Source organism: Caballeronia sp. J97 (genome assembly GCF_905220305.1).
In the GTDB taxonomy this organism is placed as follows: Bacteria; Pseudomonadota; Gammaproteobacteria; order Burkholderiales; family Burkholderiaceae; genus Caballeronia.
Genome location: NZ_CAJMZL010000007.1, coordinates 1 through 115,343, shown reverse-complemented (window position 1 = coordinate 115,343; position 115,343 = coordinate 1). Strand labels below are relative to the sequence as shown.

Annotated in this window: 103 protein-coding genes, 5 pseudogenes and 1 other annotated feature (1 of these 109 running past the window's edge); of the genes and pseudogenes, 58 read left to right on the top strand and 50 right to left on the bottom strand. The window is 56.6% G+C overall.

Annotated features, from left to right (window positions below; all coding sequences use genetic code 11):
- The 13 genes from U4Y90_RS12675 to tnpB (U4Y90_RS36115) form a co-directional block, all read left to right on the top strand.
- On the top strand, window positions 1–99 hold the 3' end of the coding sequence (locus U4Y90_RS12675; RefSeq protein WP_321794915.1) for a TAXI family TRAP transporter solute-binding subunit. It extends 885 nt beyond the left edge of the window; 99 of the gene's 984 nt are visible here — the last part of the coding sequence; its start codon lies off the left edge, out of view; its stop codon occupies window positions 97–99.
- 543 nt (window positions 100–642) lie between these two features.
- Window positions 643–1,296, top strand: a complete 654-nt coding sequence (locus U4Y90_RS12670) for a hypothetical protein (RefSeq protein ID WP_321794914.1) — start codon at window positions 643–645, stop codon at window positions 1,294–1,296.
- Between the two features lie 59 nt (window positions 1,297–1,355).
- Window positions 1,356–1,883: a hypothetical protein gene (locus U4Y90_RS12665; RefSeq protein WP_321794913.1), complete on the top strand. Its 528-nt coding sequence runs from the start codon at window positions 1,356–1,358 to the stop codon at window positions 1,881–1,883.
- Window positions 1,884–1,885: 2 nt separating this feature from the next.
- On the top strand, window positions 1,886–2,233 hold the full coding sequence (locus tag U4Y90_RS12660; protein ID WP_321794912.1) for a Rieske (2Fe-2S) protein: 348 nt from the start codon (window positions 1,886–1,888) through the stop codon (window positions 2,231–2,233).
- Window positions 2,234–2,366: 133 nt separating this feature from the next.
- Entirely contained in the window at window positions 2,367–2,675 is a 309-nt protein-coding gene (locus tag U4Y90_RS12655; protein ID WP_321794995.1) for a 2Fe-2S iron-sulfur cluster-binding protein, read from the top strand.
- Window positions 2,676–2,771: 96 nt separating this feature from the next.
- Window positions 2,772–4,013, top strand: coding sequence for an NAD(P)/FAD-dependent oxidoreductase (locus U4Y90_RS12650; RefSeq protein ID WP_321794911.1), 1,242 nt, complete (start codon window positions 2,772–2,774; stop codon window positions 4,011–4,013).
- A 287-nt stretch (window positions 4,014–4,300) separates the two neighbouring features.
- A complete protein-coding gene (locus tag U4Y90_RS12645) occupies window positions 4,301–5,431 on the top strand; it encodes a porin (protein ID WP_321794910.1) in 1,131 nt (376 codons plus the stop codon).
- 121 nt (window positions 5,432–5,552) lie between these two features.
- Window positions 5,553–6,800: an MFS transporter gene (locus U4Y90_RS12640; protein WP_321794909.1), complete on the top strand. Its 1,248-nt coding sequence runs from the start codon at window positions 5,553–5,555 to the stop codon at window positions 6,798–6,800.
- 187 nt (window positions 6,801–6,987) lie between these two features.
- Window positions 6,988–8,109 carry an alpha/beta hydrolase gene (locus U4Y90_RS12635; RefSeq protein WP_321794908.1) on the top strand — a complete coding sequence of 374 codons (1,122 nt, stop codon included), beginning with the start codon at window positions 6,988–6,990 and terminating at the stop codon, window positions 8,107–8,109.
- A 220-nt stretch (window positions 8,110–8,329) separates the two neighbouring features.
- On the top strand, window positions 8,330–8,500 hold the full coding sequence (locus U4Y90_RS12630; protein ID WP_321794907.1) for a hypothetical protein: 171 nt from the start codon (window positions 8,330–8,332) through the stop codon (window positions 8,498–8,500).
- Between the two features lie 201 nt (window positions 8,501–8,701).
- Window positions 8,702–10,048 (top strand): MFS transporter, encoded by a 1,347-nt coding sequence (locus U4Y90_RS12625; protein WP_321794906.1) that lies wholly within the window; start codon window positions 8,702–8,704, stop codon window positions 10,046–10,048.
- Window positions 10,049–10,504: 456 nt separating this feature from the next.
- Window positions 10,505–11,665 carry a porin gene (locus U4Y90_RS12620; protein ID WP_321794905.1) on the top strand — a complete coding sequence of 387 codons (1,161 nt, stop codon included), beginning with the start codon at window positions 10,505–10,507 and terminating at the stop codon, window positions 11,663–11,665.
- Window positions 11,666–12,391: 726 nt separating this feature from the next.
- Window positions 12,392–12,988, top strand: a complete 597-nt coding sequence (tnpB, locus tag U4Y90_RS36115) for an IS66 family insertion sequence element accessory protein TnpB (RefSeq protein ID WP_415749336.1) — start codon at window positions 12,392–12,394, stop codon at window positions 12,986–12,988.
- Between the two features lie 318 nt (window positions 12,989–13,306).
- Here the strand turns inward: tnpB (U4Y90_RS36115) and U4Y90_RS12610 are convergent, their stop codons facing one another.
- A complete protein-coding gene (locus tag U4Y90_RS12610; protein ID WP_321794903.1) occupies window positions 13,307–13,894 on the bottom strand; it encodes a MarR family winged helix-turn-helix transcriptional regulator in 588 nt (195 codons plus the stop codon).
- Between the two features lie 272 nt (window positions 13,895–14,166).
- Between U4Y90_RS12610 and U4Y90_RS12605 the strand changes: the two genes are divergently transcribed.
- From U4Y90_RS12605 to U4Y90_RS12575, 7 genes and pseudogenes are all read left to right on the top strand, one after another.
- Window positions 14,167–15,489 (top strand): MFS transporter, encoded by a 1,323-nt coding sequence (locus U4Y90_RS12605; protein ID WP_321794994.1) that lies wholly within the window; start codon window positions 14,167–14,169, stop codon window positions 15,487–15,489.
- Between the two features lie 476 nt (window positions 15,490–15,965).
- Complete coding sequence (locus U4Y90_RS12600) at window positions 15,966–16,931, top strand: PDR/VanB family oxidoreductase (protein ID WP_415749335.1); 966 nt, start codon at window positions 15,966–15,968, stop codon at window positions 16,929–16,931.
- A gap of 40 nt (window positions 16,932–16,971) precedes the next feature.
- The gene (locus U4Y90_RS12595) at window positions 16,972–18,294 is read left to right on the top strand and encodes a Rieske 2Fe-2S domain-containing protein (protein ID WP_321794901.1); all 1,323 of its coding nucleotides are present in this window, start codon (window positions 16,972–16,974) and stop codon (window positions 18,292–18,294) included.
- Window positions 18,294–19,472 (top strand): Gfo/Idh/MocA family oxidoreductase, encoded by a 1,179-nt coding sequence (locus U4Y90_RS12590; RefSeq protein ID WP_321794900.1) that lies wholly within the window; start codon window positions 18,294–18,296, stop codon window positions 19,470–19,472. The genes U4Y90_RS12595 and U4Y90_RS12590 overlap by 1 nt, the downstream gene beginning before the upstream one ends.
- Window positions 19,473–19,520: 48 nt before the next feature.
- Window positions 19,521–20,513, top strand: coding sequence for an ABC transporter substrate-binding protein (locus U4Y90_RS12585; protein ID WP_321794899.1), 993 nt, complete (start codon window positions 19,521–19,523; stop codon window positions 20,511–20,513).
- Between the two features lie 165 nt (window positions 20,514–20,678).
- Window positions 20,679–21,924: pseudogene (locus U4Y90_RS12580) on the top strand (IS3 family transposase); the annotation flags it as partial.
- Window positions 20,981–21,097 (top strand) — a sequence feature (AL1L pseudoknot). (Overlaps the previous pseudogene by 117 nt.)
- 94 nt (window positions 21,925–22,018) lie before the next feature.
- Window positions 22,019–23,148 (top strand): IS3 family transposase gene (locus U4Y90_RS12575; protein ID WP_415749333.1). Its coding sequence is split into 2 segments (ribosomal slippage): window positions 22,019–22,262 and window positions 22,262–23,148, totalling 1,131 coding nucleotides; the frame shifts between segments, so codons are not numbered across the junction.
- 54 nt (window positions 23,149–23,202) lie between these two features.
- Here U4Y90_RS12575 and U4Y90_RS12570 read toward each other — a convergent pair.
- From U4Y90_RS12570 to U4Y90_RS12560, 3 genes are read right to left on the bottom strand one after another with little or no spacing between them, the layout of a single operon-like run.
- Window positions 23,203–24,666 (bottom strand): efflux transporter outer membrane subunit, encoded by a 1,464-nt coding sequence (locus tag U4Y90_RS12570; protein WP_321794897.1) that lies wholly within the window; start codon window positions 24,664–24,666, stop codon window positions 23,203–23,205.
- Window positions 24,663–27,830 (bottom strand): multidrug efflux RND transporter permease subunit, encoded by a 3,168-nt coding sequence (locus tag U4Y90_RS12565; RefSeq protein WP_321794896.1) that lies wholly within the window; start codon window positions 27,828–27,830, stop codon window positions 24,663–24,665. Before U4Y90_RS12565 ends, U4Y90_RS12570 begins: the two co-directional genes overlap by 4 nt.
- Window positions 27,827–29,008 carry an efflux RND transporter periplasmic adaptor subunit gene (locus U4Y90_RS12560; RefSeq protein ID WP_415749332.1) on the bottom strand — a complete coding sequence of 394 codons (1,182 nt, stop codon included), beginning with the start codon at window positions 29,006–29,008 and terminating at the stop codon, window positions 27,827–27,829. The genes U4Y90_RS12565 and U4Y90_RS12560 overlap by 4 nt, the downstream gene beginning before the upstream one ends.
- Window positions 29,009–29,088: 80 nt before the next feature.
- Between U4Y90_RS12560 and soxR the strand changes: the two genes are divergently transcribed.
- Entirely contained in the window at window positions 29,089–29,568 is a 480-nt protein-coding gene (gene soxR, locus U4Y90_RS12555) for a redox-sensitive transcriptional activator SoxR (protein ID WP_321794894.1), read from the top strand.
- A 218-nt stretch (window positions 29,569–29,786) separates the two neighbouring features.
- On the opposite strand, the gene U4Y90_RS12550 is transcribed toward soxR, so the two are convergent.
- A complete protein-coding gene (locus tag U4Y90_RS12550) occupies window positions 29,787–30,539 on the bottom strand; it encodes an IclR family transcriptional regulator (protein WP_321794893.1) in 753 nt (250 codons plus the stop codon).
- Window positions 30,540–30,794: 255 nt separating this feature from the next.
- On the opposite strand from U4Y90_RS12550, the gene U4Y90_RS12545 reads away from it, so the two are divergent.
- The 5 genes from U4Y90_RS12545 (at window position 30,795) to U4Y90_RS12525 (ending at window position 34,929) form a co-directional block, all read left to right on the top strand.
- Window positions 30,795–31,103, top strand: coding sequence for a DUF485 domain-containing protein (locus U4Y90_RS12545; RefSeq protein WP_321794892.1), 309 nt, complete (start codon window positions 30,795–30,797; stop codon window positions 31,101–31,103).
- A 1-nt stretch (window position 31,104) separates the two neighbouring features.
- Window positions 31,105–32,646: a sodium:solute symporter family transporter gene (locus tag U4Y90_RS12540; RefSeq protein ID WP_321794891.1), complete on the top strand. Its 1,542-nt coding sequence runs from the start codon at window positions 31,105–31,107 to the stop codon at window positions 32,644–32,646.
- Window positions 32,646–33,413 carry a hypothetical protein gene (locus tag U4Y90_RS12535; RefSeq protein WP_321794890.1) on the top strand — a complete coding sequence of 256 codons (768 nt, stop codon included), beginning with the start codon at window positions 32,646–32,648 and terminating at the stop codon, window positions 33,411–33,413. Before U4Y90_RS12540 ends, U4Y90_RS12535 begins: the two co-directional genes overlap by 1 nt.
- A 30-nt stretch (window positions 33,414–33,443) precedes the next feature.
- A complete protein-coding gene (locus U4Y90_RS12530) occupies window positions 33,444–33,962 on the top strand; it encodes a cupin domain-containing protein (protein WP_321794889.1) in 519 nt (172 codons plus the stop codon).
- A gap of 97 nt (window positions 33,963–34,059) precedes the next feature.
- On the top strand, window positions 34,060–34,929 hold the full coding sequence (locus U4Y90_RS12525; RefSeq protein WP_321794888.1) for an amidohydrolase family protein: 870 nt from the start codon (window positions 34,060–34,062) through the stop codon (window positions 34,927–34,929).
- A gap of 329 nt (window positions 34,930–35,258) precedes the next feature.
- On the opposite strand, the gene U4Y90_RS12520 is transcribed toward U4Y90_RS12525, so the two are convergent.
- From U4Y90_RS12520 to U4Y90_RS12475, 10 genes are all read right to left on the bottom strand, one after another.
- A complete protein-coding gene (locus U4Y90_RS12520; RefSeq protein ID WP_321794887.1) occupies window positions 35,259–35,699 on the bottom strand; it encodes a hemerythrin domain-containing protein in 441 nt (146 codons plus the stop codon).
- A 273-nt stretch (window positions 35,700–35,972) separates the two neighbouring features.
- The gene (locus U4Y90_RS12515) at window positions 35,973–36,548 is read right to left on the bottom strand and encodes a MarR family transcriptional regulator (protein WP_321794886.1); all 576 of its coding nucleotides are present in this window, start codon (window positions 36,546–36,548) and stop codon (window positions 35,973–35,975) included.
- 108 nt (window positions 36,549–36,656) lie between these two features.
- Complete coding sequence (locus U4Y90_RS12510; protein WP_321794885.1) at window positions 36,657–37,436, bottom strand: ABC transporter ATP-binding protein; 780 nt, start codon at window positions 37,434–37,436, stop codon at window positions 36,657–36,659.
- A 13-nt stretch (window positions 37,437–37,449) separates the two neighbouring features.
- Complete coding sequence (locus U4Y90_RS12505) at window positions 37,450–38,262, bottom strand: ABC transporter permease (RefSeq protein WP_321794884.1); 813 nt, start codon at window positions 38,260–38,262, stop codon at window positions 37,450–37,452.
- Window positions 38,263–38,285: 23 nt separating this feature from the next.
- Window positions 38,286–39,284, bottom strand: coding sequence for an ABC transporter substrate-binding protein (locus U4Y90_RS12500; protein WP_321794883.1), 999 nt, complete (start codon window positions 39,282–39,284; stop codon window positions 38,286–38,288).
- 168 nt (window positions 39,285–39,452) lie between these two features.
- Window positions 39,453–41,246 (bottom strand): thiamine pyrophosphate-binding protein, encoded by a 1,794-nt coding sequence (locus U4Y90_RS12495; RefSeq protein WP_321794882.1) that lies wholly within the window; start codon window positions 41,244–41,246, stop codon window positions 39,453–39,455.
- Between the two features lie 29 nt (window positions 41,247–41,275).
- Window positions 41,276–42,751: an aldehyde dehydrogenase family protein gene (locus U4Y90_RS12490; protein WP_321794881.1), complete on the bottom strand. Its 1,476-nt coding sequence runs from the start codon at window positions 42,749–42,751 to the stop codon at window positions 41,276–41,278.
- 393 nt (window positions 42,752–43,144) lie between these two features.
- Window positions 43,145–44,308: a porin gene (locus tag U4Y90_RS12485; protein ID WP_321794880.1), complete on the bottom strand. Its 1,164-nt coding sequence runs from the start codon at window positions 44,306–44,308 to the stop codon at window positions 43,145–43,147.
- Between the two features lie 936 nt (window positions 44,309–45,244).
- Complete coding sequence (locus U4Y90_RS12480) at window positions 45,245–47,191, bottom strand: ABC transporter substrate-binding protein (protein WP_321794879.1); 1,947 nt, start codon at window positions 47,189–47,191, stop codon at window positions 45,245–45,247.
- A 1,014-nt stretch (window positions 47,192–48,205) separates the two neighbouring features.
- The gene (locus U4Y90_RS12475; protein ID WP_321794878.1) at window positions 48,206–48,580 is read right to left on the bottom strand and encodes a hypothetical protein; all 375 of its coding nucleotides are present in this window, start codon (window positions 48,578–48,580) and stop codon (window positions 48,206–48,208) included.
- Between the two features lie 680 nt (window positions 48,581–49,260).
- Here U4Y90_RS12475 and nadC point away from each other — a divergent pair.
- Together nadC and istB are read left to right on the top strand one after the other, a co-directional pair.
- Window positions 49,261–50,118 carry a carboxylating nicotinate-nucleotide diphosphorylase gene (gene nadC / locus U4Y90_RS12470; protein WP_321794877.1) on the top strand — a complete coding sequence of 286 codons (858 nt, stop codon included), beginning with the start codon at window positions 49,261–49,263 and terminating at the stop codon, window positions 50,116–50,118.
- 809 nt (window positions 50,119–50,927) lie between these two features.
- Window positions 50,928–51,572 (top strand): annotated as a pseudogene (gene istB / locus U4Y90_RS12465) (IS21-like element helper ATPase IstB); the annotation flags it as partial.
- Window positions 51,573–51,621: 49 nt separating this feature from the next.
- On the opposite strand, the gene U4Y90_RS12460 reads toward istB, so the two are convergent.
- From U4Y90_RS12460 to U4Y90_RS12425, 8 genes and pseudogenes are all read right to left on the bottom strand, one after another.
- Complete coding sequence (locus U4Y90_RS12460) at window positions 51,622–52,092, bottom strand: hypothetical protein (RefSeq protein WP_321794876.1); 471 nt, start codon at window positions 52,090–52,092, stop codon at window positions 51,622–51,624.
- A gap of 74 nt (window positions 52,093–52,166) precedes the next feature.
- Window positions 52,167–52,456, bottom strand: a pseudogene (locus U4Y90_RS12455) (IS3 family transposase); the annotation flags it as partial.
- 311 nt (window positions 52,457–52,767) lie between these two features.
- Complete coding sequence (locus U4Y90_RS12450) at window positions 52,768–53,757, bottom strand: aldo/keto reductase (protein WP_321794875.1); 990 nt, start codon at window positions 53,755–53,757, stop codon at window positions 52,768–52,770.
- 97 nt (window positions 53,758–53,854) lie between these two features.
- Complete coding sequence (locus tag U4Y90_RS12445) at window positions 53,855–54,205, bottom strand: DUF1330 domain-containing protein (protein WP_321794874.1); 351 nt, start codon at window positions 54,203–54,205, stop codon at window positions 53,855–53,857.
- Between the two features lie 73 nt (window positions 54,206–54,278).
- Window positions 54,279–54,716, bottom strand: coding sequence for a putative quinol monooxygenase (locus tag U4Y90_RS12440; RefSeq protein WP_321794873.1), 438 nt, complete (start codon window positions 54,714–54,716; stop codon window positions 54,279–54,281).
- A gap of 102 nt (window positions 54,717–54,818) precedes the next feature.
- Window positions 54,819–55,844, bottom strand: a complete 1,026-nt coding sequence (locus tag U4Y90_RS12435) for an aldo/keto reductase (RefSeq protein WP_321794872.1) — start codon at window positions 55,842–55,844, stop codon at window positions 54,819–54,821.
- A gap of 121 nt (window positions 55,845–55,965) precedes the next feature.
- A complete protein-coding gene (locus U4Y90_RS12430) occupies window positions 55,966–56,265 on the bottom strand; it encodes a superoxide dismutase (RefSeq protein WP_321794871.1) in 300 nt (99 codons plus the stop codon).
- Window positions 56,262–56,822 carry a flavodoxin family protein gene (locus tag U4Y90_RS12425; protein ID WP_321794870.1) on the bottom strand — a complete coding sequence of 187 codons (561 nt, stop codon included), beginning with the start codon at window positions 56,820–56,822 and terminating at the stop codon, window positions 56,262–56,264. Before U4Y90_RS12425 ends, U4Y90_RS12430 begins: the two co-directional genes overlap by 4 nt.
- 141 nt (window positions 56,823–56,963) lie before the next feature.
- On the opposite strand from U4Y90_RS12425, the gene U4Y90_RS12420 reads away from it, so the two are divergent.
- A complete protein-coding gene (locus tag U4Y90_RS12420) occupies window positions 56,964–57,920 on the top strand; it encodes a LysR family transcriptional regulator (RefSeq protein ID WP_321794869.1) in 957 nt (318 codons plus the stop codon).
- 244 nt (window positions 57,921–58,164) lie between these two features.
- Here the strand turns inward: U4Y90_RS12420 and U4Y90_RS12415 are convergent, their stop codons facing one another.
- The 4 genes and pseudogenes from U4Y90_RS12415 to U4Y90_RS12400 all read right to left on the bottom strand — a co-directional run bounded on the left by U4Y90_RS12415 (window position 58,165) and on the right by U4Y90_RS12400 (window position 60,107).
- Window positions 58,165–58,308 (bottom strand): hypothetical protein, encoded by a 144-nt coding sequence (locus U4Y90_RS12415; protein ID WP_321794868.1) that lies wholly within the window; start codon window positions 58,306–58,308, stop codon window positions 58,165–58,167.
- Window positions 58,309–58,458: 150 nt separating this feature from the next.
- Window positions 58,459–59,195 (bottom strand): annotated as a pseudogene (locus tag U4Y90_RS12410) (SDR family oxidoreductase).
- Between the two features lie 30 nt (window positions 59,196–59,225).
- A complete protein-coding gene (locus U4Y90_RS36110; RefSeq protein WP_415749334.1) occupies window positions 59,226–59,402 on the bottom strand; it encodes a carboxymuconolactone decarboxylase family protein in 177 nt (58 codons plus the stop codon).
- A 297-nt stretch (window positions 59,403–59,699) separates the two neighbouring features.
- On the bottom strand, window positions 59,700–60,107 hold the full coding sequence (locus tag U4Y90_RS12400) for a cupin domain-containing protein (protein WP_321794867.1): 408 nt from the start codon (window positions 60,105–60,107) through the stop codon (window positions 59,700–59,702).
- Between the two features lie 114 nt (window positions 60,108–60,221).
- Here U4Y90_RS12400 and U4Y90_RS12395 point away from each other — a divergent pair.
- Window positions 60,222–61,106 (top strand): annotated as a pseudogene (locus U4Y90_RS12395) (LysR family transcriptional regulator).
- A 154-nt stretch (window positions 61,107–61,260) separates the two neighbouring features.
- On the opposite strand, the gene tnpC reads toward U4Y90_RS12395, so the two are convergent.
- The 3 genes from tnpC to tnpA are packed head-to-tail and all read right to left on the bottom strand — an operon-like array spanning window position 61,261 to window position 63,649.
- Window positions 61,261–62,811: an IS66 family transposase gene (gene tnpC, locus U4Y90_RS12390; RefSeq protein WP_321794866.1), complete on the bottom strand. Its 1,551-nt coding sequence runs from the start codon at window positions 62,809–62,811 to the stop codon at window positions 61,261–61,263.
- 33 nt (window positions 62,812–62,844) lie between these two features.
- Window positions 62,845–63,207 carry an IS66 family insertion sequence element accessory protein TnpB gene (tnpB, locus tag U4Y90_RS12385; RefSeq protein ID WP_321794865.1) on the bottom strand — a complete coding sequence of 121 codons (363 nt, stop codon included), beginning with the start codon at window positions 63,205–63,207 and terminating at the stop codon, window positions 62,845–62,847.
- Window positions 63,176–63,649 carry an IS66-like element accessory protein TnpA gene (gene tnpA / locus U4Y90_RS12380; RefSeq protein ID WP_321794864.1) on the bottom strand — a complete coding sequence of 158 codons (474 nt, stop codon included), beginning with the start codon at window positions 63,647–63,649 and terminating at the stop codon, window positions 63,176–63,178. The genes tnpB (U4Y90_RS12385) and tnpA overlap by 32 nt, the downstream gene beginning before the upstream one ends.
- Before the next feature lie 179 nt (window positions 63,650–63,828).
- Between tnpA and U4Y90_RS12375 the strand changes: the two genes are divergently transcribed.
- Window positions 63,829–64,464, top strand: a complete 636-nt coding sequence (locus tag U4Y90_RS12375) for a hypothetical protein (RefSeq protein ID WP_321794997.1) — start codon at window positions 63,829–63,831, stop codon at window positions 64,462–64,464.
- Between the two features lie 791 nt (window positions 64,465–65,255).
- On the opposite strand, the gene U4Y90_RS12370 is transcribed toward U4Y90_RS12375, so the two are convergent.
- A complete protein-coding gene (locus U4Y90_RS12370; RefSeq protein ID WP_321794863.1) occupies window positions 65,256–66,212 on the bottom strand; it encodes a LysR family transcriptional regulator in 957 nt (318 codons plus the stop codon).
- Window positions 66,213–66,423: 211 nt separating this feature from the next.
- Between U4Y90_RS12370 and U4Y90_RS12365 the strand changes: the two genes are divergently transcribed.
- Window positions 66,424–67,404 carry an amidohydrolase family protein gene (locus tag U4Y90_RS12365; protein ID WP_321794862.1) on the top strand — a complete coding sequence of 327 codons (981 nt, stop codon included), beginning with the start codon at window positions 66,424–66,426 and terminating at the stop codon, window positions 67,402–67,404.
- 245 nt (window positions 67,405–67,649) lie between these two features.
- On the opposite strand, the gene U4Y90_RS12360 is transcribed toward U4Y90_RS12365, so the two are convergent.
- The gene (locus U4Y90_RS12360) at window positions 67,650–68,588 is read right to left on the bottom strand and encodes a LysR family transcriptional regulator (protein WP_321794861.1); all 939 of its coding nucleotides are present in this window, start codon (window positions 68,586–68,588) and stop codon (window positions 67,650–67,652) included.
- 115 nt (window positions 68,589–68,703) lie between these two features.
- On the opposite strand from U4Y90_RS12360, the gene U4Y90_RS12355 reads away from it, so the two are divergent.
- From U4Y90_RS12355 to U4Y90_RS12280, 16 genes are all read left to right on the top strand, one after another.
- Window positions 68,704–69,690: a 2Fe-2S iron-sulfur cluster-binding protein gene (locus U4Y90_RS12355; RefSeq protein ID WP_321794860.1), complete on the top strand. Its 987-nt coding sequence runs from the start codon at window positions 68,704–68,706 to the stop codon at window positions 69,688–69,690.
- Between the two features lie 26 nt (window positions 69,691–69,716).
- Window positions 69,717–70,757: a gentisate 1,2-dioxygenase gene (gene gtdA, locus U4Y90_RS12350; protein WP_321794859.1), complete on the top strand. Its 1,041-nt coding sequence runs from the start codon at window positions 69,717–69,719 to the stop codon at window positions 70,755–70,757.
- A gap of 15 nt (window positions 70,758–70,772) precedes the next feature.
- Window positions 70,773–71,468 carry a fumarylacetoacetate hydrolase family protein gene (locus U4Y90_RS12345; RefSeq protein WP_321794858.1) on the top strand — a complete coding sequence of 232 codons (696 nt, stop codon included), beginning with the start codon at window positions 70,773–70,775 and terminating at the stop codon, window positions 71,466–71,468.
- A 146-nt stretch (window positions 71,469–71,614) separates the two neighbouring features.
- Entirely contained in the window at window positions 71,615–72,493 is an 879-nt protein-coding gene (locus U4Y90_RS12340) for a hypothetical protein (RefSeq protein WP_321794857.1), read from the top strand.
- 50 nt (window positions 72,494–72,543) lie between these two features.
- Complete coding sequence (locus U4Y90_RS12335) at window positions 72,544–73,800, top strand: aromatic ring-hydroxylating dioxygenase subunit alpha (RefSeq protein ID WP_321794856.1); 1,257 nt, start codon at window positions 72,544–72,546, stop codon at window positions 73,798–73,800.
- Between the two features lie 2 nt (window positions 73,801–73,802).
- Window positions 73,803–74,276, top strand: a complete 474-nt coding sequence (locus U4Y90_RS12330; RefSeq protein ID WP_321794855.1) for an aromatic-ring-hydroxylating dioxygenase subunit beta — start codon at window positions 73,803–73,805, stop codon at window positions 74,274–74,276.
- Between the two features lie 9 nt (window positions 74,277–74,285).
- On the top strand, window positions 74,286–74,609 hold the full coding sequence (locus U4Y90_RS12325) for a non-heme iron oxygenase ferredoxin subunit (protein ID WP_321794854.1): 324 nt from the start codon (window positions 74,286–74,288) through the stop codon (window positions 74,607–74,609).
- Window positions 74,610–74,662: 53 nt separating this feature from the next.
- Window positions 74,663–75,307: a maleylacetoacetate isomerase gene (gene maiA, locus U4Y90_RS12320; protein ID WP_321794853.1), complete on the top strand. Its 645-nt coding sequence runs from the start codon at window positions 74,663–74,665 to the stop codon at window positions 75,305–75,307.
- 491 nt (window positions 75,308–75,798) lie between these two features.
- Window positions 75,799–76,866, top strand: coding sequence for a CDP-6-deoxy-delta-3,4-glucoseen reductase (locus U4Y90_RS12315; protein WP_321794852.1), 1,068 nt, complete (start codon window positions 75,799–75,801; stop codon window positions 76,864–76,866).
- Window positions 76,863–77,378, top strand: a complete 516-nt coding sequence (locus U4Y90_RS12310; RefSeq protein ID WP_321794851.1) for a VOC family protein — start codon at window positions 76,863–76,865, stop codon at window positions 77,376–77,378. Before U4Y90_RS12315 ends, U4Y90_RS12310 begins: the two co-directional genes overlap by 4 nt.
- Complete coding sequence (locus tag U4Y90_RS12305) at window positions 77,375–78,304, top strand: fumarylacetoacetate hydrolase family protein (RefSeq protein WP_321794850.1); 930 nt, start codon at window positions 77,375–77,377, stop codon at window positions 78,302–78,304. The genes U4Y90_RS12310 and U4Y90_RS12305 overlap by 4 nt, the downstream gene beginning before the upstream one ends.
- A 343-nt stretch (window positions 78,305–78,647) precedes the next feature.
- Complete coding sequence (locus U4Y90_RS12300) at window positions 78,648–79,424, top strand: fumarylacetoacetate hydrolase family protein (protein ID WP_321794849.1); 777 nt, start codon at window positions 78,648–78,650, stop codon at window positions 79,422–79,424.
- A 28-nt stretch (window positions 79,425–79,452) separates the two neighbouring features.
- Window positions 79,453–80,418 (top strand): C-terminal binding protein, encoded by a 966-nt coding sequence (locus tag U4Y90_RS12295; RefSeq protein ID WP_321794848.1) that lies wholly within the window; start codon window positions 79,453–79,455, stop codon window positions 80,416–80,418.
- A 39-nt stretch (window positions 80,419–80,457) separates the two neighbouring features.
- The gene (eno, locus tag U4Y90_RS12290) at window positions 80,458–81,753 is read left to right on the top strand and encodes a phosphopyruvate hydratase (RefSeq protein WP_321794847.1); all 1,296 of its coding nucleotides are present in this window, start codon (window positions 80,458–80,460) and stop codon (window positions 81,751–81,753) included.
- An 11-nt stretch (window positions 81,754–81,764) separates the two neighbouring features.
- Window positions 81,765–82,799: an aminoglycoside phosphotransferase family protein gene (locus U4Y90_RS12285; RefSeq protein ID WP_321794846.1), complete on the top strand. Its 1,035-nt coding sequence runs from the start codon at window positions 81,765–81,767 to the stop codon at window positions 82,797–82,799.
- Between the two features lie 91 nt (window positions 82,800–82,890).
- Window positions 82,891–83,259: a DoxX family protein gene (locus U4Y90_RS12280; RefSeq protein WP_321794845.1), complete on the top strand. Its 369-nt coding sequence runs from the start codon at window positions 82,891–82,893 to the stop codon at window positions 83,257–83,259.
- Window positions 83,260–83,327: 68 nt separating this feature from the next.
- Here the strand turns inward: U4Y90_RS12280 and U4Y90_RS12275 are convergent, their stop codons facing one another.
- Together U4Y90_RS12275 and U4Y90_RS12270 are read right to left on the bottom strand one after the other, a co-directional pair.
- Entirely contained in the window at window positions 83,328–84,428 is a 1,101-nt protein-coding gene (locus tag U4Y90_RS12275) for a LacI family DNA-binding transcriptional regulator (protein WP_321794844.1), read from the bottom strand.
- Window positions 84,429–84,516: 88 nt separating this feature from the next.
- Complete coding sequence (locus U4Y90_RS12270) at window positions 84,517–85,476, bottom strand: hypothetical protein (RefSeq protein ID WP_321794843.1); 960 nt, start codon at window positions 85,474–85,476, stop codon at window positions 84,517–84,519.
- 472 nt (window positions 85,477–85,948) lie between these two features.
- Between U4Y90_RS12270 and U4Y90_RS12265 the strand changes: the two genes are divergently transcribed.
- Window positions 85,949–87,046, top strand: a complete 1,098-nt coding sequence (locus U4Y90_RS12265; protein ID WP_321794842.1) for a porin — start codon at window positions 85,949–85,951, stop codon at window positions 87,044–87,046.
- Window positions 87,047–87,632: 586 nt separating this feature from the next.
- Window positions 87,633–89,002 (top strand): IS3 family transposase gene (locus U4Y90_RS12260; RefSeq protein ID WP_415749331.1). Its coding sequence is split into 2 segments (ribosomal slippage): window positions 87,633–88,113 and window positions 88,113–89,002, totalling 1,371 coding nucleotides; the frame shifts between segments, so codons are not numbered across the junction.
- Between the two features lie 213 nt (window positions 89,003–89,215).
- Here the strand turns inward: U4Y90_RS12260 and U4Y90_RS12255 are convergent.
- The 6 genes from U4Y90_RS12255 to U4Y90_RS12230 all read right to left on the bottom strand — a co-directional run bounded on the left by U4Y90_RS12255 (window position 89,216) and on the right by U4Y90_RS12230 (window position 95,183).
- A complete protein-coding gene (locus U4Y90_RS12255; protein ID WP_321794840.1) occupies window positions 89,216–89,860 on the bottom strand; it encodes a 4Fe-4S single cluster domain-containing protein in 645 nt (214 codons plus the stop codon).
- 3 nt (window positions 89,861–89,863) lie between these two features.
- Window positions 89,864–90,958, bottom strand: a complete 1,095-nt coding sequence (locus U4Y90_RS12250; RefSeq protein WP_321794839.1) for an AAA family ATPase — start codon at window positions 90,956–90,958, stop codon at window positions 89,864–89,866.
- A complete protein-coding gene (locus U4Y90_RS12245; protein ID WP_321794838.1) occupies window positions 90,940–91,833 on the bottom strand; it encodes a hypothetical protein in 894 nt (297 codons plus the stop codon). The genes U4Y90_RS12250 and U4Y90_RS12245 overlap by 19 nt, the downstream gene beginning before the upstream one ends.
- Window positions 91,834–92,007: 174 nt before the next feature.
- On the bottom strand, window positions 92,008–92,895 hold the full coding sequence (locus U4Y90_RS12240; protein ID WP_321794837.1) for a hypothetical protein: 888 nt from the start codon (window positions 92,893–92,895) through the stop codon (window positions 92,008–92,010).
- 237 nt (window positions 92,896–93,132) lie between these two features.
- The gene (locus U4Y90_RS12235; protein WP_321794836.1) at window positions 93,133–94,260 is read right to left on the bottom strand and encodes a restriction endonuclease; all 1,128 of its coding nucleotides are present in this window, start codon (window positions 94,258–94,260) and stop codon (window positions 93,133–93,135) included.
- Between the two features lie 731 nt (window positions 94,261–94,991).
- A complete protein-coding gene (locus U4Y90_RS12230; RefSeq protein WP_321794835.1) occupies window positions 94,992–95,183 on the bottom strand; it encodes a hypothetical protein in 192 nt (63 codons plus the stop codon).
- A 158-nt stretch (window positions 95,184–95,341) separates the two neighbouring features.
- On the opposite strand from U4Y90_RS12230, the gene U4Y90_RS12225 reads away from it, so the two are divergent.
- Window positions 95,342–96,451, top strand: coding sequence for an FRG domain-containing protein (locus U4Y90_RS12225; RefSeq protein ID WP_321794834.1), 1,110 nt, complete (start codon window positions 95,342–95,344; stop codon window positions 96,449–96,451).
- A gap of 57 nt (window positions 96,452–96,508) precedes the next feature.
- Here the strand turns inward: U4Y90_RS12225 and U4Y90_RS12220 are convergent, their stop codons facing one another.
- Genes U4Y90_RS12220 through U4Y90_RS12205 form a run of 4 tightly spaced genes read right to left on the bottom strand, consistent with a single transcriptional unit; the run spans window position 96,509 to window position 100,215 of the window.
- Window positions 96,509–97,129 carry a hypothetical protein gene (locus U4Y90_RS12220; protein WP_321794833.1) on the bottom strand — a complete coding sequence of 207 codons (621 nt, stop codon included), beginning with the start codon at window positions 97,127–97,129 and terminating at the stop codon, window positions 96,509–96,511.
- Entirely contained in the window at window positions 97,104–98,276 is a 1,173-nt protein-coding gene (locus U4Y90_RS12215; protein WP_321794832.1) for an XRE family transcriptional regulator, read from the bottom strand. Before U4Y90_RS12215 ends, U4Y90_RS12220 begins: the two co-directional genes overlap by 26 nt.
- A complete protein-coding gene (locus U4Y90_RS12210) occupies window positions 98,273–99,652 on the bottom strand; it encodes a 7-cyano-7-deazaguanine synthase (RefSeq protein WP_321794831.1) in 1,380 nt (459 codons plus the stop codon). The genes U4Y90_RS12215 and U4Y90_RS12210 overlap by 4 nt, the downstream gene beginning before the upstream one ends.
- Window positions 99,649–100,215: a hypothetical protein gene (locus tag U4Y90_RS12205; protein WP_321794830.1), complete on the bottom strand. Its 567-nt coding sequence runs from the start codon at window positions 100,213–100,215 to the stop codon at window positions 99,649–99,651. The genes U4Y90_RS12210 and U4Y90_RS12205 overlap by 4 nt, the downstream gene beginning before the upstream one ends.
- 976 nt (window positions 100,216–101,191) lie before the next feature.
- Between U4Y90_RS12205 and U4Y90_RS12200 the strand changes: the two genes are divergently transcribed.
- From U4Y90_RS12200 to U4Y90_RS12180, 5 genes are read left to right on the top strand one after another with little or no spacing between them, the layout of a single operon-like run.
- Window positions 101,192–102,493, top strand: a complete 1,302-nt coding sequence (locus U4Y90_RS12200; protein WP_321794829.1) for a gallate dioxygenase — start codon at window positions 101,192–101,194, stop codon at window positions 102,491–102,493.
- A 24-nt stretch (window positions 102,494–102,517) separates the two neighbouring features.
- Window positions 102,518–103,867, top strand: a complete 1,350-nt coding sequence (locus tag U4Y90_RS12195; RefSeq protein ID WP_321794828.1) for an aromatic acid/H+ symport family MFS transporter — start codon at window positions 102,518–102,520, stop codon at window positions 103,865–103,867.
- A 15-nt stretch (window positions 103,868–103,882) separates the two neighbouring features.
- Window positions 103,883–104,908 (top strand): amidohydrolase family protein, encoded by a 1,026-nt coding sequence (locus U4Y90_RS12190; RefSeq protein ID WP_321794827.1) that lies wholly within the window; start codon window positions 103,883–103,885, stop codon window positions 104,906–104,908.
- 1 nt (window position 104,909) lies between these two features.
- Window positions 104,910–105,593, top strand: a complete 684-nt coding sequence (gene ligK, locus U4Y90_RS12185) for a 4-carboxy-4-hydroxy-2-oxoadipate aldolase/oxaloacetate decarboxylase (protein ID WP_321794826.1) — start codon at window positions 104,910–104,912, stop codon at window positions 105,591–105,593.
- Window positions 105,594–105,598: 5 nt separating this feature from the next.
- Window positions 105,599–106,285, top strand: coding sequence for a substrate-binding domain-containing protein (locus U4Y90_RS12180; protein WP_321794825.1), 687 nt, complete (start codon window positions 105,599–105,601; stop codon window positions 106,283–106,285).
- A gap of 64 nt (window positions 106,286–106,349) precedes the next feature.
- Here the strand turns inward: U4Y90_RS12180 and U4Y90_RS12175 are convergent, their stop codons facing one another.
- On the bottom strand, window positions 106,350–107,450 hold the full coding sequence (locus U4Y90_RS12175; RefSeq protein ID WP_321794824.1) for an NADH:flavin oxidoreductase/NADH oxidase: 1,101 nt from the start codon (window positions 107,448–107,450) through the stop codon (window positions 106,350–106,352).
- A gap of 94 nt (window positions 107,451–107,544) precedes the next feature.
- Here U4Y90_RS12175 and U4Y90_RS12170 point away from each other — a divergent pair, with 94 nt between their 5' ends.
- Entirely contained in the window at window positions 107,545–108,456 is a 912-nt protein-coding gene (locus U4Y90_RS12170; protein WP_321794823.1) for a LysR family transcriptional regulator, read from the top strand.
- Here U4Y90_RS12170 and U4Y90_RS12165 read toward each other — a convergent pair whose 3' ends face one another.
- Genes U4Y90_RS12165 through U4Y90_RS12145 form a run of 5 tightly spaced genes read right to left on the bottom strand, consistent with a single transcriptional unit; the run spans window position 108,457 to window position 113,919 of the window.
- On the bottom strand, window positions 108,457–109,377 hold the full coding sequence (locus U4Y90_RS12165) for a dihydrodipicolinate synthase family protein (RefSeq protein ID WP_321794822.1): 921 nt from the start codon (window positions 109,375–109,377) through the stop codon (window positions 108,457–108,459).
- Window positions 109,378–109,400: 23 nt separating this feature from the next.
- On the bottom strand, window positions 109,401–110,357 hold the full coding sequence (locus tag U4Y90_RS12160; RefSeq protein ID WP_321794821.1) for an amidohydrolase family protein: 957 nt from the start codon (window positions 110,355–110,357) through the stop codon (window positions 109,401–109,403).
- A gap of 4 nt (window positions 110,358–110,361) precedes the next feature.
- Window positions 110,362–111,363 (bottom strand): 4-hydroxythreonine-4-phosphate dehydrogenase PdxA, encoded by a 1,002-nt coding sequence (locus U4Y90_RS12155; protein WP_321794820.1) that lies wholly within the window; start codon window positions 111,361–111,363, stop codon window positions 110,362–110,364.
- Between the two features lie 25 nt (window positions 111,364–111,388).
- Entirely contained in the window at window positions 111,389–112,687 is a 1,299-nt protein-coding gene (locus U4Y90_RS12150; RefSeq protein ID WP_321794819.1) for an MFS transporter, read from the bottom strand.
- Between the two features lie 56 nt (window positions 112,688–112,743).
- Window positions 112,744–113,919 carry an L-rhamnonate dehydratase gene (locus tag U4Y90_RS12145; RefSeq protein WP_321794818.1) on the bottom strand — a complete coding sequence of 392 codons (1,176 nt, stop codon included), beginning with the start codon at window positions 113,917–113,919 and terminating at the stop codon, window positions 112,744–112,746.
- Window positions 113,920–114,072: 153 nt separating this feature from the next.
- Here U4Y90_RS12145 and U4Y90_RS12140 point away from each other — a divergent pair, with 153 nt between their 5' ends.
- Window positions 114,073–114,996, top strand: coding sequence for a LysR family transcriptional regulator (locus U4Y90_RS12140; RefSeq protein WP_321794817.1), 924 nt, complete (start codon window positions 114,073–114,075; stop codon window positions 114,994–114,996).
- The last annotated feature ends 347 nt before the right edge of the window (window positions 114,997–115,343 follow it).

Below are 115,343 nucleotides of genomic sequence, written 5' to 3'. Positions count from 1 at the left end.
ACTTATCCGATTAATCCTGAAGTGATGTGGACCGGTCTTGGGGCGCCGCTGCACCCTGGTGCAGAACGCTACTATCGCGAGCACGGGTACATGCGCTAACTTCTCGGCATGTTTTTTTCCTCGACTGCGACCGGTAGTAACCCTCAAGGCCGACGTTGGAGCAGAATCGGCGGCCGCATGTTGGATGGTTCGCGGCTTCATGAATGCCTGTGAATCATGCGCGGCTAGCAGTTGTTTTTTCGAGGCCTAGCCGTGATAGACCATTGTCGGATGCGGGATCGCAACCGCTTTTGTCCGATGAAAAACGATAAAGGCGGATAAGTGAAGCATAAGCCAGGATTCGGAAACCGAGACGCTCCATCGTGGCGCAGGTCGACCACCTATCCGCGTTTGTCGACGACCACAGAAAACGCTGTTGTGGTTAACACTTTACTTGCGTATTCGCCGATCGAGATACATCGTAATTTTATTTCAGATAACAAAAAATTTATACACGACGCGAGACGCGAGAGGATAGGGCTAACGAGGCGAGCTTCACTGAGAGTCAGAAGGAATTAGAAGTTGGTTGCGCGTTATGAACTATTTGATACAGCTTCGACTCGTCCGTTATTGATAAATGAGATTTTTTCAAGGAGACTTATCATGCTTTATTCGAACCTTTATGTTGATGAACCTTTAGAAAGAATTGCGGATGATTGGAACTACCTCCACGACAAAGTAATTAAACAGTTTTTTGGCTTCAAAGAAGTAGGCGACAACGTCGTTGGTATTCGATCTGTCGAAAATAAAAAAATATCCGACCTTGGAATTAATAAGACGACACCGATCGCGCTCGTTGAGACGCGTAAGAATTTCGAAATCGGCCCGAACGGGGTATTGGAAGTGCCGCGGCATCCGTTTTCGATTCACGTAACCCGTGCTGGAACGCCGCATCACGCGCAGCATGTATTCGGATATTGGCATATCAATGATAAAGATGAAATCGTCCTGACGCTTCCTCCGGATGATGCGCAGCCCGGACGCGTAATTATTGTGATGGGAAAGCCAAAGGGAAGGGAAACCGATCGATTCGCTTGGTATTGCGAAAAGTGCGTGACGTTGCTATTTATGCGTGAGCTTAGAAGCGGAGAGGACTTCAGAAAGTTCTGGGCAGCCGAAGTAGCCGCTGTACGCGAGTACAACTCAAATCCAAAAAATCAACTTTGTCCCGATTGCGGTCATAACAATCCATTGGGATATTCTGCCATGCAGCCAGTCGATAAACCCGAGGAGAGAGCCGCGAGGTTGCAATGGTGAACCGCGGATTCGTCGCCCCTGCTGGGGCCATTCCGTCTCCGGACATGTCGTTCGTTCGGATGCTCGATGACACCGCGTTGGGCTGGATCCAGAGAGGGCAATACGCTATCTGGACGGGTGCCAATGACCTGGGAGGAGCAAAATATCGCCTGCTTGAGCGGCGCGGCAACAGGGTAATCATAATTTCGGCCGTTAGCGGTGCCCCAGTAATGCATCGAATTTCATCTGGAACATCATTTACGGTAGAGAACCTCTTCGGTTACTGGGTTTCATTCGACTCCGACGCGATATGGCTAGACATTCCACGCACCCGAGCCCAATACGCAGTACTTGCTGTAGGTGGTGCGGAAGGAAAGCCTGCTAAAGCGATCGTTGACTGCCCATGTCCGAAATGCGGCAATTCTTTAAATTCTCAAACCTTTGCCATCCCACCGCTAGGATTCAAAAAGCTTCTCGATTTTGCCGACGATTGGGCGTCAAATTTCAACGGGTCCGTTCGTGACAGAACATGCGCAAGCTGTGGTTTCGTTCATCCAATTATTGCGCTTGCCGGCCTTAACGTAGAACAGCGTACATTGAGGACCTGAGCATGAAGCAACCTACGCCGAAGACGTCTGAAATGGTGCTGGTCTGTAACGAAAGCGACGTACCGTTCGATGGCACCGTCGTCACTCGGGTCGTCAAGGGCAGAACAATTGCTTTTGCAAGAGGAAAATCGGCTGCCACGAATATAACCGCTTTCGACAGTCGCTGTCCGCACATGCGCGGGCCGTTGAAGTTTGGGCGCGTAGTTGATGGCGAGGTCGTATGTCCATGGCACTTTCTGCGGTTCGATATTGCAACCGGAGCGACAGTCGGCTGCGAAAGCATTATGCACCTCAAGACCTTCGATGTTTGTGTAACCGACGGAATCGTTTATGTGGCGATCGATGTGTAGATAACAAAAGGTTACGCAGCAGATGACAAGGACCGGCCGTAATTCTGCGAGACGGTTTATTTTTTGGATTGGCCAGGAACTTTTTATTACCGAAATTCGCGGGGCATCGGTATAAGTGGAGACAACTTTGAAGGTGCATGTAACCACTCGCGAGGGGCAAACAATTGCAATCGACTCCTCTAGCGGCATTTCTCTTATGGAAGCGATCAAAGAAGCAGGCATCGACGAAGTAATCGCACTTTGTGGCGGCTGTATGTCATGCGCGACATGTCACGTCTATATCGAAGAGAAATTTAACGTTCTGCTGCCACCTGCAACAGAAGACGAAGCATCGCTGCTTGACTCAACGTCCTTCCGTACAGAACAGTCGAGATTGGCTTGCCAGATTGAGCTATCGGAGAGCCTCGATGGGCTGAGTGCGAAAATTGCTCCAGAGGATTGAGGCACATTCTCTCTCACCACAGATTCCCGTTGCTATAAACGAGAGGAATGACATCTCTGTAAATGCGGGTTGCGTCTTCGAGAAGGAAGTCAGTTCATGAAATCGTACGAAGTTCTAATAGTCGGCGGTGGTCACGGAGGTGCTCAAACGGCGATTGCGCTTCGGCAGGCTCAGATTAAAGGTTCTATTGCGATCGTCAGCTTAGAGACTGATCCTCCATACGAGCGGCCGCCTCTTTCTAAAGACTACTTGAAGGGAGAAAAAGGATTCGAACGACTATTAATACGACCTATCCGTTTTTGGGGCGACCGCGATATTTCATTGCTTCTCGGTCAACGTGTCGTTGCAGTCGATCCAAATACCAAGACTGTCACGACCGAGCAAGGTGAGCGTATCAATTACGGCGTGCTGGTCTGGGCGGCAGGTGGTGTACCAAGATCTTTGACCTGCGAAGGCAGCGACTTGCTCGGAATTCATAGTCTTCGTAACCGCGCGGACATTGATCAGCTCGTGTCCGAACTGCCGAAAGTTAAGCGCGTTGTTGTGATCGGTGGTGGTTATATAGGACTGGAGGCGGCTTCGGCGCTGACTAGCCTCGGAAAGGAAGTTGTGGTTGTTGAAGCGTCTGACCGAGTCCTAGCGCGCGTTGCAGGCGAACCGCTGTCGAGATTCTACGAGTCCAGACATCGGTCGCATGGCGTGGACATTCGGTTAAGCAACGCGGTAGCTTCCATCCAAGGACAGGATGGTCGCGTTTCGGGAGTGCGTCTTGCCGACGGTGAATTCTTAACCGCTCAACTTATCGTCGTGGGGATTGGAATCGAGCCCGCAGTTGGTCCCTTGCTAGCAGCCGGAGCTCTTGGCGAAAACGGCGTGAAGGTAGACTCCTTTTGTAGAACAACTCTTCCGGAAGTATTTGCGATAGGCGACTGCGCACTTCATATCAATGACTTCTCTGGAGGGGAGGAAATCCGGTTGGAGTCCGTACAGAACGCGGTCGACATGGCGAACGTCGTTGCCAAGACAATTGCAGGAAAGCCGGAAGGTTACAAGGTGGTTCCATGGTTCTGGTCAAATCAATTCGGCCTCAAGTTGCAAACGGTCGGCCTATCGAGGGGGTACGACTCAATCGTGGTCCGTCGTAATCGAAGCGTAGACTCTCTTTCAATGATCTATCTAAAGAATGGTGTGGTTATCGCGCTGGACTGCGTTAATTCAGTTAAAGATTACGTACAAGGCCGCGGTCTAGTCGTAGCTAGGTGTGAACGCAGTGTCGAGGTGTTGGCCGACGTGTCTAAATCATTGAAAGAGATCGGCCTGAATGAGGCAAACGATTAGACACAGAAGTTTTGTGAGGAAGCACCGCTTGCCCTAGCACGACTGGAACACAGTCTTATAGGAATAAATTTTCATCTTCGCTGTGATTCGTCTGACAACGTGCACATCTTCGCCGCACGCTAGACCGCGTAAAAGATGTAATCGTTAGGTAAGCACCCAGAAGAGAAACAAGTGATATCGTTAGGATAACGAATACAATATGTAATGTATCGAAACAGTACATTTTAGAAAGCAGATTAGGAACGGCGATAGATCGTTCCGTAGTCGATAACATAATGGAGACTTTCGTGACGCTAAAGAAGGAGTGGAGGCACTGGAGCGTATGGTTCTTTATGCTTCTTTATATGGGTGCGACCAAACCGGCGGATGCACAATCAAGTGTGACCCTGTATGGGATCATTGACACCGGCGTGGAGTATGTGACCAACATAGGTAGTAAGCGATCTAACGCAGCCTTGGTTCCGACGTTGACGGGAACGCTTCCGTCTCGATGGGGTATTCGAGGTCGAGAAGACCTAGGTGGAGGGCTCAGTGCGATTTTTGTCCTAGAGTCAGGGTTCGCGCCGGGACAAGGTACTTTGAATCAGTATGGCCGTCTTTTTGGAAGGCAGGCCTATGTTGGAATTTCAGGGCGTTGGGGTACGCTATCTTTTGGTCGTCAGTATTCGCAAATATTTTGGGGCAATCCTGGGGATACGCTCGCGCCGAGCATATATGCGGCGGCCCTTTTGGATACTTACTTGATTACGCCACCTCGGACGGATAACTCAATCGTCTACAGTTTTTCGAGTAATGGTCTGTCCTTCGGACTTGGCTACTCTCTTGGTCGAGATACAGTCGCCCCTGCAGTCGCCGGCGGGTGTGCGGGGCAATCAGCTTCGGATTGGCGGGCATGTAAATCGATGTCTGCGATGTTGAAGTACGAAACGCCTGCATGGGGTGCCGCGGCAGTAGTCGATCGAAACTATGGAGGTGGGGGAAGCGGGTCGCCTCTCCCAAGTAGTTCGCAGACAGATACGCGCGCTCTCTTGAGTGGATATGTGAAGTTCGCGACAACAACCTTAGGTGCTGGCATCGAACACCGTATCAATCACGGGCTTCAGGCACCAGGAGTTTTCAACGTCAATAGCGATTTCTGGTGGTTCGGTGGACAGTATATGCCGACACCATCGTTGTCGCTCGACGCGCAATTCGGACACTTAAATGTGAACGGAAATCCCGTTGGAGGGTCAGTCATTGCAGCTCGCGCGATGTATTTGCTCTCCAAGCGCAGTGCAGTGTATCTAACGGCTGGTCGTATGTTCAATCAAAGCAAGGCGACGTTCACAATCGACGGAGGAACGGCAGGTACATCCTCTTTGCCTATGGCAGGGATCGACCAAACCGGAGTGATGGTAGGCATTCGTCATTTTTTTTAGTATGAGATTGCCACAATACACTGCCTTGTCGCGACTCCTGTTGAGGTGAGGAAATTCTAGCTGGTCGCGTAGGCTAGATACCTGCATCGAAGGCCGTCAATCGCTTATTCGAGGAACAAGCATGTCTACATCACGATCGTTAGAGGATTCAGATAAATCCACTGACATTATCTTACAAGACTCTTGGAGAGCTTGGAGTGTCACTGGGGCTGCTTTCGTTGGTTTATTGTTCAGCATTGGTGTGCTGGTAGTCTATTCATTCGGAATCCTAACGGGAGCAATTGCACTCGACTTTACATGGTCGGAGTTTCAACGATCTTCTCTTTTCGTTTCGTTTTCCCTTTGCTCAACAATTGCGGGTCCAGTGTGGGGAGCGGTGGCGGATCGTATAGGATCTCGTCGAGTTGTGATCGTTTCTTCGATCTTGCTTGCCGGATGCTTTTGGTTGTTGGGTGCGATTCCAAAGAACTATCTTCTAGCGCACCTCGTTTTTGGCCTCGTAGGATTACTTGGGAGCGGTACACTTCCTCCTACGTACGCGAGTTTGGTAATTGGGTGGTTCAAAAGATATCGTGGACTCGCGCTCGGCATTGCGATGATTGGTGTTGGGGTCGGTGCGTTCCTGCTTCCTCCAATCGCTGCGAAAATCGTAAGTATTAGAGGATGGAGAGATTTGTGCGGTACGTATGGAATGCTGATTGTTTTCGTGTCGCTTCCTTGTGCATTAACATGTTTGCGCGCATATCCAGATTCGTTGGAGCGGAGCCAAACTGTGTCTCGAGACCTTCGAGCCCTCCTCGCAAGGGAGAAAAAGCAGGCCCGGATATGGATTCTTTCCGTTTTTGCTTTCCTGACAGGGGCTGTGTTGGTCGCGGGGGTGACGAACTTCGTCCCTTTGTTACAGTCGAGAGGGGAGGCGCTTTCTCGCGCGGCTCAATATCAAGCGTTTTTGGGGCTTTCTCTAATCATTGGCCGTCTTGTTGGTGGAGCGTTGCTTGACCGAGTGTTTGCGCCGCGAGTGGTGACCGCCATACTTGCAGTGACAGCATCTGGCCTTGCGGTTTTCGCGATCGCGAATTCGCCGACAGCATATGTTTTCGCGGCAGTAGGAATTGGGCTGAGCATTGGCGTTGAGATTGATTTTCTAGCCTTCATAGTGAGCAGATATTTCGATCGTAGTGCGTTCACGACAATATTTGCTTTTCTCTTCGCAATGTACTCAATCGGCGCAACGGTGGGGCCGGCGGGTTTTGGGTGGGCTCTTCAAGTCACAGGAAGTTATCGGGCAGGTCTTCTTAGTTCATCGGCACTCATGCTCGCGCTCAGTCTGTGCATGTATTTTCTTCCGCGCTATGAGGAGGAAACATAGCGTCGACAAATGGTCGCGTTTGTTGGCGAATAATTGTGCATCAACTGTCGGCGAGTTATTGCTTCTTTGGGTTCACCGACGTGCAGCTTCTTAATTCATGTGAGGTCGGTAAGGACAGCGTGCCGCGACATTGCATACCGCGTCGGCGATCTTGAATCTACGACCGAGTCGAGGAGGGAGATTTTTTATGAGCGTCGTTACCGGAAAACCCGTAGTCCTGACAGCCGAAGCTTCCGCGAGTGCTGATGCTCGGCGCGGTGGCTCTGTTCCTCAGTTGTATCTCAGTGCAAGATATTGCGCGACTAATTGTGACAAGTTGGTCGCTTTTGTCCTATGCCACCCAGCGGGTGATTTCACCAAACATTATTTATTGCCATATCTCGAAAAGCATGGTGGCGCGTGCCTAGGGTTAGCGACTCGATTTGTTAATAACGAACTCGAACTGACGATGGAGCAGTGCATCCAAGATTTAGGTCTGGCGGTGGCTTTCCTTCGGGCGCAAGGCTTTGAGAAGGTCGTGCTTGTCGGAAATTCGGGCGGAGGATCATTATCATCGCTTTATCAAGCCGAAGCTGAAAAGCCCTCGATCACAACATATCCAGACGGCGAGAGCTTTGTGATGGGTGCCTTAGGGGAGGCTGACGCAATCATCTTATTATCGGCGCATCCAGGGCGTGCAGAAGCACTGACGTCATATCTCGACCCGGCAATCTTCGATGAAACGAATCCGACGCTCCGCAATCCCGATCTTGATCTTTTCGTCGAACGACACGTTCCGTTCGATCGCGACTGGCTCGCCCGCTACCGCGCAGCGCAAATTGCCCGCAATCGGAGACTATCTGAACATGCGCTGTCGGCGCTGTCAGCCTTGCGCAGGCAGGTGTCTGGCCCGAGGGATCAAATCATGATCATTCATGGCACTGGCGCAGATCCCGCATTCATTGACGTGACATTAGACCCAAACGGCAGGAAGGCACGTGACTTGGAACTCACAAGGCGGCTGAATGATTCACATCTCAGCATGGGCCGTGTATCGACGATGCGATCATGGCTTAGTCAATGGAGCATCGACTATACGCGGGCTGACGGTCCGGCCCGCATGGGCGAGACGAACGTACCTGTGCTTGCAATCAGCTACGGTAACGATGAGCTGGTACTGCCTTCGCAGATGCAGCGCTATGTCGATGCCGCTGCGGGGAGAAGTGAGTTCGAAATCTTGGAGGGAGCGAGTCATTTTATGGTCGGGCAGGAAAGCTTGAAGGATCTTCTTGCTGAGCGTCTGGTGCGATGGGCCAGGACGTCCTTGTAATTCCCCGCAGGTTCATAGTGAATGGAGAGTAAGCGCGTCATGGGGAAACGCCATTTTCCCAATCCATTGCCAGCGGCTGCATAGTGGCGCACCTTAGGTGGAAGTCAGGGCCGGGGTCGATTTTCTTGATCGAGACCGGCGCGGGCGGGGACAACATCTAGGCGCTAAAGACCGGCGAGGTCGATCCGATGATTAAGACGCTTTATGACGTGACACCGGGATGGGCCGTCGCGAGCAGCGCACGGAACTCGACGGCCGCTACCGTCACATGCTGTCTGAAATTGCGGCGATGACCTATCCGATCGACGCGTATTCAATGTGGAAGGGTGTAGAAGCGCCTCTGCATCCGGGTGCTGAACGCTATTACCGCCAGCATGAATATCTGAAGTGACCGCCGCTGAAGCGCCCTGTGGTGTGACCAAACAGGGGCTCGGCTTGGTCGTTCGCATCGCGTTCGTGGGTTGTCCACGCGATAACAAGAATATTGAAAGGGGCCCGGTTTCGCGCGTACACCTGTGTGAGCCGGCTCCGCTAATGCTGCGGGTACCATTCAGTAGACGCAGCCTTAGGAATAAAAAAGGAGCCAGCAAGAGTGAACCCCCCATCGCCATCAGACGCCATCGTGAATCGACGAAACGCCGAACATCTTGGTGAGGACCTCTCAGAGCCGACGAGCAGCGACACATCGTACATGGGCTCTCGTTACCGCTATTTCGTGCTGGCGATGCTGACACTGACCTATGCGGTAAGCCTCGTCGATCGCCAGATTATCGCGATCATGATCGACCCGATCCGCCGCGACCTGCACCTGTCTGACACGCAAATCGGCCTGCTGTCGGGACTGGCGTTCGGTCTTTTCTACGCGGTGGCCGCGATCCCGCTCGCGCGGCTTGCAGACGGGTGGTCAAAGAGTAAGGTGATAACGCTGTGCCTTTGCCTCTGGAGCGTAGCGACCGCGGCGTGTAGTGTGGCCGGATCGTTCGCGTTTGTGTTCGCCGCACGGATCATCACGGGCGCGAGCGAGGGCGGCGCCAGTTCAACATCGCAAGCGCTGGTGGCCGACTATTTTCCGCCTCGGCAACGTGCGTCGGCGCTCGGCATCTATGCAATCGGCGTTCATCTGGGGGCGGGGGCGAGTCTCGCGTTGGGCGGCCTGTTCGTGCATCTCTTCGGTTGGCGTCATACGTTCGTGCTAATTGGACTGCCGGGCATTGGTCTCGCGCTGTTGCTTTTTCTCATGCTTCGAGATGTCGGTGGTCGGCGCTTCGAACGTGAGGCAGATCCATTTCCGCCGTTTGCTGCTTCGGTTAAGGTGCTTCTTGCCCGCCGCGAACTGGTTCTTGCGGCTGTCGGCGTTGGTCTTTCGATCTTCGCGAGCCAGGCGCTCCTCAATTGGTTTCCAGCTTACATGATGCGCTTTTACGGAATGTCGCCACGCGAAGTGGGGCTGCACATGGGGATGATTGCCGCGGCCTCGGGTGCGGTTGGCGTCGTGGTCGGCGGCAAGGTTTCCGACATTCTCGCCCGCCGGCATCCGGCAAACCGTGCCCGTCTCGCGGCGGCAGCGATTCTGGTCGCTCTGCCGATGGCGGTGCTTGCGGTGAGCGGGGGGGCGCAGCAACATGCTTTTATCTGGTTTTCAGCCTATGTGTTTGTCGCTGGATTTGCCACGGGGCCGGCCTTTGCGATTGTGCAGAATGGCGCACCGCCGACACTGCGGAGCATGGCGGCTGCATTGGCGTCGGCCACCACAGTAGTCATCGGACAGGCATTCGGTCCTTTTGCGCCGGGATTTTTGAGCGACATTCTGAATGGGTTGAACGTTGCGCACTCGTTACGTGTCGCCCTCATCTGTGTAATTGCCTGTAGTGCGGTGGGTGCGATATTTTTTTGGTTCGCCGCGACTTTTATTGAGCGCGACGGGAAAAAAGACGCCTAGGACACGGTCCCAAGTTCCGAATGTAAGGGCGACCCGCTTTGCAATTACCCACTTCGGTCTGGCGCGAGATCGTAATCCGGTTGAATATCTACAAGACGCCACATGCCACGCAACGCGAAATTATTACCGGGCGGCGCATCAATGGCGCGATCCAGAAGGTCGGCAGGCTAGGCCATCTATTGACCAGTTTCCGGGCAGACAGCAGTGCCTGTGGAGGATAAGCGAAGACGCGGCGTCTGCGCGTCTGAGCAATGATTTGCGAACTCGTTGAGTCGATTTAGACGAGCAGAACATTCCATTTATAGCAGCTTGCAAGAAAGCAGGATGTAAGCCGATGTTGGAGCGGGTGATGTCTTGTTGCCTAGGGGTCACCTGCTTTCAGAAGCATGGTATTTGTAATTGAAGATAAAAAAAGCGCATTTAATTTAGCGGGAGTGAAGGCAGGAGGAGAGTAGCGTGAGAAGGTTACTATCAATAGCAATATTAGGAATACTATGTAACGTAGCAGAAGCACAGAGCTCGGTAATTTTGTATGGAATTGTCGACGTGGGGTTAAGCTACGTGAACAACACGGTTTCCGGTGGTCACAGTGGCAGCCAAGTCTCGATGGCGAGTGGCAACGTGCAGGGAGATCGTTGGGGCTTGCGCGGCACAGAGGATCTCGGCGGAGCTCTGAAGGCACTGTTCGTGCTCGAAGGCGGAATGACCGTCAACAATGGGGCGCTGGCGCAGGGTGGCGACCTATTCGGCAGGCAAGCTTATGTTGGGATATCGTCTGCGTTGGGAACGGTGACACTCGGTCGACAGTACGACTCCGTGGTCGACTATACCGCGGTCTTCGCATCGACTTCGCAATGGTCATCGCGCTACGGCTCGCACCCAGGCAATCTCGATAATAATCTTCCGGCCTATCTGGTCAATAACTCAATTAAATACACCAGTCGGCCGTATAGGGGGATAATTTTTGGCGGTGTCTTTGGTTTTGGTGGGGTGCCAGGTGAATTTAGCCGAAATAGCATATGGTCAGCTGGGGTCGGATATGCTCACGGTCCATTCTCAGCGGGTATCGCTTATATAAATATAAATTATCCTAATTATTCATTCTTTGGAAATAATGCGAACTCCAGTGCCACTGGGTCAAACATGGCTTCGAGCGCAGTGATCTCTGGATATGCATCAGCGGCAAAGCAGCAGGTTCTGACGTCGGGCTTAGCATATGTTATCGGGGGCGTGACGCTCGGAGCGACGTATAGCAACGTGCAGTTCAAGCGTATCGGTACACTGCCGGAACTCCCTGCAATGGGCATAGGAGGCGACGCGCGGTTTCACAACGTCGAATTTAACTTCAAGTACAGGGTTACTCCGTTTCTGCTTGTAGGCATTGCGCACAACTATATGCAAGGGTATGGCGTGAACAACGCTAAATACAATCAAACGATGTGTGGGTTCGATTATTTTCTGTCCAAGCGAACAGATTTATATTTGGTCGGTGTTTATCAGCATGCTTCTGGAATCGACTCGACGGGGCGGCGGGCCGTGGCCAATATAAGCACGCTTTCGCCGTCGTCGACGGCCAATCAGACGATTGGAGCACTTGGCATTCGACAAAAATTCTAGCAGTTGCGACAATCGGCTACTTGCACCTGTCGCGCGCGGGGGGCGTCGACCACAACCTGAAAGGTCCTACCTCAAGTGGCATTTCCGACAGTCAAAGATCCCATTGTGAACGTGTCCGCCGTTCGGCGGCGTGTTCAGGTGCCAGTCGATGGATGCGTTGCTCGCCGTTCTCTGCGGTTTGCCTGATCCGTCAGCGCAACCTGTCTTAAGTGTCCGGGTGCATGATGCGAAGGTTTGGCAATGTTAGTGGTTGCAGTGATGCGATGGACGACTACGCGACGGGCCGAGCTGCTGTGCGAACGCACACACGACGCCCTCGCCAGGGCGAAGCGTTCTGCCGAGAGATGGTGACCGCACGGAAGAGGGTGGCGTTGGCACTTGACGATTCTGTCGCGAACAATGCCTTGCCGTCCGCACTTTCGGGTTGTGGCGAAGAAGCTTACGGGCGAAAGGCGGTCGACGAGTCCGCTGGCTGTGACGGCCGACGTCGCGTATGTCGTCGTTTGCCCCGAAGGTGGGCCTGCGGCGACACCATCATCTGCGTCAGCCGATACGCCATCATCACCGACGCGTGATCGCGTTACGTTATCGATCGCCGGCGTTCGCATCGGATTTGAGTGGCGTGCATGCGGAGCGCTTCGCGCTCTTCGTTCTTGACCAGCTTGGCGGTGCACGGTGCTGATCGCCGTTGACGTTCGAGCCGACATCCGCCGCGAGCCGGTCGACATGCGCAAGTCGATCGACGCTCTGTCGCATCTGGTCGAGTCGCTGCTTGCGCAGAAGCCGGTTGTGGAGAGTTTTTTCGTGTTCGTCGGCCGTGACTGCACGAAGGTGAATTGCCTCTATCGGGATCGTACCGGGTTCGCGCTTTGGTACAAGCGGCTCGAGCATGGGCATTCCCATCGCCCCCGGCGCTCGGACAACGTGGATTCACGCCCGCGGAACTCAATGCGTGGCTCGAAGGTATTGAGAGTCCAGCGCGGTAGCCCTCCTCGTGCCGTCGCGGTGAGCTGTCAAGCTCTCGGTCGTGGAACACATCCGCTTCAAGTATGCAACGAAGAAGGATGGCGAGTCGACGATTGTCACGGCGAGCGCTCAGTCCTCGCCACTTGGAAGGCCAGGATTTTCGGTGAGGACACGTCACGTCGATTCAATCAGAATATTGGCTCCTCCCTATGGGAATTCCCGCATCGCGCTTTTTTCATGGGCAACGGCAGTGGGGCGGGTCGGTCATGCAGAAGCGTCGAGGTTCAACTCGAGTGTGCCAATTGGGTCGAACTGAGCGACGAGCGATTTTTCCGTAGGAAAGTCTGCTCGTCGTAGTCGACAACTGGGAGCAAGACCTAAATGTTTATCCGTGTGTCGTTGCGCTGGAGTGATCGCGCCATGGAACGACTTGGAGGGAAGAGCGGGGGCCAATCGTCGGCTCGTCCGGGTCAAGGGTTTGCTCGGCTCGGCGAATCTTATGAAAGCAGCCCCAGCGCTCGTTCCGAACTGATTGCGCTGTAAGCGTCGAGTGACTCGACGAGCGCTGGGTGTTCGCGCTGCTTTTTGAGACTATCACGATGATTTAATCTGATTCAATCGACTGCGGGAGGTTCGGTTTCAGCGTCAGGAACCTTGCTTGCCCCTTAATTGCCGTTACAAGTCTTCCAAACTCTCGCCCCGTTCAGAAATGATCCGGCCCAATTCTCGAGTTGACGGGACTCGCCGACTCGGATTCGTGGACTCTGCCTCGTCTTCTGCCAAGTTTTCGATGACTGCGAGCAATACCTTGCGCGCCGTCTTGATGTCCCGTTCGCTCAATCCCATCACGCTGATATCGTTGACCTCTTCTGCCAACGGGACTAGCTTGATCTTCAGTGCTCGCCCCTTTGGCGTGAGGTAGACGTGCGTATTCTTCTTGTTCTCAGGGCGCTGCTGTCGCTCGACTAGACCCAGTTTTTCCATAGCGGTGACCGCAGCAAACGTGGTAGGCGCCATGACGCCCGCCTGATCACTTAACTCGCGCTGCGTGAGTCCGTCCGTCTCCCAAAGGATGCGTAAGAAAGTCCAGTGCCCAAACGATACGGAGTGTTCCGTAAGTCGCATCTGAAGCGCACGGACCATGGAGCGTGCCGCGTCCTTGACCAAGTGGGCCAGGCGGTCATTCGGCACCGACTCGTGCCAGTGGCGAAGCATTTCCGCGGTTTCGCGCGGCGCTCCGCTTTCAGTCTTGTTGCGTGCCATAACAGTGTTTTGAAGAAAACGGTAATCGCGTAAACGACATGATAGCGGGTCGCGAGTCGCCCCAGCCCTCTCCGGCAAGTTTAGGCGCGCATGTCGGTGCAAACCCTTACTTGTTCGCGCATCGAAGCCTTTGTACCATTATCGTTAGATATCGAATAAAAATTTGGTTGATGCCTGGAACGAGTGGACGAGCGCCACGCGTTGCGCGCGTCGTTTTGTAAGAGTAAGCGCAACGGAGACGTTTGGTGGCCAAACCCACGATCACTCAATTCATGTCGGAATCGGACGCATCAGCGGGACGCGTCGAAGCCACCTATCACAAAGTCACATGGCGGTTGATGTCATTCATTTTTATCTGCTGGGTGCTGAACTACTTGGATCGAGTGAACGTGAGCTTCGCACAACTGCACCTGAAGCAGGACCTCGGTCTCTCGGACGCGGCGTATGGGCTGGGCGTGAGTCTATTTTTCATCGGCTATATAGCGCTCGAAGTACCAAGCACCCTTTTGCTCAAGAAGATTGGCGCGCGGCTCACGATTTCGCGAATCATGGTCCTTTGGGGCGGCATCTCAACTGCCATGGCCTTCATGACGACGCCGACCCAATTCTACTTAGCGCGGATTCTGCTGGGCGCCGCAGAGGCAGGCTTTTGGCCCGGCATCATCCTGTATCTGACTTTCTGGTATCCGGGCGCGCGTCGCGCACGAATCACCTCGCGTTTCCTGCTAGCAATTGCGGCAGCGGGGATCATCGGCGGTCCACTGTCGGGCTGGATCTTGCACAACTTCGTAGACGTGCTCGGATATAGAAATTGGCAGTGGCTCTTCTTCTTGGAAGGCCTGCCGGCGCTGGTGATGGGTATCGTTGCGTTCTTCTATCTTGTCGACAGGCCGCAGGACGCTCGTTGGCTCGACGACGAACAGAAGAAGATCATTCTGGATGCGCTGGCTGCTGATCGCGCCGAGAAGAAACCCGCGAAGCACAGCCGCCATCAACTGCTCGTTGCACTGAAGGACCCCCGCGTTTATATCCTGGCAGCTGGATGGGGAACGGTGCCGTTATGCGGAACAATCCTCAACTACTGGACGCCGACTATCATCCGTCAGGCGGGCGTCACCGATGTGTTCAATATCGGCCTGTTGTCCGCTCTGCCGTACATCATCGGTGCGCTAGGCATGTTCGCCGTGGCGCGAAGTTCTGACGTGACGCTGGAACGCCGCTGGCACTTCTTCGGCTGTACAGCGATAGGTGGTCTTGGTGGACTGATGTTGCCGATGGTCGCCGGGAATTCTTTGATGTCGATCCTCTGTCTTGGCATGATCTCGATCTCATATTTCGGTGCAGCCGCAATCATCTGGTCAATTCCCCCCGCGTACCTGAGCGACGAAACTGCCGCTGCAGGTATTGGGTTGATCAGCAGCCTCGGACAAATCGGTGCGTTCTGTGGGCCGATCGCACTCGGTTGGACCAAGACGCTAACTGGAAGTCTCTCGGTCGGACTGTCCGGCATCGCAGCGCTTGTCCTGTTGGGCGGTCTAGCTGTCTTGCTTGGGGTCCCAGCAAACACCTTGCGCGAACACATGCAGCAGCCCTGAGGGCGACTTGCGTATTGAAGCGGCTCTTGGGGCGCCGCGTGACGTTTGCTCGCCAGCGCAACGCTTAATGATGCGATTAGGCGCTTGCTTTTCTCGGGTTGATGTTTGGCGCCTGGGGCTGTCGCTGGCGACACTCGACACTGCTGCTGAATGAGCAGCACTGCCATTGCCCGGAGCCACCGCATGCGTTCCCACCCGTTCGGAAACAAGACGGCTCTGCGAGTTAGCAATCGGGGGGGGAGCGCGACCGACCTGTTAGCACAATCGGAATCGTCTTCGACGCGCCCTCCTTGCGCAGATAATCCCTGCCGGTCCGACGACCGAACAGCGATGTACCGATTTTAGCGACATCGGCCCGCTCAGGGAAAACCCGCTTGCCAAAATATGCTTAGATATCTAATATAAACGTATTGGTTATCAACGTTGATCCGCATCACGCAGGACTGACGAGACTGGAGAGAAGGGTAATGAGCGAGATGGCAAACGACGAGCTTTCATTCAAGACGCTCGTAGTGACCGAAAAGGAGGATGTCGCAGAAGGAATTTTTCGATTCGAACTGCGAGATCCGGAGGGCCGCGAGCTCACCCCGTTCACCGCCGGCGCGCACGTGACGGTGCGCGTACCTAGCGGTGCCAATCGCAACTACTCGTTGTCAAACGACCCAGAAGAGACGGACCGCTATGTGATCGCAGTCAAACGCGATGCAGCAGGCCGTGGTGGCTCAATCAGCATGGCGGACAACCTGCACGTAGGCGATCGGATTCAAGTGGCGGAGCCGCGAAACGAGTTTGAACTTAGCGAGCGCGCCCGCAGTTTCGTCTTCGTCGCCGGTGGCATCGGCATCACGCCGATCCTTTCGATGATGCGATATCTGACTTCGACCGCAGGCCCTCGCTTCAAGCTTTATTACCTCACGCGTAATCCCGAGATGACGGCGTTTCTCGAGGAACTCACGAACTCCGAATGGCGGTCGCAGGTGGTGGTCCATCACGATTACGGCGATCTCGCGAACGCTTTCGATTTCTGGCCCGTCTTCGAGAAGCCGGGTAGCGGGACTCACGTTTACTGCTGTGGCCCACGTCCGTTGATGGACTGTGTGCGGGACATGACAGGTCACTGGCCACAAGGCAGCGTTCATTTCGAGAGCTTCGGCGTCGATCAATCGCTCGCAGCGGAGAACAAGCCCTTCAAGGTGAAGCTTGCGAAATCTGGCCAGACCTTTGAGATTCCCACGGATCGCTCGATCCTCGAGATTCTTCGCGACAACGGGATCCGAGCCCCGAGTTCATGCGAGAGCGGAACCTGTGGATCGTGCCGCACGAAACTTTGCTCTGGAGATGCGGAGCACCGCGACATGATCCTTACCGAGGACGAGAAATCCTCCCAGATCATGATTTGTGTTTCGCGAGCGAAGAGTGAAGAACTGGTCCTCGACATCTAACGAGCGACTCTGAACGAACTGGTGGCAAGGAGATAGGGTAATGCTTACGCATGAAGAAAATGAGTTGCTGTGTCGTGTCGAGGGTGACGCTCTTATGGGACAGATGATGCGGCGTCACTGGACGCCCGTTTGTCTGATCGAGGAAGTCAGCGAGCCGGATGGCCCGCCCGTCAAGGCCCGAGTATTGGGGGAAGACCTCGTCGTGTTCCGCGACACTGACGGCAACGTAGGCGTGATGGACGAGTACTGTCCGCACCGTCGCGTGTCGCTCGTCTACGGACGTAATGAGGACTGCGGTATTCGCTGCCTGTATCACGGCTGGAAGATGGACGTAAAGGGCAACGTGATCGAAATGGTCTCTGAGCCTGCGTCGAGCGACATGACGAAGAAGGTTAAGCACAAGGCCTACGAGACAAAGGAGTGGGGCGGGTTCGTATGGGCCTACATGGGCCCTCAGGACTCGATTCCCGAATTTGTGCCCCCGCCTTGGGCTCCGACCGAAGACACGCGTGTGAGCATCGCGAAAGCGATCCTGCCTTGTAACTGGGCACAAGTTTTGGAAGGTGCGATTGACTCGGCGCACAGTTCCAGTCTGCACTCGTCAGACTTTGTTCCGGCGCGCGTAGGCGGTGCTGAAGCGACTGCAAAGAACTGGTTGCGCCCGTCGACTGACAAGGCGCCGCGTTTGCAGGTGCATCGCACGAGCTACGGCTTCCGGTACGCGGCACTTCGCCGTCCGATTCAGAACGCTGCCTCGCACGACTATGTGCGCTCAACTGTATTCGTCGCGCCCGCCACAGCGCTGATTCCGCCGAACAATTTGTATAACGTCGCGAACGTAAATGTACCTTGCGACGATACCAGCACGACATTTTACTTCATGGCATGGGGTGATTCGGACAAAACGCCTGAGACGGAAACGTGGCGCAAGTTTCTGGGTCAGCAGGTCGGCTTTGACCTGGACGAGTATTACCGCCCATTGCGTAACCACGATAACCGCTTCTGGCAGGATCGGGAGGCAATGAAAGCTGGCAACTTCACTGGCATCAAGGGCTTTCCGAACCAAGACATCGCTATGTGGGTCACCATGGGTCCTATTGCTGACCGTTCGGAGGAGCGACTCGGAGCAAGCGACGTGGCCGTCGTGGAGTTTCGGCGCCGTATGCTGGACGCGCTTAGCGACTTCCAGGCGGGAGAGACGGCCATTGGAACTGGCGAGATGACCATTCCGAGAAGCGTGTGTTCCTTCCAGGCGATGGTGCCGAAGGACACTGATTGGAAACAGTTCGCTGCGCAGCCAGTAGGGGGCGAGCGTGAGCAGCAATCCGCAGAGCTCGAAACCAACTATCAGGTCCACCAGTGATGGAAAAACTGAGACTCGGCATCGTTGGATTGGGCCGCGCGTTCTCGCTGATGCTGCCGACGTTTCTTGCGGACCTACGAATCCAACTCGTCGGCGCATGCGATCCTCGCGCTCAGGCACGTGCGCAGTTCGAAGCTGATTTCGATGCTCCGACGTTTGACGACATTGAGGCGCTCGCGCGGATGCCGGGTATCGATGCGCTCTACATCGCCAGCCCGCATCAGTACCACGCGGCGCATACCCGCGTGGCGGCGCGCTATGGCAAGCACGTGCTCGTCGAAAAACCGATGGCACTGACGATCGCGGAATGCGATCAAATGATCGTCGCATGCCGCGAAGCGAATGTGCATCTAATCGTCGGTCACTGTCATAGCTTCGATACGCCGTACCGGCGCACCCGCGAGCTGATTTTGTCGGGCGGTGTCGGCGAAGTGAAGATGATTCAGGCTCTGAACTACACCGACTACCTGTTTCGTCCTCGTAGACCAGAGGAGTTGAGAACGGAAGAAGGCGGTGGGGCGGTGTTCAGCCAGGCGGCGCATCAAGTTGACATCGTCCGGCTCCTTGCGGGCAGTCGCGCGACGCGTATTCGCGCAGCGGTCGGCAATTGGGATCGATCACGTCCTACTGAGGGCGCATACACCGCAACCCTCTGGTTCGAGAACGGCGCGTTTGCGTCGCTTTCATACAACGGCTATGCGCATTTCGATTCGGATGAATGGACCGGTTGGATTGGCGAAATGGGCCGCCCCAAGAGCTTTGACGATTATGGCAGCGCGCGGCGCAAGCTAGCTCTTTTACGGTCTAAGGACGAGGAGGCGCGACTTAAAGCGGCAGGCACATATGGCGGCGATGCCTACACAGCCCTATCGATGACTAGCACTAGCGTCGACGTGCCAAAACATCAGCATTTCGGTCCGGTCATCGTGTCGTGCGAGCACGCAGACCTCCGGCCATTACCGGACAGCATCATTGTGTACGGAGATGAGCGCTGCCAGCGTATCGCCCTCGCAGCACCCGCGGTCCCGCGTGCCGAAGTGATCGACGAATTGTTCGCGGCCGTCCATGGCGGTATCGCGCCGCTGCATGACGGAATCTGGGCGCGCGGCACCCTTGAGATCTGTATCGCCATGCTGCGTTCGAGCGCAGAGCAGCACGATGTGCTTATTGGCGCTTGACGCTCGATCCACGTCGACTACGAGAAACAATTAGACAGGAAAGCAATAATGAGCAAGCTAAATTTGTCCGTTGCCGTAGGCAACTACGACCGTATGCGGCCGCTGGTGGACGGGGAAGTGCAGATCGATGGTGTCGATCCCGTTTTCATGCTGCAAGACCCGGAAGAAATCTTTTTCCGTGCTTTCCGACATGCCGATTACGATATCTGCGAACTGTCGCTCTCAAGTTACAGCGTGAAGACGGCAGCTGGTACGAGTCCCTATATCGGTGTGCCGATTTTCCCCTCCCGTGCGTTTCGTCACACGTCGATTTACGTCAGAAACGATCGCGGCATCGAGTCCCCCAGTGACTTGAAGGGCAAGCGCATAGGCGTGCCTGAATATCAGCTCACTGCGAACGTGTGGGCCCGCCTCTTTCTCGAGGAAGACCACGGAGTCAAGGCATCCGATGTGACCTGGGTACGCGGAGGATACGAGGAGACTGGACGCGAGGAGAAAATCAAGCTGAACCTTCCCGCAGACGTGCACCTCGAAAACGCGCCTTCGGATGCGACGATCTCCGGTCTCCTGGCGTCCGGTAAAATCGATGCGGTCATTGGTCCGCGCGCGCCGTCATGCTTCACGAACGGCCACCCTAACGTCAAGTACCTTTTCGCGGAGCCGCAGAAAGCGGCTTCCGACTGGTATAAGCGTACAAAGCTTTTCCCGATCATGCATTTGCTCGGCATCCGGCGCTCGTTGGCTGAGCAGCATCCGTGGCTCCCGGGTGCAGTCGCAAAGGCGTTTGAACGGTCGAAGCATGTTGCCTTAACGAAACTCAGCGATACGTCGGCAACGAAAGTGACCTTGCCATTCGTGGAGGAACAACTGCGAGCAGCGCGTCAACTTATGGGTGACGACTTCTGGTCATATGGTTTTGACGCGAACCGCCAGGTCCTGCAGCGATTCCTGGTGCGCCATCACGCCGAGGGATTGTCGTCGCGGAAGCTGGAACCGGAAGAACTGTTTCATCCCGCCACGTTAGAGAGCTTTAAGATCTAAACGTAGACTGCCCCGCTGCTTCGAGAGGCTCCGGTTCGTTTCGGCGATATCGGAGCCTAACTTCATGTCCAGACGGCCGTTACCTCGGATCTTGACATGCAGCTGACCTGCTCCCTGAAGCGCCCCGGGTTTTCCGGAGACCTCAGCTCCTGAGAGAATAGGGTCATGGAAAACGTCGACAAAGCAAAACGGAAGACAGCGCCGAAGTATTCGGCCGAGGTACGCGAGCGCGCGGTTCGCATGGTGTTCGAGCACCGTTCGGAATACGCCACACAATGGGAAACGATCCAGTCGATCGCTGCCAAAATGGGCTGTTCGCACGAGACATTGCGAAACTGGGTTCGCCAAGCTGAGAGCGACCGTGGTTTGCAGGCGGCCCCCGCGACGCAGGAGCAGGATCGAATCCGCGAGCTCGAACGCGAGGTCCGGGAACTGCGCCAGGCGAACGAGATTTTGCGTAAGGCCTCGGCGTATTTCGCACAGGCGGAGCTCGACTGCCGACCGAAGTGATGATCGCATTCATCGACGATCACCGGTCAGCTTACGGGGTCGAGTCGATCTGCAGAGTATTGCCGATCGCCCCGTCGACTTGCTATCTGTATGCAACCCGCCGTGCTGATCCGCGTCGGCTGCCAGCGCGGCAACAGCGTGATGCCTTGTTGAGTCAGCACATACGGCGCGTTTGGGAAGACAACTTTAGAGTGTACGGCGCGCGTAAGATCTGGCGACAGTTGCTGCGCGAAGGTTTCAGAATTGCGCGATGCACAGTTGAGTGGTTGATGAAGCGGCCAGGCCTACAAGGTGTACGGCGGGGTAAGTCAATGCGAACCACCGTCAGCGATAAAAACGCACCTTGTCCGCTTGATCATGTGCAGCGTCAGTTCAAGGCGTTAGAGCCGAATGCGCTGTGGGTTTCAGATTTCACGTTTGTCGCCACTTGGCAGGGCTTCGCGTATGTCGCCTTCATCGTTGATGTGTTCGCGCGACGCATTGTAGGCTGGAGAGTATCGAGTTCAGCGCGCACCGATTTCGTACTGGATGCGCTGGAGCAGGCACTACATGAGCGCCGACCGGCCGAAGGTAACCGTTTGGTACATCACTCGGACCGCGCGTCGCAGTACGTTTCCATTCGGTACACGGACCGGTAGCTGAAGCAGGGATTGAACCGTCGGTCGGCAGCGTAGGCGATTCATACGATAACGCACTCGCTGAAACGATTAACGGCCTGTACAAGGCTGAAGTCATTCATCGACGCGGTCCGTGGCGCAATGTGCAAGCCGTCGAACTGGCGACACTTGAATGGGTGGACTGGTTCAATCACCAACGTCTGCTTGAACCTATCGGCAATATCCCTCCGGCCGAAGCGGAAGCCGGTTACTATGAGCAACTCGCTGGAGTGCCAATGGCAGCTTATCTCCAGCAAAACCGTCTCCGAGATTCCCGGTGCGCTTCACACCGCATTTCGTACGGTGACAGTGTAGAGTCCGTTTCAGAAAGGAACGGCAATGAAAAAGCGATTCACCGAAGAACAAATCGTTGGTATCTTGAAGGAAGCCGACACGGGTCTGAAGCCGCCGGCGGAGCTGTGCCGTAAGTACGGCATCTCGGAAGCGACCTACTACAATTGGAAAGCGAAGTTCGGCGGGGTGACGATCTCCGAAGGGCAGCGCCTGAAGGAACTGGAACAGGAGAACAACAAGCTCAAGCGCTTGTTGGCCGAATCAATGCTCGACAGCGCTGCGCTGAAGGACCTGCTGGCTCGAAAGTAGCAAGCCCGCGGGCCAAGCGCGAAGCGGTCGGAATATTGATGACCGAACGCGACATGGGTGTTACCCGGGCCTGCGGGCTGGTAGGGATTTCGCGCTCGCTTTTCCACTACGAATCACGCCGCCGAGTTGACGATGAAGCGCTGACTGCCCGCATGATGGCTATCGCCACTCAGAAGCGCCGCTACGGCTATCGCCGGATTCATGTGCTGTTGCGGCGGGATGGCTGCTTCGCCAACCATAAACGCATCTGGCGCCTGTACAGCAAGGCAGGACTGAGCGTGCGCAAGCGGCGACGCAAGCGTATTGCGGCTGTCGAGCGCACGCGACTGCCGTCACCAACGGGCCCGAATCAGAGTTGGTCGATAGACTTCGTTTCTGACGGGCTGGCTTATGGTCCGCGGTTTCGATGCCTGAACGTGGTCGATGACTACACGCGCGAGTGCCTGGCCATCGAGGTTGATACTTCGCTGCCGGGCTTACGAGTACGGCAAGTGCTTGAGCGGCTCAAGGAGATGCGAGGCTTACCCGTATCCATCACGGTCGACAACGGGCCGGAGTTCGCTGGTAAGGTGCTGGATGCATGGGCCTACGAAGCCGGTGTTACGCTGTCGTTCATTCGGCCTGGCAAGCCGGTGGAGAATGCCTATATCGAGAGTTTCAACGGGCGGTTCCGCGATGAATGTCTGAACGAGCATTGGTTCGTCTCAATGCGCCACACCAAGCAGCTGGTTGAGGAATGGCGTATCGATAACAACACCGAGCGGCCCCACAGCTCACTCGGCGATCTCGCACCCGATCAGTTCGCCCGGGCGCATGAAGCGGCCTCGCAGTCTTTAATGTCGGACTCTAGCTACAGTCCGGACTAAAACCAGGGGCAGGTCACAGCAGGTTTAACGGCGGCGATGCGATCCGCCAGCTCATCAGGAGTGGGGTACCGACTCTTTGAGTCCTTTACTGCTTGTGGTGGCCGTGTCACTCGCTGGCTCCCAGCCGCCTGCCAATGCTTTGTAGAGTCCAACAGTCGCCGTCGCGCGGCGCATCCGCGCTTCAGCCGCCGCGTCCTGCGCCTGCAGCATTGATCGTTGCGCGTCCAGAACCTGGTAGTAGTCAATCGCCCCCGAGTCGAACCTGGCCTGCGCGAGTCGCGCCGCGAGTGCACTATTTTCGGCGGACCGATCCAGATGCAGGCTTTCGTCGCGCGTGCGTGACACGCGCAGCAGAGCATTCTCCGTTTCTTCCAGCGCGAGTAACACGGTTTGTCGGTACTGTGCGAGCTGGCCTGATGCGTTTGCATCGCTCGCCGCGATACGCGCGCGAACTCGGCCGACATCGAGAAACGACCAATCAATACCGAGCGCAATCAGATTCATGTCACTGCCCGAGCGAAATACGCCGTAGGTCGCCGACATGCTCCCTAACATTCCGCTAAGCGTGAAGCGCGGGAACAAGTCGGCGGTAGCGATGCCTACGCGTGCGGTCGCCGCGTGCAGGCGCGCCTCTGCAGCAGCGATATCAGGGCGTCGGCGCAACAAGTCGCCCGGTGTGCCTGGATCGATATCGGTTGATAGAGAAAGAAGCGGGCCGGATCCGTCCAGTTCGGAAATCAGGGCCTCGGGTGGCCGCCCGGTCAGCACGGCAAGCCGATGCTCGTCCACGCCGATCGTCGCTTCATATGCTGCAATGCGCGAGGTGGTCGACTCAAATTGGGCGCGCGCACGCGCTGCATCGAGATCAGAGCCTCGACCCGCCGCGATACGTGCTTCCACCAGGGCCAGTGTCTGGCGCTGATTTTCTGCATTGTCTCGCGCGATCCGCAGCCGCAGTTGCGAGCCGCGTAGATCGACATACGCGTTTGCGACATCGGCAGCCATCGCGACCCGGACCGCGCGGATATCCGCCGCGCTCGCTTCGGTATCCGCCCGGCTTGCCTCGACGCCGCGACGCACGCGCCCGAATAAGTCGAGCTCCCACGCGGCATTGATCTGCACGCTCGATATTGGCGTGTCGCGCTGGTCTCGGGGTGCGCCGAAGGCCTGATCCTGGCTCAGCAATTGATGGCCGATCTGGCCGCTCGCGGTAACAGTCGGATAACGGTCGAACTTTGCGTTGGCTAGTAGCGCGTTCGAGGCGTCGTAGCGCGAGACCGCGACACGAAGGTCTTGATTCCCTGTGAGCGCATCGTCGATCAGTCGGCTAAGCACTGGGTCGCCAAAGCCATGCCAAAACTTCGCGTCGATGCCTTCGGGCGGGATCTTCGATGCTGTAGCGCTTTCTGCGCGGGCGAAGTTTTCGGTGATGGGAGATGCCGGTTGTTTGAAGTCAGGGCCGACGGCGCACGCGGCGAGCGCGAGCGACATGGAAATGATAGTCAGACGGAAGTTCATCGGCGCTCTCCTTCGAGCGTGCCCTGATGCTCACTCGTGGGCTTACGCTTGGCGAGCCTGCGGATCGCGACGTAGAAAACCGGGGTGAGAAAGAGCCCGAAAAGCGTGACGCCGAGCATGCCCGCGAACACCGTGACGCCCGTTGCCGCGCGTACTTCGCTGCCCGCGCCGCTGCCAAGCAGGAGCGGCACAGAACCGGCAATGAACGCAACCGAGGTCATGACGATTGGCCGCAACCGAAGGCGGCATGCTTCAAGCGCGGCATCGACAGTCTCCATTCCCTGAATTTCCAGTTCTCGCGCGAACTCGACGATTAGAATCGCATTCTTGCAGGCGAGTCCCATTAGGACGACGAGCCCGACCTGCACGAACACGTTGTTATCCCCGCCGGCAAGCCATACCCCGAAGAGGGCGGCGCACATGCAGACCGGCACGATCAAAATGACGGCAAGCGGCAACGTCCAACTCTCGTACAACGATGCCAGCACGAGGAACACGAGCATCACCGCGAGAGGGAACACGACGATCGCCGCGTTGCTTTGAGTGACTTGTTGATAGCTCAAATCGGTCCATTCGAGCGTGATACCAGGAGGTAGTACCTCTTTCGCAATGCGTTGGAGCGTTGCGATGGTCTGTCCAGACGACAGCACTTTCGGGTTCGTCTCGCCGATCAGATCCGCAGCGGGATAGCCGTTGTACCGTACGACAGGGTCGGGTCCATAAGCGGGCGTGATCGTGACCATCGAGCCGATGGGGACCATATCACCATTGGTGTTGCGCGTGCGCAGATTGCCGATATCGGCAGCATTTTGACGATGCGCGGCGTCGGCCTGCACCATCACGCGATAAACGCGGCCAAACAGATTGAAGTCGTTCACGTATACGGAACCCAGATAGGTTTGCAGCGTGTTGAAGAGATCGGTGAGGGCGACACCTTGCGCCTTCGCCTTCACGCGATCTACCTGCACTTGGAGTTGCGGAATGTTCGCCTGATAGGCACTGACCGGATATCCCATACCGGGCGTTCTCGCAACTGCAGCCTGGAACGCGCCGAGCGCGTTTTGAAGCGCCCCGAAGCCGAGGCCCGCGCGATCCTCCAAATAGAGCGAATAGCCAGAGCCATTGCCGAGACCCTGGATCGGTGGCGGCATCAATGCATAGGCAACGCCGTCCTTGATCGCGCCGAAGCGCTGGTTCAGTTCGGCATTAATTTGTGCGGCGCTTCGATGACGTTCGCCGAAAGGCTTCAGAATCACGTACGAGTTCGTGATGTTCGGCGTGTTGACCACCTGCAGCGCGTTGAGCCCGGCATACGCAGGAACCGAATCGACACCTTCAACGCTGTGCGCAATGTCGATCATCTGGCGCGTGACGGAATCGGTACGCGCGAGCGATGCGCCTTCCGGCAGTTTCGCCCCTGCAAACAGATACAGTTTGTCCTGTACGGGAATGAAGCCGCCCGGCACGGCATTCAAGAGCCACGCGGTTGTTCCGAGCAGCACGGCATAGACGCCGAACACAAGACCGCGACGTTTCAACGTTCGGCTCACTCCGCCGTGGTAGTGTGTCGAGCTACGCTGAAAGAAGCGGTTGAACGGACGGAACAGCCATCCGAGCGCACGGTCGAGTACACGCGTGAGCGCATCGGGCGGAGCGCTGTGTGGCCTCAGGAGCTTCGCAGCCAGCGCGGGCGAGAGCGTGAGGGAGTTTATCGCCGAGATGACAGTGGATATCGCGATTGTCACGGCGAACTGCTTGTAGAACTGCCCGGTAACCCCGGAGAGGAATGCCATCGGCACGAACGCGGCGCACAGGACGAGGGCGATGGCAACAATTGGTCCTGAAACCTCGCGCATCGCTTGATAGGCGGCCTCGCGCGGCGCAAGCCCCTGTTCAATATTGCGCTCGACGTTCTCCACGACGACGATCGCATCGTCTACCACGATGCCAATGGCGAGTACCAGACCGAACAGCGTCAGCGTGTTGATTGAATAGCCAAGCAGGTAGAGCCACGCAAACGTGCCGATGACAGAGACTGGAACGGCTACGAGCGGAATGATGGAGGCACGCCAAGTCTGCAGAAAAAGAATCACCACGAGCACGACAAGCACCACTGCCTCAATGAGTGTGTGTTGCACGGCACGGATCGATTCGCGCACGAATACGGTCGGGTCCCACACGGGCTTGTACGCGACACCGGGTGGAAAGCGCTTTGAAAGCTCCTCGAGCTTCCCATAGACCGCTTGTGCGACGGCGAGCGCGTTCGCGCCAGGCGACAGGAAGATACCCACCGTTGACTGGTTTACATTGTCGAGCCGTGCGTGGAGCGTGTAGTCTCCTGCGCCGAGCTCAATGCGCGCAACATCAGCGAGTTTGACAATCTGGCCTCCGTTGCCGCTCTTGAGCACGATGTCGCCGAATTCCTGCACGGTGCGCAAGCGGCCCCGCACGTTGATCGGCACGAGAAAGTCATTTTTCGCTGGCGTTGGCTCGGCTCCAAGCTGGCCTGCAGATACTTGCACGTTCTGCTCGCGTACCGCTCCGATTACGTCGCTCGCGGTAAGGCCGCGCGAGGCGAGCCGATTCGGATCGAGCCAGATGCGCATTGCGTAGTCTCCGGACCCATAGAGACCGACATCACCGATGCCAGGAATGCGCGAAAGCTCGTCCTTTAGATGCAGCGTCGAGTAGTTGCGCAGATAGAGCGAATCCCGGCTGTTGTCGGGGGAGTAGAGGCTCACATACATGAGCGGCGTGGGAGACTGCTTTTGCGTGGTGACGCCGTATTGCCGCACTTCCTCCGGCAGACGTGACAGCGCTTGACTCACGCGGTTTTGGACGCGCACAGCGGCAGTGTCCGGCTCCACACCCGGCAGGAACGTAACGACGACTTGCAGGCTACCGTCCGAACCGGCGACAGATTTCATGTACATAATGCCCTCGACGCCGTTTACCGCCTCCTCGAGCGGCTCAGCGACCGATTCAGCGATCTCCTTCGGATTGGCACCGGGATACGTGGCGCGTACGACCACGCTGGGTGGCACGACCTCTGGATATTCGCCGGCAGGCAGCATAGGAATCGCAATCAAACCGAGGGCGAAAGTGACGATGGACAGTACTACCGCGAAAATCGGACGGTCGATAAAGAAGCGGGAGAAGTTCATTGTTGCGGTTCTCCCTGCTTAGGCACCGCGGGTAAAGCTTTCGGCTTCACAAGCGCCCCTGAGAAGTAAACGCGCTGCAGGCCCTCGACGATTACGCGATCGTCGTCGCGCAATCCGCTCGTGACGATCCGCTGGCCGCCGATGTCGCGGCCAAGCGTCACGTCGCGGCGCATCGCGCGGTTACCATCTCCAAGCACGTACACATACCGACGGTCCTGATCAGTGAGCACGGCCTTGCCGTCTACGAGCAAAGCCCTTTCATCGCGCCCCCCGACGAGTTGAACTCGCGCGTACAGCCCAGGCACGAACGCATGGTCGGCATTGGCGACGCGTACACGGGCGCGAATCGTGCCGGTCGAAGCATCGAGCCGGTTATCGAGAAAGTCGATCGTTCCCTCATGTGGAAAGCCTGTTTCGTTTGCAAGTCCGATGTGTACAACGGTCGAGGCACCGATGGCGCGCCTGTTTGCATCGGTCCGGGCCGCGCTGTAGCGCAGATAGCTTTGCTCGTCGCAATCAAAATAGACGTAGACCGGGTCTTGGGAGACGACTGTCGTGAGCAGCGTCTGATCCGCTTGCGCGAGGTTGCCGACTGTGACCACTGCGCGGCCTGCGCGGCCTGGAATCGGCGCCCGTACTTCAGTAAAACCCAGATTGAGCTTCGCATCGTCGACGGCGGCCTGGGCTGAATGCAGGTCGGCGCTGGCTTGTGCTTCGGCAGCGCGTGCGGAATCGAGCTCCTCCTGCGACGTCGCTCGCGCTTTTATCAGCGTCTCGACGCGCTCGAGTTGTAGTTTCGCGAGCCGCGCAGCGGCCTGTGCGCGTTGCAGTTGGGCGATGGCGCGGTCGAGCGCAATGCGATACGGTCGCTGGTCGATGACGAAAAGCAAGGCTCCTTGGGCCACCGATTCACCTTCGCGAAACGCGACGCGTTGCAGATAGCCGCTTACTCGTGGCCGCAGTTCGACCGCATCGACTGCTTCGACGCGACCGTTAAATTCGTCGGAAAGGTGAATGTCGCGCCGAGTAACGGACGCAACGCCGACTTCAGGCGGGGAAGGTGTGTCGGCCTGCCGGCGCTCACATCCAGAAAGTGCTACTACCACAAGACACGCAGCGAGCCACGCGGGCAACGGACGCGCCAGCGCAGAATACGGGGGAGGAGAGGAGTCGCACATTTCGGATGATGGATTGATGAAGTGCGCCCATTCTAAAAGTTAAAGTAAACTTGAAGTAAAGGCAAACCGGGAGTTTTGACATGGTTATTTCACGCATCTCACGTGCGGGTAGAGACCCGCTTCTGCCCATCAGCGAGGTAGCGGCGCGAAGTGGCGTCGCATCATCGGCTCTTCGGTTCTATGAATCGCGCGGACTTATCGCTTCGAGCAGAGAAGGATCTAGTCGCCGTTACTATCCGCGTTCGGCCCTGCGACGCATTGCGTTCATCGTGTTCGCACAGCGAATCGGCTATACACTCGAGGAAATCGCGCAACAACTCGCGAGCCTGCCTACAGAAACACTTCCAACCAACAAGGACTGGCAGCGCCTGTCGCGCGATTGGAAGCAGCGTGTGGTGCAGAAGATTGTGGAACTGGAGAAGCTCAATATGGACCTTGATCATTGCATTGGCTGCGGATGCATGTCCCTGAAGCGCTGCAGACTTGGCAACCCAGATGACCGCGCTGGAAACGCGGGGCCAGGCGCGCGACGCTGGATCGACGACACGCCAGCGGAATGAGGCCTCCCCAGCGCTCGTGCGACTTCGGAACTACCAGTTCCGAAGCTCAGCCGGGCAATCGTGCTGCCGCAACTAAATCCAACGGACCGGCCTGACGCTTAGTTTTGGTCTCGTCGTTAGCGGTTGCCTGAACCGAAGGGCAGGGAAAAGGCGCGTTGGGGGCCTTGACTCGCGCGCGACGTGTACGATTCGGCACCCATACGTGCAGGTTCATTTCGTCATCGGGGAGCGCCGATAAGTCGCTCTGCGAGCATAAGAGAGCCACTTTTCAGAATGGCGGCCTGATATTCGTAATCATCTTTGTCCACCATCTTGCAAGGAAAGGCAATCCCAAGCGCGGCAATCAGTTCGCCTTCGCGCCCGACCACGGGCACTGCCATGGCGCCAATACCCGGTACGCGCTCACCATCAGAGGTGGCATATCCCTGACGAAACACAAGGTTCAATTCGGCTTCGATCGCTGCGGGATCCGTGATTGTCCTTCCCGTCACGCGTTCGAACGGGGCTGCGCGAAGCATTTTTTGACGGGTCGATTCGTCGGCATAAGTGGCTAGCACCTTTCCGGCGGCCGTTGCGTGGAACGGGAAATATGACCCGAAGTTAGAGGAGAGGTCGACCGGAACCGGCCCCGCGATGCCAATCAAATACAGGGGCTTAAGGTTGTCCAGTACTGAGAGCGTGGTGTTGAATCCGCTGCGATCCACCACACCTCTAAGCACCGGGAAGGCTTGCCGCGTCAGTGGATCGAACTGCACGAACCGCGCGCCGAAAACGTAGGCTGCCAGTCCGACCGAATAGGTGCGCGTTCGCGGGTCCTGCTCGAGCCATCCCGCGTCGCGAAAGCTGGAGAGAATCCGCGATACCTGACTCTTGGGAAGGCTGAATCGATCTGCCAACTCGCCGACCGTCTTGCGTTCACCGCCCTCTACAAAGGCCTCGAGCATCTGAAGCGCCGTCTTAATAGTTTTCATGTAGGTTGTGCTATTTGCAACGGGAAAAAGCGGCAAAGGCGAACGTCTGCACGAAACTTTATCACTATTTCAGACCATCAGGCCGGAGTCGCATTGCTATATTTGCAACAAGCATTTTTCTCTGGAGTTTGTAACCACTCGGCGTTCAAAATTGGGCCTCAAGAATTAGATAACTAACAAAAGTCGCGATCCTTCTAGCCGCGGTTGGGGGGAGGTCCTCAGCACTGCGCAGACCGTTTGATCAGGAGACGTTTTATGCAGACAATTACATCCGAAGCCGTAGTATCTCCGCCGCCGTCCCGCCTAAGATCCGTGGCAGTGCGCCGTCAAAGGGTGTCGCTATGTACAACCTTGGCACTGTTGATCGCTCATTTCGCGTTCATTACTTCAATCGCCTACTACAAGCAGTTTTTGTCGTATGAGTTGATGCCTGGGCTCTCGCTCGCCATCGCTGTCGGATTTGCGACTGTCGGTTTCGCGCTCGCGTTGACGTTTGGGTATGTCGTGTGGGTAGACAAAATCCACGACAAATCGATCAGAGAACTGCGCAAGGGGGGGATGTGAAATGAATGCAGTAACGACCGGGCGAGCAAACTTCGCGTCATTGTCTTTCTTCGTTCTGTTTCTGTGCTCCACTCTCGCCATTACTTGGTGGGCGGCGAAACGCACCAAAACATCCGACGACTTTTTTGCGGCCGGCGGCAGCATAGGGCCCCTTCAGAATGGGGTTGCACTTGCCGGCGATTTCGTGGCTGCTGCCGGCTTTCTCGGTATTTCCGGTCTTGTGTCACTGGTTGGTTTCGACGGGCTTATTTATGCTATCGGTGGCGTAATAGGTTGGCCCGTCATGCTTTTTCTCTTCGGAGAACCTCTCAGAAATCTCGGGAAATATTCTTTCGGTGACGTACTCGCATACAGACTCAATTCTCCTCGTATTCGGATCGTCACAGGGATTACGACACTCGGCATCACCATCTGCTATCTAGTGATGCAGATGGTTGGCGCGGGCGATCTGGTGCATCTTCTCTTTGGAATGGACTATGACGTCGCTATCTGGATTATTGGCGCGTTCATGCTGGTCTACGTCATCTTCGGAGGGATGCTAGCAACGACTTGGGTTCAGATCGTCAAAGCGGTCCTGATGTCATTCGCGGCGCTAGTAATGACTTATCTCTCGCTCCGACTGTTCCAGTACGACCCGCTTACGCTTTTCTCGACCGCCGCGGCGCGTCAGGGCCCGTCCGTCCTAGTGCCTGGAAGGCTTATCTCGAATCCGCTTGATGCAATATCGGTCAGCCTCGCATTGGCGCTTGGCGTGGCCAGCCTTCCGCATGTCCTGATGCGATTCTTTACGGTACCGGATGGACGCGCTGCACGCCGATCGCTGGTCTACGCGACGACGATTATTAGCATATTCCTTATGCTTACTTTCATCCTGGGCTTCGCAGCGATGGAGCTGGTCGGTAAGCAGGCGATATCGGGTATGGATCGTGGCGGGAACATGGCGATTCCATTGCTCGCGGAAAAGCTTGGGGGACCTTCGTTTCTCGGATTCATTTGTGCAGTGTCTTTTGCCACCATCCTGGCTGTAGTGTCTGGCCTTTTGATCACTGGTGCCACCACGGTCTCGCATGATCTTTTTGATGCGGTCCTGAGGAAAGGCCGCAGTTCTCAGAAGCAGATTATGCTCGTTGCACGGCTCGCCACCGTCGCGCTAGCTCTAGTCGCCGTGATATTGGGGCTTGTCTTGCGTGGCCAAAATGTCGCGTTCTTGGTGGGTCTGGCGACGTCGGTCGCCGCCGCAGCGAACTTTCCAGCCATTTTCTTAGCGATTTACTGGAAACGCTACACGGTCGCAGGCGCGGTTTGGGGAATGCTCGTCGGACTGTTCTCGAGCCTACTCTTCATCTATTTTTCGCCGACGATTCAAGTGGACGTTCTTAAACATTCAAGCGCAATGCTGTCTTTACGCAATCCAGCTATCGTCTGCGTCCCACTCAGCTTTTTGGTTAGTGTGATTGCCTCACTCCTGACTCAGCGCGAGGATGCAGCCGAGCGCTACGAGCAGATTGAAAAGAGAATCCTTCTCGGGGCAGGAGAGGCGTGATGGATAGAAAGACTGTGAACTATGGTCAACGCGCGCGGATAGGGGTGTTAATGCCGTCCGGGAACACGGCAGCGGAACCCGAACTATCGGCCATGATGCCTGACGGCGTCTCCTGCCACGTGACCCGCCTTCCGCTGAACGGCAGCAGCGCGGAGGATCTACTTGGCATGACCGCTCAGCTCGAGCCAGCGGCAATTCTTCTTCGGGATACCAGGCCGGATCTGATTGTTTTTCATTGTACGGCCGTCTCGACTTGGGATCCCGCTATGGATGAGACGCTTTGCACACGTATCCAACACGCGACCGGGGTTCGAACCGCTACGACGGCGGCTGCGCTCGTCAGGGCTATCGAATGCATGGGAGCCAGGACGATCGTGCTTCTCACTCCATACATCGATGAGATCAATGAACGGGAAGTAACTTTTCTGCGTCATCACGGGATCTCGGTCATCGATTGCCACGGCCTCGGTCTGAAAACGCCAGAAGAGATGATGGCGGTAGAGCCTGAGTCGTGGATGGACTTAGCCTTGCAGCATCGTAGCGAGGCGGCTGACGCATACGTCATCAGTTGCACGGCCATTCGTACGCTGCCTGTGATCGAGGAAATCGAAAAGGTTCTGGGACGTCCCGTCATCACGAGCAACCAAGCTATGGCTTGGCATGCTCTGCGGCAGTCGAATGTGCTCGACCGCGTAAACGGGGCCGGCGAACTGCTTTCGGGTCAGAACGATACCGAGGAACACGTGGCGATGCTTTCGTCGATTTGAAAACCTGCCAACCTTTCAACAGGAGACAACATGTCAACCCTCAACAATCAAGAAATCGCACCGATTGCCAATAGCGCGAAGGAATGGCGAGACGCCATGGCTAAGATGGCGGAGAAGAAGACCCCGAGCTTCTTTCATATCCGTGCTCGACTGCCGTTGCAGGGCCGGACGAATCAAGTTCTTGGCGCGTCGCCCTACATGAATGTGGTGCTCAAGACTTATGCGAGTGGCGGAGAAAACGAAATCCACGCGCACACAAACGAGGATCACGTGTTTGTGGTTCTCCAAGGCGGAGCCACGTTTTTTGGCCCGCGGGGCGAGGAACGTTCGGTGCAGAAGAATGACTGCGTCCTCGTACCTTCGGGTGCCCTTTACTCGTTCCACGCCAACGAGGGAGAGCCTCTTGTGATGCTTCGCGTGGGGGCCGCCATCGATCCGACTCAGGACGTACTGGCTCGAGTTGATGAGCATGGTCAGCCGTTCGATGGGTACTCTGAGAAGAATAAGGAGGTTGAAGTCGTCCTTGACGACGCTTCGATCTTTGAATGAGCGGCTCTTTCTGAGTCGCGCTCCATCCCATGCGCCCACGTGCCGAAGCGGCACGTGGGCCGCAAGAATGTGCCTTACCGTCACAGGACTTTATATAATGCCTGAACTTTGCCAACCGCCTGTTTCGTCAGTGCGGGAGCCAGCCTTCAAGTTACCACCCGGTGCTACAGATTGCCACGTTCACGTCTACGGTCCCGACGCGGTATACCCGGTCGCGCCGACTCGTGCTTTCGACGTACCGGAAGCCCTTCCCGCGACGCTTGCGCAAGTACTTGATCGGATGAAAATCGAGCGCGTCGTGATCGTTCAACCCAGCGGATATGGCGTCGATAACCGACGTCATCTTGATGCGCTCGCAGAGGTTGGCCGTCCCGCAAGGATGATCGCCGCGCTACGACTCGATGTTACCGACTCGGCTCTCAAGGAGATGCATGAGCGCGGCGTGCGCGGGGTGCGTTACACAATCGGGCATGCGGGTGCAGCACCTCTTTCTGAAATGCCCGCGCTGGCAAAACGCATTGCCGACCTCGGCTGGCATATCCAACTGCACGTAATGAACGACGGCGGAGGCAGTCCGCTTACCGAGATGGAACAAACGCTCGTCGATCTTCCGACAGATGTGGTAATCGACCATATCGCGTCGGTTCGGCCCGAGAAAGGTCTCTCTCAGCCCGGGTTCGAGACGCTGCAGCGACTCTTGGATAAAGGAACGTGCTGGGTCAAACTCTCGGGTGCCTATCGTGTCTCAAGCGCGCCGCCGTATGAGGATATGGTGCCGTTGGTCAGTCGCTTGTTGTCCGTGCGTCCTGACCGCCTGGTTTGGGCGAGCGACTGGCCGCATGTCTCGTTCAAGGGCACGATGCCTAATACGACGGATCTACTAGACCAACTGACGACGTGGATACCCGACGAGGATCAGCGTAAGGCTGTACTCGTAGACAATCCCGCGAATCTCTACGGATTCTGATGCAGTCTTTTATCCGAAGGGCGCGGCTAACTGCGCCCTTCGTTGTGGTAGATAGCCACTGCGAACACACTGGTACAAGTCTGATGGTTGATACGGCCAGCTATGAGCCGCTTTTCTAGTTGACGCGGGCGGGGGAAGGCCCATGGGATTGCCGTCAGGCAGACCCCAACGGAGTCTTACGCGGCTTCGACGACTTGTTCCTGAAGGGCGTATGCCGACAGCGGCATTAATGCTCCCATTTAAACGGAAGGGTTTGCAACGTTAACTGACGAAATCGTCCGACGCTGCATTAGCGTTCGCTGTGGCAAGTATCTCCGGCTGCAATCCGTTTACTTAATCGATCGTCTGAACACGACAGGCTTGCCGCCCATGGTCTGTTTAGTCATCCATGCCGCTAGAGCGGAGTCCAGGTAGTCGGCGTGACCGGGAAACCACTCGAAGAGGCGCTGGCCGAGGTCCCGGACGAGTTCCGCACTGGCTCGTCCTTCGTGGACCGCAGCCTTCACATCACCGATCGACTTGAGCACTGCTGCATGTTCTTCAATGTGACAGTCGCGCGGTGGGAAGTTTGTCGCACGCATCCACTGGTCCTCCTGCTCGAAGTGGCTAAGGGCATGCTGTTCGAACTTCTCTACCGCTGCTGCGGCGGTCGCGTCCGTGCACGTCACCAGCCGCAGCGCAACTTCGTAGAACTCCTTGTGTACATCGTCCATCGGCGTGAAGCCCAGTAGTCGCGCGTCGTTCCAGACAACGCTATTGTCGCTGACCATCCGCGGGGCATCGCTGTCTCTTGCCGGTGGCGTTCGTGGAGAAGTTTGGGCCGTCACGTTCAATTACTCCTGCGCTTTCAGTGTTCTGTTGCCATTCAGTTCATGCCGCGAGGAATCCAGCACCTGCCGTGCCTCTGCGCTATGTTTTCCACGTCGGACGCTTCGCTTGGTCGCACGACATTCCTTCTCGACCTAGGCGCTTACTGGACGGGCATCGGTGATCGAGATTAAAACCGAGTATGTTTGGATCTAATGTGTCCACTAGGCGCTGACTTACTTATGTACTCGTGTTGCGACAAGCCTTCCCAGCTCACGCGTAGATCTGATGCGCTGGCCAAGATTCATCGATTCCGATTCGTCTTTTGCGAGGTTCTCAATGATCGTGAGCAATACCTTGCGGGCTAGTTCGACTTCGCTTTCCTTCAAACCGTGAACACCGAGTTCATTGACTTTCTCAGCGTGTGGAACCAACTCCGCTTTAAGAGCCCGGCCCTGGTCGGTCAGGTAGACGTAGGTGTTTTTCTTGTTTGCCGTCGAATGACGACGCTCCACGTAACCCAGCTTCTCCATGGTAGCAACTGCAGTGAAGGTCGTTGGCGTCATCACGCCAGCTCGAATACTTAGCTCCTTCTGCGTGAGGCCATCCTCTTCCCACAATACGCGAAGAAACGCCCAATGCCCAAAGGAGACATCGTAATTCGCCAGGCGAAGTTGTAGTCCTCTCACCATCGCGCGCGCGGCATCCTTGACTAAATGCGCCAACCGATCATGGGGAACGGCAACTTGCCAATGGCGCAAGATTGGGTCCGTCGTGCTCGGCGGCTTTGGAGGCACTGACTGTGATGTCATTTGAAATCGCCACCTCGAATGATTTTGGCTGAAATTGAATCGTGCTGCCATGAAAGTGCGGTACGTGTCTATCGCACAGGGTAGCCTGGACGCTTCTCGGCGCCGCATTTACGCGGCGTCAGCGTCCATGAACTCTTTCATGGTCTTCTCGAAGACTTCAAGCACTTTCGACTCGACGTCGTGCATTTGAGCACTGCCATATTCCCGCGGCCGACGCAAATCAACATCGATTATCGATGCAATACGGGTGGGCTTCGGGGTGTAGATGACAATTCTGTCCGCGAGAAAGCACGCTTCAATGATGTCGTGCGTAACAAAGACGACGGTGCGTTGGTCTTTCATCCATGTGTTGATCAACTCCGAGCGGAGTTTTCGAGCCGTAATCTCGTCAAGTGCGCCGAAGGGCTCGTCCATCAGAAGGAGCCCCGGGTTGCGAATGTACGCTCGCGCGATGCCGACACGATGCTGCATCCCGCCGGAGATCTGGTGAGGGTAGAAGTCTTCATAGCCGGTTAGGTTTACCAAGTCCAGCACTGAACGAATCTTCTCGTCTTCACCGGGCGACGCTCTTCCGGTCTCACCTCGTAGGGCGAAGCGCAGATTTTCGGCGACGGTTCGCCATTGCAGCAAGCGAGGTTGTTGGAACACATACCCGTAGTGAGGGCGTTTCTTAACGACCGGCGTGCCGTCTACGACAACGCTTCCAGAAGTTGGAGTCAGGAACCCCGAGATGCAATTCAGGGTCACCGATTTGCCGGCACCGGAAGGTCCCAGCAGGCAGACGAACTCACCTTCCTTGATGGTCAAATCAATGTCGTCAAGGATCTTGATTGAGCCAGTAGGGGTCTCAAAGCACTTCGTCAAGCCAGAGATAATGATGTTGCTCATGGTCTGTGTTCCCTCAGCCACGCTTCCAGCGCGTTGCATAACGCTCGATTGGAGCGATGATTAGCCAGTCGGTCAGTAACATCAGTATTACCAGCCAAACGGTCCAGGCGAAGACTTCGTTTGTGCGATTGAACTCCCATCCGACATACAGGTTGTAGCCGATCCCGCCACCGCTGGCACCGCCCGCGAAGAGCTCTGCGAGCACGACGATCTTCCAGCAGATTGCGACCATCGTTCTCGAGGCGCTCACGAGATAAGGAGTCAAGCTCGGTAGGATGATGTGCCGAAACGTCATATAACGGTTCGCCTTGACCGACTCGGCCATTTCGAACAGTTGGCGATCGATCTGGTTAAGCCCCGCGGCGACGTTGAAGGCGATAATAGTGAAGCCGGCAACGAAAATCGTGAATACAACGGAGATCTGTGTCAATCCAAACCAGATCATCGACATCAGCGCCCAAACCACGTACGGCACCGTTTGGGTAAAGTTGAGCAACGGTCCGACAAAGGACTCATATCGCTTTAGGGCAAAGCCGGCAAGAGTGCCGACAACGAGCGATGCGGCGGCACCTATACAAACGGACTTCAGCGTGGCTAATGTTGCCCGCCAAAGAATCCCATCGGTGGCGAACCCTGCCAAGTCCGTAAAGATGTGAGGAAGAGATGGGAAGACATAACTTGGCTGGGTAAGCGAGAACAATTGCCACCCGATAAGCAAGACGGCGAATGCTGCCGCTGCGGCTCCCATCCGGTTACGTTGAGCACGGCGAATATTGCGTCGATATGTGGCAGTCGGGCTACCAGCGGGCGAGATTGCAGCTTTCATAGACGTTGTCTCCCCTTCCTTGCCTAGGGCATAATCCAAAAATCGGAAGCTTTAACAGGGCGGGGAACTTGACGAATCTCGTAGAGGCGATCGTAGTAAGCCTGAACCTGTCTCAAGAACGCAGGATCATTCTGGTCCGTGATGTAGTCGCCCGCGTATGGCTTAAGAAGCGCCTCAACCTGTTCCGGTGACTCCTTCAGCGCGGGCACGGCTGCAGAGAGTGCAGCAGACGCCTCCGGTAAATTCTTCGGAAGCGAACGCGCCTCAGTGTCCAAGATTGTGAGGAACTTCTTGACGGCGTCCTTGTTCGAGCTGTAGAAATCTTGGCGCGCGGTAACGTTGAGCGCGAAGAGTGTGGCTCCATAGTGCCGCTTATAAAGTTCAACGGGGCGGAAGATCTCTTTGACGGTACCTGAGCGGATGGCTTGGCTCAGATAGGGTTCGTAGAGGGTCGCGCCTTCGATAGTGCCATTTTGTAGGGCGGCGATAATTCCGGCAGGCGGTAGGACGGAAACCCTGACGTCACGCATAAGATCGACGTTTTCAATCTTGAATGCGAGATAGGTTGCACCGAAGTTCGTACCTGAGAGGGACACGACTCCGTACGGCTTGCCTTTAAAATCCGTCGGCGTCTTCGCCGTAGAGGTCGACTTTACAACCACCGCCCAAAAGTCTGCTGGCTGGACCGCCTTTAGAACGACAATTGGCACGCCAGCGGCAAAGAGTTGACCTGCTTCGATCGCGCCTGCGTTAATGTCGACGTCGATTGCCTTTCCCTTGAACGCATCGTACTTCTGGCTAGATTGGACGAAGGGTTGCGGCTGAACATCGAGCCCCGCCTGTTTGAACAGTCCTTTCTTCTGAGCGCTGGACAGTGCGGCGCTGGTGATATCCGTCGTAATGGTATATCCGACGCGGATCGTGGTTGGCTGGGCGAGCGCCGGTGCACTGATCGCGATCGTCATGCACAGAGGTGTGAGCTTGCGCAGCAGGCGCGGCCCGAAGCCGAGGATGCCGTTCATGAGTGTCTCCGTTTAATTTTCGATGTCGGTTTCAGTTGGCGGGCACACGCCCGCTAACTGACCAATGTTGTTAGATGTCTAATTATTTCAATATACGATAGATATAATTAGATGTCTAATGGTTGTGCCATAGGACAAACACTGACGTCTTTTGGAATAAGGCAGCCTCTATTCCGTCATGCCGCGGCTCATCGAGGGAGCGTAACCAGGGACGACACGCACGTCCAAAAGGACCTGGCGACCTTCCTTTACGTCATTCACAGCTTGACGAATCGTGTCCACGAGAGCGTGTCGGTCGACGATGGGACCCGCCGAAATAAAGCCTTGTGCCCGGGCAATAGCGGCGAGATCGATAGCAGGTTCGTCGATCCGCTGCCCGATCCACTTGTTCTCGACAGGTCTTCCCCTGTCGAGGGCGACTCGCTCTTGGTGTACCTCGTCGTTGTAGAAGGATTGATTGTTGGCAACAATCAACAATAGGGGCACATCTAACTGTGCAGCGGTCCATAGCGCCGAGTTGCCCATCATGAAATCGCCATCACCAATGATCGCAACCGGCAGGCGTCCTGACTCTCTCAGGGCCAGGGCTGCTCCGACGGCCATACCAGGGCCAGAGCCGATGCCAGCGCCGCCATCGTAGCCGAGATAGTCTAGCGGCCCTCTGAAATCCCACAGCTCACCGCTCCAACCTAGCGGAAGGCGCGTCAGGGTTACATCCATTCCGTTCGTGACTTCCCGCAGGGCGGCGGCCAATGCGCTCATCGAGACAGTCAGCTCTTCTTCTTTTGATTCCTCCGCTGAACGAGCTGGCGGGTTCTGCCGCTCGGCGGTACGTCGAGCGCGCCGCAGTTTGAGCAGAATTTCACTCACGGCCACGCCCGGATCGGACGCAATGGCAATGTCGGCTGGGGACAGTGCTTGATGATCAAAATTCCAGCCATTTTGAAGAGTGTGGTCGAGCGAGACGGAAATGACTTTCGCGGTAACTGGTCTGGATTGCCAGACGGATTTCAAGGTACCGCCCAGATCGACCCAGTCCAAAGCAAGGATCGCGTCGGCACGCTTCAGCTCGTCCGATGCGGGGCCATTAACAAAGAAAGCCGGAGGGAACGGGTGCTGCGGATGATCCGTCGGAAAGCTCGCCCCAGTCTTAAGATCCGTTAGAACGGTTGCTCCGAGTCGTTCAGCAAGCTCCACACGCTGCGCCCACTCGTTTGCATCGCGGGAAACGCGTCCGACCAGAATGACTAACTTTGAGGCGGACTCGAGAACGTCAACCGCGTCGTGAACGACGTCCGAGTTCGGATAGGGTGGAGCTGGCGGAGCGTATCGAGCCACGTCCGGAAGCGCCGGAGGAACGGATAGTTTTGTCTCTTGCGCCGTTACATCTAGGCAAACATAAACGGGCGCGCAAGGGGGCGTCCGGGTAATCTGAAACGCACGCAGAATTGCCTCGTAGCTTGCCTCTACCGAAATGGGTTGATTGTCCCATTTGACGAACGGTCTGACGAGGGCCCCGACGTCCTGCGAGGTATGAATCCAGTCAATCCACGGGCGGCGTTTTGCTGCGTCGAGGGGGCCTTGCGCCCCGAGAATGAGTACAGGAACGCGATCACACCACGCGTTATAGATTGCCATGCTGGCATGCATAAGTCCGACGTTGCTATGCAACACAACGGCCAATGGCGAGTTGGTCACTTTTGCGTAACCATGCGCGATCGCAACGGCGTGTTCCTCGTGCAAGCAGAGTACGAGCTCCGGCGAGACATTCCCTGTGTGATTGACGATACTGTCGTGCAGTCCGCGGAAGCTCGAGCCCGGATTGATGCAGAGATAAGGAATTTCGAACGTTTTTAGCAAGTCGGCGATCCCGTCGCTCCCCCAGTAGGAAGTGGGCGATTCTTGTCGCTTGCCCGACCCGTCAACTTTGGTGATGGAATCGTTTTCTGAGAGGTTGGTCATTTCAATGATTTCCAGACTGGATCCGACGGCTATAGTTGAAGATTTACGCTTTTGGTGGTCGTGAAATCGAACAGCTCCTCGATACACTCTTCTCGACCGATTCCGGAGCTTTTGACCCCGCCGAACGGAACGCCTAAATAATGGCGGCTCACTTGGTTGATCCAGACGTAGCCCGCTTCGACGCGGGCGGCCGCGCGGTGCGCGATCACTAGGTCTTTCGTCCAGATGGAAGCGGTCAACCCATATTCGACGCCGTTCACCGCATCGAAGAGTTCGTCCTCGTCTCGCCAGCGGAACACTGACATCACTGGCCCGAAGATTTCTTCCTTCGCAATACGCATCGACGGTTGGACGTCGGAGAAGATGGTCGGCTCGATGAAAAATCCGTTGCGGAATTTTGCGTCGTCCGGTGCCTTCCCGCCGGTAACCAAACGCGCTCCTTCTGTTTGCGCGGACTTGATGAGTTCCAAGACTTCATCTCGCCGTTGCGCGGAGATGAGAGGGCCCATCGTAGTCGACCTCTCGGTCGGGTTACCGGGGGCGTGAAGCTGGCGCGTTCGGTCGGCGACGGCGCTCAGGACCTTGTCGTGAATGGACTCGTGAAGAAACACTCGGCTCGTTGAGCCGCAAGACTGTCCTGCCCATGTAAAGTTCATTCCGCGCACAATGCCTGCGACTAAAGCATCATGGTCGGCGTCGGCGAAGGCGATCAGCGCGTTTTTCCCGCCCAGTTCCAACAAGGTCGGCTTGAGAGTTTCCGAAGCGTTTCTCAGAATCGCACGGCCGGTTGCGACACTTCCAATAAGCGTCACCTTCTTCACCAAGGGGTGCGATGAGAGCGTCTCTCCACATTCTCTGCCACCCGGTAATACGTTCAAAACGCCCGGTGGGAAGACGTCCTTAAGCAACTCCGCCAGACGCAAACAGGAGAGGGGCGCCTGTTCGGGCGGCTTCACGATGACTGTGTTTCCCGCTGCTAGCGGTGCAGCGATTTTTCCGGCTGCGAACATCAAAGGATGGTTATAGGCGACGATCCTGGCAACGACCCCGATCGCTTCGCGCATCGAATAATGGAGGCTGTCTCCTGCGATTGGAAACGTCTCTCCTTTCAGCATTGGAGCGAGGCCGGCAAAATAATCCAATGAGTTCGCGGCAAACTGCGCGTCTCCTAGCATCTCAGCGATAGGATTGCCGGTATCGATTGCATCGATCAGGGCAAGTTCGTCCGCGTGTGCTCGAAGACGCTCCGCCGCTTGGCGCATCATGTTTTGTCGCGATCTAATCGGCGTGTTTCGCCACTCTTTCCACGCACTATGCGCCGCCTGGATGGCATTTTCGGTGTCAGTTCGGTCCGCATGAGCGATGGTGGCGACGACCGAACTCGTCGACGGGTCGATGGTGTCAACGTACCGTCCGTTGATCGGCGCATGCCACTCTCCGCCGTAAAAGAGGTCGCGCGCGACCGGAAGACTATGGAAAGCGGAATCTTGCGTTTCAATGTCCATTGAGGCTCCTTAATTATTAGCTCTCTAACAATAAAGGCTACCGGATCACAGGGGGCACTAGCAATAGCGGGTTTGTACTGAGAGGCGTCCCGGGGCAGTCCCAGCGACGAGAAATTGTTGGGTGGGATACTTGGCGACGGCAAACGGCTGGTATCACGTACCTGGGCGGTAGTGACTGGGCGTTACGCTATCTGTTACGGGTATAACTGCGGGACAGCGAAGGGCTTACTCTAGGAAACCTGACAGAATCAAGGTTAAAGACGCGGGATCCTTGAGTCCGGAGGCAGGCGTACTGCCCCCGACTTGAATCTCAACGGATGACTGGGAGCTTGATTTTATGCACCTACGGTAAAGGATTATTGCCAATCCTTTACCGTTAGGTTTTAGGCATTCTTAGAATTTATGACGAATGCCAATTGTTGCGGCAATCTGGTTCGATGTCGAAGAGGGAGAAAAAAGGCTGATGCTCGCAACTGCCGGGCGATTCGTCGAGTCTATGCCGCTGGCGTGCTGATATACGCCCGCAGCATAGAGATCAGTACGTTTGGAAAGGAAGTAATCCGCACCCAGCATTGCCTGATGGTATTTTGCATCGTGAACGCCGTACCCCTTGGTGTAGTCATATGCGACACCGAGTAGCAGCGCAGGGGTGATCTGATACTTGAAATTCACCTCAGCGTTGTGGAACTTCGCAGACCCAGCGTAGCCCAAGGGATTCAGACCCGGTTCGCTACCCAAATCTTTAAACTGGGTATTACTGTACGTCGCTCCGAACGTGGCTGCGCCCAGAGTGTAGGCGGCACCAGCAGAGATGACCTGTTGCGTCTTGGCGGATGCATAGCCCGAGTAGACGGCACTTCCGCCCATATTCGAGCCGGTAGTACTCGAAGTGGCGTTATTTCCGAAAAATGAGAAATTGGGGTCCTTGACGTTCAAATACGCCGCGCCGAACTGCAACGGGCCGCGATTATAGCTCGCGCCAACCGACCATATCTGGTTGCGATTGAACTGACCTGCAACTCCTCCGAGGCTATAGAGGCCGCCGAACTTGATTCCGGAGAAATCGGTGCTGGTGTACTTTATCGCGTTATTGACGCGATTCGTGTTGAGCATATTGTCAAGATCGCCGGGGTGCGAACCATAATATGAGGCCCATTGCGCGCCGACCTCGAAGATACCGGTGAAGTCTACGACTGAGTCGTACTGGCGGCCGAGGGTGACCGTTCCGAACCGGCTAGACAATCCAACGTAGGCCTGACGACCGAATTCATCTCCTCCTTGCCCGAGCCGTCCATTGACAACATTGATTCCGTTTTCGAGTACAAAGAGTGCGCTCAATCCGCCGCCAAGGTCCTCTGTTCCGCGAAGTCCCCAGCGACTTCCTTGCAGGTTCCCACTCGCCAAGGAATAAAGCTTGGATCCTTGGCCGTTGGTCGCGACGTTGTTCGCGTATACAAACCCTACGTCCAAAAGTCCGTACAGAGTGACGCTGCTCTGAGCATAGACGTGCGTTGTAAGGAATCCTAAAGCAAGCGAGGCGCCAACGGTTTTTTTCATTAGTATGTCTCCTTTCAAAAGATAAACGGCGGGTGTGGGACTTGGGAGAGTCATCGGTAGGACTGTGTCAGACGGACAGCCCCAACACCCTGCGAAATCTGGTCGCAGTTCGCCTACTACGTATGCCAGGCTTGGTCCAGCCGTCTAAAAGATCGTCCGCCAACGTGCGCCACAGTGCGACGTCGCCGCACGTGGAACGGTGCAGGGAACCGCATCCGGTGAGCGCGATGAGGATATTCTGCTGCCGGTCAAATGCTTAGAAGTCTAACTATAATAGTCAGAAAGACACTCGGGTTAAACACTGATGTCGGCGATAGGTTTTGCGAAACATCTTCCTGCGGATGGCGTCCGCCTTGGTTGCGCAATGCAATTGCGGGAGTTGCCTGGCGGCGAATGGTCAGGTTCCTGCTTGGAAAAATTGCTTTCCCGAAGAGAATGTGTGAGAGAGACCTTGAAGCGTACTGTTCCAACCCGGAACAATTGCTGTTCCGCTAGCCTTGTAGATGCATGACACCTCGATGGAAATGTCATGCAATCGATCGCGGAACTCGCGAGTAGGGCGACGATCGGGAGGGCTGGTTACGCCAACGAGGAGTGAAGCGACGCGTCGACGACACTATAACCGACTACTGTCGGACCACAAGTGGGGGACGGCCATGAGAATGGAGTTTCCATGAGCTTGAAACTCTCGTGATTCTCAGTGTGGGCTAGGCCGGAACATGCAGACACTCGATGTCGAGACTAGAACTCACGAGAGTGAATCGAGCAACTCGGGGGAAGTCCGACTGACCTCACGGGTTGCTCAACGTTTACGTGATTCGGCATCGGACCACCTTGATGCCGCGCACCTAACAACTAGAGCGCTTCAGCTTGGCAGTTTGAGACATCAGCCATGGTTCCCCGACAGAATTGCCCGCGGTAACAGCAACAAACCGGCTATTGCTTAGTCAGTTTATCCAACCAGTCCGAAATCATTCCAGCAATCTGATCGCTATTTTTATCCATCATCATTTGATGGGTGTTACCACGTATTCCAACGCTTGGAAGATCGATCACCTGCAGATTCCCCCCGTCTTTCTTGACTGCATCGGCATACGCATCAACGTTTGTCCGAATCCGCCGCCAAGAAGCGAACTCCTGTTGGTTATCCCCCCATAGAAGTAACTGAGGTACCTTTTTTAGAACGCTGAAATCACGAGCATCGACAGGCGGTGCAGCTGTCAGCTCCACCGCCGCCACAGCTTTTATTAGGTCGGGATGCCTTTCTGCAAGCAACAATGCAAAATAGGCGCCCGAGCTCTGCGCGATGATGGCACAAGGACATACACGATCAATTAGAGCCTCATAGGATTTCAACTCGACATCGTCGAGACCAGCAAAGCGCGGAACGCCTTCCTTTGCAAGATCTTCAAAGTGGTCGACAGGGAACTTCACCCCATCGAATGCCTTCGACTCCTTTTGATCGTTCGCATAGTGAGGTCCAATTCTTAGCAGACTCCAAGTCTCTTCGTTCGGGCGAAATATGGGGGCGACCGGGAAAATCTCTGGATACTGGGACCATGATGCGCGACCTTTCCCTACGCCGTCGGTTAGGTAGGTATCGTACCCCTCGTGTAGAAAGAACGACTCCCATCCGGGGCGACCGTCTGGTGTTGTCTTCCACATCGCTCCAGTGAGCGTTCCACCGTTTAGAAACAACACAGGCATGCGAGCACGCGGCCGCATGAGACGGGTAAACTCCACATAAACCTGCCCTGTCTGGTAGGTCCCATTCGGATCAAGTTTTAGCGGGGGTGCCGCGGCAGCATATCGTACCTCTCGCGTCGGAAGCCCGGTAATCACTTTTTGTTCGCCGCCGACAAAAAAACTTCCGAGATCCTTTACTGCTATCTCTTGACTCTGTCTCAGGAATCGTAGATCAAGTATTCGATCAAAATCTAAACTTGCATCGTCAGGAAGCTGTGTTGTATCTTTGAGCGACGCAAAAACCCTCTGTAGGCCAGGACGTGAAATATTCAGATTAGCGTCTAGAATGCTTAAACGGCTAGTATCGCTAAGGGCGCGCGCTGCCAACGTCTTGGACGTTTGCAGCTCAGTTGCAGCAATGTCCGCGGCGATATCGGGATGAGCATCCATATAGTCCTGGCCACGCTTAAGTGCCCTCAAAAATGCGACGACAGTTTGTTCGTGTGTCCGCGCCCATCGATCATCGACATTTACGCTGGTAAATTGCCAGTCAGGAATATAGGTTGATACTGCACCAAGGTTTGAATAACCGAGCGCCTCGGCTTCGTAGCTGAGGGGAAACGGTTGAAGACCCATATCAATCTTCCCCTCTCGCAGTAGTTTCCAGCGAGAGGGCGCACCGCCAACCGCCGATATCTTGACATCGTCTGGGTGTAGTCCTGCGGACTTAACAATCTCCTTCACTAGATAAGTGGTCCCTTCATGGATTGATAGCACACCTACGTTTGCTCCCTTCAATTGGTCCAGCCGCTTAATCTCTGGCTTAGCTATGATGAAATGGGGAAGCCGCTTTGCGTTGCCTGCAATGATACGCAAGGGACCTCCGGTATAAGCATTGAGGATTACGCTTTCAGGCGTCGATATAGATATCTGACTTTGTCCGGATAACAGTGCCGCGTTTAGCTTTTCCGCGTTGTCAAATACATCTATCTTCGCGCGGATATTTTCCTCCTCGAGGTATCCTTGATTCAAGGCAATCCAAAGGGGAGCATAGAATACGGTTCTGGATACGATCGCCACATTCAAGATCTCAGCAGAATGCGCAGAGAAAGAGGCTACTGAAATACATGTGAACAAGATAACGAATACACTCGGTACTTTAAATATTTTCCGAGATAGTTTGCGGATCTTCAGCATAGTATTCCTCAACATGTCAAACAATTTGGATTAAGACTTATGTAAGCTACGAAACACCCTTGATGCGCCGATTCAATGAAACCGTCAGGGCTGTATCGCGAGTGAAAATGAGTAGACGTCTAACAATAATAGCGCAGCTTCAGAGTTCCGATAAGGGACATCGGGAAACTACCGAGTTGTCTAATCTGCCAAGGGACTCGCAATGGGGTAGTTTCGGAGAGGGATGACCTTCAACGGCTCTAGGCTCAGTGACCGCACTGCCGGCGCGACGAAGCTCCGAGGTTGCGAAGCATGCATGCTGATCGTGCGAGACTCTACAGTTCCGGATTCGCGCGCTTCCGGCGGCTGAAGACAGGCTGCTCACTTGCTATTCGTCGTGGCGCTACACGGAGAACAAGCGTGTCTAGCAGGACAATATGAGGTCGATGGCGCGGAGAACGCTGGAAGCAATTGAATCGGAAGAGCATCTCTGCCGCACACTGCGCAGTCGAGCTGCTGAAGGGCGACAGGGCGCGGGGTAACGCGCAGCAAGCGCGTTGGCATGACCGCCCTCGAAGTATCGCGTTCGCTTCTACTCGATTATTGGCTCACTAGTCCAAGAGTGGATCGCAATGCGTCGCGTTGATATAGCGAGCAACTGGCTGAGCCCGGCGTAGAACCGTCCAGAGGCGGCTAGCCGGCAGACGTCAACGCCCCGGCTGAAACCTTCTACGCGATGTACTAGGGGAATTGAGTCATCGCCGTTCGCCTTGAATGCCGCGTGTGCAGTCGAGCCGGCTACGCTGGATTGCGTGGTCTAGTTCAACATCGTCGATTTGTCGAATCAGCACGCGATATCTCGTCCACGGAAGTTACGACGAACCCGATGCGGCCTCCGTAATTCCGGGAGGGCAGCTCTCGGGCGAAACGTGTTTGACTCTAAAGCGGGCCAATCGATGCCGTATCCGTTTTGCCCAGCCAAGAGAGTAACCGCCCGCCGGCGAGATGAATCTGCTGCATCTCGGGGCTCTGGTCTCAGGTTTTTTCGCTACGGGGATGACCGAGTTCGTGCGAGATGCCGGCTGCCAATCTCGCATTTACGACTCCCCAGTTGTCCAGGTTTGCAATACTGTTCTCCGTCGCCCGTGCCATCAGCGACAACGCACCGATGGGTGTACCGTTCGCATCGAAGAATGCTGACGCCGTGCCGCAGACTTCGCCGTTCCATTCCCCACTGTCGATGGCGTAATGCTTCTGTGCTCCTTCTTCGAGACGCTTGTCAAGGTCAGCGGGCGCAAGTGCATTGTTAACAGGAGAACGTAATTTGTCTAGGACTTCGCTCTTGAGAATCTCGGGAAGCATAGAAATGTAGGCAGTTGGAATGGCGACCAGATCATGACCTCTGGGCATGAAGCTCCAGCAAGGCAAGCGCCCTGGAATTGGTGCGCGACGAATCGGGAATGTGTTTTGACCTCCGGCCTGCTCCAAAAAGAGTAAATCAAGGCTGGACGCGACTGTTACATGGACGAGCTCACCCGTGCGCCGCGCGAGGTCCTCAGCGAAGGGCGAGACGGCCCGGCCACGTTGAGGCGGGGATTAGCTTCCGGCGAGCCGAAGCCGACTTTGAGCTATTGCCGCAAGGGCGTCTGGACGTCGAATCCGTCTATAGACGATGCTCTCCGCTCGAGAATCCAGAATGCTTCCGGGATCCCGAGGACTACGGCCGTGCGTGTACTGACTCGGGGACTGGACGGCCTCGCACCACGCTTGACGACCGAAGGGTGGTCAGAATGGCGCAGGCTCCGAGTGTCGTTATCCTTCCGGACGCTGACGCATCTGTTCGATCGCTGCGCCTGGTGTGTTCCTAGCCGGTATCGCGTTCGATGCGTCGTTAGGCGCCTGCACGAGGCTTATCGCCGGGTCTTACGGGTCATCCACTCAAACAAGGGATTGCTCCTAGTGAGAGGCGCTCAGTGCTGGCAATTTGATTAAATATCGAATAATATCTGCGCTTGCTAGGTCCGTGACGACTGCGTTCTACGGGCGAGGCAATCAACTCTCTCTCTTCTACTTTTTCGGTTTGTGTTCATATGGATGCTGACACGCACGAAGCTCTGAAACGGAATGTCCGGGAGGCGCTCGCTGAAGACATTGGTGAGGCGGATTGGACGTCGATGTTGGTACGTCGGGAGCAAATGGCATCTGCCACGTTGCTGGTGCGTGAGACCGCTGTGCTTTGCGGAAGACCTTGGTTCGACGAAGCATTCTCGCAGGTGGAACCGTCACTACGAGTCGAATGGTTCGCAGATGAGGGAGACAGAATTGAGGCCGGCCGGGACGTGTGTCGCATTATTGGGCGAGCGCGCAGTATTCTGACCGCAGAGCGCACTGCGATCAATTTTCTGCAGTTACTTTCCGGCGTTGCGACGGCGACGCGAAACTTGGCGGAAACAGTGGCTGGTACGTCCGCGCGCATTCTTGATACGCGCAAGACACTACCTGGACTGCGCCTCGCGCAGAAGTACGCTGTCCGCGTGGGCGGTGGGGAGAACCATCGACGCGGGCTCTACGACGGGATTCTTATTAAGGAGAATCACATCTCGGCGGGCGGAGGCATTGCGGACACGTTTCGCTCAGCACGGGTGCTTAAGGTAGATGTGCCGATTCAAGTGGAAGTAGAGACTCTTGCGGAACTAGAAGAAGCCCTTCAGGTCGGTGCGAAGTCTATCCTGCTCGACAACTTCTCCCTTCAACAGATGCGTGAGGCCGTCTCGATTAACCGAGACCGTGCAGAGTTGGAGGTGTCTGGCGGCGTTACGCAGAGTACGTTGAGGGCGATAGCAGAAACGGGCGTCCATCGGATTTCTGTGGGTGCTCTAACCAAGACCGTTCAGGCAATCGACTATTCGATGAGAGTAAATGCCCTAGCCGGAAAACACGCGCTCTGATTACCTATGGGGCCGGGGGAATTCCGTCAACGCCACATAGTAGCGCCAGCAATTCTTCGCCTGAAGCAACCGACGCTACCGCTGTTGCGTTTTGGAGCAGTCGAAAGCTGCGGTTCTAGCCCGTGGCGGAACGTTGGAGTAAGTCGGAGTTTCACCTTTGGCAGCGAATCCGACGCGATCGATCATCAACCTGGTGCGGGAATTGCGCCGCACCATTATTTATTCCTTTCGAGGCTGTCATGCGAGCGAAGGAGCCCGTATGGCGAAAATCGACGTCGGAGGGCGCATTGTGTGCGCGACTTTTGCTCCCTCCAGTGGTCGACTGCGAATAACCGAAGACTCCAAGCTCCTGCAAGTGCTTTCGCCGCCGGATTCTTGGGTGGCCATTGCAGCAGCAAGTCAGTCAAGTGGTTGGGGAACACGTCCGAGCGAGGCTGACCTCACGGCTTTCCTGGAAGGCTACGTGTCACGCGATTCGGGGCTCTGATAGACGCTCGTCAGTGCGGCCACTTGGTGCATGCACTCACCGCGTCATTACGACCCTAAAGCGGCGTAAGCAAACGCCGTCTGTTTCCACGCCATCGCAACGTCGGTGCATGGTTCGCGCATTCGACATCCGATCGTTGCGCGTTGCGGGAACCCGAACAAACCCCGCCTCCTTTGTCCTTCGAAGCCGTCGATTGCTCGCTCGAACAAACCTTGAAAGGGCGATGGCGACTGTGTTCTGACAAAAATACTTTGATCTCTAATATAAAGAATCGGGCGGTTCCGCCGTTACCCAGTCCGTAAACATATGAAATTGGAGATCAAATGCGGCGTCCAACCTTTCGCGTGCAGATATGGATTCCCCTTATGCTTGCGCTTCTCTGTCTTGTTGCGGTCGCAGGCCTCGGTGCGCTCCAGATTCGAGTGTCGAACTCAGCGAACTGTCGTTTCTCGCGAGCGCACACAATGTCGTGTTCATCGGCGGCCCAGGCACCGGCAAGACGCACCTTGCCTCGGCAATCGGAATCGAGGCCGTACAGCGCCACGGTAAGCGTGTGCGTTACTTCTCAACTGTCGAGCTGACCAACGCGCTGGAGCAGGAGAAATCGACCGGCAAACAAGGCCAGATCGCACACAAGCTAATGTACGTCGATCTGGTGATTCTCGATGAACTGGGCTATCTGCCGTTCAGCCAGACCGGTGGTGCATTGTTGTTCCATCTGCTCTCGAAGCTGTACGAGCACACGAGTGTCGCGATCACGACCAATCTCAGCTTCGGCGAATGGGCGACCGTGTTCGGGGATGCAAAGATGACGACAGCGCTGCTGGACCGGGTTACGCATCACTGTCACGTCGTCGAGACCGGCAATGAATCGTGGCGCTTCAGGACCAGTTCTGCGAAGGCGAAGGCCACAAGAAAAAGAGCAGCAAAACCGGCTGGAAACGAAGAGTTATCCACACCGGAATAGATGTACTACGCTGTGTCAGGGTGGGTCAGATTTAGATGAAAACAGTGGGTTAAGACTGCGTGAAAATCAACACGACCAGGAGCGAAGCAAACGGAATGACTGTTGCTAGCCCGCTGTTGCGCGCAATCTCGTCGCGGCCCATGGTTTTTTGGCCTACGGCGACGCGGGTACCGCTTTCAAGGGTCTTGACGACAAGCCGCCATCGAAGTCCATCTACGTATGCATATTGAAGACCGTCCGTTAGATTTGCTGAGAGGGTAAGGGGCGAATTCTCGTCGAGGGTTTGGATCACCAGTTTCGATTCGAAGTCCGCACCCGGCACGTCGGCGAGCGTCTCTCGCTGCATGACCGCCAAACTTCGTGGGGTAACGAGCGCCGCAAGCTGTTTCAACTGCCCGTCCTGCAACTCGTTGGCTTCATGGAAAGCTGTCTTGAAAGCGATGAATCCCCCAATAATCGCGATCAACAGGACAAGCGCACAAAGCCATGCAGACAGACGAAACTGAAGTGAGCGTGTCATATTTGTTTCGAAACCATCCAGCCCATGCCGCGTACGTTCTTGATTGCTTGAACGCCAAGCTTCTGGTGCTGCGCAACCTCGATAGCCAAGCTCTCTCGTGTGAAATTGTCCACGACCGTCAACGCTCTAAGCTTGCGTCCGTCAAACAATGCGTCGGCCACGAAATCCATGCTCCATATCTGGTTCATGTCCGTGACCAAATGTTTAGGCTGACGCAACCGTGCTGATTGTTGCGCTTGGGCCTCTTCAGCCGTAGCGACAGGCCTTCTTCCCGATGAAGCCGATATACCCGTTTGTGATTGTCCTTCCAGCCTTCAGCCGACGAGTCGCGCGCCACTGACTTGTAGTGGTAAAGCGCGCGCGCATCGAGACGAACCCAGGGCAGGCACCTGCTGAGTTGGGCGGCGAGCGCATAATTGCTGTCGGGAAACAAGCGGTTCACATGCTGCCGTTTCGCTTAATTCCATCGACGCAGCTACCCGCGTTTCGCACTAGAAACATGGGTAGCGATCGCACATAGACAGGCACCTCCTGGAGTGTCGCCTTGCAATGGCGACTGCGTCGGGCGGCCGCGAAGCGGCTGTACAGTTCGATCGCTAGGCACAGCTCGGAGACATACTATGTACTCTGACGGCCTACTGCAGCCGACTAAGTTCAGGCGAAGCGTGAACCGTTTTATAGCCCCGAGCGCTTGAGCATCGCCTCGGGATAGCGCGCACCCTGAATTTTTACGGCGTCTGCGCCCGCTCTAATTTCCTCGAGATCGGGGGTTGAGAGCGTTATAGACAGTGCGCCAACGTTCTCCTGAAACCGGTCAAGGCTGCGCGTTCCGAACAGCGGAACAATCCATGGCTTTTGCGCGAGAAGCCAAGCAAGGGCGATTTGTCCGGGCGTTGCTCCGTGGCGGTCGGCGATGGTTCTCAGCAGAGAAACGAGCGCCTGGTTGGCCTGACGGGCCTCAGGCGTGAAACGGGGAATTTGACCGCGGAAATCGTCGCTATCGAACGTCGTGCCCGCATCGATCTTACCGGTCAAGAAGCCCTTGCCGAGCGGACTGAATGGGACAAAACCGATTGCAAGCTCCTGCAAGGTGGGAATAATTTCGGCCTCGGGCTCGCGGGTCCAAAGGGAATATTCGCTTTGCAATGCGGTCACTGGATGAACTGCATGCGCCCGGCGGATAGACTGGGCGCTAGCTTCCGATAGCCCAAAATGGAGGACCTTACCCTCGGCAATCAGGTCCTTCACGACACCTGCAACGTCCTCCATTGGCACGTCCGGGTCAACACGGTGCTGATACAGTAGGTCGATATAGTCGGTCCTGAGTCGGCGTAAGCTGCCCTCCACGGCCGACCTGATCTGCGATGGTTTACTGTTCACGCCGCCCCGGTGCTCACCCGTCGTCTGATCGATGTCCCAACCGAACTTCGTGGCGATCCGTACCTGTTGGCGTATACCTGCGAAGGCTTCGCCCACCATGTCTTCATTGGTCCAGGGACCATACACCTCGGCGGTGTCGAAAAAGTCCATGCCAAGGTCCACTGCTTTTCGCAACAGGCTGATCATCTGTACGCGGTCAGGAATTTCTCTGGACTTCCCGTATCCCATACAGCCGAGAGAAACAGCCGATACGGTAAAGCCTTGTCCAAGTGTACGGGTCTGCATAATTTGCCTCGTCATCGGAAAGATTCAGTTTTGCACGTCCGACGAATTCCGACCTTTAGCTGATGCTGAACGGTCATCAGGTATCCGGACACCGCGCTTATTGCCCCGTCACTCCATCGACGATGTAAGTCCGGCTGTTCCCCGAACGGTGGCGAATGGGAATGATGGCCTGATAGGCAGGAGAGTTGTACCAAGCCTGTGCCTGCGCCAATGAGTCGAACTTGATGATCACCAGGCGACCTTGCGCGCCGAAGCCTTCTTTCACATCCATTTCACCGCTGCGAACGATGAAGCGTCCGCTAAACGGCTTGAAGGTCGATTCGACTGCGGCGCTGTACGGCTTGATGCCTTCAAGATCGGTCGGCTGAAACTCCGCAACGTAATACGCCGGCTTTGTAACTGACGACGGCTGAGCCCAAACTGACGTGTGGCCCAGGTTGATGGCCATTCCTAAGGCCGCGAGCCAAACAAATCTCATGCTTTTCATGGAAATCCTCACAGTGCAGTCTGGCCGGCTTTCGTCACGGCTGGCCGCCCATTTTCTTGAAGATTAGCGGCATCGCTTTCGCATCAATGGCTTGCATTTCCACAAGCCGCAGTGATTTCACCATCTCCAACGTTGAAGTCTTATATTTCTGAAAATGCGGGGACCTTATATGCGCGTTGTACGCATCGCGGTTCGCATAGATTTCCACAATCCTGATCTGAGTTGGGTTGTCCCTTTGAGCGGACGGGAAGATGCAGAGAACCCCTGGTTCGAGACGCACCGAAGCCTCGGCCTCTTCACCCAGAAAGCGCTGATATCCGTCGAGACTCTGGCTAAAGACCTCGATTTCGGAAATGCGCACTAACATGGTCGTCGGTTCCTGTGCGTACACTTTTGAGTGTCCGATCAATACCGCGACCGCGCACATCAATACCCGTATCAGGATGGTCGGAGGGTGGTGTCTCTCGAACATGGTGTATATCCCATTCTTCCGTTTCACACTTCTCAGCGACAGCCCTCTGATGGAGGTGTGATGCCAGGCGTGCTCATCGTCGTCGTGCTGTCAGCAAACCATTCAGCCGCGAGGCGGCGCAATCGTCGGCGGCTGCTCTGGCAGCGGGGGCACGATGCCATCAACGGAATGTGGGACATACGGTTCCTCGAGTGCAGCGATCTCCACTTCGGTCAAAGAGAAGTCGAGCGCGGTTATGGCGGTCGCGAGATGTTCGGGCTTTGTCGCCCCGACGATCGGGGCCGTGATACCCGGCTTTGACAGCAGCCAAGCCAGCGCAACATGCGCGCGCGGCACCTTGCGATTCTCGGCGATGCGCGCTACGACCTCGACGACTTTTTGATCCTGACTTTCCGCGTTTTGGTACATCTTCAAAGCAAACGCATCGTTCTGCGTCCGCGTGGTGGTTTGGCTCCAGTTGCGCGTTAACCTGCCCCTGGCCATGGGACTCCAGGGAATGACGCCGACGCCCTGATCGGCGCACAGCGGCAGCATTTCCCGCTCTTCTTCGCGGTAAAGCAGATTGTATTGCGGCTGCATTGAGATGAAACGTGTCCAGCCGTTGCGCTCTGCGAGATGTTGCATCTTCGCGAAGCGCCATGCCTCCATGGACGACGCACCGATGTAGCGGACCTTCCCCGATTTCACGATGTCGTGCAGCGCTTCCATCGTTTCCTCAACAGGAGTGCCGTGATCGAAGCGGTGGATCTGGTAAAGGTCTACATAGTCCATTCCGAGTCGGTTCAAGCTGTCGTCGATTGACTGGAAAAGAGCTTTGCGGGACAGGAATCCGGTATTGGGCGAGTTGCGCCAAGGGAAAAAGGCCTTAGTGGCGACGACAATCTCTTCGCGCCGGGCCATGTCGTTAAGGGCTCGCCCTGTAATTTCCTCGGAACTTCCGCCCGAATAGACATTTGCCGTGTCGAAAAAATTGATGCCGGCTTCCAATGCCTGCCGGAAAAACGGTCGAGATGCCGATTCATCGAGCGACCAGGGCTGAGGCAGACGGTCCGGCTCTCCATAGCTCATGCAGCCGAGGCAAAGGCGCGAGACTCTTAGACCCGTCCGGCCAAGGTTGACATATTCCATTTCCATCTCCAATGATCTGTGATGATCAAGCACCATGGATATATACCGCAGAGCCTGTGACCAACCTGGATTACAAACCCTTCCAGGTCACGGGCCGGCCCCGAGATATGCGGTGCTAATCTCAGGCGTCGCTAGCTGCGAAAAGCGCTTCCCACCCTACGAACGGGCCAAGGGGAATAATTTCCCAGTCAATAAGGCCGACCTTGGCGAGCGGGAACTCGGCAAGAGCCAGCTTCGCGGCCTCTATCGAATCGCTCTCGGCAATGATGGCGACACCGAGACGATCGTGACGGAAATAAATGTCGCGCACGAACCCGGATTTATAGAGTTGCCAGCCGTGGCGTACTTCGTCCAGAAGGTGAGATTCATATTTCTCGGGGCTGGAGTCGGGTAGCGGTATGTCGAGACAAAGCAATCTCATTGTCCTGCTCCGGCCTTGAACTGCTTCGTCACCTCGGCGACGCGCTGGCCCAGACAGGCGGCCGTATCGAGATCGCTGCTGATGGGCGACAGTTCTGGCGACTCGTCATTTGATTGCGCCATTGCACCGAGCCAACCACCGACACGGTTCTTCTCCTGCGGTGACTTACCCGGGAAAATGTCCAGGCCGACCCAGATCATCCCGTGCTGCGCGGCGAACAGCGCCATAGTAACGAGGGAATTGAGCTTGTCGCCGTGCATGGCGCCGGAGTTAGTGAATCCAGCGGCGATCTTGTTGCGCCATGACTGCGGGACCCACGCGGTGCGGGTCGAGTCTTCCATTACCTTCTTGAGACGTGCACTCACGGTGCCGTTATAGGTGGGCGAACCGAAGATGATCGCATCGCCAGCTGCGAGCTTGTCCCAGGGGGCGTCGCCGTCGGCAACGGCAATCAATTCTGCTTCGGCTCCCGGCACGCGCCGAACGCCGTCTGCCACAGCCTGGGCCTGCTTCGCCGTGTGGCCATAGCCACTGTCATAAAGGACGGTAACGATCATTTGTGTCGACATTAAGGTATGCAATATCCTCATTTTCGTCACGTGGAGCCGCTACCGGAAGTACGGTTTTAGTTGAGTGACTATCAACCAACGGTTTAGAATGCGTTAAATGATGGGACTGCGTTCAACGCAAGGGATGACGTGGATTCTTCACAGCGGGTTCGGGGAATCGTTTCGCTGGTGCAAGCCGTGGACACCGGCAGTTTTGCGGCAGCCGGCCGGGTGCTCGGCATCACGTCGGCTGCCGTGAGCAAGAACGTCGCAGGCCTTGAAAAGGCATTGGGAGTGCGATTGATGAATCGCACGACCCGCGCGTTGAATCTGACCGAGGAGGGAGAGGCATTTCTCCGGCAAGCTCGGGTCGCGCTGGAGGCACTTGATGCCGCCGTTGATACGATTGCTGCACAGCGCGCCGTGCCTAGCGGGCGGGTTCGCATTTCGACAAGTGCTGCATTTGGGCACGACCATGTGATGCCGGCTTTACCGCCACTATTGGATCGCTATCCAAGCCTCTCGATCGAAGTCGACTTCGATGATCGCGTTGTGGATCTTGTGCGGGATGGCTATGACATCGCCTTCAGGGGCGGCAATATCCCTGATTCTGCCCTCGTCACCCGTCCGGTCTGTCGCCTGAATACGGTGTTGGTTGCCTCGACTGACTATCTGGCAAGGCACGGCGCACCGCGAACGCCCGACGAGTTGCAAGCGCATCGGCTCATTGCGCGGCGATTCCTGACCGGTCATATCGCGCCGTGGGATTTCAAGGCCGACGATGGAAGCATCACGACATTCGACCCTATGAACAAAGCATCGCTGACGCTATCTGCGCCGGAGTCGCTCGTTCAGGCAGCATGCGACAGCGTTGGAATCGCCGAGGTCGCTATTCATCTTGCCTGGGACCATCTGCGTTCCGGCACGCTGAAGATAGTTCTCCACAAGTGTCACCGGCCTGGAACATACGAGATGGTGATGCAGTATCCCCACAGGGCACTTACGGCACCACGGGTGCAGGTCACGGTGAGCCATCTGCTTGAGGCGCTGTCGGCAGACGACAAGCTGCATGTGTCCATGGATACCTTGAATGCCTACACCGCTTAGGGGCTACCTCCACGGATACGGTTGAGTGGTCGTCGGGCTCGAGCACCGAGGCCAGCACCCGCGCCGGAGCGGGGTGCTGGTGGAAGCAACGGACACCTAACGGGCGCCCTTGAGAGCAAGCGAGCGGACAAGCGCGTCGTTACGCCAATTATCATAAAACCGGCGCGAACGGCAGTCGTCACCGGTATCAGCGTCGCAACAACGGAATGTACGGCAGCTTCCGCCGAGGAGACTGTGCATGGCCCTACATCCTGTATCCGGGTTTCTTGAGCAGCGTTTCAAGCCGTGCCTGGATGTCCGGTCCATAAACCTCATCCTTCCATCGGTCCGACCAGACTTCCTCGAAGCCGACTGAGACAGACTCCTCTCCGTCGCCGAGGATGTCCATCACATCACGAGTGATGGCCTCGGCCAGCCGGCGCTTTTGCGCCTCCGTCTTGCCCGGCCAAGCTTTTTAACAATGACATGTGGCATGGCATTTTTCTCCAGGGGTGAACCGAGCGGGAAAGCGAAAAGTGCGCGTCCCGATCGGCAGCGCTCAATACGCTTGACTAGTAGGGCGGAAGAGCACTTCGTTGATGTCAACGTCTTCTGGCTGACCGATGGCGAACGCCACCACGCGCGCGAACGAGCTGGCCGGAATCGCCTTTCATACGTCTTCGCCATCCCCGCAGCGATGTCTGGGTCGGTGATCGTGTCGGTTAGTTCAGTCGCGACCGCGCCAGGCGAAACGATGGTCGTGCGGATATTCCAGGGTTTGACCTCCTGGCGAAGTCCTTCCGAAATCGCTCGTACTGCCCACTTCGTACCGGCGTAGACGGCGCCTCCGGGGCCCACCTTATGACCCGCGACGGACGAAACGTTGATGATCTGGCCGCCTTTCTGCGCCTGCATGTGGGGCAGCGCAGCGCCGATACCGTACAGCACGCCCTTGATGTTGACGTCGATCATCCGGTCCCAATCGTCGATCTTCAGCTTGTCGAGCATCGAGCTTGGCATGAGGCCGGCGTTGTTGAGCAGTACATCGATCCGGCCGTGCAGTTCCACTGCACGATCGACCAGTGCCTTGACCTGCCTGCGATCCGTCACGTCGGTCTGCAGGATGGCTTTTGCATCAAGTCCCAGTTCGCTCGCGAGTGCTTCGAGTCGATCGAGGCGACGCGCGCCGAGGACGACTTTGGCGCCCTCCCTTGCGAGGTGACGCGCGGTCTCTGCACCGAGTCCGCTGCTGGCGCCAGTAATGACGACCACTTTGCCGTGAATGTTTTCACTCATCGCTATTTCCTCGCTTTCTGATAATGCCGATCATGTCGCCCGCTTCGAGAAAACATCCTTGAACACGGGCATTGCACAGAAGACGTTCGGCCAACCCGCGTAAAAAGCGAGCTGCGTGAGGACCTCGGACGCCTCGTCCCTGGTGAGCCCGTTGTCTATCGCGCGATTCAGGTGATACGGAATCTGCGCGACCTGACCGTTCGCCACGAGGGCGCTTACCGTCACGAGCTTCGGTCGCGCGGTGCAAGCCCCGGACGCAGCCACAGGTTCCGGAAGAGGGCGTCAGTCGTGTACTGAACGACGCCCGGGGCGACGAGGCCGAAGTTGCCCTTCCGCCGACGTTGCACCGCTGCCGCTGAACGAAGCCGCAGAGCAACAGCTTGGTCCGCACTGATTACACGTTCGTCGAAGATTTGCTTGGCGACCGCTGATGCGGCGGTTGCATTCGCCCATCCCGAATAGAAAGCGAGACGCGCGATTATTTCGGAGATCCGGCGCGCTTCATCACTTCTCGCAGCTGCCGAGATAATGCTCGTCCGTTACCTTTTCCAGCCACTCAACGTTTTTGGCGTCGAGCGCTTCCTGAATGGCGATATGCGTCATCGCGGTCGTCGAGGTCGCGCCGTGCCAATGCTTGTGGCCCGGCGGGCACCAGATCACATCGCCGGCGCGGATTTCCACGCGCGACTCGCCGTCGCATTGCGTCCATCCGCATCCTGCCGTCACGACTAACGTCTGGCCGAGCGGATGGGTATGCCACGCCGTGAGCGCGCCGGGCTCAAACGTCACGCTTGCGCACGAGACCCGCGCGGGCGGCGGCGGAGCGTTCAGCGGATCAATCCGCACCGTGCCGGTGAACCATTCGTCCGGCCCCTTCACTGAAGGCTGAGAGCCTGCGCGTTCCAGTTCCATGGTCGTTCCTTGTCTATGTATTGAAGGCATATGCCACCTGAGACTAATCTACCTGCTGGTCATTGATGCGACTAGGTGGCAATATCGGCATGGCCTTATGCGCGGGAGCATGAATTGAAGGAAGATTTCAACGATCTGGTCGCTTTTATGATGGTCGCTCGGGAGCGCAGCTTCACGCGTGCGGCGGCGCAGTTGGGCGTCTCGCAGTCAGCATTGAGCCGTACTGTGGCCGCTCCCGAAAAGCGGATGGGCTTGCAGTTGTTGACGCGCACTACCCGTAGCGTTTCACCGACTGACGCCGGCGAGCGGCTCCTTTTGGCCATCGGGCCTCGCTTTGAAGAAATCGAGGCTGAAGTGGACTCGTTGCGCGCGATGACGAATCGGCCGGCGGGGACGGTGAGGATCACGACCACGGACTACGCAGCGAACGCGTACGTCTGGCCCCGGTTGCAGCCGCTGCTGCGCCAGTATCCTGAACTGCACATTGAGTTGGTGAATGACTACGGATTAGCTGATATCGTTGCGGATCGATTTGACATCGGCGTGCGGCTCGGCGACCAGGTCGCCAAAGACATGGTCGCGGTGCGTATTGCGCCCGATATGACGATGGCGATTGTGGCCTCGCCGTCATATCTGAAAGCAAGGCCGCCTGCGAAGACACCGTAGGAGCTCACGCTGCATACCTGCATCAATCTGAGGTTGCCGACACGGAACGCTCTGCTTCCTTGGGAACTGCGTAAGGGACGGCGGGATTTGCAGGTTTGGGTTGAAGGGCAGCTTACCTTCAACAACGTGTATCAGATGGTCGACGCATCGCTTGCCGGCTTTGGGCTCGCCTACGTGCCCCAGGACCTTGTCGAGGAGCATGTGCGTGCAGGGCGTCTGCGATGGGTGTTGGAAGACTGGTTTCCTACATTCGTCGGGCATCACGTCTATTACCTGAGTCGCGGTTCACCACGTTGGACTGCTAAAATGGGGTACAAGTCGTCTTTCCGCTGACCGCGCCTTTCAAAGTGCGGCTGCCTTCAACGTCAGGCCTCTCCACGAAGTCTTTATGCCGGCAACCTCCACCGTCGATACCAGCTTTGTGACTTCGCCCGTAAGCGCGCATTAGACGGCGTCTCTTGCGCATTGCGATGCGACATACGTCAGGCTATGGTTGGATCAGTCGCCAAGGCAGCAAAGCCTCGTAGTCGTCGGCGGTGTGCGCGTGCGGAAGACCTTTGAACAACGCGATCAGGTATTGGTACGGCTCAATGCTGTTGGCTTTGCAGGTTTGCACGAGCGAATACAGGTTGGCGGCGGCGTTTGCGCCGGCGACGCTGTCACTAAAGAGCCAGTTCCGGCGTCCGACTGTAAACGGTCTGATCGCGTTCTCACACGGGTTGTTCGAGATGGGCCATGCTCCGTTGCCGACGTAGCGAACCAGCTTGGGCCATTGGCCTCGCAGATATTGAAGCGCTTTGCCGAACCCGCTTTGCGGCAACACCGTGTTCAGATGACGCGATAGCAGCGCCTCGATCTGATCAAGAGCTGGCTGACTTCTGGCCTGCCTGAGTTGCTGGCGCTGCTCCGGCGTCATGTGTTCGGATCGTGCCTCAACGGCAAACAACTGGCCGATCAGGCGAATGAATTCGCTCACTGGATGATTGCCGCCGCGCTGTACCTTTGGGAGGTCCTCTTCCGCCTCAATCAGGTAACGTCGCGCGTGCGCCCAACATCCGAGGTGCACCAGCTGGTTTGTTCGGGCGATTTCGTTGTACGGCTCGTAGCCGTCGCTCATCAATACCGCTCCGGGTTTGATGCCTGCATAGAGCACGGCGGCCTGCGCCGCGCTGCGCGTGGGACTGTAGCTGAACATTCGCACTGGTGGTCCGGTACCGTTCATCTGCGCCCACATGTAGCTCTTGCGTTGTGCAGCACGGCCCGGCTCTTTTAGTACCTGCACCGTCGTTTCATCGCCGTAGACGATGTCGGCCTCGAGCAGGTGGTCGCGCATCAAGTTGATCAGCGGCTGCACTGCCATGCCGACGCGCACTACGCTTGCTGCCAGCGTGCCGCGTGAGAGATCGCCACCGAAACGGTGCAGCAACGCGGCGATCCGGTACAGCGGCAGCGCGTCAGCAAACTTACTCACAACCACCCATGCAAGCGCTGATTCAGTGAGTAAGCCCTTCGGGATGATGCGCGAAGGTGCCGGAGTCACCTTGATGCCAAGGTCACAGCAAGGGCATGCGTATTTGATTCGCTGGTGCTGAATGACGCGAACCTGCTGCGGCACGATATCGAGTTGCTCGCTGATCTCGGCGCCGATCTCGACCAGTGCGTGGCCATCGTGTGCGCAGACGCGTTCTGATTCGGGCAACTCATGGCGCACGACCTCGCGAGGCAGCATCGGGTCTAACGGTTTGCGCCCACGCTTCCTACGTTCATGCGCGCCGACTTCGACGCTTTGTTCAGTTTCGGCCTGTTGCGCCGGCTCGCATCCCGTTGCGAGCGCTTCTGCTTCGTTCAGGAAGAGGTCGCGTTGCTCAGCACCGCGCACTTCGCTCCTGGAAGCAAACAACTGCCGCTGATAGGCCTTCAGTCTCTCGCGCAACAAATCGCGTTCGACTGTCACCACACGCAACTCGCCCTTCATGGCAGCGAGTTCTGCGCGCAGCGCCTGCAGTTCGTCGGTAGAAGAAGAGGATGATGGCGGCATCGCTGAATTAGACCAGCGATGCCGGTTCTCGTTTCAGGTCACGCGCTGATAATAACGCCTCGGATGCGCGCGCATCGCTTCGATGTCGATGCCCTCCAGTAGCCAGTGAAGTTGCTCTGTTCGCAGCATGAGCGCCGCTTCCTTGCGCGGCCATACGAAGCGGTCCTGCTCGAGGCGTTTCATGAGAAGCCAGAAGCCGTTACGGTCCCACAGCAGCATCTTGATGCGGTCACGCCGCTGATTGCTGAACACATAAACCGCACGCGCGAATGGATCGAGCTTCATTGACTGCTCGACGATGGCTGCGAGACCGTTGATGCTCTTGCGGAAGTCAACGGCGTCACGATGCACATAGACTTTCAGTTCATCGTCCAGGCGGAACATCGCACCGTCCAAGCGTCTCGATCATGGCCGATAGCAACGGCGCGTCATTGTCGGTGCATTCGAACCGGAGTGTGACGCCGTTGGGCATCTGTACCATCAACCGCGCCGAAGTAGGCGACGATGTCCTTGCTGCGGGGGTGCGGCGGTGTGCCTTCGTGGATGCGGGCGCAACCACCGCTTCGTGACTTTCGACTTCGACTACCGGAACGAAAGCTGTGCCAGTCGGCGCCGGCTTTAGGGACGTGCCAGCCAGTCGCTGCTGATGCAGCTTGATCCACTTGTGCAGCAAGTTGGCGTTGACTCCATGCTTGAGTGCGAGTCCGGCGACCGAAGCGCCCGGCTCAAGACACGCTTCCACCAACTTCTGTTTGGTTCGCCGATCATATCTGCGCTTGCCGTCCCGACCAACGTTGACGACCTTCAACCCGGTCGTTTCTGAGTGCTCTTCTGTCATGAAAGGTGTCCACTGATTCGAAACAGTGGACATAGCCTGCGCGCTCAGATCAAACAGTTCCAGACGTCCGTTTCTGCGCGCTTACCTTCGCCCTTGGGGAGCCGTTCGATACATACTTCACTCACATTGTTAAACCGGCACTAGAAGAGTGTGGTCTGTACGCGATTCGCGGCGACAGCTTGTATCGCCCAACGACTATCGTCGATGACATATGGCAGGGGATTCGGGAAGCAAAGCTTCTCATTGCCGAACTGACGGACTGGAATCCTAATGTCTTTTATGAGCTCGGGTTGGCTCACGCCATTTCCAAGCCCGTAATCCTGATCTCAAAGTCCATCGACGACGTGCCCTTTGATCTTAGATCGATTCGTGTTCTTGTGTACGACAAGGATCATCCTGATTGGGGCAACGAGCTTCGGCTCAGCCTCACCAAGGCGATCAACGAAGTTCTTCAGAACCCAACTAGCGCAATCCCAACCACTTTCAAAATTGCTGTGAAGCCTGTCGTTCCGGAGGAGGCCGAAACGGCCGTGAGGTTAGAAGCACTTGAAGCCATGGTTCATCGTCTGGCGGACGGTCTCGATGCGAATTCTTTCGGCACCTATGTTGAACGGGTTGATCCGGAGGTCTCCCATAACACACCACAAAGATTCGAGCCCGGTCAGAATGTTTTCCACTTGAAGTTCGGACCTGGCGAGGTGCTTGCAGTTGAAGGTCATGGTAAAGACGACTATAAGGCCCAAGTCAACTTTAAAACTCAAGGCGTGAAATGGCTGGCGCTAAGCGTTGCTAAGCTCAATTTACTGCCGGATTGATACGGTCGCCTCCTGCGTTTCAGCTCCTGGATTGACCGGCGGCGATCGGCCACGGAATCGGCGATGCGAATGACAGCGATGGGTGGTCGTTTTTTGTCTCTCGAAGTTCGGACCGATTCCACTCATCGGCTAGCTTCGTTTGGTGATCCCGTTGTAACCGACAGCGGCTAGTCGACGCCTGCCAACTCGGATCGCTTCGTTGCAACATGGCGAGACACACTGTCATAAGCGTCAGCATGTATGCTTGAAGCGCGGTGAGACGAGTGTGCGCGTGGGAGTTACATGAGTCACCGTCTTGGCAAGCTCCGGATGATCCTGAGAAAACTGCGACGCTTTTGCGCCTTCGTTTTCGCTGCTTTGCTCAAATCCTGCATTTCTGCCGACGTAGCGGCGTGACGCCGATGCAACGAGAAGCGAATTGTTCAGGGCCGACTTCTAGATAATTTCTGCCTTTCGTACGGTGGGTTGAACGCCGCGAGTCAACGGTAACCTAGGCCCCTCACGACGTTGGGCGGCCATGATGCATTTCAATGACTATTAGATTTCGGTGGAAATCGACATTTTGCTTCCTACTGCACACGCCCAGAGGTCATTTGCACACTCAAGTTCGTGGGCGAAGACTGGGGTTTTGCGTGCGCAAACGAGCTGCAAATCTACTATTGCTGCAGGGCGGACGTGGGCGTGAACATTCGAGTCACGCTACAGACTCGGACTACACCGATTTCACATAAATCAGACGTCACGAGCGCAATGCAGTAACGCGTGTGAATATGTGATCGAACGATCGCGAATTAAGGTGAAATGTCGCATCGCCTGTCGTGAAAAAGTTCGTAAACGAGCGCGCGGAGCCACTGATGACCATCATCGCGATGGAACTGACCGTGCCAAATTTGAACGATGTCCATCGATTGGAAATCGAATGGCAACGCACATGTTTTGACATCCTCTCTGCATGAAAGTACCTGAGCGAGGCGACTCGGAACGCAAGCGATCATATTGCTCGCTGCGATGATCCGATCAAGGCCACCAGAGTGAGCTACTTGCATAACGACACTTCTGGTGATCCCATGTTGTTCGAAAATGACGTCCATAGCGGCTTCGAACCTAGCGTGGCTGCCGGCTGTCGGGGTGTAGATGAGATGATCAGCCTCAAGGAACTGTGCCGGCGTCAGCGAGCCTTTTATTGATGGATGATCACTCCGGAACAATACGACATACTTTTCGTCGAAGAGGCGCTGTTGGTGAAATTCACTGCCTATTCCGCTAAACATCCCTATCGCCAGGTCAATCCGCCCGTGGGTCATCATCTGCTGCGCCTCATTGAGTTGAGGATCGACAGTCACTATTCTGACGCCTGGGGCCGCGCCGTGGACCTTGGCGGCCAGAGGTGGCAGGAAGATCGCCTGAGCCAGATCGCTGACGTAAAGATGAAAGGTCCGTGTGGCCGACGCAGGTTCGAACGGTCGATGCGCTTGCAGCGCCAACCGGAACGAGCCGAGTCCTTGCGTCACTAGGGATGCGATTTCCGTTGCCCTTGTCGTCGGCAACATGCCTTCCCGGGTACTCACGAACAATTCATCATCAAACAACGCTCGCAAGCGCTTCAACGCGTTGCTGACCGATGGCTGCGTGAGATGCAGTTCGTCAGCCGCGCGCGTGGTGCTCTTGCTGCGGTAAAGCGCATCAAAAACCAGCAGGAGGTTTAAATCGGTATTGCGCAACGATGTGCTGATGCCGCGGTTTGTCATGATTGCTCGTAGTCGTGTCGCTTGGCCATTGATGGCATGAATGCACGCATTCAGGCGGGAAATTTAACTCGCGGGTGTTACGCCTCTATCCTTTATTCTTCGTGTCGCAGCGTACCTCTGATGCGTCTAGCCCGCAACGCACGCTGCGCGCTTCAGGGGCTCGGCTCCAAGGCCAGCTTTCTTTCTGTCCGGACGAATCCAAGGAGACACTATGCAAGGCAAAATCGCTCTCGAAGAACACTTCGCCTTTCCCGACACCATCGGCGACTCACAGCGGTACTTTGTTCCCGAAGTTTGGCCGGAGAAGCGCCGACAGTTGATGGACCTTGAGGAAGAGCGTCTACAGCGCATGGACGCTTGCGGTATCGAGTACACAATCCTGTCGCTGAATGCGCCGGCGGTGCAAGCGATTCCAGACACGGCACGGGCGATCGACGTTGCGCAACGAGCGAACGACCTTGTTGCAGAACAGGTTGCACGGCGACCTGACAGGTTTGGCGCATTCGCCGCGCTGCCGATGCAAGACCCGGAAGCGGCCGCCCGCGAGCTGGAACGCGCGGTGCAGGATTTGGGCTTCCTCGGCGCGCTTGTAAATGGGTTCTCGCATATCGGTAGCGAAGATGATGCAACTTACTACGACCTTCCTCAGTACGTGCCTTTCTGGGAAACCGTATCTCGACTAGATGTTCCCTTCTACCTGCACCCACGCAATCCGCTGGTCAGCCAGCAAAAGATCTATGACGGTCACCCGTGGTTGTTGGGGCCGGCGTGGGCCTTTTCACCTGAGACGGGTGTACACGCATTGCGGCTGATTGGAAGCGGCCTGTTCGATAGGTTCCCAAGACTAACCATCATTCTCGGACATCTCGGTGAGTTAGTACAAAACAACATCTGGCGAACATCGCATTGGGCTTCTGCGAACGGAAAGAATCCGCTGGATGTACCCGCAAAACGCCCGTTCATTGACTATTTTCGCCAGCATTTCTATGTCACCACGAGCGGAAACTTCCGTACGATCGCACTGCGCAACGCAATGGAAGAAGTTGGTAGCGATCGTGTTTTATTTTCCACGGACTATCCTTTTGAAGCGATGGAAGAGGCTAGTCTATGGTTCGACGCGGCCGAGATCGGCGAAAACGATCGTCAGAAGATCGGACGCGACAACGCCGGGCGTCTCTTCAAACTAAGATAACTGTTCGGACCGAAAGCGCTTCTCGCGGCGTAGCTGAACAGGCGCCTCGCGGATCCTGTCCAGACTATATCAGAGAGTTTTTTATTTATTTGCACGACGTCAAGGCCAACGAGACCAACAATTCTGGTCTCAAACGACTTGCCGTTGTGTAGCCGTACTCAAACACGATTCATCGAGTCGAAGCGTTCGTTCTGCATTCGGTTTCTGGACCAAAAGTATAAGCTTCAGATTGCTAACTGCTAAGTTCATGCTCTAGGCGCTTTACCGACTAAACCTGATGGTAGGTCAGAAAAACTATCGAATATCATTTGCCGTATCCATTGATTGCCGGGCTCGCGATGGTTTTTTGCGTGCCAAAGAACGTTGATGACAATGTCCGGTATCTTGATTGGACAGGGTGACGCCTCCAGGCCAAATGGTTGTAGTGTGCGTTCCGCATACGCCGCGGGAACAACGGCGATCAGGTCGGTAGTCTGAAGAATGTGTCCGACTGCAACAAAGTGCGGCACACGCAGGAGCACGTTTCTTTCAACGCCAGAGCGCTGTATCACTTCATCAACAGCGCTGTGGCCGGTTCCATCTGCCACAACAACGATGTGTTGAGCGGCGCGAAATGCTTTCAACGATAGTCCGCCATCAACGAGGGGATGGCCACGTCGAAACAGACAAACATAACGTTGCTTGAATAGTCGGCGCTGAAAAAATCCCGTTTTGAGGTCTGGCACAAATCCGATGGCCAGATCCACATTACCGCTTTCCATTTCTTCTCGAAGGTTAACGCTCGCGTTCCACACCGTGCTTATCGTCACATCTGGCGCGATTCGCGCGAGGATCTCCATCAGCGCCGGAAGAAAATATATCTCTCCGATGTCACTCATTGCGACAGTGAAGTTTCGAGTACTTGTGGCAGGATCGAAACTCGATTTCTCGTTGAGAGAGCTGTGTATTGCCCCAAGAGCATAACCGATCGGCTCGGCGAGCCGCTCTGCAAGTGGGGTTGGCACCATACCTTTAGCAGTCCGCAAGAACAACTCATCTCCTAGAAGATTTCTCAGGCGGTGAAGCGAATTGCTGACTGCAGGCTGCGAGATTCCGAGAGCGCTAGCAACGGCTGAAACTCGACGCCGGTGCAGTAGTTCATTGAAGACAACCAGCAAGTTCAAGTCGACATCCCAAAGCTCCATGTGGCACCTTTATTAATTTGAGTGATGTGAAACATTCACAAACTTCTATTTATCAATAGTAACAAATCGATCAAGATAGGAACACTAGTCGAAAATTTTGGAGACCAAGCAAGCCATGGAACTTGCCATCTTGCCGTTACAGCGAACGCTGCAAGTTCAAGCGGGTGCAAACCTGCTCGACGTGCTTCGCAACAATGAAATCCCGATTTCGTACAGCTGCATGGCCGGAAGGTGCGGTACATGTCGCTGCAAGATCGTGGCAGGACACGTGCACGAGAGCGGGCCCGAGCGTTCTGTGTCGCCTATGAACGAGGGGCGCTCGGTGCTGGCTTGCCAAACGACGCTCGTAGAGAGTTGCGCTATCGAGATTCCCGAATCCGACGAAATTGTCGTGCACCCCGCACGAGTCATCAAAGCAAGGGTTCTTGAACTCAAAAACCTGACTCACGATATCAAGCAGGTACGCCTAGCCCTAGGAAAGCCACTGGAATTCTCTCCTGGGCAGTACGCGACCCTGCAGTTCACGCCAGAACACATCCGTCCGTATTCGATGGCTTGCACACACGGGCAAGGCGAACTCGAATTTCACATTCGTCTTATCCCTGATGGCCGTGTGACTTCCTACATCGCGCGGGACTTGAAGGAGGGCGATATGGTCCGGGTGAGTGGTCCGCTCGGAACTGCCTATCTTCGCCGCAGTCACAAGAGCCCGATCGTATGTATTGCGGGAGGGACGGGGCTTGCACCGGTTCTGTCGGTGATACGGGGCGTGATTGCAGAGGGAATGGGAAACCCCGTCCACGTTTATTTCGGCGTTCGTGCATCGAACGACATTTATGGTGTTGAGTGGTTGCAGGAGCTTCAGCGTCTGCACGCCGATCTTCACGTACATATCGTGGTTGCTTCAGGTTCGGCAGAGAGTCAGTGGCGAACGGGAGTTGTTACCAAAGCACTGGAGGAGGACTGGGTCACGATGGATGGCTGGCACGCGTATGTCGCAGGCTCGCCGTTGATGGTGGACGCCGCGACCTTGGTGCTCGCCAGTAAGGGAGTCAAACGGGAACATATCTACGCCGACGCGTTCTATCCGAGCGGCGTCTGACCAATCCAAACCGAACGGAGCAAAAAATGACAGTCTTATCGTCGAACGACGACGATCGCACTAGATATTATTCAGTGATCGGTGAAAAAAATTTGACGCCGCTTTGGGAAGTGCTGCACTCGCTCGTGCCTGCTCATCCGCGCCCCAGTATCGTTCCGGCAATCTGGAACTACAGCGCTCTGCGGAATATTATTCTCCGCTCGGGAAGCCTGATTTCTGCCTCGGAGGCTGAAAGGCGCGTTTTGATCCTGGAGAACCCCGGAGTACGTGGACATTCGCGCATCACCCAAAGTTTATATGCAGGCTTTCAACTCATCCTGCCAGGCGAGGTTGCTCCGGCCCATCGACATTCACAATCCGCGTTACGTCTCGTCCTGGATGGAGAGGGGGCATACACAGCTGTGAATGGTGAGCGCACAACGATGAAACGCGGGGATTTCATCATTACCCCTGCGATGACGTGGCACGACCACGGAAATACGGGCGATGAACCAGTCGTATGGCTCGACGGGTTGGATATTCCGCTGGTCCAGTCTCTCGATGCAGGTTTCGCCGAGAAGGCCACCGTGCAAACGCAGATCGAAGAAAGGGCCGAGGGAGAAGCACTCCGCCGATACGGGAAAAACATGGTGCCGCTGGACTTCTTCCAGAGCTCGTCAGACCCAACGCCCGTGTTCGTATATCCCTATAGTCAAACACGCACTGCGCTTCTTGAGCTTGATGGCAGCGCGATCGACCCGTGGCATGGTCATGCATTCCGGTTTGTGAATCCGTCCACCGGGGCGTCGCCCATGCCGACCATCGGTGCTTTTGTGCGACGACTCAGGTCGGGCTTCGAGGCCCGCCCGTACAGGAGTACCGACAGCGCGGTTTTTGTATGTCTCGAAGGCGAAGGAACCGCTCTAATTGGCGAACAGAAGTTCAGCTTCTCCAGAGGCGACGTACTGGTGGTCCCGTCGTGGTCTGTTCATCAATTCCGCGCGTCTAGCGATGCGATTCTGTTCAGCTTTTCGGATCGTCCAGTCCAGCGTGTGCTCGGGCTGTGGCGCGAAGAAAAACTTTCTTAAGACACAGGTGGTGACATGGCGTTCATTTTTCCCCCGCCGGCGGTTTATTCGCTTGCTGTCGCAAGTGAAGAGGCCCGATTCCCCATTAACCGAATTTTCTGCATTGGTCGAAATTATGCAGAACATGCTCGAGAAATGGGAAAGGATCCTGAGAGAGATCCACCTTTTTTCTTCATGAAGCCAGCTAACGCAATCGTTCAGGCCGGCAAGGGTGAGATTTCGATCCCTTACCCTTCAAAAACGCAAAATTTCCATTATGAAGTCGAACTGGTGGTTGCTATCCGAAAAGGGGGGAGCGACATAGATTCTGCGGATGCAAACGAACACGTCTTCGGCTACGCCGTCGGGCTCGATATGACCCGTCGCGACCTTCAACTGGAGGCCCGCGAGAAAGGCCGGCCATGGGAGTTCGGTAAATCGTTTTCGAAGTCCGCACCCATCGGCCCGATTCATCGCGCAGAAGGCCGTCCAATTGACGACGCGTCTATCAAGCTCGCCGTGAATGGGCAGGTAAAACAGCTCTCGAACGTCTCTCAACTCATCTGGTCGGTCGCAGAGTCGATCGCTCATTTGTCGCAATTCGATGCGCTTGAACCCGGTGACCTGATCATGACGGGCACGCCGGCGGGCGTCGGTCCGGTAGTCCGAGGCGATCTAATGACTGCCGCGATCGAGAAGTTGGGGCAGATTCAGGTGCGCGTCGACGATTAAGCGAAGCGAGTAGCTGGTCACGCTAACGGTATCCGATAAACGAGACGTGTGGCCAGAATAGGTTGCATCGCCCGAAGACTTCTTTCCAGTTATTCCATCAACACGGGATAAAAATGTCAAACGTACACTTCGACAGAGACGGCGGTATGAATCGCTCTGCACCGTATCCTCAACCTGATCTCGACACGTCGCACGCATCGCAGGGACTGATCGTGCAGTTACAGCGTTACTTCGCCGCCAAAAATAGCCATGACGTCGATGCCTTTATGGGTGAGTTTTCCAAAGAACTGCTCACCTACACCGACGCGATTCTGGGATGGCAGTTCAACGACTATGAGTCGCTGCGCGGCGTTCTCGCCAATTACATGCCATCTTGGGGAGTGGGCCGATCTTATCCGTTGCGTTTGATCGGCGACCACAATAGTGCAGTAGTCGTTTTGTCGGATACACCCGAACTGTTCGGGAGCGAGATTCAGGCTATTGCGGCGGTCGATTTCGCAAACGGCAAAGTTACCCGGTGGGTGGACTATTGGGACAGTGCAGACTTCGATCCCGTCCTTCGTGATCAGATGCAATGTCCGGAAGACCATTATCCGGGAACCTTCGCGGGTGAACGGCCAGACGGGAGACTCGATCTCGCTATCTCGGACGTGGTGAATCAGCTGCATCACGCAGTCTCAAGCGGGGATTCGGAAAAAGTTGCAACACTCTTTTCCTTCGATGCCCGCTACGAAGACATGGCGTCGCGTACCCTCATTACTGGCCGCCGGGCTATCGGCGCTTACATCTCTCGTATCTGGGAAATTGCTCCGTTTGGAAAGGATGCATGCGTCCGGCACGTCCTGGGTGGCGCCCTGGGCGGTGGCTACGAATGGCGGGCGTCGCATGCCAGTAACGTGAGATCTGGCATCTCCGTTATCGAGCTTGACGCGAATGGCCATATCGATCGGCTAACGACTACCTATGACAGTAAGCGTCTGCCTGCATCGACACGTCGTTTGCTGATCGACGCGGCGCATCGCTAAAGCTGGTCGGAACGCTCATGCATATATGGGGATATCAAGTGGAGACTGAGATGGAAAAGATTGCACTGGCACCATCACAGCCCGAATGGCGCGACGACGGGTCAAGCAGGATCCCGTTTTGGGTGTACTCGGATGAGAACATTTATCGCCGGGAGCTCGAACGGCTATTCTATTCGGCGCATTGGTGTTACATCGGACTTGAAGCAGAGATACCGAGTCCGGGTGATTTCAAACGGACGGTCGTTGGTGAACGCTCGGTGATAGCAACGCGCTCGACGGACGGTGAGATTCATGTAGTGGAGAACGTTTGTGCCCATCGGGGAGTACGATTTTGCCGGGAAAAGTTTGGAAATCGGAAGGATTTTACCTGCCCGTATCATCAATGGAACTACGATTTGAAGGGCAATCTGACGGGTGTGCCGTTTCGTCGCGGGGTCAAACAGGATGGGAAAGTTAATGGGGGAATGCCGGCTGACTTCGATCCGAAGCAACACTCTCTGACAAAGCTTAAAGTGTCTGTTCGAAACGGAGTTATTTTCGCTTCGTTCGACCACGATACCGTTCCGCTTGAAGAGTACCTGGGGCCAGTAATTCTCAAATACTTCGACCGGCTATTCGACGGTCGAAAACTGGTGGTGCTCGGGTATAACCGGCAAAGGATACCCGGAAACTGGAAACTCATGCAGGAGAATATCAAGGACCCCTATCACCCAGGCCTCCTTCATACGTGGTTTGTGACATTTGGACTTTGGCGGGCTGACAACAAGTCTGAAATGAAGATGGATAGTCATGCACGTCATGCAGCAATGATTTCAACCCGGGGCGGTGGCGGAAAGGCCGATGTTACGAGTGGTGTCACCAGTTTCAAGGAAGGGATGACGCTCAACGACGACAGGCTTCTTGACGTCGTCTACGAACCCTGGTGGAACGGGCCCACCGCGGTCATGATTACGCTGTTCCCTAGCGTCATTATCCAGCAGCAGGTCAATTCACTTTCCACGAGACACATTCAACCTACCGGAACGGATTCGTTCGAGTTTGTATGGACGCATTTCGGCTTCGAGGATGACACCCCGGAAATGACGCAGCGGCGTCTCCGACAGGCGAATTTGTTCGGTCCAGCAGGTTTTGTGTCGGCTGATGACGGAGAGGTGATCGAGTTTGCGCAGGACAGTTTTGAGCAGATCTCGGACCAGGCGGTTATCGCAGAACTTGGCGGGCGTGACGTCGCTGATGCGGACCATATGGTCACCGAGACCCTTATTCGCGGGATGTACGCTTACTGGCGCCGCGTCATGGAGATCTGACTATGCTTGACTTTGAGACATGGACGGAACTTCTCGCCTTGTACGCCGATTATTGTGCGACGTTGGACGAAGGCGAGTGGCACAAGTGGCCGGACTTCTTCACCGAGACATGTTCGTACAAGCTTCAGCCTCGAGAGAATTTCGAACGTGGACTTCCACTTGCCACGCTCGCTTTCGAGAGTCGCGGGATGTTGAAAGACAGAGTATTTGGAGCGACCGAGACGATCTTCCACGATCCGTATTATCAGCGGCATCTGGTTGGCATTCCACGTGTGACGCGAATCGATGCCGACGTAATTGAATCTCAAGCAAGCTACGCCGTGTTTCGAACTAAACCGGACGGCTTGACGACACCGTACAACGTCGGCCGCTACATTGACGTTGTTAAACGAACGACTGCCGGCCTGAGATTTGAGTCGCGCTTGTGCGTATTCGATAGTGAGATGATTCCTAACTCTATTATTTATCCGATCTGAGGGAACGGCATGCAATCAAACTGGATTAAGGTTGCGCCATTGGAGTCTCTGCCGTCCGATGACGTAACCGCAGCCAAAATCGGTGATCTCGAACTTGCAGTTTGCCGTGTCGGCGAAGAGGTTTACGCGACTCACATTTTCTGCACACATGGTCACGCCAGGCTCTCCGACGGCTTTCTTGAGGGGCATGAGATCGAGTGTCCTTTGCACCAGGGGCGTTTCGATGTCAGGACTGGCCGGGCGACGTGCGAACCACTGACCGAGGACGTCCGGACATATCCGATAAAAGTGGTGGATGGCGATGTATTCGTCGAGGTGCCTGAAATCGGCTGATAGTGAAGATGGAGCTATGTTGCGCTTTAGCTTCTTAAAGAAGGCGGTCTATCGTGAGACTAATTAATTATTTTCGCAGTTCGTCGTCGTATCGAGTGCGCATCGCATGCAATCTGAAGCGCTTGCCCTACGATTATGTTCCAGTTCATCTAAATCGCAATGGTGGCGAGCAATTTAGCGCCAGCTTTTCGTCTCTGAACCCACAACAACTCGTGCCCGTTTTACAGGATGGTGCACTCTGTGTTTCACAGTCGTTTGCAATTCTCGAGTATCTGGAGGAGCGTTATCCCGATCCGCCATTGCTGCCAGCCGAAGAAATTGGGAGGGCTCAGGTTCGTCAGTTCGGACAATATATTGCGTGTGAAATTCATCCGATCAACAACCTCCGTGTGCTCAAGTACCTGACCGAGACGCTAGGTGTTTCCGGCGAAACCCGGGAAGCATGGGCGAGGCACTGGATCGAGACGGGTCTGTCAGCTCTGGAAGTTCAACTTGAAAAGGCGACTGATGGCACCCCCTTTTGCTTCGGTAGCGAACCGACCTTGGCGGATTGCTATCTGATTCCGCAGTTATTTAACGCACGCCGGTTCGGAGTTGATGTGGCTCGATATCCGACCTTGCACCGCATCGAAGGTCACTGCAACGAGATTGACGCCTTCCGTCGCGCACATCCTGCGTTACAACCGGACGCGGAGTAGGTGAGCACGATCAGAATCAGGCCGCATCCAGATATCGGTTAGTATAACTGATCAATGTATCCGGAATAATCTTTCGCAATAAACTGCTTCGGATGAATCATCCGATGATTTTTCCCGACGATCGTTCTTGTATGTTGGAGACCGTTGTACTGCGGGACGGCCTTCGCGCAGACTTGGACAACGTTGAGTTCGCGACTCGGCATTGGGCTCCATAACTTGCGGTTTTTGGTGGTACAAACCCCGATAGGCACACGTGTGCATGAGCGATAAATTGAAACTCTGGCGGACTGGTCTGATAACGCTGCGTACCGCCGAATCATGCGCAAGGAGTCGCGCAAAGGTGGACCCGGAGTGGGTATTACGGCACGGAAGGGTCGCTTTAGTTAGAAAGCATGAAACAGTTAGCGATGGTTGGCGCGTGACGCGATGTTCAGTTTGAAGCCAATCGGTACAGATACACATCGCACCGGGGCTTTTTGAGGCACAGACTAATGATGCATAAAATCAATCTGTCTTTAGGTGGAAAGACGTTCGACGCGAAGCCGGGGCAAAGCATACTCGCGGCTGGTCTGGAGGCGGGGCTGGCGTTACCTTATAGTTGTCGTTCCGGGATTTGCGGTACGTGCAAATGTCGGGTTCTGGAAGGTAGCGTAGATCACGGTGGCTCGTCACAGGCGTACCTTGGCGAGAACGAGCGCCGTGAGGGTTACGCGATGATGTGTCAGGCCATCGCGCAAAGCGATCTCGTGATCGACGCGCAAGAACTAAAGGGCCTGGCGGGCGTGCGTTCGCGCGTTACCCCTGCGCGCGTAACGAAGGTCGAGTATCCGGCCCCCGATGTGGCGGTAGTCAGTTTGCGTCTGCCGATGAACGAAAACCTGTTGTATCTGGCCGGCCAGTATATCGAGGTCTTTCTTCCCGACGGCCGTCGTCGCTCCTATTCGATTGCCACAGCTCCGAAGGTCGAAGGTGGCGCGGAGTTCGATCTCCACATCAGACATCACCCCAACGGAGTTTTTACAGACTGGGTGTTCGAGAAGATGAGGGTCCGGGATCTTCTGAAGATCGAGGGACCGCTCGGCACGTTCTTCCTGCGAGAAGATTCGAATAAGCCAGTCATTGTGTTGGCGACGGGAACCGGCTTCGCACCTTTGAAGGCGATGCTGACCAAGGCATTTGAACTCGGTATAAATCGATCGCGCCCTATCGATTTCTATTGGGGGGGGAAAACCCTCGAAGATCTGTATCTGTATGAACTGGTACGAGAATGGGAGAGAGAGTTCGAGAATTTCCGTTTTATTCCAGTCTTGTCAGCGCCTAAGGAAGTAACCGAATGGCGAGGGCGAAGAGGGTTCGTCCATCGGGCAGTTTTGCAGGACTACCCCGACTTGTCCGGCTATCAGGTCTATGCGTGCGGATCTCCCCTGATGGTTGAAGCTGCGCGCGACGAGTTCACGTCGCTTTGTCGACTTCATAAGGAAGAGTTTTTTGCAGATGAGTTCCTGTCTGCGCGGGAACTGGCGTCAGAGACGAACAGAGAACAGGAGAAGATGGTATGAGCGAGATCAGAAAATACATCGACGACGGTGTGGTCGAGACGTCGACGCGCAACTCGGCGGTTAAACCGTACGTGCTATCGCATGGAACGCTCGAGTGCGCGGACATGGCGGCTACTCGACGCTTTTATGAGGACTTTCTCGGATTGGAGTGTGTCCAGCACGGCACTACTTCGATGGCGTTCCGATGCGGTCTAAAGTTCCATGTGGTATGCATCCAGGCTGGCGACAAGTCGAGACCTTGCCACCTCCACAATCATTGGGGCCTTGATGTAACCTCGGAAGCGGAAGTGAACGACGCCTACCGGGCTGCACTCGACCAAAAGGACAAGTATGGGATCAAGGAGATGATGTCGCCTGAGCATCGCCACGGTGTGTACTCGTTCTACCTTGAGGACCGCGATAGTAACTGGTGGGAGATTCAATACTATCCCGACTTCCAGCATGACGATATGTTCGAATTTGGTGATCGGTTTACTGCGGACGGCAAGCCAGTTACGGGGGGAGCAGAATGAGTTTTTCTATTGCGTCTGTGCGTCACGGTGGGAGCGTATATCCCTGCTTGCAGGTCAATCGACGATTCTGGCGCCTGGATGAGATTGGTGAGACGTATGGCTTCGTCGTTCCACGAACCGTCGCGGGGATATTTGAGCAGTGGGATGCAACGCTTCCCAAGCTGAAAGAAATTGCGCAGCTTATCGAGTCCGGCGTTGTTTCCTCTGTGCACGCGTGGAATGAGCACGATGTTGAGTTGGACTTACCTATCCAATATCCGCGAAAGGTCTTTTGTGTTGGTGCGAACTACGCAGATCACCTCAAGGAGATGGGTGTCAAGTTCGAAAAAGCACCCGGAAGCTTCCCATTTTTTTTCCTTAAACCGGCAACTACTGCGCTGTCGGGCCCTGGCCGCAGTGTACATTTGCCGCCCGGATGTCGTGATTTCGACTGGGAGGCGGAAGTCGTCGTGGTTTTTGGTCGAAGCGGGCGTAACGTCTCACCGGACGATGCGATGGATCTGGTCGCTGGTTATACGCTTGGTATCGACTTTACTGCCCGTGATCATTTCACTTCGGTTAATCCGCAATTGCCGTTCCGATTCGATTTTTCACTTGGAAAATGCCAGGACCGCTCAACACCCGTCGGGCCCTGGATCGTACCGAAGGATTTTGTGAACGGAGATGCAATTCCGTTCCGACTTTCCGTCAACGGCACAATAAAGCAGGACGCGAGCACGTCTGACATGATTTATTCGTTGAGGGAGCAGATTGCCGGAGTAAGTAGGGCGATCGGGATCGAGGCAGGCGATCTGCTGTTCACCGGTTCGCCAGCCGGAGTGGGTGCACCGCGCGGCGAATCATTAGCGATAGGTGACCGCGTGAAAATTATGTCGGACGTGATCGGCGATATGGAAGTGGTCATTCAGTCACCCTTATCTAAATAGATCTGATGTCTAGCCGTATGTCGGTCGAGTGCTGCTGGAGAGCTCGGACGGCCGACAAGAGATGCCTCTTTCCGAAGTCTCGCGAAAACCGCTTCGTACCGCGAGCAACGCGGTTGCAACAGCAATTTAGGTTTTTCCAATCCTGACCATGCCTCCCGTCCTCGTAAATGCTTCGATTGCAGGTTGTACCGCGTTCCCCGCTTTGTTGCACGATGGCCGGGTGCTTGCGCTTTCGTGGTGGACGCATCGAATCTCCACCGAGTTTAGGTCGATACGAGATGTTTTTGCTGGATGGGCGCTTTCTTCTGAGTCCTTGCGTGAGTTGTGTAGCGATACCCGAACATTGGTCGATATCCAGAATCGTGGCGTGCCGGCAACCGATATGGTAATGCACGCGCCTGCTAACCCTGCTCAAGTCTTCTGCACGATTGGGAACTACCGCGATCAGATACTGGAGGCGGCTCGCGACGCAGAAGACGGACCAGGCGGTCCGGGAGCGCCCCGGAGGGTGGCTGAAGCCACTGCGATGATCGAACGTCGCGTTCTCGAAGGTCGTCCCTATGTTTGTTCGAAAGGGCACCAGTGCGTGGCTAGTTCAGGGGGGGCGCTCGAAGTACCCGGAGAGATGCGCACGCTTGACTGGGAGGTCGAGCTCGGTGTGATTATTGGGCGCACGGCATGGCAGATCGACGTGGGTGAAGCCTTGGATTACGTCGCTGGTTACTGCGTCGTAAACGACATCACACTGCGCGAGCGGATTTTTCGAAACGACCCGAAAGTGATGGGCACCGATTGGATAGAGTCCAAAGCTAGACCGGGCTGGCTGCCAGTGGGCCCGTGGTTGGTTCCTTCATGGGACGTACACGATCCACAAGATCTTCGCCTGAGTCTGCGGCTAAACGGTGAAGTAATGCAGAACGGGTGGACAGGAGACATGTTGTTTGGTGTAGCCGAACAGATTGCGTATCTCGCTCAGCATACCCGGCTGGAGCCGGGCGACCTGATATGTACTGGCTCACCCTCGGGGTTCGGAAGTCATCATCAGAGGTTCTTGCAGTCGGGTGACCTGATCGAAGCTACCGTCGAAGGTTTGGGCGTACAACGCGTACGATGTATCTAGGTTTGAGTGCACCTTTGCGGACATTTCTATGAGTACAACTATCTTACTTACTGACTACGCATGGCCTGATGATCAGATCGAACGTGCCATCGTCGAGTCAGCGGGATTCAGACTGGTCAGTGGACCGGCAGCGCCTTCCTCCGCCGAACACGTAGAAGCGCTCGTGAAGGAATATCGGCCGTCTGCGATTCTAACGTGTTGGGCGCAGGTCTCCGCGGCAGCCATAACGAGCACGGATGGCCTTCGAATTGTCGCGCGCTTGGGAGTGGGTCTCGACAACATAGATGTCGCATCGGCAACCGAGCATGGAGTCTGGGTGACGAACGTGCCAGATTATTGCGTCGAGGAGGTTGCAGATCACGCAGTAGGGTTCGCTCTTGCGTGGTGTCGAGGAATTGTGTCGCTCGACCGTGACGTGCGTAATCGACGGTGGGATCCCTCGTCCGCGAAGTTGCGACGGATTTCGACGCTGACGTGCGGCATCGTCGGCTTCGGACGTATCGGACGTGCCACCGCTAGAAGACTGAAGGCGTTTGGCTGCTCGATTCTAGCCAACACACCATATCCTCCCGGAGACTGTCCCGATGTCAGGTTCGTCGATCTTGATTTATTGATGGCGCATAGCGACATTGTGATCGTTCATGCACCATTGACGGACGAAACCTATCATCTGATTAACGGCGCACGCCTTGCACTGATGAGGCGCGGTGGACTATTGATAAACGTAAGTCGTGGCGCGGTGGTCGACACGGACGCGGTCATCGATGCGTTGGACAGCGGGCATCTATCGGCGGCCGCGCTGGATGTTTTGGAAACCGAACCAGATGTACCGGCTGCGTTGCTCGAGCAGCAAGGGGCGATATTGACCCCGCACGTCGCTTTCTCTTCGGATGCGTCCTTGGAGGAACTCCGTCGGCGCGCGACCGAAGAAGCGGTTCGCGTCCTCAACGGTTCAATTCCGCACAACGCTTGCAATCGGCCCATCGTTCGGTGATGAGGCGTTTCCCCCAGGTTCACTCAAAGTTCTTTCCAAATGAAAACTCATATCCGTTCGTTGAAGGCCCGTCAGATTCTTGATTCTCGCGGCCGTCCGACTGTCGAAGTCGATGTTTACCTGAATGATGGAACTCGAGGTCGCGCGTCGGTGCCTTCAGGCGCGTCGACGGGGTCAAGCGAAGCGTTCGAACTCCGCGACGGCGATCCTGCGCACTATGCCGGTTTAGGCGTAAAGCGCGCAGTAGCTTTCGCAAACTCCGAGATCGCGGCATCGCTCGAAGGTATGGACGTTACCGACCAGGCCGCCCTCGACCGGCACCTCGTCGGACTGGACGGCACTACTCAACTGAGGCGGCTTGGCGCGAACGCGATTCTGGCTACATCGCTAGCTGCTTGTCGCGCGGCTGCGAAAGTCCAAGGCAAGCCTCTGTATCGTTACATTGCCGAGCTTTCCAACACTGCCGAACCGATCATGCCCATGCCAATGGTGAACATTCTAAGTGGCGGGCTCCATGCCGGGCGGGGGATGGATGTGCAGGATTTTCTCGCGATCCCCGCCGGGGCGCATTCGATTGAAGAGGCGATCGAAATGGTCGGCCGCGTGCGTGCGGCAGCAACGTCTGTTTGTGCATGCCGAGGTTTGCCTGTGCTTTTAGCCGATGAAGGCGGCTTGAGCCCTGGCTGTCCCAATGGCACGGCTGCGCTTCGGTTGATGCTGGAGGCGTTTGAGGAAGCCGGCCTCCAGGCCGGGCGCGATGTAGTCATAGCGATCGATGTAGCCGCGACTGCACTCTATGACAGGGAAAAGGGTACCTACGTGCTGGCACGGGAAGGACGCGAGGCGAGTTCCGGAGAAATGATTGAGATGGTCGAGTCGTGGATTAACGAGTTTCCTATCGTTTCCATTGAAGATCCGCTTGACGAAGAGGATTGGGCCGGGTGGGCGGCACTTACCGGTCGTGTGGGAGATCGAGTCAGGTTGATCGGCGATGACTTCTTCACGACAAACCAGATCCGGGTTGCACGAGGCATCGACGAAGGCTGCGCAAATGGCGTGCTGGTCAAGGTGAATCAAAACGGAACTCTTAGCGGTGCGCTCGCGGTAATAGATGCAGCGCGCAAGGCGGGCTACGCTCCTGTGGTATCGGCCCGATCTGGAGAGACTGAAGATTCGTTTATTGCCGATCTGGCGGTGGGTTCCGCAGCTATGCAGATAAAGATCGGTTCGGTGCGTTGTTCTGATCGACTTGCGAAGTACAACCAGTTGTTGCGTATCGAGGAAGAGAGCCGCGCGCCTTTTGCAGGTATGGTTGGAATCACGCGGCCGGCATAAGGAGACTGACTTTGATTTCGCAACCATTCGAAGTATTCGAGGAACCGTTGCTCGACGAATTCTTGCGCAGCCAAGGCTTACTCGGCCAAGGAGAGACAGGGCGCTATGAGCCGTTGACCGGCGGGGTGTCGTCGGATATCTGGAAGATCGATCTTGTCAGCGGGTCGGTATGTGTTAAACGTGCCAGACCGACGTTAAAGGTCGTCGCTGACTGGCAGGCTCCGTTGAGCCGGAATTCTTTCGAATGGGCATGGCTCAAATTCGCCGCCAGCCATTGTCCGGCCAACGTTCCACAAGCACTTGCCCACGACCGTGAGAAAGGCCTGATTCTGATGGAGTTCTTGGCTCCGGAACACCATCCAGTGTGGAAACATCAACTTCTACATGACCATGTCTCGGTCGAAACCGCGCGGAACGTAGGTGATTTGGTCGGCCGTCTTCACGCTGCGAGCGCGGGTGATCAGTCGCTCGCAAAGGAGTTCGATGCAGACGAAAACTTCTATTCGCTGCGCCTTGAACCGTATCTCGTCGCTGCCGCAACGGTAAATCCGTCCGTGGCAAGGGAACTTCTGGAGATCGTCGATCGAACGCGTGACATTCACCTTGCAGTAGTGCATGGCGACGTCAGTCCGAAAAACATATTGGTCGGTCCTAACGGTCCCGTTTTACTTGACGCGGAGTGCGCAAACTACGGCGATCCAGCGTTCGATCTTGCATTCTGTCTTAATCATCTGCTGCTTAAACAGGTGATTCGACCCGCAGATCGAGGGGCGTTAGCGGCGAGTTTTAGCGAATTGTACCGATCCTATCTTTTGCATGTGCATTGGGAATCCGTAACGAGCTTTGAATCACGAGCTGCCGCGCTGCTTCCCGGCCTATTATTGGCGCGTGTCGACGGAAAATCTCCCGTCGAATATCTTACGGAAAATGCTCAGCAAGAATTAGTTCGGAGCGCGGCACTGTCATTATTGCGCAAACCGACAACGCGCCTGGCTCAAATTCTCGAGAATTTCCTGCTGCTATTTGAAGGCCAAACAGGCGTTTGACGATAGTCGGTTTCCCCACCGAAATATCCAATGGGTTTCGGGGGCGTGGTCGTTTGGTTTATGTTTCAACCATTTATAAACAGAGTTGAATATGAAGATTCGATTTACTACCGAATCGGTAGCAAGATGGTTTTTGATCGGTTTTTTCCTGATCTCTTGTTCTCTGAATATTTTCTCACCGAAGGAGGTGGCTCTCGAGTATCAACGATGGGGGTTTCCCGATTGGTTCCATTATGTTACGGGAGCGATGGAACTCAGTGCGGCTCTTTTGCTCGCCGGTGCGAAAACTCGTTTGATCGGGATCATGTTAGGTGCGATCGTCGCGTCCGCGGCGATTCTCACGGTAGTTTTGCATGGCGAGTACGGGCACGCCTTGATTCCGCTAGCGCTCTTAGTCGCGTTAATCTCGTTTTCACGGATAGTGTATAAGCGCGATCTCGAAGCCGAACAGCGCGGGTAGTGTTACGCTGGATCCAAAAACCGAGCTTACACTTTTGAATAACAATTCCTACAGAACGAGTACAAGGCTCAGTTATCGCTTTCTGCTTTGCGGTACGGTGCCGTCGAACCGCGCAATGCAAGCGTCGGCGTAAATTCGATGTTCACAGGCTGCTCGGAATCCGGGGCTCGACCCGCAGAACCGGTCGCGCGCGAGAGGAGTACGCTGGCGGCGGTAGCGGCGATGTCATGGACAGGAAGGCGAACAGTGGTGATGCCATGGGAGGTCAGTTCAAACCATGCAGGATCATGATATCCGACAAGAGAAACGTCTTGGGGCCATTGCAATCGAAGCGCATGGAGTGCCTGAAGCGCGCCCAAGGTGAGTTCGGCGCTACCGAAGACGAGTGCAGTCGGCTTCCTTTTGGCGGCCATCATGGATGTGACGGCATGCCGCGCAAACTCGGGTCTTGGGGGGCCCAGTGCAATCGCCGCCGGCTCAAGCGAACTTTCGCGCATAGCGTTCTCAAAACCGGAAAGCCGGTTGCGCCCGGTACTTAGAACTGGGTCACCTCCAACGTAGGCAATACTTCGGTGGCCGTAGCTGACGAGATGTTTTGTAGCGAGAAAGACGCCTTCACGGTCATCGATTACGACGGAGTGTGCGGAAAGCAACTCGCTCGTTCGAATCAACTGAACCGTCTCGACATGTTTCAGAAGCGAGATCGTCTCAGGGCGAGGCGTCGCGCTGGGCACGATTATAATGCCGGAGGGGCGGGCTTCTAATAGGGTTCGGAGCTCGCGCAGTTCACGATCGCTATCGTCATCGGTGACGCACAAGAGGAGCTGCATCGAGCGCGCCGCGAGCGAGTCTGCCACGGTTTTTGCCACAGATGCGTAGAAGTCGTTTTGCAGGTCAGGAATGACAAGTCCGATCAGTGAGCTTTGCCCTCCGCGCATAACTCTCGCCGAAGCAGAAGGTACATAGCCAAGTTCTTCGACCAGCTTGCGCACCCGCAGTTTCGTCTGCGCGCTGATTTTCGGACTGTCGGCTAGCGCTCTCGACACCGTCGTGTGAGATATGTTGAGTTCCCGAGCAATGTCCTGGATTGTGACCCCAGAGCGGCTCCGTAGCGGGCGTTTGCCAATCGATTGTGATTCGCTCAACTTTATTCGGTCTCCCTTGAACACGCCCCGTTATAACATGTAACTCCCCTGGACGCACGTGACGTAGAAATCCAGATTAGTATGCAATCAGTGTTCTGTGGGGATCCATCGTTCAGTCCACGGACGCCGCCAGCAAGGTGGACCGAGTGCCAGATGACAGAAGACTTCCATCATAAACAGAGGTAAGTCGGGAGATATGATCATTACTGTCTAGGAGGAGCGAAGTTGCTCCGGTTCTAACGGCAGATATGCTGCCGCCGTTCCATTCGAAACCGCCGCCGGCCGCGCCACCTACGACATGGCGCAGGCTCATGCCAGCGCCATACGGAAGCAGCGAAATCGTTCTCGAGAGGTAGCGTTGAATTTCGATGCGCCCGAGAATTTGCAGGCGAAGCGCCATATCCTCAAACACAGCGTCGTCGCTGAACATAGACGCGACCGCCGTCACGTCTCCCAATGACAGAGCGGAGCACAATTTCGTCGCCAACGCGAGTAGCACGGTCGATGCAGACTCCGAAACCTGGTCCTGACGATAACCGGTCAGTGTGGCGCGTTGAAGTCCATATTGATTCGAATACGAATTAAAATCCCAATGGTCGATCCAGCGCGCAATCTTTCCCTGGCTGAAGTCGATAATCCCAATGGCACGTATTTCTCCACCGAACAGCTCCGGTGTGTCGGTGAAACAAACGGTGGCTCCCGAGTTGAGATCGCCGATGATGCGGGTTGGATAGGATCTGGCCGCAGCAGGCCACGTGGGCATGTACTTCTGAAATAAGGATTCGACGGCAGCAAAGCCCGCTAAATCCCAGCCAAGAATGGCATCTATATAAGTGATCATGTTCGGCGCAAAAAACGACATTGTCTGTTCGACGTTGTGGTTGCTTTTCGCGGTAAAGAAGCCCTTCATGAACTGAACCAACTCGGCCGACGCTCCTGTCGTGTCTGCGATATCGGGGAATGGTGGTGACGTATTCTCGGAGGGCCGAGCCGAGGCGCCATCGCAGCCGTGGAGAATCGCGGTGAAGCCGGCTGCTGCGCATGCCTTGAGCATTTCGCGACGAGAATTCATTTTGTTGTCCTCCGTGTCTCACAAAACGGCCAGTACCTATCTGAGCGTCCGACATCAATCCGCAGACTCCCCTCTTGAACTCAGTCTAGTGCTCAATAAGGCACACGTGTGCCTATGAAAAACCCTAAGAAAGTATCACCGGAGGTAATTTATTCGCTTCTATAACTCAAGACAAAATAGAATTAAGTTCTTAAAATAGTAGTGAAAATGGATTAATATCCTATCTAACGCTCTTTTAGAGATTCATAGTCCTTCTCCACGTTGATGTCAGCTTGCTCTCGATCGATACGGGTAATTACCCCTAATTGACCACGTGTGCACTGGCCTATAGGCTGCCTTCCGTAGTCGAGCGAAGCAGCGTAAGTACCTCGGTGGAAAACGCGCTTTATCTGGTCTCGAATGTCAACCTCTCGATGTCAGACCGATGCTCAAAAGATAATTAAGGTATGCGAAACAAGGAGATCGGAAGGTCATGAAGAAACTGATGGCAGTCGCGGCAAGCCTCTCGTTTGCCGCTGCGAATTCCGCAGTGGCTCAAAGCAATGTAACTTTGTACGGCATCGTCGACACGGGCATTTCGTACTACAACCACGCGACTGCGCAGGGCGGGTCGTCGATCGGAATGCCAACTTTGACTGGCGAGTTGCCCTCTCGCTGGGGGATGAAAGGCGCGGAGGATATTGGTGGGGGAAATAAGATCTTCTTCGTACTCGAGAATGGCTTTCAGCCAGCTACGGGCGCGTTAAATTATGGTGGTCGTCTCTTCGGTCGCCAGGCGAACGTTGGGTTGAGCACCAAGTACGGCGTCTTAACCCTCGGTCGTCAGATGAACATGACGTTATATACCTTGGCGAACCTCGATGTGATTGGACCATCTGTACATTCGATGCCAAATCTGGATCCGTATCTTGCCAATGCCCGCAGCGACAACGCGATCGGATACATGCTGAAGTATCTGGGATTTACGGTCGGAGGCACGTACAGTTTTGGTCGGGATGCGGCAGGTCCCGCGGGACCGTCTGCGACCAACTGCGCTGGACAGGTGGCCGGCGACATGCTCGCCTGCCGCCAGTACACCGCAATGCTCGCCTACGACGCCGCTCAATTTGGTGTAGCAGCTTCGTACGACGCAGCTCGTGGCGGAACCGGTGCATCTGCGCCTTTGAACAGTTCTGCGTATACGAGCACACGTACGGTCGTCGGTGGATATTGGGCTTTTGGCGGGGGCAAGGTTGGTTTCGGATGGGTTAGAAATAATCAGGCTGCGCTTACCCACTTGCAAACGGACATTTTCTTTTTGGGTGCGACGTATTTCATTACACCTTCTCTGTCAGTGGATGGTGAGGGACTGCGATACTTGCGACGCACATCAAATAGCGCTGGAGACACCAGTGCAACTTATTTGATCAGCCGCCTGAACTATCTCCTCTCAAAACGTACGACGGCTTATGCCTCGTTGGGCTATATGTTGAATAGTACAAACGGTGCGCTTCCGGTAGCGGCCGGTGGCTCCGTTGGGCCCGGTTCGAACCAGTTTGGAGCGATGGTTGGACTGCAGCAAAAATTCTAACCAGGCTCGTGAATCGGTGAGCGAGGAAAAGTCGGAAACCGGCTGTGACGGTACTGCCTACATGCGATGCCGACTCGCGCGGCTCCACGGTTTCCGTGCTTTCGAGAAGGAGATCATTAGATGGGTTGGTCGCGAGCGTCTTGAACGGTCTAAAGTCGACGCCGTGAATGCTGGCCCTTAATTCGCCAGATCAAAGCGGCGTTGGCTCGGGCTTTTTACCGTTAAGGTGACAACCAAAGCGCATGGCGCATAGGCGGATGGATAGTCTTCCAGTTCGAAGTGCGCGTGGCCATTACATGAGGTGGTGTGAGCTAAGGCTACGGAAACTCCGCGGGGTGCTGAAGGATTTGAAGGCCGTTTGGGTCCGTGTAGCGCCTGCTTCGACGGACCCGAGACGGCGTCAATGCGAAAATGCCGAGTGTGGGACTCGGATATCGTCAACGGCACTGAAAAGTGGATGGAGGCTCATTGCTCGGTAAGCGAATCCTCAATACCGTGTAGATTTCGTCGTTGAGTTTGGCTACTTTGGTGCCCACCAAATGAATGAACCGAACCCCAAAGGTTGGACATCAACCGAGAGGGGTTTATGGGAAAATATAACGAGCAGACCAAGCTCGCCGCAGCGAAGGATTATTGTGAAGGCCATTTAAGTCTGAGGGCAGTCGCGAAGCGTCACGCTGTTGACTTTTCGTCACTCAGGCAGTGGGTAGCTGCTTACAAGGCGCATGGCGCGAGCGGGTTGCGACCGAAGCGAAAACAATGTTACTCAGCGTCTTTCAAGCTTTCTGTGTTAGCGCGCGTGCAAGAGGACGGTCTGTCATATCGTCAAGCAGCCGCGCTGTTCGACATACGTAGATCCGATGTCATCGGTAATTGGGAGCGTCAATACAAGGAGGGGGGCGTTAAGGCGCTGTCCTTTGGCTCCAGCGGTTGTCACAATAGGAAGATGAAGAAATCCAAGCCCAATGCGCGACCAGCGGCATCCGGTGACGCCGTGCGTAGCCGGGAAGAGCTTCTTGACGAGCTGAACTATCTTCGTCTGGAGAACGCGTACCTAAAAAAACTCGACGCCTCGGTTCGAGCGAGCAAACGGCAAGCGCAAGAGAACGAGCGCAAATCGTGCTTGAGCTGAGGCAGCTGTACCCGCTCGCGGGCCTGTTGAGAGCTTCCGGCCTGGCTCGAAGCACCTTTTACTACCAGCAGAAGGTGCTGCAGATGAGCGACAAGTATGCTGCCGTCAAGGCTAGCATTCAGAAGATCTTCGAGCAGCACAAGGGCAGATATGGATATCGACGAATCACGATGGTTCTCCGCAAGAGCGGCATGCTAATCAACCACAAGACGGTGCGGCGACTAATGGGGCAGATGAAGATCAAGTCATGTCTTCGGGGCAGGAAGTTTCGCCCATTCCGGGGAGAAGTCGGTCGTGCGGCGCCCAATCTACTCCAGCGCAAATTTGCAGCAAAGCGGCCTAACGAGAAATGGGCGACCGACGTGACCGAATTCAACCTCTCCGGCCGAAAACTGTATCTGTCGCCTGTACTGGACCTGTATAACGGTGAGATCGTCTCTTACGAGATGGCAAGACGTCCCCTGTTCGATATGGTTGGGGCAATGCTTCGAAAAGCCTTCACAAGGCTGAAGCCCAAAGATCGACCGGTGCTTCATTCCGATCAAGGCTGGCAATATCGTCTCTCCACCTACCGTCACTTGCTGAAGCAGAGCGCGGTTACGCCGAGCATGTCCCGGCGCGGAAACTGCCTCGACAATGCCGCAATGGAGAGTTTCTTCGGTACCCTGAAGACGGAGTTCTACTACGCCGGCGAGTTTCGCGATCTCGACGACCTTGAGAAAGGCCTGAAGGAATACATTCACTACTACAACCACGAGCGTATCAAGCTGAAGCTGAAGGGGCTGAGCCCCGTCGAATATCGAGTTCGTTTCGCTCCAGCATAACTATCAGTCGTCCAACTTTCTGGGTTCGGTTCATGTTTGCGTGTTCGGCTGTGACCACCCCCTGGGGTCGCCACCCCGGCGCTCGAATCGGCAGGCCGGACAAGTCCCAGTTGCACGTGGCTCTGGCGACGGTGCCTGCGCAGAACCATTCCTCTACAGACCGCTCGGTCTTGCAGTTCGGGCAAAAACGCATCATTGCTGACATTTCCTGTCTTATCGGTTTTGCGCTTTGTCGGCGCTGATCTGGACGCTGTGGCCCTGATCTGTCAATAGGTCTCTCAAACGGTGAAAATCGTTCCGGTTCGGTATCCCCGCGATCCAGACGGTACCGTCCTCGTCAAACATGACGTCCAGCGACTTATCGCTCTTGCAAAGGCCGCGTTCATATTGCGAAAACCTCTCCCGACCAAGCTTCGTGAGGAAATGCAAGCGCTGGTTATCGCTACCTCGCAGCGGTCGCGTATGTGCAGCATCGAGTTCAAGTGGGTCGGTGATGAGCGCATCGATCGACCCGTCTGTCTGCGCAAGAATGCCTGCGAGCGACTCGATAGGGTGACCGCTGTAGACGAGAATATCGCCGGAAGACATCTCGCGCAGCGCGCGGACGAGCGCGACGAGGGCATCCGCCTGGTCAAAGGGCTCTCCACCCGAGATGGTAAAACCGTCCGCGTGCGGTAGCCATGCGCGTACTTGCTCCAGGACGAGTTCGAGAGTGGTTTCTCCGCCATTGACGGCCCACGTATCTGCTGAGATACACCCTGGGCAGCGAATACTGCAGCCTTGAAACCATATGCCGATACGTTGCCCCGGCCCCAACGACCTGACGGGAAAGTGCAAGCGCGACAGATGGATGTTCATGGCCTAAAGCCTTTGCAACTGAAGCTCACCGCTTGAGATACCTTTAATCAGGAACCGGTCGCCCGTCTTCGCGTCCTGGTCGAACAGGCCTCGCGCGAGCGGATTGATAAGGTGGGCCTCGATTTGGTTACGGATTCCACGACCGCCATTCGAGAGGTCGCCGAGGCACCGTTGCTGAAGCGCCACTCTGGAGGGTTGATCGAGTTCGACGGCCATACCTTGTGATGCAATGTCCTCAAGCACAACGCACACCATCTGGTCGAAAATCTCCTGCGCGACGTCGTCCCGGATAAAGTCGAAAACGATGATGTTCTCGCCAATCCGGTTCAGAATTTCAGGCCGGTTGAGCACCAACTTGAAGTGTCGCTGGATCTCGCCGAGCACTTTTTCCTCCATCTCCTCAAGGGAATCGCTGGCAAGCGCGTTAGGCACGCGTTGGCCCAATTCGTCCTCGCGGTAGATTCCGAGGTTAGAGGTGAAGATGATCAATGCCTCGGAGAAGTAGACCCTGTCACCACGACCGGACGTGAGCACGCCATCATCGAGAATCTGCAGAAACTTGTCGAGAATCCGTGGGTGTGCCTTCTCGATTTCGTCGAAAAGCACGACGCTAAACGGTCGCTCTCGAATCGCGTTCGTCAGTTCACCGCCAACGTCATAACCGACATACCCGGGCGGCGCACCGATGAGGCGCTGGTCTGAATGCTCCGAGCTGAATTCGGACATGTCAAAGCGAATATAGGCGCTCTCGTCGCCGAACAGAAGACCAGTGAGCGATTTCGCTAGCTCGGTTTTTCCAACACCAGTTGGCCCGGCGAGAAATGCGACGCCGCGTGGCCGGTTGCCCTTACGTTGCGAACCTACGCCGGTCATCGCTCGCTTGACAAGGTCTAGCATATGCGTTACTGCGTGTGCTTGTCCCTTTATGCGCTTGCGGATAACGGGTTCTGCGTTGCGTATCTTCTCCCGCCCAATCAGAAGCCACGGGTCTTCCGTCACCCCGACTTTGTAACGCCTCACGGCATCAGAGATTTTCTCGATGGGGACGTTTTCGACTCGGGCGAGCGTAGCGATCGCATTCATATCGGCAAGCAACAAGCCCTCGCTTCCGTCGACAAAAGCCGACTCGGCTTCTTCGAGGGTCGTCGACGAAGCTCCCTGCGAGCCTGGTACACCGCGCAGAAGTGCGCCCGAAAAAGCGCACGCCGGGCGGCGCTGTCGGGTTTGGATACAGGGATATGTCGGATTCGCGGGTTGCCGATGAGTAGCCAATCGGGCAAGTCGCCTTCCTTGTCGACGACCCAGATCACGGTGTTAAAGAAGGGGCGTCGTTGCTCGCCTGCCGGACGAGCGCTGACCGCGTGCGCGAGCACAAGCGCCCGCGTAAAGAGGTTGTGTTCTGCCGCGCTCAAAGACTCCGTCCGAACAGCGAGTCGCGAGGCGAAGTCAACGACTAGCGCTATTGGTGGCCCGGTCAGGGCAGTGAGGCGCTCAAGACAAGCTGCAAGCGCATCGATCCCGCCGGGCGCGGCACCCCCGACCGGCGTCAGACCGAGACGTTGTAACGTCTCATCGCCGCGCTCATCAATAGGCACGCGCTCTTCGGGAAGAGTAAAGCCGGACACAGGATTCCAAACCACCAACTGGGCGTAACCCGCCTCCCTGAGATTGTCAGCCAGCGCGCTCACGAGAGGCTGCGCCGTTACCACTCCAGCTGCCACCTCACAGGCCTGTAGGTCGCGAACGTTTCCGGACAGAACGAACTGGCTCTTCAAGGGCAGAAAGCGCAGCAGATCCCTTAACCAGCGGGGCTTCACATAGGCGGACATGGCTTCGCGAAATGCTTGGAAATAGGCCAAAACGTTATCATAGCCGGTGCCCTGAGATATGCGTATTGCATGACGTTGGCGATTTTCACCTGCACCTGTCAGGCGATCCTCAATCAGCGGACAGAGACCGTCCGGCGCGAGCATGAACTTATCGTAGTCACGGCTGACACGACGAGGTGGCCCAAAACGACGGGGCGAACATCCGGCTGGCTTGCCGAGGCATGTTGTGGTTAGTAGGACCGGCCGCTTGTCTTATTGATTAACGCTTCAATGCCGGGTCCGCCAACGGCGGCTCCGGACCTCGTCTGACTGCGCGTGTCAGCCGCGGTTACTCTCCCTCGTCAAACGTTTTTCCGGATAGAAGCGAAAATAAGTCTCTGTCGCGTCTTCCCAGCAAGCCTCTAGCTCTGCTTGGCGTTCGCCGACCCACACTTTCGTTGCTGCCAGGATCGTTGCCGTAGCTTCACCTTCGCGCAGCTCACCGCTACTTAAGTCGACAGAAAACTGATAGCCTGCGCCTCGAATGACCACAAACGGACGGTCGCTCACGTCGGTGCAAATGCAAAACGCCTTAGGGAGGTCGAATTGGTAGAGTGGAGGCAGAAAGTCTTGGAGTCGGTGAAGAGAATCTGCGTTCACAATGGTCAAACCGTTCTCCCGCAACGACTCCCGTCCATTGCGCTCGAAATCGTATGGAACAAACTGTTTTCCTGCCAGCGCTGACACTCCCGATATCTGAGTTGGCGGAACGTTACCGAAATACAGCATCCAGGTCGTCTCTTTAGTTTTGGCATGTTTGTACGCGCGCTGCAGTTCTGCGTCGCTCAACGCTTTGATGTCGTACAACGCAGATAACCCCATGATCCTGGCGTATCCTGGCCTTTCGTTTCGCTTCGACCAATCGACAAATGAATGAAGCATTGGGTCATCGTCTTCGATGTCGACATGTATTCGAATCGCGGTCTTGTCCGCCATCACTTCATTTTTGAGCGGACCGCCTTGCACTTTCTCGAGGTAGCGCTTCTCTGAGTCTGTCGGACGTTCCTTGCCAGTAAGTAATCCGTGACCGTTGAAGTCGGGGTCAGAGGTCAGCCAAAGCACACCTCTCATGATCGATCCATCGGCACGAGTGAGCGTACTGGGCTTTAATCCGCTATGGAGAATACTCTCCGCCAAGGTGACGGATGTGTAGTGATAGAGTTGCATTGGATGAATTGAAGAAGTTTTATCTATTTTCGTTACTTCGTTACATTAGCCGCAGGTCGCTGACCTGTCGATTTCCAAGGCGAAGACACGTGACAACAACGATGATGGTTCGGTAAAGCTATTGTAGGTCTTCGCTGAATTTAAAGGGAGCGGCTTTATCGAATCTACGCTGAAGCGCGGCATGAAAACATCGAGGCACATGACCAAGCCTCTGTCTGCCTTGTCGGACGGCGAACTTTAGGTCGGGTCTGGACTCAACACATTGTTTCCATCCAGCTGATATTGCTCGATAATTCGTTGGTTGTAATCGTCGAGGTAGGTCTGCAAATCGCGGCGGCTGACTAGTCGTACCGCTGCGGCGCCGGCGAGTTCGATAGCAGATCGCGTGAAGTACGAGTTGGTGACCACCATAGCTTCGTCACAGGCGTAGAAGCTCTTCGCAGAGATAGCCTCTTGCACCGCAGCGTTTCCTACGCTGCCTGAGTAGTTTTTTGCTTGGATGACAATTTTCTTGCCGAACCTGCTGACAAACAGGTCGGCGCCTTGATCGCCGCTCAGCTTCATTCCTTCTACGTCGTACCCCGCGGTGCGGAACAGTTCCCCAAGGAAAGACTCGAAATCGTATCCATTCATTGCGTCAACGTGGTACATCGTGACGAACCGTGACGGGTCGAAATGTTCCAGCTTCGTAGCCAGGCGCTCGACCAGAATGTCAAAGTGTATGACCTCGCATTTGCGCAACCAGTTTTGGAGGGTCTCCCAAGGAAGCAATGGCGTACCGAAATTTGCAGCAGCCTCACCGGCATACTGAATTTCGGGGTGGCGAATATCGTTGTCCCACAAAAAGTAGAAAAAGAGGCTGAGGTCATCTCTGAAGCTTGTTCCCGCCTCTGCAATCCACGAATGAAGCAGTTCCGTCAAAGAAGAATCGTTCATATTTCGCGAAATCTCGTTCGAGAATCCGAGATATGCGGCATTAAATCCGGTGGTCAGCAACAGCTTTTCGAGTAGATGCGGAAGTTCTTCGAGTTCGCGAAACCCCTTGCGAATCAGGACTTCTCGGAATAGTTCACGATTCGAATACGAACCATTGAGCCGCGCGCCGGGCGTGGACGCGTCGTTCGACTGTGCTTGCTCATGGTTAATGGTATGGAAGAAATTGGCAAAGTAAGGCTTTTTGAGTTCCGAATACTTCTGCAGGACCGCGCGAAGCAAGTCGTTGAGCTGCGCCTGTTCTTTCTTCTTTCCTAGCAAATCCTTCAGGAAACCCTTGGTTTGGTACTGAAATTCGGGATAGAAGGACGGGTCCAGCGGTACCTGAACTGATTGCAGTGTTGATTTTTCGGTTTCGGAAGTCGTGACCATGGCACACCACGGGCACTTGGTTTCGAACGATGTCTTGCTGCAGAAAGTGCATTTGTAGATCACGGTGCGTCTCCATCCTCAAGTATGCGAACGGTGATGAGGAATCGCCTGGTCTTGGCAAAGCGACGATGCATCCAGCATCTTTGTCAGTACGCATCGCTCGTCGCCTAGTGCTGGCATCTTGCGCCGCGTTGAAGCGACATAGCGCTGCGGCACGGAATGCTTGCGGTGCTGTGGCATATCGGTTAACGGCAAAAGCGCCGCAGACTTTAGGATGTGGACAGAGTGTCTCTTATGGATTGTCCGAGCCAGTTAGGCCGATGCGCATGCGAAGAGGTTCGCGCGCACATTGTATCTAAACTGAGTCCGCACAACCGAGCAGCGGACGGTGCTTATAGGTGAAGAAACGGGAGCGAGAGGGGGAGCGAGCCGTTGCGAAAGCGCTGTATGGCCGAGGCGTTGTGCGGGGATAACGAGTCGATTACTGAATACGCGTACTTTCAGGCTGTATGCCTTAGAATCGAGTTTTTACTACGAAGTTTCCATGATGGCACGCAGAAGACGTCAAAGAAAGAGTCACCTTGCTGAAGCGATTAAGCAAACGAGTCCGGCCGCGCAGAAGTTTTGGTCGATTGTCATCGTTTTGGCTTTCTTCTTTTCGATGTTCATGTACTTCTCGCACTAAGGCAGCTCCGTAGTTGAATTGTGAAAGCCGCAGAGGGTGGCGACGCTCAGTTCTTGGCCTGCATCCAAGAGTGCGCCACAAGCGACTTTTCAGTAGAGGCGCGCTTTGAATTAGTTAATTTGACGGTGAAGCGATAATCGTCCCTGACACGTTCAAACGCATGGGCCAGTCCGTGCCGACGCCTTATCTTGGCCTTGTCTGCCTTCGGGATACCTTCGGAAATACGTGCTGCCTTCAAGGGTGACTACTGCAGTTCGATTTTTGTGCCACGGGCGTCGGACAGAACACGCATAGCTGTCGACCTCTGACGCTTCTCACCGTTGAGTCGCAGCAGGGATACCTACAGCGGACGAGATGGCGTAAGCTTTCCGCTCGACAATAAAGCAAGGGGCAATCATGCGCGGACAATGGCTCGGGCGGTTTCACGCAACCGGCTGGAGCGGATCTGCTACGGTCGAGGTCGATGACCTCGGGAAGACGTTTGGCGGGCGCGTTTATCTGTTTTCTCGTGACACGAACATGCCCAGCGCAATTGCCTACTTTGAGGTACCAAAGGGCGACAATCCTGCACGGGCCGTCGCGAAAATCCTCCCGATCGATCCATCTACTGGTAACCCGACGACGTGGGATGCGCTGGCGCACAGATTCCCTCAATTGTCCTTCGCTACGCTAGCGCAGACAACTTTACGATGGACGCAGGACAGAATGGTTGCCGTTTGGGATTCAAACCTCGGGGCTCATGGGCGCGCATTTCTGTATAAAAGCAATGCAGAACGAGCGTCGGAGTACGTGGAGACACCGATGGAGTGGGCGCAGTTCAAAGCTCACGTGGCATGCCTCGAGTTCCGCCGGTTCGTTTTCCGGGGCCAGGCAAAGCGCTGGCGCCTGCGAACCCACTTTCATCGAACCGGCCGTGCGGATCTTTGGAAATATAACAATGAGGACATGACGCTGCTTCATCGTCATTTGAGCGCACGTACGCGCCATACCTTCAATCGGCGCGATAGCGACGAGAATGGTGCCTTCCTGCACCTCGCGCAGCACCATGGCTTCCCAACGCCGTTGCTTGACTGGACTTACTCGCCGTACGTGGCAGCGTTCTTCGCCTACCAGAAGGTGCCGAAGCAGCTTTCTCCAGCCGACGCGGGTTCTCGAGTTCGCATCTATCAGTTTGACCGGCAGAAGTGGACGAACGATTTGATCCAAATCCCCAAGGCGGCGCCGGCGCGGCCGCATTTTTCGCTTCTCGAGTTCATCGCAATCGAGAATGAGCGCATGATTCCCCAGCAGGCGCTCTCAGGGCTGACTAACGTCGACGACGTGGAAGACTATATCCGTTCGGTCGAGAGAAGCAACGGGACCCGCTACCTCTCGGTGATCGACTTGCCCGCGGCAGACCGCACAATGGTCATGCAGGAGCTTAGTACGATGGGGATTACCGCCGGCGCCTTGTTTCCCGGCTTGGACGGCGCTTGCGAGGAACTTAGGGAGCGTCTCTTCCCGTGAAAAAGCGTCGGTGAATTTAGCGCCTTACACCGACTGCGATTCGCTGCATTCGTAGGCTTAAGCGATCGATCGCCGTTTGGCAAGACGTTTAAGCGTAGAACACAATTGGACTTTCTCCGAGCCGATGGTTTCTGCAATCCAGTCGAACTGCGGCTCTCTTACCTGCATTCTTGCAAGAGACAATGCCCGAAAGATTGCATTCTTCAGGTCATCGTCGCTCAAGTGTTTCTTCACGGGCCCGAATGCGAAGATGTCGACTGTAGTGATAAGGCGAAGCGATGGGTAACGCTCAGTTGCAATACGAGTCGCCTTTTTCTCATCGATCGCGGCAGACAGATTGTGATGAAGAGCAAAAGCGAGGGTCGCTGCTTCACCGTCGTCCAGCGATTCAGCGACGGTGCCTCCAACTAAGTCAAAAAATACAGCGGACGCTTGCCCATCGAGTGTTGCAACGCGTAGAGTTTCGGAATCTAGCAAAGCGAGCAGCTCGTCCATTTCAGGCCGTTCGCTGAGTGAACCGTTCCTCAGTTCTTGTTCAACATTCTCGGTGATGAGGGTAGGGATCTCGAGCGATTGCAAAATCTGGCTTGCGCGGCCCGTGGCCAGCAGGTTGATGACCACACTCGTGTCGAGCACGATTTGTGAATCCCCTTCAGTGATGCAGCTTGAAAAAGTCATCCGCCTCGTCCTCTTCCGCCGCAGCCTCGTCAAGCAGCTCGCGAACTTGATGTCGTCCGAGCTTGAGCATCTCGGCCATTTGCCCTTCGCTTATCAGGTCTTTTTTCCACGCATCAATTGCCAGCAGAAAGAGTCTGGACGAGCGCGCGTCATCGGTACTGGACTCACGTTCGCTGATACCAAGAACTTGGCGTACTTGCTCATCAGTGATTCCGCCGTTGTCTGCAAACCAATCCCATGTTCCCTTTTGCGTTAGCTCGAGTTCCTCAAGCCGCAGCACCATCGCTTGGCGGGACACGCCAAAAAAGTGGGCGAGCAGAATGACGTGCCGGCGGGTCAGGTGAGTCGCGCCAGTGGTCAATTCTTTGAACTTTTCCATCGTCGCGCGCGCTGGTGTCAGGAATGCACGACCAAAAGCATTGGCATAGCGCTCTTCCCGCGAATTATCATGGATTTCGTCCTGGTAAACCTCGGGCTGGCGCCGGGTGCCAATGAAATGTCCCAGTTCATGTGCAGCGGTTTGTGCCTGACGGTCTCTGCGATGGCTTGAATTTATCAATATGCAGCCACCGACGGCGTCATCGTACGCGAACAATCCGGACACTGCCGACGCGAGTTTGCGACCATATACACGAATTCCGAGTTGCAGTTCCATCAGCGCGAAGAGGTCTTGTATCGGACCTTCGCCCAGGCCTAACCAGTTTCGCAAGTTCTGAGCGTCGTTCTCAGCTTGAGCGCGAACGTCGCCAGGAAGTATTGTTTTTTCTGCAGGATAGTTTCTGAGCCGTTGCACCCCAAGCACATCCTCCAGCTCAACTTCGGAGCGTACGAGGTCATTCAATGTGCGCGCCGCTTGCTGGATCCCCGTACTGGCAGCATCAGGGAGCGACCGAAAGCGCGGGATGAGGTCGATATGAACAGCCTCACGTCGGAGCAACGAGTTGACCGAAATGCCATAATGGTGGCAAAGCGCTTGTATTTCATCGACGCGAGCAGCACGCTGTCCCTTTTCAATTGCGACAAGAGTCGTGCGCGCCACACCAGCGGCTTTTGCGCCGGCGTCCTGCGTGACATTGGCGGATTCCCGGGCTATTTTTAGCCTTTCTCCCAACTCTATGGGACTGAGTTCGTGAGTTGACTTAGTCATGAGGCGATATCCATCCATTTCTTGACGAACGATTGAGAACCTAGGTCGTTCGTGAATGCCGACCATTCCTTGGCGTGTTGCTCAAGGAGCCGGTCCAGCTTTTGGCCCACCTCATCAGCAGGTTGAGAAAGGGAGCGCGACAGATCCATAGTCACACGTCGTCTGACCATGCCGTAGCTAGACGAGTCCCGAATCTGCGCCAGATGCTTAAAATGAAGCACCCCGGCGATGGCGTATTCCCGTAATGCCTTGGTTACCTGTGTAAACCCATTCGCTGCGCCTGCTTCAAACGTGGCCGCAGCAAGGCTCTCCCAGACGTATTGCTCAGGAGGCTCTGACAGTCCTGCAGCATGGACGCTGAGTCGGCGCAGTATGCAGGCTGCACACACACCGCACTGCCGTCGTGATTTCGACACTGAGACCTGCCTTGCGTTTTGCCAGCAGGAACGGGTATTAAGCCAGGCCGCCTGTTCGCCCGCTAAATCGACGTATTCCCGCAACGTTTCCCCCTTGGTCGACCAAATCCGCGGAAAGGTGTAGGTCAGTCGATGTCCGAAGAGGGCAGATACAAATTTTTGCATCAACGCAGTAAAGTCGGGGTGGTTTCGGAAGTCAGCATACCCCTGGCCTACCGGAAGGAGTGCCGGCGCAAGCGCACCTTGGCCGCTCTCTGGCACGATTGCGGTCGGTGCATTGATCAGATACGCAGCCACTGCGGATATCAACGCAAACTTGAACCCACGACTTCTGGCACTGTTCTCGGCGTTGTCCTCGTCAAGTTTGACTTCATAGGGCAGAGCAGCGAAGGGGGCAACGAGGCTCTTCTTCTTGGGCACGTCGTGCCACTTGGTGCCTACTCGCACTCGCACCAGTTGGGCTCCGAGTCGCTGGTGCTCGAGTCCATACACCGCCCGAGAGTCCATCCCTTCGCTGTACGCCATGACAGCCGCTGCATCTGTGGGGAACTCCATCCGGCTCTGGGGCGGTAACTCTGCTTTTGCTTTACGCGCTCGAAAATGGAAGTGCCACTCATCCCCAGTCAGAAAGTTCAGCGCGCCTACCAGCGAGCGCGTAACTTGAGCGTCCATCCAGCGAGCAGGATCATGAACAGGAACATGAACGTCAAAACGCCGTCCCCAATTTAAGGCGCTACGCGAGAGACTTCGGTCACAGAATTCGACCGCCGCTGCGACGACAAGCGCATCGTAAACAACGGGCCGCCAGTTGGTGGACGAGAAGGTCTCCAGTATCGCGGTATCAAAGCTGATGTTGCGCCCAAGGCGGCACGCAAGGGCGCCGCGGCGCGGTCTTTGACCCGGCTCGACGAGGTCGACCGTCAAAGATTTGAGTGTGATAAACGACGGATCTGCGTTCATCTCAAGGGCACCCCGTCGCTAAGGCCGGATTTCTTCAAGGAGAATTTGCTGGGCTTTGGCGCTAGCAATGCCAAGCCAAGCTGGCGCTCAGGTAGCTCCGCGACTGCGGCATTGACTCGGAAGGCAACATTCTTCGCCCTTAGCTCGGTAGATTTTCGGACGTAATGCTCCTCCATCGAACGCGCGTTGGCGAAACCACGGTCTTTCGCAGCGAAGCCCAATGCTTCGTGAAACGCAGACTCGTCCAGACGTCCTTCATGCACAAGATGTATGCCCCATGCCACAGCGTTCAGACCGAAGACCGATCCGGCTGCTAGAGTGCGTGCATGCTCGAGCTGTTCCAGCGCGAGCTCTGGAAGGCCTAAGGAGTTGTCGACGCCGCTGAACACGTCTTTCAGCGCCTTAATGACCGCGTATTTCACTTCTTTCCTGAAATCGCTTGCGAGTGCGTCCTTTGCAGCCTCAGCCACCGAGGTTGCATCATAGGTAGATTCATCCCCGCGCTTGGCAAGCTCTTTCCAAGCGCGTCTCAAGGGCAGACTTCTATGTGGACCATCGCTCATGTCAACGCCTCCTTGTCAGCATTAGACAATGAAAAGTCGACATTGTCAAATTGATGTGGGCCTCTTTTCCACCAAGTGAGGCGCTTCAACAGGGAGGGGCACCGCGATTTCGCGTGTCGCGCTACATTCCGTCGCCTGAGACCAGAGCGAACAGATGGATCCCTGCGTCGCTCGATCGGTAGCTTTTGGGGTGGCGGGGCTGCGCCAAGTCTTTCAGTGAACCGTGTCGGCTGCACAGCCGCTACAGATCGACTAACAGGTAGGCATCTCTAGTTTTTTCTCTCGCTGGAAGCTGCGGTTCTGCCCCTACGACAGCCGGCAAGCTGATCGGCTTGCGTAGCATGTTTGTGCGGCCGGGTGACAGGAACGGTAGTCATCCGCTTGCACCAGGTTTCAATTGCAAACGCGAACGTCCAAGCCAGATTTGTTTGTGCTAGTTTTCGGCAAGTCATTGATTTTGCTGAGTCATCCACCTGCTGGCACCGTGGGTCTTCTGGCTAAGCGCCTAGTTGCTCGGAGGAAGCGGCGTGCCACGTCACATGCCTCAGAGTTGCACTATCGTCTTTCGCGGGGGAAATTCGCACAAAGACAAGGACTTACCGCAGCGAGACCAGTTTTGTTTGAAACCGGTGGGAACGGCGGGACATCCCAGAACAAGTTTGTTTGTGCGAAAAGGGCAGATCAGCTTTATTTGCGACAGACCAGGGTTTATTTGCAAAGAACCAGCCGAATCGGCCAACTTTGCGTCCTGCTTCACGAGCCATCAGTTTTGTTTATCGGGATATGGGCGACGCGGCGCTCGCTCACCCCGCCGAATGCCACGCCCGGCGGCCTTTCGCGCTGCCGAAACCCCATCCAAAAAGGAAAGGTACTGGTTAACGCGTAGTACCGATTCCGCGCCCTTCCTCGCTACCCTTCGGCTTCAGTTTCCCTAAAGCAAGCCCGCTCGGCCAAGCATTCTGAAGGAGTAGCGCACATGGCACGGATCATCGGAGGCATCGCCGCCTCGCACACGCCGACCATCGGTTTCGCGTTCGACAAGAACAAGCGCGACGATCCCGTCTGGGCGCCGATCTTCGAGAACTTCGCGCCGCTCGCGAACTGGCTCGCGGAAAAGCAGCCCGATGTCGTCGTCACGATCTACAACGATCACGTCACATCGTTCTTTTTCGATCACTATTCGGCCTTCGCGCTGGGTGTCGGTCCGGAATGGCGCGTGGCCGACGAAGGCGGCGGCGCGCGCGACCTGCCGCCGGTCAAGGGTCATCCGGCGCTCGCCGCGCACATCGGCACATCGCTGATGACCGATGAATTCGACATGTCGTTCTTCCAGAACAAGGCGCTCGATCACGGCTGCTTCTCGCCGCTTTCGATGCTGTGCCCGCACAAGCCCGAGTGGCCGATCAAGCTCGTGCCGCTGCAAATGGGCGTGCTGCAATTGCCGGTGCCGAGCGCGCGCCGCTTCTACAAGCTGGGGCAGGCGCTGCGCCGCGCGATCGAAAGTTATCCGGAAGACCTCAAGGTCGCGATTCTCGCAACGGGCGGGCTCTCGCATCAGGTGCATGGCGAGCGCTCCGGCTTCAACAACACGCAATGGGATGCGCGCTTTCTCGATCTCTTCGAGCGCGATCCCGAGCAACTCGCGGACATGACCATCGCCGAATATGCGGCGCTCGGCGGCTACGAAGGCGCCGAAGTGATCATGTGGCTGACGATGCGCGGCGCGTTGTCGTCGAATGTCGTGTGCAAGCATCGCAGCTATTACCTGCCGTCGATGGCGGGTATCGCCACGGCGATCTACGAAGGCGAGGACAGCGAGACCAAGCCCGCGATCGTCGAGCGTCATCGTCAGAAGATGGCCGTTCAGCTCGCCGATGTCGAAAAGCTCGAAGGCACCTATCCGTTCTCGATCGAAACCGCCGTGCGTGCCTATCGCATCAACGACTATCTGCATCGCATGGTCGAGCCGGCGCATCGCGAGGCGTTCAAGGAGAACGAGGAAGCGAGCTTCGAAGCGGCGGGACTCTCCGAACAAGAGCGCGATCTCATTCGCCGGCGCGACTGGCGCGGCCTGCTGCATTACGGCGTGATCTTCTTCATGCTGGAAAAACTCGGCGCGGTGACGGGCGTATCGAATCTGCATATCTATGCCGCGATGCGTGGCGAAACGCTCGAAGAATTTCAAAAGACGCGCAATGCGCCGGGCGCGTTGTATTCCGTTGCGGGCAAGGGCTCGGGCAAGCTCGACTGGGACAAAGCGGAAAAAACCAAGAACTGAATACGAAGGGGACAGGAGACAAACATGCAAAGCGGTAAAACCATCGACATCAAGGGCTTCATCGACGAACGCCCGATTTCCGCCTACCAGTGGCTGCTGGTCGCGCTGTGCTTTCTCATCGTGATGGCAGACGGCATGGACGTCGCGATCATGGGCTTCGTCGCGCCTTCGATCATCGCGGACTGGCATATCTCGCGGCCCGCGTTCGGTCTCGTGATGAGCGCGGCGCCGATCGGTCTCGTGATCGGCGCATTGGCGGCGGGACCGGCATCGGATCGCATCGGACGCAAGTGGGTGCTGATCACCTCGGTGTTTCTTTTCGGCGTGTTCACGATCGCGACCGCGTTCACGACCTCGCCGTCGAGCATGGCATTGCTGCGCGTGCTGACGGGCATCGGCCTCGGCGCCGCGATGCCCAACACGACGACGCTGCTGTCCGAGTACGCGCCGCAACGCAAGCGCGCGCTGCTCATCACGATCATGTTCACGGGCTTCAATCTCGGCTCCGCGCTGATCGGCTTCGTCGCGGGCTGGCTGATCCCGATGCACGGCTGGCGCTCGGTGCTGATCTTCGGCGGCGCGTTGCCGCTCGCGCTGATTCCGCTGCAAATCTGGCTGCTGCCCGAATCGGCGCGTTTGCTCGCGGTGCGTGGCGCCACCTCCGAACGCATCGGCAAGGTGCTCGGCCGCGTGTGCGGCGCACGGTTCGACGGCAGCGAGACCTTCGTGTCGAACGAGCCGCCGCTGCCGACGAAGAAGCCCATCGGCGTATTGTTCTCGCAAGGCTATGGTCTGATGACCGCGGCGCTGTGGATCACGTATTTCATGGGCCTGCTCGTGATCTATCTGCTGACCGGCTGGCTGCCGACGCTGATGAAGGACGCGGGCCTCACGGTCTCGGCGGCGGCGAACGTCACCGCGATGTTCCAGATCGGCGGCACTGTCGGCGCGATCATCGTCGGATGGATCATGGACAAGGCACGACCCGCGCCCGTCATCAGCGCGGCGTATCTCGGCGGCGCGGTATGCGTGCTCGGGCTTGCATGGATCGGCGCGTTGTCGTCGTCGCTCGCGGCGCTCGTGTTTGCAGCGGGCTTCTGCATGAGCGGCGCGCAAACGGGTCTCAACGCGTTCGCGCCGGGACGTTATCCGACCGTCGCGCGTGCAACCGGCGTGAGTTGGATGCTCGGCATGGGCCGCTTCGGCAGCATCTTCGGCTCCGCATTCGGCGGCGCTTTGCTCGGCCTCGGCTGGGAGTTCGGCGCGATTCTCGCGATGCTCGCCGTGCCCGCGACGCTCGCCGCCATCGCGATTCTCGTCGCCCAGCGCACGCACGCCGACGAAGCGCACGCACAAACGACAGCAGCACACTAGTACCTGGAGTAACGGATGATCATCGACATTCACGGCCACTACACGACCGCGCCGAAAGCGCTCGAAGCGTGGCGCAACCGCCAGATCGCCGGCATCGGCAATCCTTCGGAGATGCCGGCCGCGTCGGAGTTGCATATCAGCGACGATGAACTGCGCGAATCGATCGAAAGCAATCAACTGCGCCTGATGCGCGAGCGCGGCCTCGATCTCACGGTGTTCAGTCCGCGCGCGAGCTTCATGGCGCATCACATCGGCGACTTCGAAGTCTCGAGCACGTGGGCCGCGATCTGCAACGAGCTGTGTTATCGCGTGAGCGAGCTCTTTCCCGATAGCTTCATTCCGGCGGCGATGCTGCCGCAAAGTCCCGGCGTCGATGTATCGACGTGCATTCCCGAACTCGTGAAATGCGTCGAGCAATACGGCAATGTCGCGATCAACCTGAATCCGGATCCGTCGGGCGGGCACTGGACGAGCCCGCCGCTCTCGGACCGCTCGTGGTATCCGGTCTACGAGAAGATGGTCGAGTACGACATCCCCGCGATGATTCACGTGAGCACGAGTTGCAACGCCTGTTTTCATACGACGGGCGCGCATTACCTGAATGCCGACACGACCGCGTTCATGCAGTGCCTCACGTCCGATCTGTTCCGCGATTTCCCGACGCTCAAGTTCGTGATTCCGCACGGCGGCGGCGCGGTTCCGTATCACTGGGGACGTTTTCGCGGCCTGGCTCAGGAGCTGAAAAAGCCTTTGCTGAAGGATCATTTGCTGAACAACGTGTTCTTCGATACGTGCGTCTATCATCAGCCGGGCATCGATCTGCTGACGCGCGTGATCCCCGTCGACAACATTCTGTTCGCAAGCGAAATGATCGGCGCGGTACGTGGCATCGATCCTGAAACGGGGCATTATTTCGACGACACGAAGCGCTATGTCGACGCTGCGAGCATCGAGCCCGAAGCGCGCTACAAGATTTACGAAGGCAACGCGCGCCGCGTGTATCCGCGCCTCGATGCGGCGCTCAAAGCGAAAGGACGTTGATATGTACGAACTGGGTGTGGTGTATCGCAACATCGATCGCGCGAACGCGGATGCCGCCGGGAAGCTCGGCGCGCTCGGCTCGGCGACCGTGCACGAAGCAATGGGCCGTGTCGGCCTGATGAAGACTTACATGCGGCCGATCTACACCGGCGCGCAGACGAGCGGCACGGCCGTGACCGTGCTGCTGCAGCCGGGCGACAACTGGATGATGCACGTCGCGGCGGAGCAGATCAGGCCGGGCGACATCGTCGTGGCCGCATGCACGACGGACAACACCGACGGCTTCTTCGGCGATTTGCTCGCGACGAGCTTCAAGGCGCGCGGGGCGCGTGCGCTCATCATCGACGGCGGCGTGCGCGACGTGCGCGTGCTCACGGAGATGAACTTTCCCGTATGGAGCCGCGCGGTCTCCGCGAAGGGCACGGTGAAGGCGACGCTCGGCTCGGTGAACATTCCCGTCGTGTGCGCGGGCGCGTGGGTGACGCCGGGCGATGTGATCGTCGCGGATGACGATGGCGTCGTGGTCGTGCCATCCGCATCGGCGCAACAGGTGCTCGACAAGGCGATCGCACGCGAGGCGCTCGAAGAAGAGAAGCGCGCGAAGCTCGCGAGCGGCGTGCTCGGCCTCGACATGTACAAGATGCGCGAACCGCTGGAAAAAGCGGGCCTGCGCTATATCGACTGACGCTCATGCGCATCACTGGCATCTCTTCGATGGCGACGCGCAACGTGCTCGACGCGCTCGCCTCGACATTCGAAGCGCAGTACGGACAGCATGTCGAGATGGAATCGGTGGGTGGCGTCGCGGCGCTCAGGCGCATCGAAGACGGTGAGGCGTTCGATATCGTCGTGCTCGCGTCGGACGCGATCGACCGGCTCGCGGCATCGGGGCACGTCGACGCAGCGAGCCGCGTGGGCATCGCGCGCTCGGGCGTCGCGGTCGCGGTGCGCGCGGGCGCGCCGCATCCTTCCATCGACGATGAAAGCGCCGTGCGCGAAGCCGTGCTCGCGGCGCGCAGCATCGGTTACTCGACGGGGCCGAGCGGCGTCTATCTGACGCGTTTGTTCGAGCGCTGGGGCATTGCGGAGCGGATCGCATCGCGCATCGTGCAAGCGCCGCCGGGTGTCGCCGTGGGCACGCTCATCGCGCGTGGCGAAGTCGAGCTGGGCTTTCAGCAGTTGAGCGAGATGATCGGAGTCGAAGGCATCGACGTGCTCGGCATGTTGCCGCCCGAGATTCAAACGCTGACGGTGTTCGAAGGCGCGATGGGGGCGAAGGCGAATGCGCCGCAGCTAGCCCGCGCGTTCCTCGCGTTTCTCGATTCGAGCGCCACCGATGGCGCGAAGATCGAACACGGCATGGAGCCGGTTCGATAGGCACTGTCAGAACGCTCGCAACGGTTCACGCAGCCGTTGCGCGCATCGTCATTTCACGACGAGCTCATTCGGCAACCGCATAGCGTTCGAGCCAATGCGCGTACGGCGCGGGCAAAGCCCACGACGGCTTCTCGACGTTCAATTGCTTCGCCGCCTGATACGGCCAGTGCGGATTCGAAAGATGCGCGCGGCCGATCATCACGAGATCGAGCTGACCCGACGCGACAGCGTGCTGCGCATTCGGCGGCGAATCGAAGCCCCATGCCGACGCAACGGGAATCTCCGCCTCACGGCGCACACGTTCCGCGATCGGACCGAGGAAAGCCGGTCCCCACGGAATGCGCGCATCGGGCGTCGAGAAGCCGACGCTCACGCTCATCAGATCGAGTCCCTTGCGACGCAGGGTCTTCGTCAGTTCGATCGATTCCTTTAGCGTGACTTCATCGCGGCCGTCGTACTCGATGACGCCGAAGCGCGCCGTCAGCGGCAGATTGTGCGGCCACACTTCACGCACCGCATCAAACGTTTCGACGAGGAAGCGGCTGCGTCCCGCGAGATCGCCGCCGTACCGGTCGTCGCGCTGGTTCGCATCGACCGAGAAGAAGCTCTGCGCGAGATAGCCGTGCGCGAAGTGCAGCTCCAGCCATTCGAAACCCGCTTCGAGCGCACGGCGTGCGGCCGCCGCGAAGTCCGCCTTCACGCGCTCGATATCGTCGAGCGTCATGGCCCTGGGCACCTTCGGCAAGCCGCCGCCGAACGCGACCGCCGATGGCGCGAGCGTGTCCCAGCCGCGCGCGTCGTCGGGCGCGATGTGATCGTCGCCTTCCCACGGACGATTCGCGCTCGCCTTGCGCCCCGCATGCGCGATCTGGATGCCGGGCACCGCGCCCGCCGCCTTGATCGCCGCCGCGATATTCTTCATGCCTTCGATATGCGCGTCGTCCCATAGGCCCGTGCAGCCCGGCGTGATGCGGCCTTCCGGCGACACGCCCGTCGCCTCGACGATCACGAGGCCCGCGCCGCCGCGCGCAAGGCTCGCGTAATGGCTGAGGTGCCAGTCGTTGACGAAGCCGTCGATGGCGCTGTACTGGCACATCGGCGGAATGGCGATGCGGTTGCGCAGCGTGACGTCCTTCAGTTTGAACGGAGTGAAAAGTGCTGACATCTGAGGTTCTCTGAATCGATGAAGGCGTTCAGATTAACCGTTCAGTGTCATAATGAAAACTATCTGCAGATTATCGATTCGATAAAATTTTGTGATGCTCAATCCGCAATGGCTGCGCACCTTCCTCGCGCTCGTCGATCTCGGCAACTTCACGCGCGCCGCCGAGCGGCTCGATCTCACGCAGGCGGCCGTGAGCCAGCATCTTCGTCATCTCGAAGACGAGCTCGGCCTGCTCGTGATCCGCCGTCCGCGCGGCATCGAACTCACGCCGGCGGGCAGGGCGCTGATCGACTATTGCGACGAGATGGAACTGGCGAGCAAGCGCCTCGCGTCGCGCTTGTCCGATAGCGAAGACGAAGACGGCGAGATCGGCCTCATCACGCCGGGCAGCATCGGTCTCGTGCTGTTTCCGCTATTGCTCGATCTGCAGCAGCGGCGTCCCGAATGGAAGATGCGTCATCGCTTCGCGCCGGATTCGGAAGTGCTCGAAGCCGTGCTGGAGAGCCGCTACGATCTCGGCATCGTCGCGTTGAAACCCGACGATCCGCGTCTCGCCGCGAGCAAGTTCATCGAAGAGCCGCTCGAACTGGTCGTGCCCGCGAATGAAGACGTGCATGAATGGAGCGATCTGGAACGGCTCGGCTTCATCGACTATCCGGAGGCGCACATGACGGCGAGCCGCTTGCTGAGCCGGCGTTTTCCGGGCAATCCGGGCGTCGGCAGTTTGCGGCGGCAAGGCTTCAGCAACCAGATCAGCCTCATACTGGAGTTCGTCGCGCGCGGACTCGGCTTCACGGTGATACCGCGTTATGCGCGCATCGCGTTCGGCAAGCCGGAGGCGATCGGCGTTGTCGAGTGCGGTGCGCCCGTGGTCGATACGCTATGGCTCATCCGGCGCGCGGAATGGCCGCTGCCCGCGCGTTGCGCGCGAGCCGTGGAGTATTTGCGGGAACGCGTGGGCGTTCCCGTGATGAAGGCCGATTCGAAGAAGAAGCGTCGGCGTTAGTCAATGGCCCCAGCGCAGCACGAGCGGATCGAGCTTGCGCGCCACTTTCAGCAGCCCTTCGCGGACGGCGGGATGCATCGGCGCGAGCGGATGGCGCACCGCATCCGAACGAATCACGCCGCCTTCCTTCATCAGCGTCTTGCACGCCGCGAGTCCGCATTGCCGGTTCTCGTAGTTGATGAGCGGAAGCCATTCCTGATACAACCCGACGGCTTTGTCGGTATCGCCCGCGAAGTAGGCGTCGACGATCTTGCGGATGCCGTCCGGATAGCCGCCGCCCGTCATCGCGCCGGTCGCGCCCGCATCGAAGTCGGGTATCAGCGTGATCGCCTCTTCGCCATCCCACGGGCCGACGATCGCATCGCCGCCGAGTTCGATCAGCTCGCGCAGCTTCGATGCAGCCTGCGCCGTTTCGATCTTGAAGTAGGACACGTGCTCGACATCGCGCGCGAGCTTCGCTAGAAACGACGCGGACAGCGGCGTGCCGGCGACGGGCGCATCCTGAATCATGATCGGAATGTCGATCGCATTCGACACCTCGCGGTAGAACTCGTGAATGCCGCGCTCGCCGACGCGAATCGTCGCGCCGTGATACGGCGGCATGATCATGACCATTGCCGCGCCCGCGTCCTGCGCGGCGCGGCTGCGTTCGGCGCAGACGCGCGAGCTGAAGTGCGTGGTCGTGACGATCACCGGCACGCGGCCCGCCACATGTTCGAGCACGGTGCGTTGCACGGTGTCGCGCTCCGCGTCGGATAGCGCGAACTGCTCCGAGAAGTTCGCGAGTATGCAAACGCCGTTCGAACCCGCATCGATCATGAAATCGATCGCGCGCTTCTGGCCTTCGAGATCGAGGCGGCCCTGATCGTCGAAGATGGTCGGGGCGACGGGAAATACGCCGCGATAAACGGTTGCAGCCATTGATGTGTGTCTCCTTGACAGGTCTAGATCCGGTACAGCGCGCTCGCATTGTCGAAAAAGAGCGCGAGGCGTTCTTCGCGCGTGCGTTGCGCGACGATGTTCTTGAAACCCGTGAACAATTCATCGAGCGTGACGACGAGGCTATCGACCGGAAAGTTACTTGCAAACAGGCATCGCGCGACGCCGAAGCTGTCGATCGCATCGCGCACGATGCGCCCATTGCGCCCGACGCTCCAGCTTACGCCCGCTTCGCCGATGCCGGAGATCTTGAGCCATACATTGGGCCATTGCGCGAGTGCGTCGAGTGCGGCGCGCCACGCGGCGAGCGCTTCGTCGCTGCGATCGGCGGGCAGGCCCGTATGGTTCACGATGATTTTCATCTGCGGAAAATCGCGGGCCAGTTCCGCGGCTTCTCCGAAGTGCCACCAGGGCGCCTGCAGCTCGAACATCAGGCCGCTTTGCGCGAGCAACGCATAACCGCGCCGCCAGCGGGCGCAACGCATCGAACCGGACGCCGCGAAGTCCGCGCGATGTTCCGCGCGCGGCACGGTCTTCGGCTTGTGGCGCACGCTGCGCACGAGCGGCATCTCGCGATAGGCGTCGATCACGTCGGCGACATCTTCGCGATCGAGCCATATTTGCGCGGCCATCGCGTTCGGCAAGCCGGTGCGCTCGTGCAGCGCCGTGGCCCAGCGCGCTTCGCCGAGCACGTCGCGCGGGTCCCATTCGCCTTCCATCATCACCGTCTTCACGATGCGATGATTGCCCGCCTGCGCGAAGTAATCGTCGGGCAGGAAGTTCCTGCAGATGGGTGCGTAATCGCCGTAGCGAAACGCGATGCGCGGCAGATCGCGCAGCCACGGATGATAATTTCGCGCGACGTCCCAGAAGTGATGATGCGCGTCGACGATGGGCAGATCCGCGTCGTCGCCGCTTTCCAGAAAGCGTTCGCGCAAGGCTTCGATGCGTTCTTGCATCATGGCGTCAGCTCACGCGGTCTTGCGCCATGCGCACGGCGATGTCGAACGCCTTTTGCGTGGCGCCGACATCGGCGCGTCCCTGGCCGTGGATATCGAACGCGGTGCCGTGCGCGGGCGTCGTGATCGGCACGGGCAGGCCGCCATGCACCGTGACGCCGCGCCAGAAGCCCATGAGCTTCATCGCGATCTGCCCCTGGTCGTGATACATCGTGACGACGCCGTCGAAGACCTTCTGATCGCGTGCGCGCACGAAGATCGTGTCGGCGGGGAAGGGCCCTTGCGCGTCGTAACCTTGCGCGCGCGCTTGCTCGACAGCCGGTGCGATCACGTCGATTTCCTCGCGGCCGAACGCACCGTTATCGCCGTTGTGCGGATTGAAACCGCATACCGCAATGCGCGGGCTGTCGATGCCTGCACGCTTCAGTCCATCGTGAATGAGTTGCACCGCGCCGACGATGCGCTCCGGCGTGAGCTTCGCGCTCACGTCCTTCAACGCGATATGCGAGGTCACGCGGGAAGTCCACAGTTCGTCGAGCACATTGAATTCGCAGAACGCGCCGCTATAGTCGAGCTGACGCGCGAACCATTCCATCTCGTCGTTCGTCTCCATGCCGGCCATGTGCAGCGAGGTCTTGTTGACGGGCGCGAAGAGCATTGCTTGCGTGCGGTTCGCCTGTGTCATCGCGAGTGCCTGCTTGAATGCTTCGAGGCTGTAGCGGCCGCCGCGTTCCGTCGATACGGCGCGCTCGTAGGGCGCGTCGTCGGAAAGGCGGAAGTCGATGAGCGAAGGCACGTCGGTATCGCGCGCGGCGGCGGCTTCACTGTCGACCACGCGATATTCGAAGCGTTGCTGCGCGATCTCCATGCCTTTGTCGAGCTCGCGCCTGTCGCCGATGACGAGCAGGTCGGCGCGCGCGCGATTCTCGGGCTTCGCGATGAGACGCGCGATCAGTTCGGGACCGATGCCGGCGGGGTCGCCGAGAAGCACTGCGATGCGAGGTTTCATGTTCGTAGGGTCTGTTGATCGGTTGTTAGCGGGTGCGGCGCAGATCGATGGCGATCGAACCGAAGATATACACCAGCGCACACGCGCCGTAAAAATGCAGTACCGCGTCGAAGGAACCGGTGCGCTGAAGAATGAAGCCGGTGATGAGCGGAATCGAAATGCCGCCGACGCTGCCCGCGCAGTTCATGCACGCACCGAGCAGGCCGACGCGCCCCGGGCTTGCGAGCAGCGAAGGCAGGCTCCAGTACAGGCTGCCCCACATCAGCAGGAACGACGCGCCGCACAGCACCGCGACCGCGACGACGGGCGATGAAATCATCGGCAGAGCGGCGAACACGCCGAGCGTGGCGATGCCCGAGACCGCGATCATCGTCTTCACGACTTTACCGCGCGACAGGTTCATCGCGCAGAGCGCGTCGCACAGGAAGCCGCCCGAGAGCGAGCCGAGCGCGCCTGCGAGAAAGATGAAGAAGGTCGCCGCGCCGATCTGCGAAAGGCTCAGGCCGCGCGCCTGCGTCAGATAGCTCGGCCCCCACGTGAGCAAGCCGAAGAAGATCATCGCCCAGCTCATGCGGCCGACGCACATCGCGATGGTCGAGCGCAGCGGCAGCGGTGCATCGTCGTGGCTTGCGCGCGCCGCATTCGGCACGGGCGGCGCGCCGTCGTGGATATGCGCGAGTTCCGCGCCGTTCACGCCGGGATGCTTCGCGGGATCGTCGCGCAGATAGCGCCACGCGAGCCATCCGCACGCGATGGTGGCAAGCCCGGCGACGACGAACGCGGTGCGCCACGAGCCGAACATGAGTATCAGGTTCGAGATCGCGAGGCCGCCGATCGCCGCGCCTAGCGGCGAGCCCGCATCCATCAGCACCGCGCCGCGCGCACGTTCCTTGCGCGAGAGCCACAACGCATTGAGCTTGCTGCCCGCCGGAAAGAGCGGTGCTTCCGCGCCGCCGAGACCCACGCGCAGGAAGAGGATCGACATGCCGCCGGTGGCCGCGCCCATCAACGTCTGGAACAGGCCCCACAGGACCGTCGCGCCCGCGACGACCTTGCGCGGCCCGAGCTTGTCGATGAGCCAGCCGCCCGGAATCTGCAGAAGCGCATACGACCAGAAGAAGCTCGACAGCACGAGCCCCTGCATCGCGGGGGAAAGCGTGAACTCCTTCGCGATGGTCGGCATCGCGATGGAAAGCGAGATGCGATCCACGAGGTTGATCAGCGTGATGAGAAACACCACGCCGAAGATGCGCCAGCGCACGCTCGTCGCGTGTCCGGACGAAGCGGCGTCGCGCGCCGCGTGTGCTTCGATCCTGCTCTCCATGTCTGTCTCCTTTCTGTCTCGTCGCATGGGGGCTGCATGGGCCCGCGATCGTGACGTCACTCGATGATGTCGAAGTCGCTCAGATGCTTGTCGGACAGCGTGATGCCGAGGCCCGGCGTTTCGTCGGAGAGTTGCAGATAGCCGTTCTCGGGCTGCGGCTCGCCGTCGAAGATGTAATAGAAGAGTTCGTTGCCCACTTCCACATCGAACACCGGGAAGAACTCGGACATCGGGCTCGCGGTGCTCGACATCGTCAGGTGATAGTTATGCATCTGGCCCGCGTGCGGGATCACCGGTACGGACCATGCTTCGGCCATTGCGTTGATCTTGCGCGCCGCGGTGATGCCGCCCACGCGGTTCGTGTCGTATTGAATGACATCGACGGCGCGGCGCTCCAGCAGATCCTTGAAGCCATAACTCGTGAATTCGTGCTCGCCGCCGGAGATCGGCACGATGTTCATCTTCTTCAGTTCCTGATAGCCCTCGACGTCGTCGCCGATCACGGGTTCCTCAAGCCAGCGCGGATTGAATTCGGCAAGGCGCGGCAGCATGCGGCGCGCATATTCGAGCGTCCAGCCCATATAACATTCGAGCATGATGTCGACTTCATCGCCGACGAGCTCGCGCAACAGCCGCACTTGCTCGAGATTCTTCGCCATGCCCTTGGGACCGTCTTTCGGACCGTAGCCGAAGCGCATCTTCATCGCGGTGAAACCCTGCTCGAGATAACCTTGCGCTTCGGCGAGGAAGGCGTCGCGATCGTCGTTGTTATAGAGCTTCGATGCATAGCACCAGATCTTTTCTTTCGTGCGGCCGCCGAGCAGCTTGAATACCGGCTTCTTCACGGCTTTGCCCATGATGTCCCACAGCGCGATGTCCATTGCCGAGATCGCCGCCATGCCGATGCCCTTGCGGCCCCACGCGTGCGTGCGGCGATACATCTTCTGCCAGATGTATTCGTGATCGAACGGATCTTCGCCGATGGCGATGGGCGCGAGATATTCGTCGACGATCTGTTTCGCGACGCGCGGTGCGAGCGCGCAATTGCCGATTCCGACCGTGCCGTCGTCGCATTCGATTTCGACGACGAGCCAGCCGTGAAAGCGGAACGAGCCCATTGCATCGCCGCGTTCGTAGAGGATATCGACGGCATTCGTGCAGAAGTGCGATTGCGGCGGCACGACCTTGCCTTTCCATTCGAAAACGCGTGCGCGGACATGCTTGATCTTCATCTTCGGTGTCTCCGTGAGGTTCGTGTGAAGCCGCGCGATCAGCACGATGGGAGGGTTTGCGCGGCTATTTCGGGTAGCGCTAGTGTGCGAAACTCCGCGATAACTGACTATTGAATTATTTGAATCAGGCTATTTCCTGGAGTTATCGCTCGCATGATCGCGCCCGCAACGACCATCCGCAAACGCCTGCGCCTGCGTCATCTGCAACTGATGATGGCGCTCTCGGAAACCGAATCGCTCAGAAGCGCCGCCGACGAACTCGCGATGACCCAGCCTGCCGCGACCAAGGCGTTGAAGGAACTGGAGGACACGATCGGCGCGGCGTTGTTCGTGCGCCATGCGCGCGGCATGGAGCCGACGATCTACGGCGAGGCGGTGATGCGCTATGCGCGCGTCGTGTTCGAGGATCTCGATGAATTGCGCGAGGAGCTGGCGGCGATCGAGGCGGGGGATATCGGCAAGGTGCGGATCGGCGCGGTGATGGCGCCCGCGCCCGATTTGCTGACGAAGGTGATCGTGCAGTTGAAGGAAGCGCATCCGCGCTTGCAGATCGGCGTGCAGATCGATACCAGCGATGTGCTGGTGCAGGCGTTGCAGCAGGATCAGCTGGATATCGTAGTGGGGCGCATTCCTTATGGCTTTCCGGCACTCGATCTGACGTTCGAGACCTTGTCGGAAGAGGCGCTGGCGATTGTCGCGCGGCCGGATCATCCGGCTGTCGGGATGGCGGGCAAGCCGAAGCTCGCGGATCTCGCGAAGTATCCGTGGATCGTGCAGCCGCATCCGAGCCCGATGCGGCAGATCATCGATCAGACGTTTCGTGAATCGCGGGTGGCGCCGCCGGTGAGCACCGTGGAGACGTCTTCGATTCTCACGACGTTATCGCTATTGCGGGATTCGGACATGCTCGCCGTATTGCCTAGTTCCGTTGCCGATTACTACTCGGCGCTCGAGACGATTGCTTCTTTGGCTACGCCGTTGCGGGGGCGGCTCGCGCCTTATGGTTTGATTCTCAGGAAGAACAGGAGGATTAGTCCGGCGACGCAGTTGGTGATCGAGGCTATTCGAAGGGCTTGAGGTTTTGGGGTTTTGGGGTTTTGGGGTTTTGATTTCGTCGGATCCCGATTTTTTAGTGGTCTATTAGCACTGCCCCTGTGCGGGGCGGCAGTCACTTTCTTTGCTGCTGCAAAGAAAGTAACCAAAGAAAGCAGCTCTCCCCATCCAAAGTACTTCACACCGGCCCCGGCACAGGCGATTGGCCTAATGGTCCGCCAATAGCGAGTGCCCTCACAAGCAGAACACAGCTTGGATCGCGCACGGTCCGTTCCATCGCACCACACAAACAACTGGTACAGCACAAGACTGCTCCGGCCCGCTTCGCGGCCGACCGGTAAATCGGGTCGGCGCGTGCTTCTTTGCTAACA

Bases quoted from the DNA above. Each gene is read 5' to 3' on its own strand.
- U4Y90_RS12670 (WP_321794914.1), top strand. From the start codon at position 643: ATGCTTTATTCGAACCTTTATGTTGATGAACCTTTAGAAAGAATTGCG.
- U4Y90_RS12665 (WP_321794913.1), top strand. From the start codon at position 1,356: ATGCTCGATGACACCGCGTTGGGCTGGATCCAGAGAGGGCAATACGCT.
- U4Y90_RS12660 (WP_321794912.1), top strand. From the start codon at position 1,886: ATGAAGCAACCTACGCCGAAGACGTCTGAAATGGTGCTGGTCTGTAAC.
- U4Y90_RS12650 (WP_321794911.1), top strand. From the start codon at position 2,772: ATGAAATCGTACGAAGTTCTAATAGTCGGCGGTGGTCACGGAGGTGCT.
- U4Y90_RS12640 (WP_321794909.1), top strand. From the start codon at position 5,553: ATGTCTACATCACGATCGTTAGAGGATTCAGATAAATCCACTGACATT.
- U4Y90_RS12635 (WP_321794908.1), top strand. From the start codon at position 6,988: ATGAGCGTCGTTACCGGAAAACCCGTAGTCCTGACAGCCGAAGCTTCC.
- U4Y90_RS12630 (WP_321794907.1), top strand. From the start codon at position 8,330: ATGGGCCGTCGCGAGCAGCGCACGGAACTCGACGGCCGCTACCGTCAC.
- tnpB (WP_415749336.1), top strand. From the start codon at position 12,392: ATGCGCAAGTCGATCGACGCTCTGTCGCATCTGGTCGAGTCGCTGCTT.
- U4Y90_RS12610 (WP_321794903.1), bottom strand. From the start codon at position 13,894: ATGGCACGCAACAAGACTGAAAGCGGAGCGCCGCGCGAAACCGCGGAA.
- U4Y90_RS12605 (WP_321794994.1), top strand. From the start codon at position 14,167: ATGTCGGAATCGGACGCATCAGCGGGACGCGTCGAAGCCACCTATCAC.
- U4Y90_RS12600 (WP_415749335.1), top strand. From the start codon at position 15,966: ATGGCAAACGACGAGCTTTCATTCAAGACGCTCGTAGTGACCGAAAAG.
- U4Y90_RS12595 (WP_321794901.1), top strand. From the start codon at position 16,972: ATGCTTACGCATGAAGAAAATGAGTTGCTGTGTCGTGTCGAGGGTGAC.
- U4Y90_RS12590 (WP_321794900.1), top strand. From the start codon at position 18,294: ATGGAAAAACTGAGACTCGGCATCGTTGGATTGGGCCGCGCGTTCTCG.
- U4Y90_RS12585 (WP_321794899.1), top strand. From the start codon at position 19,521: ATGAGCAAGCTAAATTTGTCCGTTGCCGTAGGCAACTACGACCGTATG.
- U4Y90_RS12570 (WP_321794897.1), bottom strand. From the start codon at position 24,666: ATGAACTTCCGTCTGACTATCATTTCCATGTCGCTCGCGCTCGCCGCG.
- U4Y90_RS12565 (WP_321794896.1), bottom strand. From the start codon at position 27,830: ATGAACTTCTCCCGCTTCTTTATCGACCGTCCGATTTTCGCGGTAGTA.
- U4Y90_RS12560 (WP_415749332.1), bottom strand. From the start codon at position 29,008: ATGTGCGACTCCTCTCCTCCCCCGTATTCTGCGCTGGCGCGTCCGTTG.
- soxR (WP_321794894.1), top strand. From the start codon at position 29,089: ATGGTTATTTCACGCATCTCACGTGCGGGTAGAGACCCGCTTCTGCCC.
- U4Y90_RS12550 (WP_321794893.1), bottom strand. From the start codon at position 30,539: ATGAAAACTATTAAGACGGCGCTTCAGATGCTCGAGGCCTTTGTAGAG.
- U4Y90_RS12545 (WP_321794892.1), top strand. From the start codon at position 30,795: ATGCAGACAATTACATCCGAAGCCGTAGTATCTCCGCCGCCGTCCCGC.
- U4Y90_RS12540 (WP_321794891.1), top strand. From the start codon at position 31,105: ATGAATGCAGTAACGACCGGGCGAGCAAACTTCGCGTCATTGTCTTTC.
- U4Y90_RS12535 (WP_321794890.1), top strand. From the start codon at position 32,646: ATGGATAGAAAGACTGTGAACTATGGTCAACGCGCGCGGATAGGGGTG.
- U4Y90_RS12530 (WP_321794889.1), top strand. From the start codon at position 33,444: ATGTCAACCCTCAACAATCAAGAAATCGCACCGATTGCCAATAGCGCG.
- U4Y90_RS12525 (WP_321794888.1), top strand. From the start codon at position 34,060: ATGCCTGAACTTTGCCAACCGCCTGTTTCGTCAGTGCGGGAGCCAGCC.
- U4Y90_RS12520 (WP_321794887.1), bottom strand. From the start codon at position 35,699: ATGGTCAGCGACAATAGCGTTGTCTGGAACGACGCGCGACTACTGGGC.
- U4Y90_RS12515 (WP_321794886.1), bottom strand. From the start codon at position 36,548: ATGACATCACAGTCAGTGCCTCCAAAGCCGCCGAGCACGACGGACCCA.
- U4Y90_RS12510 (WP_321794885.1), bottom strand. From the start codon at position 37,436: ATGAGCAACATCATTATCTCTGGCTTGACGAAGTGCTTTGAGACCCCT.
- U4Y90_RS12505 (WP_321794884.1), bottom strand. From the start codon at position 38,262: ATGAAAGCTGCAATCTCGCCCGCTGGTAGCCCGACTGCCACATATCGA.
- U4Y90_RS12500 (WP_321794883.1), bottom strand. From the start codon at position 39,284: ATGAACGGCATCCTCGGCTTCGGGCCGCGCCTGCTGCGCAAGCTCACA.
- U4Y90_RS12495 (WP_321794882.1), bottom strand. From the start codon at position 41,246: ATGACCAACCTCTCAGAAAACGATTCCATCACCAAAGTTGACGGGTCG.
- U4Y90_RS12490 (WP_321794881.1), bottom strand. From the start codon at position 42,751: ATGGACATTGAAACGCAAGATTCCGCTTTCCATAGTCTTCCGGTCGCG.
- U4Y90_RS12485 (WP_321794880.1), bottom strand. From the start codon at position 44,308: ATGAAAAAAACCGTTGGCGCCTCGCTTGCTTTAGGATTCCTTACAACG.
- U4Y90_RS12480 (WP_321794879.1), bottom strand. From the start codon at position 47,191: ATGCTGAAGATCCGCAAACTATCTCGGAAAATATTTAAAGTACCGAGT.
- U4Y90_RS12475 (WP_321794878.1), bottom strand. From the start codon at position 48,580: ATGCCCAGAGGTCATGATCTGGTCGCCATTCCAACTGCCTACATTTCT.
- nadC (WP_321794877.1), top strand. From the start codon at position 49,261: ATGGATGCTGACACGCACGAAGCTCTGAAACGGAATGTCCGGGAGGCG.
- U4Y90_RS12460 (WP_321794876.1), bottom strand. From the start codon at position 52,092: ATGACACGCTCACTTCAGTTTCGTCTGTCTGCATGGCTTTGTGCGCTT.
- U4Y90_RS12450 (WP_321794875.1), bottom strand. From the start codon at position 53,757: ATGCAGACCCGTACACTTGGACAAGGCTTTACCGTATCGGCTGTTTCT.
- U4Y90_RS12445 (WP_321794874.1), bottom strand. From the start codon at position 54,205: ATGGCCATCAACCTGGGCCACACGTCAGTTTGGGCTCAGCCGTCGTCA.
- U4Y90_RS12440 (WP_321794873.1), bottom strand. From the start codon at position 54,716: ATGTTCGAGAGACACCACCCTCCGACCATCCTGATACGGGTATTGATG.
- U4Y90_RS12435 (WP_321794872.1), bottom strand. From the start codon at position 55,844: ATGGAATATGTCAACCTTGGCCGGACGGGTCTAAGAGTCTCGCGCCTT.
- U4Y90_RS12430 (WP_321794871.1), bottom strand. From the start codon at position 56,265: ATGAGATTGCTTTGTCTCGACATACCGCTACCCGACTCCAGCCCCGAG.
- U4Y90_RS12425 (WP_321794870.1), bottom strand. From the start codon at position 56,822: ATGATCGTTACCGTCCTTTATGACAGTGGCTATGGCCACACGGCGAAG.
- U4Y90_RS12415 (WP_321794868.1), bottom strand. From the start codon at position 58,308: ATGGACATCCTCGGCGACGGAGAGGAGTCTGTCTCAGTCGGCTTCGAG.
- U4Y90_RS12400 (WP_321794867.1), bottom strand. From the start codon at position 60,107: ATGGAACTGGAACGCGCAGGCTCTCAGCCTTCAGTGAAGGGGCCGGAC.
- tnpC (WP_321794866.1), bottom strand. From the start codon at position 62,811: ATGCCGCCATCATCCTCTTCTTCTACCGACGAACTGCAGGCGCTGCGC.
- tnpA (WP_321794864.1), bottom strand. From the start codon at position 63,649: ATGACAGAAGAGCACTCAGAAACGACCGGGTTGAAGGTCGTCAACGTT.
- U4Y90_RS12370 (WP_321794863.1), bottom strand. From the start codon at position 66,212: ATGACAAACCGCGGCATCAGCACATCGTTGCGCAATACCGATTTAAAC.
- U4Y90_RS12365 (WP_321794862.1), top strand. From the start codon at position 66,424: ATGCAAGGCAAAATCGCTCTCGAAGAACACTTCGCCTTTCCCGACACC.
- U4Y90_RS12360 (WP_321794861.1), bottom strand. From the start codon at position 68,588: ATGGAGCTTTGGGATGTCGACTTGAACTTGCTGGTTGTCTTCAATGAA.
- U4Y90_RS12355 (WP_321794860.1), top strand. From the start codon at position 68,704: ATGGAACTTGCCATCTTGCCGTTACAGCGAACGCTGCAAGTTCAAGCG.
- gtdA (WP_321794859.1), top strand. From the start codon at position 69,717: ATGACAGTCTTATCGTCGAACGACGACGATCGCACTAGATATTATTCA.
- U4Y90_RS12345 (WP_321794858.1), top strand. From the start codon at position 70,773: ATGGCGTTCATTTTTCCCCCGCCGGCGGTTTATTCGCTTGCTGTCGCA.
- U4Y90_RS12340 (WP_321794857.1), top strand. From the start codon at position 71,615: ATGAATCGCTCTGCACCGTATCCTCAACCTGATCTCGACACGTCGCAC.
- U4Y90_RS12335 (WP_321794856.1), top strand. From the start codon at position 72,544: ATGGAAAAGATTGCACTGGCACCATCACAGCCCGAATGGCGCGACGAC.
- U4Y90_RS12330 (WP_321794855.1), top strand. From the start codon at position 73,803: ATGCTTGACTTTGAGACATGGACGGAACTTCTCGCCTTGTACGCCGAT.
- U4Y90_RS12325 (WP_321794854.1), top strand. From the start codon at position 74,286: ATGCAATCAAACTGGATTAAGGTTGCGCCATTGGAGTCTCTGCCGTCC.
- U4Y90_RS12315 (WP_321794852.1), top strand. From the start codon at position 75,799: ATGATGCATAAAATCAATCTGTCTTTAGGTGGAAAGACGTTCGACGCG.
- U4Y90_RS12310 (WP_321794851.1), top strand. From the start codon at position 76,863: ATGAGCGAGATCAGAAAATACATCGACGACGGTGTGGTCGAGACGTCG.
- U4Y90_RS12305 (WP_321794850.1), top strand. From the start codon at position 77,375: ATGAGTTTTTCTATTGCGTCTGTGCGTCACGGTGGGAGCGTATATCCC.
- U4Y90_RS12295 (WP_321794848.1), top strand. From the start codon at position 79,453: ATGAGTACAACTATCTTACTTACTGACTACGCATGGCCTGATGATCAG.
- eno (WP_321794847.1), top strand. From the start codon at position 80,458: ATGAAAACTCATATCCGTTCGTTGAAGGCCCGTCAGATTCTTGATTCT.
- U4Y90_RS12280 (WP_321794845.1), top strand. From the start codon at position 82,891: ATGAAGATTCGATTTACTACCGAATCGGTAGCAAGATGGTTTTTGATC.
- U4Y90_RS12270 (WP_321794843.1), bottom strand. From the start codon at position 85,476: ATGAATTCTCGTCGCGAAATGCTCAAGGCATGCGCAGCAGCCGGCTTC.
- U4Y90_RS12265 (WP_321794842.1), top strand. From the start codon at position 85,949: ATGAAGAAACTGATGGCAGTCGCGGCAAGCCTCTCGTTTGCCGCTGCG.
- U4Y90_RS12255 (WP_321794840.1), bottom strand. From the start codon at position 89,860: ATGAACATCCATCTGTCGCGCTTGCACTTTCCCGTCAGGTCGTTGGGG.
- U4Y90_RS12245 (WP_321794838.1), bottom strand. From the start codon at position 91,833: ATGCTCGCGCCGGACGGTCTCTGTCCGCTGATTGAGGATCGCCTGACA.
- U4Y90_RS12240 (WP_321794837.1), bottom strand. From the start codon at position 92,895: ATGCAACTCTATCACTACACATCCGTCACCTTGGCGGAGAGTATTCTC.
- U4Y90_RS12235 (WP_321794836.1), bottom strand. From the start codon at position 94,260: ATGGTCACGACTTCCGAAACCGAAAAATCAACACTGCAATCAGTTCAG.
- U4Y90_RS12225 (WP_321794834.1), top strand. From the start codon at position 95,342: ATGCGCGGACAATGGCTCGGGCGGTTTCACGCAACCGGCTGGAGCGGA.
- U4Y90_RS12220 (WP_321794833.1), bottom strand. From the start codon at position 97,129: ATGACTTTTTCAAGCTGCATCACTGAAGGGGATTCACAAATCGTGCTC.
- U4Y90_RS12215 (WP_321794832.1), bottom strand. From the start codon at position 98,276: ATGACTAAGTCAACTCACGAACTCAGTCCCATAGAGTTGGGAGAAAGG.
- U4Y90_RS12210 (WP_321794831.1), bottom strand. From the start codon at position 99,652: ATGAACGCAGATCCGTCGTTTATCACACTCAAATCTTTGACGGTCGAC.
- U4Y90_RS12205 (WP_321794830.1), bottom strand. From the start codon at position 100,215: ATGAGCGATGGTCCACATAGAAGTCTGCCCTTGAGACGCGCTTGGAAA.
- U4Y90_RS12200 (WP_321794829.1), top strand. From the start codon at position 101,192: ATGGCACGGATCATCGGAGGCATCGCCGCCTCGCACACGCCGACCATC.
- U4Y90_RS12195 (WP_321794828.1), top strand. From the start codon at position 102,518: ATGCAAAGCGGTAAAACCATCGACATCAAGGGCTTCATCGACGAACGC.
- U4Y90_RS12190 (WP_321794827.1), top strand. From the start codon at position 103,883: ATGATCATCGACATTCACGGCCACTACACGACCGCGCCGAAAGCGCTC.
- ligK (WP_321794826.1), top strand. From the start codon at position 104,910: ATGTACGAACTGGGTGTGGTGTATCGCAACATCGATCGCGCGAACGCG.
- U4Y90_RS12180 (WP_321794825.1), top strand. From the start codon at position 105,599: ATGCGCATCACTGGCATCTCTTCGATGGCGACGCGCAACGTGCTCGAC.
- U4Y90_RS12175 (WP_321794824.1), bottom strand. From the start codon at position 107,450: ATGTCAGCACTTTTCACTCCGTTCAAACTGAAGGACGTCACGCTGCGC.
- U4Y90_RS12170 (WP_321794823.1), top strand. From the start codon at position 107,545: ATGCTCAATCCGCAATGGCTGCGCACCTTCCTCGCGCTCGTCGATCTC.
- U4Y90_RS12165 (WP_321794822.1), bottom strand. From the start codon at position 109,377: ATGGCTGCAACCGTTTATCGCGGCGTATTTCCCGTCGCCCCGACCATC.
- U4Y90_RS12160 (WP_321794821.1), bottom strand. From the start codon at position 110,357: ATGATGCAAGAACGCATCGAAGCCTTGCGCGAACGCTTTCTGGAAAGC.
- U4Y90_RS12155 (WP_321794820.1), bottom strand. From the start codon at position 111,363: ATGAAACCTCGCATCGCAGTGCTTCTCGGCGACCCCGCCGGCATCGGT.
- U4Y90_RS12150 (WP_321794819.1), bottom strand. From the start codon at position 112,687: ATGGAGAGCAGGATCGAAGCACACGCGGCGCGCGACGCCGCTTCGTCC.
- U4Y90_RS12145 (WP_321794818.1), bottom strand. From the start codon at position 113,919: ATGAAGATCAAGCATGTCCGCGCACGCGTTTTCGAATGGAAAGGCAAG.
- U4Y90_RS12140 (WP_321794817.1), top strand. From the start codon at position 114,073: ATGATCGCGCCCGCAACGACCATCCGCAAACGCCTGCGCCTGCGTCAT.